This is a genomic window from Flavobacterium sp. N502540, assembly GCF_025947365.1.
GTDB lineage: Bacteria > Bacteroidota > Bacteroidia > Flavobacteriales > Flavobacteriaceae > Flavobacterium.
The window spans coordinates 346,028-461,370 of the sequence record NZ_CP110012.1; the positions used below are offsets into that span (position 1 = coordinate 346,028).

Below are 115,343 nucleotides of genomic sequence, written 5' to 3' on the forward strand. Positions count from 1 at the left end.
TACCGAAAGTCCGGTAAAGAAAAAGACCATTGGCAATTCGAGCTGACTGATATGAATATTGTTGACTAAAAAGGCACTTCCAAACGGCTGTAGCATAAAACCTCCAACCGAAAGAAAAGCAATAGACATAAAACCAACTTGGTATTGCTTGTTACTCAGGGTATGCCACAGATGTAAAAAAGGACTTTTGTCTGACTGCACTTCTAAATGTTTGGTGATCGGTTTCATCTGAGTGATAATGGCAATAAGAATCAATACGGCCAGAACTGCAATCATAATAAAAGCCGAATGCCATCCCCAGTGATTGGCAAAATACAAGCCTACCGGAATTCCTAAAATCTGACTGGAAGCAAATGCCATTTGAATAAATCCCATCACACGTCCGCGTTGGTGAATCACAAACAAATCCGTTACAATTGCCAGGGAAACAGATCCTATTACCCCTCCGAAAAGTCCGGTTACAATCCTTGCCAATAACAGCATTACATAACTGGTTGAAAGTGCGCAGAAAACGGTACCAATAATAAATCCGATATAAAAGAAAATTAAAAGTTTCTTTCGGTCAAACTTATCTGCAAAACCTGCAGCGAGTAATCCTGAAGCTCCCGCACTAAAGGCGTAGGCAGAAACGGTAAAACCAAAATTTGCCGGTGTCATGTTCAGGGTTTTCATTAAAATATCTCCTAAGGGAGAAATAACCATAAAATCGAGTATCACGGTGAACTGCAAAAGCGCTAATATCGCAATAATGATTTTTTGATGTGTCGAGAAAGCCGGGCTTTCTGTAGTGTTTTTTTTCATTCTTTATAAAATGTATTAGTTTAGTCTAACTCTTGACATTCATGGCCAAAGGATGTGACCATATCAATAATAGTTTCAGGATGTAATGTTTCTGAAACAACTCTGAGAACGCAATCAACATCTTCGCAGTCAATGCTCCATTGCTGAATGTCTGAATGAGTGTCAAGTTTTTGACGGATGGGACAATTAGGGTCTTTGTCGCCAATGTTTGTTTTAAAAATATGTATTGTACTTAAATTTGTTTCCATAATTTTTCATGGTTTTAGTCCTTTTACAGTGGCCTGAAAGGCTTCTTTCATAATTTCCTTAGTAAGTGTAAAGGGTTTTCCTCCCATACTCTTACCTTCAGTATGTAAGTTCAATAAAGTGTACAAAGGCCCATAGGCAACACTCCAAAAAGCCTCAAATGTCATAGGAATCAACTCGTTATTGCGCAAGCCGTTTTCTATAAACGTTTTCATAATCCTTCTAAAATCTGCAAACTCCTGAATAGAATCCAGAATGATCTCTGAATGAGGGGAATGTTTGACAATTTCAAAAAATGCAACTTCCTTGGGATATTTCATGGTAAAGTTGGCGCGGTTTTCCCACTGTTTCCATAAACCTTCCTCAAATGACATTTCGGGCGAAAAGTTCTTCACGGTGCTGGTAAAAAACTTCAGCGCGATAATGGCACCTATTTTTTGAATCAAATCATCTTTGTCTTTGTAATAGATGTAGAGCGTGCCAACAGAAATAGAACAGGCCTTCGCCAACTTGTTCATACTAAAACCCTGAAATCCTTCCTGAACAATCTGGTCAATTGCCATTTCGATTACTAATTTTTCCTTGTCGACATCTCTTGCTCTCATACTGATTATTTTAGCACAAATATAGCATAATAAATGAATGAACATTCTTTTATTTAAAATTATTTTTGTGAGCTGAAAAAATAATAACCTCAGAAACAAAATCATACGGATTTCTGCAGGACAAAACAATAGCATTATACCTCCCCGAAGCTTTAGTCTCTTCAAGTTTACCAGTTCTACCCTACGGCACTATTGGAATTTATTATAAAAAATGGAGAAAGTTCAATTTATCAAATGTACTTTGTCCGTTTTAGCTTAAATTGGTTGACCAATAGGCCCCAGTACATTTACATCTGCAAACACAGAGGTCATTATCTTTTAAATGCAAATAACACTTATTCTGTTATTTCCACTAAACTAATAAATAAACTAAAAAATGAAACAAGCCATTATCAATGCCACTGTACACACTGGTGACGAAATTATTACCAACGGAGTCATCATCATTGAAAACGGAATCATCCTTTCTGTTCAAAAAGAAACTCCACATGATATTGAAACGATTGATTTGAAAGGAAAACATATTGCTGCCGGATTTATTGATATTCAAATCAACGGAGGCGAAAAATTGTATTTCAGTCAAACCCCTACCGAAGAAACCATTCAGGACATTTATGATACAAGTCTTCAATACGGTACGACTCATATACTCCCATGTTTGATTTCTTCTTCAAGAGAAACTATCATAAACGGAATTGAAGCGGTACGCAGTTACATGAAAAAGCACTCCAACGGTGTAATAGGAATGCATCTGGAAGGCCCTTTTCTGAATCCGTTAAAACGTGGCGCACATCCTATTGATCAGGTTCGTAAACCTACTAACGAGGAACTTGAAGAAATTATCCGATTAGGGAAAGATGTTATAAAAGTAATCACCATTGCCCCGGAATGCTTTACTGAAGAACAACTCAACATGTTGATTGAAAGCGGCATTGTAATTTCGATCGGACATTCGACCGTAACCCACAAAGAAGCGCAGGTTTATTTCTCAAAAGGAATTAAACTTGTCACTCATTTATTCAATGCAATGACACAATTCGGACATCGTGAACCGGGTTTGGTTGGTGCCACTTTTGAAAATGAAAATGTATATGCTCCGGTTATTTTAGACGGTGCACATTGTGATTATACTGCTGCGAAATTGGCCTACAGATTAAAACAGGATAAATTCTTTTTGATTAGTGATGCTACTTTTCTGGGGCGAAAAATTACCCATTTCAAATGGGATAATTTCGATGCGTATCTTGAAGACGGCTTTTACCGAAACAGCGAAGGCAGTCTGGCCGGAGCAACAATCTCGATGCTGGAAGCCGTTCAGAATGCTTACAATCATCTGGGAGTTTCAGCAGACGAAGCCATTCAAATGGCCACTTCACGCGTTGCCGCTGCAATAGGTCTGGAAGATCAAATTGGAAAAATAAAGCCCGGATTTCCTGCAAGTTTTGTTCAGTTCAATGATGATTTATCTGAAATAAAAACCTTAAATTTTTCGAAAACACCGTTTTTTATTTCATAGAATAAGGAAAGAAAAATAGATTTTACAGTAATTTTTTGACTTTCCCTAAACTCAATTTCTTATTGAGTATAGTAGCGTTTTTTAACTTACATAATTATGAAACAACCCAGAAAAAATAAACCAGAATAATCAATCATTCCCTAAACAGCACCAATTGTTACCCTCCTGAAACTAAATGTGAATAAGTTTTTTAACTTTGCCCAAAATTGCCCCAAAAACAAAACTTAAAAATTTATTTAAACAACAACAATTTTTTATATAAACCCAAATTTAACCTACTAATCCTATGAGAAAACCCATTTCTTATTTTTTGCCTTTTGTCTTTTTCGCAGGCATATTATTCGGATGCAGCGATGATGATTCAAAAGGTGACAGCTACAAAGCCAATTATTTGCCCGCTATTGATGCGTCGACTTTACCCCCAGAAAACCGACCAATGACCATGTTTGAAGACTCAGAAAGTTCTTCAAAAATGTATGACAACAAAGACCGCTGGTTTCGCGTTAATCAGCCCATGCAAATTATTCAAAAAGGGAAAGATTCTGTACAAGTTTCTCTTTATTCTCCAGTTGGACTTAAAGATGTAAAAGTGTATGCAAAATTACCTAACTATGACAAGCGATTTTTGCTTTTTGAATTTACAACAGTCCCTGCTTTTCACCGTTCGGCACATCAAATTCCGTTAGTAAACGGAACTCATGACTATCAGCTTGAAAATGGAAAGGCTGTTACCATTGATAAAATTGATGGTTTCTCTTCGGGAGCAATCGAATTTTCGGTAGAATCAACTGATCCTTTATTTGCGATGTTCAAAAGAATCAAATCAAATCGACTCGTACAATTCAGCACCCAATATCACCTTAATAATCCTGCTGATGATCCTAATAAATTTTTACCAATGAATCCTGTTTTGGCTAAAGAAGCGATCACTATGATTATTAACTATTCCTATGCGATAAGTCATCCTTTGTATCATGATACTTTTATGAATTTTGACCGTTATAAAAATGAACAGGCAACAGCAGCCGGAGCAGGTATAAATGGGGCTTTAAACTGGCACGGAAATGCTGATGACAAAGATGGTGTTTACGATTATCTGACCAAAGCCCAAATTGAACAAGCCTATAACACTTATATCGATAGCCGGACTCTGAATATGGCGATGGTAGGAGGTGGTTCCGCCTGGGGAGGGGGAGCTTTAGCCTCACAATGGGAATCTGGTTATGTGACCGGACATTGGGTTGGCGATATGTCAGTGTGGACCCACGAATACTCTCACCACTCCGGTTACAGTCACAGCAGTAATTTATGCAACAGTGGCGAAGGCGGTGGTCAACAAGGAATGTTTACTGATTTCTATAAATACCTCATCTCTTTGAATGATCTTCCTTTTACAGATCCTGATATATTAAAAGGATATACAAAAACAAGCTATCTAAGTCAATCTTATAAGAAACCTGTTTTCAAAATTGATCCTAAAAACCCATTTTTAGTAAAATATAAAGGAGACGGAAAATGGAAATAACCTACAAAACTATCATGAATAAAATACCTTTTTTATTACTCCTACTCTGTCTTTTTACAGCTTGTAGCGATGATTCTTCAAACGGCAGTGAACCAACGAAATACGACTATTACTTTCCAACGGAAGAAGCTTCCATAACAGCGGCTCAAATTGGAGCAGGAACAGGAACTTTAGATCCTAAAGGAATTGCGATTGCCAACAATAAACTATACGTTTGTAATGGTGATGTGCTGGAAGTTTTTGATGCTGTTTCGATGGCTTACATCAAAACGATCTCGGCTTATACTAAAGGAGCGACTACGATTCCGTTTACCAAACTTACTTCTGTTTGTGTAGATAGCGGACGTCTTTATATCGGAAGTGTCGATTCTAGACTATTTGTACTGGATGAGAGTACAAATGCCGGAATCAATACGGTTGGAAACGGTCAGTGGTGGAATACTTTTGTGCACGTTTTTGGTGTTGTGGTTAAAGATGGTTTAATCTTCGTAAAAGAAAAAGAAACCTCAATTAAAGTTTTTCAAACTACCCAAATTACCGATAACAGCGATTGGAATTTAAAGCCAATTGCCAAATTAAACACTTTAGACGGTTGGGATGAGGTGTATGCTATGGATATCGATGCAGGCAATTTAGTAGTAGCCGGAAGAGATGCTAAAAGTTATTTGTATTACAACATTGAGTCTATTAAAACTAATGCTGCTGCCTCTTTAACTGAACCTATAAAACCCGTAACAGCAGTTTTTGCAGCTGCAGAGCCTATCGCCATAAGTTTTTCTAAAGACTGGGCCATTACATCCGAAAATATAGGGAGCAACAACTACTTACGTCTGTATCCAAAAGGAGAATTCAAGGATCGAATCTATACTCCAAGAGTAAATGCTCTTGATATTATGGGACAAAATCCATTTGGAAGTATTGTTGGTGTAGCACAATTGAACGATCGTTTGTATTTATCTGATAACACCAACAAGAAAATCAGAGTTATAAAGCTTAATAAAGCAACAATTACAGAACAGCAATAATCGTTCTCGCTTTTAAAATATTTGAAACCTCTAAACTTAAAACTTTAGAGGTTTTTTATTAAAACAAAGTCTCTTTTTTTAGATTGTTTCCCTATCCTCCCATCCTACTGATCAGTAGATTTTCACCATCGTTATATACGTTATTAATTCTGGCGACCTTTCCGTTCTTAGCGGTTAAAAGCAACACAAAGATTTACGCATTCATTTTTTATCTCAATTCCTAATTCTTCTAAAAATAAAAAACTCCCACTCAGATGAGAAGGAGTCCTAAAAAAACAAATCAATTTCTATTTTTTTAATTACAATATTTTTTTCTATGCCAATCCGCGCGTCAGCCAACCTTTTTTATTGGCCGTAACAATAGCATACGGTGTAATCCAAAACAAACTGAATGTATAAAAAACACTGTAGGAATAAGCCCAAAGCGAATCGGCAAAATTATATCTTTTGGTGTAAAACAATACCGGAAAACTCGATACGATTAAAATCGCTAAAAGTGTAGAACTTAAAAACAATATCGGATGTACCGCGATGAAAAAGAACATAAAAAGCATAAACGGATACGCCATAATCATTTTAGTCGATTGACTCACAAATAAAAGACGTGCTCCAAATTTAGATTCACTTCTAAAATCGGTAAAAACATACTTTGCCATTGCGATGTTCTCACGCACATTACTTCTGCTCCATCTGATAAACATCTTATACAATCCAGTATATTCTTCCGGCACGTTAGTCAATACATATGCATTTCTCTGAAACAACACATGCTGTCCCTGTTTCAAAATCATGTTGGTCATGGCACGATCTTCACCAATATCTGATGGCTGTCCCATAAAAGTTTGATTGATCCATTCGTCCAGACAAGCAAAAACCGAGGTTTTTCTGTAAGCTGCAGCAGCTCCCGGAGTACAAAGCACAGAACCTAACTGACTTTCGGCAGAACGCATAAACTCAAAACTCATCACAAAACTCACATTCAGCATTTTAGGTAAAATTGCTTTTTTGCTGTTCAATACATGAACATTTCCGGCTACTGCACCACACTTTTCATCTACAACAAACGGACTCACTAAGTTTCTTAAAGTATCTTTTTTTACAATCGAATCGCTGTCTACCGTAACGAATATCTCTCCTGTTCCCAATTCGAATCCACGGTGCAATGCGTGACGTTTTCCTCTATTTTCAGGCTGTTGAAAAATCGTCAAACGATCTCCCAATTTTATTTTTGCTTGCTGCATCCAGTACCAGGTATCGTCTTTACTTCCGTCATCAACCGCTAATATTTGCATCTTTTGCTCCGGAAAATCACTGTCAGCCAGACTCATCAACGTATCCCAAACCAGCTTCCCTTCATTGTAAGCCGGAACAATCACAGTACAAGTTGGCAGCAACTCATCCGAAACAGACTCAATTGGTTTGTAGGTAAAATACAAGTATAAATTATACAGGAAAACTCCGGCCTGAAACACAAACAATACACCTGCCAGTATCAGGAAAGGGAATCCCCAGCTTGAATTTATTCGCTCCATCTGAAACTGATCAAAGTCAGATTGCAGCTGATAAGTAGTATAAGCACCAATAAACAATAGAATGAATGTACTTATCAGTACAAACAAACCCGTCTTACTTTTGGTTCGCTCGCTTATTTTATTTGAAGTTACATTGGCATTACTAATACGAAAAATGGAACTGTTTAAGGCTTGTTGGTTATTAAGATCTGGATTTGAAGTATAAAACTGTTCTGATGTTAAGGTTTCACTTTTCATATGACATACTTTTGATTGCTTTCTAATGGCTCTTATTTAATTCTTTCCCTCCAATGCTATATTTTGATTAATGGAGAGAATTTTATACTAATGCCATTTTGCAAGCGTTATGCCATAATTATTCTTTTACTGATTTCTAATGAATTAGCGGTTTTGCGTCATTTTCAAGTGTGTAATTATTACACGTTTTAGTATACAGTATACAGTTTTTCTGGGGTTTTGGGAGGTTTTAAGCTGAGGTTTTGTGGTCTTTGAACATGACGAAGTTTAGAAATAACGTTTTCTGGTGTTTATTATTGTCTCCCCGAACAAAGTCAAAAGATTTTTGGAATTTAGACCAGTGCGATAGCGAGCAGCCGAAGCAATTTGGACTCGAGCGATAGCGAACTGGCGAAGCAATTTTAAAATTTTGGAATTTCTTTTTCTGGAGCTATTTCCTGCTATCCGCTTGTATCTTTTCCTTGTCAAAGAAGCAAGAAAAAGGATACCGCTTCTATCAGGGCTATGGGCACTTGTTTTTATAAGAAACTTTCTTTTTCGATAATCAAGCCTTTCAAAGGACTTATAGGGGAGTAAACAGACACTTATAAATTTATTTTAAAATATAGCCTGCAACATATCCAATTGCAAATGTTACTTGTGAAAAATCAGTAATTTCAGACCATTAAAAAACTAAACAATTAAAAACAAATAAATTACACTTTTTTTTTATCTAATACTCCATTTGCATCGCTATTATAAAACTTTATGTTACAAAAAGTAAAAATCACCCTTCATACATCTCCATCCACAATCTCGTCTCCTCCAAATCCAGTTCCTTTTCAATTTTTCTGAAAATCTCTTCGTGTACAGAGCCCGTTTTATGCATCCATTCGAGTTTGTCACGCTCTATGTTTAAAAGATCGATTTGTAATTTGGTAAAATCGTTGAAAATCTCCCCTCCTAAAACCTTTCCTTTTCCGAAGAAATTGGCTGGGAGTTCCGTTTTTTGAAGACGATTGAATTTGACCTCGTATTTGCTTTTAATGTTGTGGAGTAAATCATCATTAAGTAACGAAAAGTTATCTTCGATGTGACTGATAGTCTGCGAAACAATAGTATTTCGGATTTCATACTCTTCGGCAAGAATTGAATAGGGTTCTACTTTTAGTTTTTTAATTAGCCACGGTAAAGTAAGTCCCTGAATGACCAAAGTGGAAAGTATCACACAAAATACCAAATAAATGATGAGGTTGCGTAAAGGAAACTCCTCTGTTTTATTCATCATTAATGGTAAAGCCAGTGCCGCCGCCATAGAAACAACCCCTCGCATTCCAGACCATCCGAAAATAATCATGTTACGGTAATCAAATTCTTCTTTCAGACGGATTCTTTTACTCAGGAATCTTGGCAGCAAAGTTGCCGGTACCACCCAGAAAAACCGAACCAAAATTACCACTAGACTTATCGACGAGCCCCAAACGAACAATGACCACCCAGAATAATCACCTATTCCGGCAATAATTTGTCGCAGCTGAAGTCCAATTAAAATAAAGATCAAACCATTTAAAATATTCGTTAAAACACTCCAAATCGTTCCTGCCATAATTCGGCTTTCGTGCGTAAAAATAGTTCCGGATCGGGCTGACAAATAAAGTCCGGTAGCGACTACGGCCAAGACTCCTGAACATTCAAAATGTTCCGCAATTAAATAAGAGGCAAAAGGCGTTAGCAAAGTCAAAGTGGCTTCAATGACCTCATCGCAAACAAATCTCCTGTGAATATAACACATGATATATCCCACAGCCAAACCAATTGCGATTCCTGCTACCGACATTATAACAAAGTTTAATCCAGCCTGCCATAACACAAAATTACCGGCTGTAATGGCGGTTAATGCGTATTTGTACGCTACCAGACCACTGGCGTCGTTCACCAGACTTTCGCCTTCCAAAATTGCAATCAACCTGGGATGTAAACCCAATCCTTTGGTAATAGAAGTCGCAGAAACGGCATCCGGCGGTGAAACTATCGCTCCTAAAAGAAAAGCCAAAGGCCAGGAAATATCATCGATGAGCATGTGAGCTGCAAAAGCTACCGCAACTGTTGTAAAAAGTACTAAACCCACAGCTGCCAAAGTAATTGGACGGATCGTTTGTTTAAAATCTGACCAGCTTGTGTACCAAGCAGCGTGATATAAAAGCGGCGGTAAAAAAATAATAAAAACCACTTCAGGGCTCAAAGCAATTACCGGAAGTCCGGGGATGACACTAATCACAACACCACAAAGTACCAGTACAATGGGAATTGGAAAATTGTATTTTTTACTAACGAGACTCAAAAAAGCGACTCCAAATAGTAACATAATGATTACAGTAATATTTTCCATTTTCGAATTGTTTCGGTATTTCGGTTATAATACTACGAATATAATATTTTTAGATCTTTGGAAATTATTCTGCATACATTTTATGAAACACAATAAAACTTTATGCAAAACTGTTAGATCTCATTTAACCAAATTTTATTGCATCCGACATTATAAATACTTTAAAAAAAATTACATTTGAACCTTAATTCATATCCCAAATTATGATCCTGAAAAGAAATTTTATCAGTGTATTTGCCTTACTGGCTGTCTTTATTTATGCGCCGATTAGCTATTCTCAAACGACTCCTCCAAAAGCAGAAACCAAATCAAAACTATTTGAAGAAACCACTACGGATAGTGACTATCTGATGGCTATTGAAAAAGCGGGAGAAGCTTTAGAATCCGCTCATAACGACACTGAATTTGATGGAAACAGTCATCGGTTATTTGGTGAAATCAAAGGAACGCAAAGTAAACTTGATCTTATTCTGGCCAGCTTAAAAGGAGCAAATCCAAATGTACGCAACCAACAAATGTATCGTATTGTACTGAAAGAAATTGAGCAGGAACTTAACGAACAAAATACAGCCATAAACTCACGTAATCTGACTCTTGAAAAAATCAAAAGCAGAGTAATTGATTTGCGTAAAGACAAGACCCTGATGGGACTTTTGAAAGATACCATTCGACGCAAACAATTTAAAAGTGAATTCGCGAATCTGAAAAGAAGATACCTGAGTACCGATAGTCTGATGACCAAAAATCAAAGTATCTTAAACCATAATAAAAGACTAACGGTTGAACGAAAAATTGCCGTATCAAATGCCCTAATTACTGTAGAAAGCAAACTGGAAAAATCCGGAATCCGTATGCTTAAAAAAGAATACCCGGTTTTATGGAGTACAAACGATTCTGTAGCAAAAAAGATTGTAGGTAAAAACATTAAAGCCAAAATAATTATTGAAGAAAACGTTGCGGAGTATTACTTAAGTTACCGAGCCGGCGGTTTAATTACACTGGTTTTGCTAATGGGTTTATTGGGCTGGTATATTTCCCGAAATTTAAAATACCTCAACAGTAATGCACATGCCGAAAACCTGAATCAGTTTAATTTTAAATACTTAAATCGCGGAGTTGTGGTTCCGGTCGCTGTCATTGGTCTTAACATTGCTGTCGTAAGCAATTTATACGCTCCTGCTCTGTTTATCGAGTCAATTCAATTGGTTCTTCTGGGACTTTTAACTGTACTTTTCAAAAACAAATGGTCAGCAGTCGCGATGCGAAACTGGTTGTTTCTGTTAGTCTTATTTTTTATGTTATGCTTTCTGGATTTGTTTATCCCGGTTGGCTTTCTGCAACGCAGCGCCTTTATTGTGATTAATATTTTAGGAATACGATACGGTTTAGTACAAATTAAAACGTTAAAAGAACAGCTTTATATCAAAGGCTTTTTTAAATGGGCCACCATCATTTTTATTGGTTTAAATGTTTTATCCATTATCGATAATGTTCTCGGAAGAGTTTCACTTGCCAATATGTTAAGTCTTACCGCCTTTATATCACTCACGCAAATCGTGGCACTAAGTGTACTCTTAAAAATCGTATTAGAAATCATTCTTTTACAAATTTATACCACCCGAATTAAGCGTGGTATCGAAAAGATTTTTGATCACGAAAGTCTGTCCGATACACTAAAAAAACCATTCATTATCGTAATCAGTTATATGTGGATTGTGGTCATCGCAGCCAATTTAAACATTTGGGAATCGCTCCGCTCCGGCTTGGGTACGCTGTTAAGTCATCCGAATACGATTGGAAGCATCACTTTTACCTTAGGAAATATTGTGCTGTTTTTTATCATTATTTGGGTAGCTCACTTATTACAAAACTATGTGGCTTATTTCTTTGGAGAAATTGACGATGAAAACGAAGAAACCATCAATAAAAGACAGCATTCTAAATTACTCATCACAAGACTTGTCGTTTTAATTAGCGGTTATCTTTTAGCTGTAGCAGCTTCAGGAATGCCACTGGACAAACTAAGCATCTTACTGGGAGCCTTAGGTGTTGGTGTGGGTCTTGGACTTCAGAATGTCGTTAACAACTTTGTTTCGGGCATTATTTTAATTTTCGACAAACCAATCCAGGTTGGAGACGTAATCGATATTAGCTCCGAATCCGGCCGGGTAAAATCGATGGGATTGCGTACCACTAAAATCAATTCCTCAAACGGTGCCGAAATCATTATCCCAAATGGTAATCTACTCTCACAAAACATCACCAACTGGACGTATACCGACAATTTTAAACTGGTAGAAATTACCGCTGAGGTTACAGGTGATGTACTGCCTGAAAAGATCAATACTATTATTCTGGAAACTCTTGAAGGTATGGCATTGGTTAATACTACAAAGATCCCTCAGATTTATTACAGTTCTATCTCAGATGGAAAATTCAAATTGCAGATAAAGTTCTGGTGCAGCATTTACCGTACCGAAGAAACTATCAGCAATGCGAGACAGGTGCTCTTCAGTAATTTTAAAGAAAAAGGTTTAACACTGTCTACCTAAACATACTCCTACTTTTCGAATTCGAATAAATAAAAAACGGAAATGGCTTTTTTAAAGTTATTTCCGTTTTGCTTTTACACCAAAAAACTAGTTTGAATTGTTTTTATTACCTGTAAAATTTCACTTCTTTACATACTTATTTAAGATATAATGTGTTACAGGTCGTAATGGACTATTATTCTCCGGATGTCTGCCGTGTGCATCAAAAAATTCAACTCCATTTGCCGTCTTAGCATACCATATAATCGCTACTCCATTTTTATCAAAGTAAGTGGTCGTATCACAAACCTTAATCTTTTTAAGATTGACAAGCGTTGGGTCCATTATTTCAATATTTGCAGATTTAGCCAGGCCTTGTATCTTTAAATCACAATCTACCATCTCATAATGGTCGCCCGACCATTGCATGCATTCCTTATCCTGAAAAGCATAATAAGTACTTATACTTATTAAACACAGAAGACTAACAATCCCCATAATAACAAGCTGTCTTCTTGTCGGAAATTTAGAGTTAGGATTAGAGACAGAATTAGAGTCAGAATCAGGACTTTTTTCAACATTTACATTTACAAATGAATTGATTTGTGGTTTTATCACTTCAATACCACTTACTTCTTCTCTTCCACTCACTTTTTCTCTTTCTTTTCTATTCAGAAATGTTTCCAGAATTCCAGAGCCCGAACTTAGTTCCTTTTGTGGATTCACTATTTCTATTTTGTCTTCATTTTCAATTGGGACTTCATCTTCAATTGCATCTTCATCATCCATTAAATCTTTCTCTTCAAATAACTCCTGCATTCTAAATTTAGTAAAAGGTCTTGCTTTAAAATCGACCAAAATTGCAGCCATATTTACCGCATCGACATTTGCAGGATCAGTTTCTCCTTTAAAAAAATTATCAATAGGTCTGAATTTATCGATTTGCTCTTCAAACTTGTTCTTTTTATTCACATCAAAAGCCAGTCCTAGCAAAGAACTAAAAACATTTAAATCATCCTGATTTCTGTTTTGCTGCTGAAATAATTCCCAACATAAATTGCGCAGTCTGGCTCTGGTAGGGTTTTCCAAATAAACAGAATGTCCGCTCTTTTTTTCTATCTCATATTTCTTTTTAACAGCTTTTTTATAATCTTCAAAAGTATTGTTTGGCATAGGTCTTTAGGATTTTTAAGGATTTGTCAATTGGATTTTCAAGGACTTTTACGGAATTATCAGGACTTCAAAAAATAGATCGGAATTCCCGGAATTCCGTATCAATACAGGCTTACAAGCGTCGTTACTTTGCCTTCAGAATCAGTTAACGTTTTGATCTGCAGGTCAAAAACAAAAGTACTAAACTAGTTCAATTAAAAAGTGTGGAAAACCGTAAAACGGAGTTTATCCCGGGAAGTATAAATGAAAATTTTACGGCCTACGCACTTCACTTCCCATCAAAATTGGCATTGCCCAAACATGATTCAGAATGGTTCTGAACAGGCATGCCTATAACCAAACTAAAAAATTTCAACATGAAAAAGATATTATTTTGGGGAGCTTGTACCCTATTGACAACTATGTTATACTCTTGCACCGCTGACGAAGACGATACTATAACAAAAGAAATTAAAAAAGAAGTAACGCCAACACATGCAGATGGCCCTGGTGATGGAACTGTTCCGCCACCGCCACCGCCTCCACAGGGGAAATAAATAAAGTAATAATATGTAAATAATTACTAATTTCGGGGAAAGTAAGTTTTATGCTACGATCCCCGTTTTTTTGTTTTATAATTTTCCTTTTTCTCTTTTCTTGTAAAGAAAAGAAAACTATATCTACTGACATAAAGCCTAATAAAAAAGAAGCGATTAGTTTCCGACAAAAAGGAATAGAAAACTTTGAAAATAAAGACTTTAACATTTCCTTCTACAATTTCAATAAAGCAAAAATAGCATACGAGACTTTAAAAGACAGCGCTAATATTGTATTCTGTCTTACCAAAATGGCTTCTATACAGCAAATCAACGGTGATTATTATGGAAGCAAAGAAACACTTACTGAAACATTACCCTATATTAAAAAGAGAGATATTTACACTGTTTCTATAAATACTTTTTTTGGTATTGCAGACAAGGAACTTTCACTTTATAATGATGCTATTTATTATTATAGAGAAGCAATGAAAGATTGTACAGATTCGATAACAAAACAAATCCCTTTGAGCAATATTGCTGTGGTATACATTCAGCAAAAAAAATATGATGATGCAATTACTATTTTAGAATCTATTCTTAACAAAGTACGAAATACAAAAACCACAATATTAAGCAAAGCAAGAATTAAAGATAATCTAGGTTTTGCATATTTTAAAAAAGGTTTAAATGACAAAGGTCTTTCATTGATGAATGAAGGACTTGAGATGAGGAAACAGGATGATGATACTTATGGAAGTATTGAAAGTAATCTTCACTTAGCAGAATATTACACTAAAATAGACTCTAAAAAGACGAATAAACATGCTTTAGAAGCTTATAAAACTGCCTCAAAACTAAACAGTATTGACGAACGTTTAGAAGCGTTGGCACTTTTAATGACAAATGATCTTATTAATAATACTGAATATGCTCGAAAATTTGTTTTATTAAACGACAGCATCATCAAAATCAGAAATAATTATAAAAACAAATTTGCCAAAATCAAATACGACTCTAAAAAAGAAAAAGATGAAAATCAGAAACTTCGTTTAGAAAGAGCCGAGAACTTAGTTGCTCTTAAAGAAGCTGAGAAAGAAAAAGTTATTTTATTTTCCGGTATTATTGCCACTTTAATATCTCTTGTTTCCTTAGGTCTTTATTTAAGAAAACGCTATAAACACAAAACGCGTCTTGCAGAAATAAAAATAGCATACAATACCGAAACCCGAATTGCCAAAGACATTCATGACGAATTAGCAAATGATGTTTTTAATACCATCACCTTTACACAAACACAGCCCCTGGAAAGTACCAATGTAAAAGAAAATCTAATCCAAAAATTAGATCAGATCTACAATAGAGTACGCGGAATTTCAAGGGAAAATAATGAAATTGATACTAAAGCAAATTACGCTGTTAACTTAAAAGAAATGCTCTCCACTTATAACAGTCCCAGTACCAATGTCATTATTAATAATATTGAAAAAGTAAACTGGGACTTGGTTGATGATATCAAAAAGGTTGCCGTACATAGAGTTCTACAGGAATTAATGGTAAACATGAAAAAGCACAGCGAGGCATTAGTAGTCGTTTTGAAATTTGAAAATACTGCCAACAAAATACTTATTGAATATTTTGACAATGGTAAAGGCTGTAAAAAAGATAAAATAATTAAAAATGGCCTTCAAAATATGGAAAACCGTATTCTGGCCACAAAAGGAACTATTACTTTTGACACTGAACCCCATAAAGGTTTTAAAGTAAAAATAACACTCCCTAAATAAATAACTTATGTTTAAAAAAGTACTAGTTGCCGAAGATCTTGATACTATGAATTTAGGAATTGAACAAGTTTTAAGAGATTTGGATATTACCAATTTTCAGCAATCAAAATATTGCGATGAAGCCTTTCTCAAAATACGGAGAGCAATTCAGGATGATGAACCATATGACTTATTAATTAGCGATCTTTCCTTCAAGACTGATCATCGCGAAGTAAAAATTGCTAACGGAGATGAACTGGTTCAAAAAGTACGTGAATTACAGCCCAATATTAAAATCATTGCTTATTCGGTCGAAGATAAAAGTTATCGCATCAAATCACTTTTTGAAGATGCAAAAGTGGATGCTTTTGTATTAAAAGGTCTCAACAGCATTCAAGAACTGAAAAAAGCAATTCACCTTATTTTTACTTCAGATCAAAAATTTATTTCGCCCGAGGTTGCTTCTGCACTTCAGGAAAAAAATAATTTTGAAATCGATGATTTAGACATACTCATTCTAAAACATTTATCGCTCGGAACTCTTCAGGATGATATCATAGAAACGTTTAAAGAGATGGGGATAAAACCCAATAGTAAAAGCGCAATCGAGAAAAGAATTTCGAAACTGAAAGACTTTTTCAAAGCCAATAACACCATTCATTTGGTTACCATTACCAAAGACATGGGAATTATTTAAAAATACTTGGTTCCTAACCTTTTCAAAGCTCCTTCGGGAGCTTTTTTTATGGCCTGAAGATAAATTTTATGAATTATGGTTTTCCGTAAAATACTGGTTTTGATTGGTTTTACTTTTGAAATATTAAACATTAGTACTAATTAAAAACCTTTAAAATCATGAAAGATTATTACGTTAACAACAACGCTCAGTCAAACAGAGATCATGAAGTTCACACAGCTGATTGTCGCTACTTTAAAAGTATTGTCAGTAAAAAATACTTAGGTCAATTTTCCTCCTGTAAACCTGCTGTAGAAGAGGCCAAAAGAACATATCCAAAATCTAATGGCTGTAAAACGTGCTCTGAAGAATGCCACAAAAGCTAACTAACCATGGGCTTTCGATTTCAAAAAAGAATAAAACTCGGAGGAGGTTTAGGTCTAAACCTAAGTAAATCCGGAATTTCTCCCAGTTTAAGAACAAAAATGGGAACATTTAGCAAAAGTGGTTATTCTGTGAAAACCGGAATATCAGGATTACGATATCAAAATAGCGGATGCATTACACTAATTGCATTTACAGGAATCATATCATTTTTAATTTTTACAATAAAACATTTATAATTATGGGATACAGAAAAGGTTACTTTAAAAAAGACGGAACATATGTCCAAGCACATTTTACCAATACAAGATCAAGATCTTATTCAAAAAAGAATAACGGATGTATGTTAGTATTACTTATATCGATGACATTTGGATTAGCTGCTTCTTGTTCAGAATCATCAGAATCATCAGATTTACCGGATACGACTGGTAATTCCTCAAACTCAAATTGTCCTACTAAAACTTGTGGTGATTTTACCACTCAGGCACAAGCTCAGGCTACTTATGACAGTAACAGAAATTGTTACAAAAACCTCGATCGGGACGGCAACGGTAAAGCTTGCGAATCTTTAAAATAAATAATGATAAACGATGATAACACTAGAACTTAAGAGCCACTTTTTGAGATTGTATCAAATGGCATTATCCGACGATCAGTTTGACGTACTAGAGCTGCAAATGTTATATCACTTTGCAGACGAACGAGGAATTCCCAGAGAGGAATTGGACAAACTTTTTCTAAATCCAATTAGCACAGAATTAAGTATTCCTGAAGAAGTAAACACCAGAATAGAGTATCTGTATGATTTTACAAGAATCATTTGGGCCGATGGAAAAATCACTGAAGATGAACTTAATATGCTCAAAAAATATTGCAGGAAATTTAATTTCCGGGATGAAAACATTAATGAGCTCTCCGATTACCTCATTGATTGTGTTCAAAAAAACATCGGAAAACAAGAAATTATTAATCAGCTAAATTCCTAACTAATGAAATCACTTACACAACTATTTAGTTTAAAAAAAGCAGACGATACTCAGGCTAATACTCTTGAGGAAAATGAAAATGATCGCGAGCAAATTAGAATAACCTATTATCAAAGTGGGTTTGCAGCCTCTATAAAAGCAACAGGGAAACCAATTGTTCTTAAAGCCTGTTTGCAAAATTTGTATATGAGTTTTGAAGACCAGTGCCGAAAACAAAAGCTGGAGCAAGACCGATTAAAGCAGCCTTACAAAGAAGAACAGGAAAAAAACAGAACCGAACTAAAAAAATCGGAAGCAGCCATTGGTATTTATGAAAAAAAGGAGCAAGATATAAATGATGAAATCGATCAGATCAAAGAGGAAATAATCGAAGTAAAACGCAATCCTGATAAATACGGAATTGAAGATGGAAAAGGCCTTAAAGCCCAATTCTATATTGGTTTGTTTCTATTACTTCCAATTACACTTTATGTACTTGTGTTTTATATTTCGGCATCCTACTCTGCCTTTTTCAAAGAGTTTGCCAATGATAGTCTCACAGCTGCTATTTTTGATGCAAACGCTTTAACCAATTCTTTTAAAGCAAGCTGGCTTGAGGGGGTTTTGGTCATTACTATTCCCTTTGTTTTTATGGGATTGGGATATGTAATTCATATGGTACAAAAAGGAAAAGGCATAAAAAACATTTTAAGAATGATTGCTTTATTTGTCACCACCTTTTTATTTGATGCTTTACTGGCCTATCAGATTGAGAAAAAAATATATGAATTTAATAAAACTACAGATTCCGCTCCCTACAACCTGAACATTGCATTAGGTGAAGCTGAATTTTGGATGATTATCTTTGCCGGATTTGTGGTATATATCATTTGGGGCCTTGTTTTTGATTTTGTCATGAAAGAATTTGAAAACATTGATAAAATCAGAGCTTTCATCAGAGGCAAAAAAGAGAACCTTCTCGATTTAGACAAACTAAAAGCAGAATATCTGAACAAAATCAATGATTTCAGACAACAGATTGTTACCATCAACGGAAAAATTTCAGAATTACAATCTAAAATAGACGGTTTTGTGTTTCCTGTAAAAGAATATCTTCATTATCATCATCAATACAAAGAAGGATGGTTTCAGGCCATTAATACTGAAATAGCATTGGCGCACAACGAAAAAAGCGAATTATTAGAAAACTGTGAAAGATTCTCTGAAGAACACTTAAGTAAATTGAACTTAGTTGATCCTGATTTTCAACTTTTAGTCTATTCCAAAAACTAATAGCAATGAAAAACAATCTTACCCTAATGGCAATTTTAGTATTGCTTACTTCAATCTTCTCCTGCAAACAGGAATCTGATAAAGGAGAAAAGGAAACCTCATCCAAAAATACTATATCAGAAAATTATAATATCAGTATCCTTCTTGATTTATCAGACAGAATCAGTCTGGAGAAAAATCCAAATCCAACAATGGAATATTTTCAGAGAGATCTGGGGTATATAAAATCTGCTTCTGAAGCTTTTACACAACATTTAAAATCTAAAAGAATAAGGCAGATTGATGATAGAATGCAACTGTTTTTCAATCCTGAACCTCTGGATCCAGAAATCAATACAACTGCCAAAAATTTGAGAATTGTTATGGATAAAAATAATGCTTCAAAAAAATTATTGAATTCTATAAATACAAATTATACAGCACAAACCTCAAAAATATATGATTCTGCCATAAAAGATAATCGTTTTATTGGCTCTGATATTTGGAACTTTTTTGATACCAAAGTAAAAGATCAATGTATCAAAAACGAATATAGAAACATACTAATTGTATTGACCGATGGCTATATGTATCATGAAAACACTGTAATAGCCGAAGGAAACAGAACCACTTATATTACACCTGAATTCATCCGAAAAAACAAACTAAATACCAAAGACTGGGATAAAAAATTACACGAACAAGATTATGGTTTTATTAAAATAGGAGAAAGTTTACCCAATCTCGAAATACTGGTTTTAGGCATTAATCCGGGTAAAAATAATCCATACGAAGAAAAAGTGATTAAAGCCTACTGGACAAAATGGTTCACTGAAATGAAAATAAACCGTTTTGAAATCAAAAATGCTGATTTGCCTTCCAACATGGATCAGATCATTAAAAACTTTATTCTGAACAAATCGTAAATCAACAAAACCAGAACATTTAAAGAGGAATTTTATCGTCCTCTTTTTTCTATTTATAAAAACTGCAACATTCTACCGAAATTTCTCCTCACATTATGGTTTTCCGTAAAATACAGGATACGAATGGTTCTACTTTTGAATCTCTAATTTAAACTATAGAACCAATGGAAATTAACCTTCAACTCAAATCATTAGCAGACAAAATCACACAGCTTAAAAGCAAAATTGACACTGAGGAATCTACCAAACATGCCTTTGTCCTGCCTTTCATTCATGCATTGGGATATGACGCATTTAATCCCCTGGAAGTTGTTCCGGAATTTACCGCTGACCTGGGCTTAAAAAAGGGAGAGAAAGTAGATTATGCCATCTTTCAAAATGGCGAGCCTATTATAATTGTTGAATGCAAAAGCTGGAAAGAAAACTTAACGGTACACAACTCACAATTGTTCCGCTACTTTCATGTCACCAAAACCCGGTTCGCTCTTTTAACCAATGGTATCAATTATCAGTTTTTTACTGATTTGGACGATCAGAACAAAATGGATGAAAAACCATTTCTGGAATTTGACATTACCAACCTCAAAGAAAACACGATCAGCGAAATTTCAAAGTTTCACAAAAGCAGTTTTAATGTTGATAATATCATTAGCAATGCAAGTTCATTAAAATACATCAAGGAAATCAAAAAGCAAATTAATGCAGAACTTGAAAATCCTTCTAACGATTTTACCAAACTTTTCGCCAGTAAAGTCTATACCGGAAGATTAACCGAAAAAGTAATGGATGAATTTAAAGATCTGGTTCAGAAATCCGTCAGTCAATATATTAACGAGAGAATTAACGATCGCTTAAATGCTGCACTGACCAAAGAAACGATCAAGCAACAGGAAGAACAGGCTGCTTCACCTGAAGAAGAAAGTAAAATCTACACCAGTGAGGAAGAATTAGAAGGATATCGCATTATTGTTGCCATCTTAAGACAAAAACTTCCGACAAGCCGAATCGTATATCGTGACACCCAGTCGTATTTCGGAATTTTATTAGACGATAACAATCGTAAACCACTCTGCCGTCTTCATCTTAACGGAGGAAAAAAATACATCAGTCTTTTTAATGATAACAAAAATGAAACAAAAACCGCGATTTCATCCATCGACGATATTTACCAGTTTGGGAAGGAATTGCTTGATACTGTTGGACTTTATGAAACCGAATAAAACTATTATTATGAAATACCTTCTAATCCTATCTCTCATAGTGCTAACCTCCTTTCGCCCGTTCGAAACCAAAGTATACATCTGTGGCTCAACAGGTGCTAAAAGATACCATTACAACGAAAACTGTCGCGGTCTGACTTCCTGTCGTAACGAAGTTTCCAAAGTATCTGTTAAACGTGCACAAGGCCTTGGACTCACCCTTTGCGGATGGGAAGATTGAGTTTTCAACACAAACAAAACTTATTTAATCATTTGATAATAAATACTTTACATTTAATTCACATTAGTTTTATTAATTTGAATAAAACTAAACGTTATGAAATTCTTTAATCTAAATTTTCTGGTTTCATTCAAAGAATGGCTTTTTTTAAGAGCGATGCAATCTTCTTTCCTGCATTAATAAATTACAATTTTAAAAAGGAAAGCACAATTGAATGAATAAAGTTGAGACCTCATTTTTGCACAAAAACCAATTTGGAGATGATTTCTTGTGGGGTGTTTCAACCGCTGCTTTCCAAATTGAAGGCGCACATGATACCGACGGAAAAGGTCCTTCTATTTGGGATGTTTTTACTTCTCAGAAAGGAAAAATAAAGAACGGACATCATGCTTCAACTGCTTGCGATTTTTATAATTCGTATCAAAACGATATCGATTTAATTCGCGAGCTGAATATTCCGAACTTTCGATTTTCGATCAGCTGGCCCCGAATCATGCCTGCCGGGGTTCCTCCAATAAATCAGGCCGGAATAGCCTATTACAACAAAATCATTGACGCACTGCTCCTAGCCGGAATTGAACCCTGGATTACACTATACCACTGGGATCTTCCACATAATTTAGAACTAAAAGGAGGCTGGACGAATCGCGAATCGGTTAACTGGTTTTCAGCCTACGTTGAAATCTGTGTGCAAAATTTCGGTGATCGGGTTAAAAACTGGATGGTAATCAATGAGCCCTCGGTTTTTACAGGTGCGGGGTATTTTCTGGGCATTCATGCTCCGGGAAAAAAAGGCATTACCAATTACCTGAAAGCCATGCACCATGTCACTTTAGCTACAGCAGCTGGTGCCAAAATAATACGAAATCGCATACCGGACGCTCACATTGGAACAACTTTCTCCTGCACACATATTGAACCCGCAACTCAGTCACCCAAAGACATTGAAGCGGCAAAACGAGTGGATACCTTGTTAAACAGAACTTTTATTGAACCTATTTTAGGATTAGGATATCCGCAGGCCGATTTACCCGTATTAAAGAAACTCAATGCTTATATTGTAGAAGATGATCTCAATAATTTGTCTTTTGACTTTGATTTTATAGGCCTGCAATGTTACACCCGTGAGGTTGTAAAATCGTCTCTACTCATTCCGTATATCGGTGCCGAACTAATCAGTGCCGAAAAAAGAAATGTCATTTCAACCGATATGGGATGGGAAGTTTACCCTCCTGCTCTTTACGAGGTACTTAAAAAATTTAATGCCTACAATAGCATCAAAAAAATCATTATTACCGAAAATGGCGCCGCTTTTCCGGATACTTTAAAAAATGGAAAGGTATATGACATTAAACGTACGCATTATATTCAGGACCATCTGGAGCAAATTCTGAAAGCCAAAAAAGACGGCCTCCATGTTGACGGTTATTTTGTCTGGACACTTACTGACAATTTTGAATGGGCCGAGGGTTACAATGCCCGTTTTGGATTGATACACGTAGATTTTGATACCCAACAAAGAACCATCAAGCATTCAGGATTATGGTTCAAAGATTTTTTATCTTAAAATAAACTCCGCAGAAAGTAATTTTTCTCCACTTCCCTTGACGAAATAAGCACAAATTTTATTGGCTCAAAAACTAAAAAATTCGACAACGAAATCGTATCAAATTTCTCTGTTAAAAAGCAAAAAAAACACCGAAAAACCTTGAATTCATTAGGTTTACTGATGTTTTTTTCTTATCTTTATAGTATAAATAACAGCCAATATATGCCGAAAAACACACTCTTTACACGCCTAAATTTTGTTTCAAAAAATGATTCATTTTACTTCTTCCTGCATTTTATTTTTCAAAATGCTTCTCCACTTTATTTCAAAACTATTCCGTTTGGTCTTTTTTCCGTACAAAGTATAAACGTGCAGAAGACACAAAAGCGACCGCCCCAACTGTAGCTGTAATTATTTTTCTGGGATAGATCTTCTTAACTATTTTTCTTGAGAGTACATACTTAAAATTATAGAAACGATTTCCTTTTTCGGGATAGCTTTCTACGAGGTTGCCTTCTTCTATGATCTCGACCTCAGCAGCGGCATTGATTTCGACCACACTTATCATGTGTTTTACGTCATTAATTCGGCACTTTTCATTGTACTTTTTAAAAGGACGTGGCTGAAAATCTATCAAAATTGCTGCCAGATTTATGGCATCAATATTTGATGGATCGGTCTCTCCTTTAAAGAAAGTTTCGATCGGTCTGAACTTATCTTTTTGTTCATTAAACTTATTTTTTCGTGTATGATCAAAATCTAAACACAATAAATTTCTAAACACGTTTAAATCGTCCTGAGTCGGGTTATTTTCAAAAATAATCCAACACAAGTCACGGAGCTTTGCGCGCGAAGGGTTGTACAAATAATCAAAGTATTCACCTTCTTTTTCGATCTCGTATTTGCTCTTAATCGCTTTTTTGTATTCTTCTAATGTCTGGCTATGCATGGTATTTTTTTGGGAATTTTCGGGAATTGTTGGGAATCTCAGGAAAACGAGGGAATTCTGGGAATCCCTTACCATTAAAGGCTTTAAAGTGTCTTTTCTTTGCCATAGAAATTAGTTCAAGTTTTATCTGCAGATTAAAACAAAAATATAAAACTAGTTCAAATTAACAGTGTAAAAAAAACCGTAAGACCGATTTTATTCGGGAAGTATAAAAAACGTCTTACTGTTCTACACATTGTACTTCCCAAAAACCAACTTGGTATTGCCCTAACCAACCTCCGGACTATTTCCGGTCAGCAATACTCATGTCTAATTTCTAAATCTAAATAAAATGAAAAAGCTAATATTTTTTATCGCTATCACGATACTATTCACTATGTTCTCCTGTACACCTGATGAATACGAAACTCCAACCAAACAGGAAAAAGAAAAAGCAATCATTCCTTCAAAATCAACTTTTGCTGACGGACCTGGTGATGGTACTGGAACAAAAGTACCGCCACCAACGCCAAAGGATTAATAAATAAATATTTTTAGTATTTAAATTAATTACTAATTTCGGGGAAAGTAAATTTATATGTTACGGTCCCCGTTTTTTTGTTTCATTCTCCTTCTTCTACTTTTTTCCTGTAAAGAAAAAAAGAATCTTAAAACTAACACCGAAGCTGTCCGGAAAGAGGCGCTCAGTTTACGGAACAAAGCCATTGAAAATCATGACAAACAAAACTTTAATATGGCTTTTGATCAATATTATAGATCAAAACAGCTTTATGAAACTTTAAGAGAAAATGGAAAAAAAGATAGTGCCAATATTGGGTACATACTTATCAGAATGGCAGAAATCCAGCAAGTCAATGGTGATTATTACGGTAGTAAAGAAACGATTACGGAAGCAATGGCATACTTTAAAAAAAGAAACATATATGCGGCAGATGTTAATAATAAACTAGGTATTGCTGAAAAAGAACTTTCTCAGTACAATGATGCTATTTATTACTACAAGAAATCTGTAAAAGATTTTCCAAATGCTGTACAAAAAATAGGTCCTTTATCTAATATAGCCCCAGTATACATTCAGCAAAAAAAATACGCTCAAGCTATTGCCCTTTCAGAGTTCATTTTTAGTACTAAATTATTGGAAGATAAATCTCAAATCTTCGAAAAAGCAAGAATTCAGGATAATCTCGGTTATGCCTATTTTAAGAGTGGAATGGATGAAAAAGGATTTGAGCTAATGAATGAAGCACTTCAAACCAGAAATAAAATTAAAGATACCTATGGGAGTATTGAAAGTTACCTGCACCTTGCCGATTACTATGCTAAAATAAACCTTAAAAAATCAGATGAAAATGCTCTTGCAGCCTACAGGGTCGCCACAAAACTAAACAGTGTAGACGAAAGGCTAGAAGCGTTCCAAATTTTAATTTCAAATGATCATAGTCCTCAAACCAGTAAATATGTTCAAAAATATTTCAAACTAAACGACAGCATCATCAAAGTTCGAAACAACTTTAAAAATAAGTTTGCCAAAATTAAATACGATGCTAAAATAGAGAAAGATGAAAATGCCAAACTTCGTTTAGAAAAAGCCCAAAATCAATTGTCTCTCCAAAGAGCTAAATATTTACGAATTGTATTTGCCATTGCTTTTGTTTTTTTTGTCATTCTAATTGTAATTGTAGTGCGTTACTATAAAAACAAGAACAAAGCAATTGAATTTAAAACCTCGTACATGACCGAAGCCCGGATTGCCAAAAAAATCCATGATGAATTGGCAAACGATGTCTATAATGTAATCGCTTTTGCCGAGTCACAGCCCTTATCTAAGGAAAACACCAGAGAAAATCTACTGCAGAAGTTAGATGATATTTACGGACGTGTAAGGGGAATCTCCAGAGAAAACAACAAAATTGAAACCGGAGCAGATTTTACTACAAGTATTAAAGAAATGCTTTCGACTTATAAAACCAACGAAAGAAATATTATTGTTACCAACTTAGAAAGCATCAACTGGGAAACGATTAACGAGACTAAAAAGATCACCATTAGTCGAATTTTACAGGAATTAATGGTGAATATGAGAAAACACAGCAATGCCAGTATTGTTGGGATAAAATTTGAAAATAACGAGAAATCAATCGCTATAAACTATACCGACAACGGTAAAGGTTTTGAAAAGGCCACTATTGCAAAAAATGGTCTGCAAAACATGGAACAACGCATCCAGGCCGTTAAAGGAACTATTACTTTTGATACAGCACCGGATAAGGGATTTAAAGCAAACCTATCTATACCTAAATAAAATTCAATATTACAATTTGACTATGTAATAACTTGTATAAAAAAAAAGCCTTTCAAGCTTACTCTCAAAAGGCTCTTTCCCTTCAAAAAACAGGTTAATAAAAAACTAATCCTGTATACTATTTCGTCATTTTAAGGCAAATAAATTTTAGTTTAAATTAGATACAATGTCTTTTTCCAAAATTTCAACGGCTTCTTTCCAGTTGTTTACTCTTATATGATGCGTTTGATTAACGTTATGAAATGCCGTAAACATAATTGGCTTTCCCATACAATGATCTAAATTTTTTCTGTGATCATCAATCATATAATCGGTATTGATAATTCGTTTGCTGCCACATAAAATAATATTTTCCCATGTGATAAAAGGAAAATGCTCCGCCAGCCAGGCTACTTTCTCCGCCAGTGATACCGGAAACTCTGTCGCAGCAGAAACAATAAATATTTCAAAGTTTTCCTGTAATCGACGTAAACTTTCAACTGCGTCAGGTATTACCGGCAGATTTCTGAAAAAATTATTTGCATTCAAAACTTTACGCAAAAGCACCCTGTCACTAAAAGCTTCTTCTTCGCTTAATCCCTGAATACTTTCTTTTGAAAGCGAGGTTCCGCTCTCTTCGTTATAATGTTTTATTAATTGTGCTTCAATGTCGGCAAGTACACCGTCCATATCGATGGCAATAGTTTTCTTTTTCATTTCGATTAATTTTGCAACAAATTTACGCAAATATTGCAAAGTATTGCAATTTTAACTTATTTTTGCAATATAAATTTGCACAACATGAAAAAAGAGGAGCGTCAAAAAGTAATTTTAGAATACCTGTCAAAAGAACATCGACTTACCTTACAGGAACTTAGCGTCTACTTAAATGTTTCTGAAGACACAATAAGACGGGATGTAAAAGAACTTTCGGATCAGGGATTGTTAAAGGCTGTTCGTGGAGGGGCGGTTGCCCCGTCTCCGATTCCGCTTCATTTTAGAAACAGAGAGAAACATGACCTTGAAAACAAAAAAATAATAGCCGAAAAAGCAATCTCTTATTTAAAAGACGGACAGGTTGTTTTTATCGATGGTGGAACAACTTCATTAGCTTTAGTGGCCAGTTTCCCTTATGATTTGAAAATAACGGTCATTACAAACAGTTTTCCTGTAGCGGCCCTAATTGAAGATTTACCCAATATCGAATTGATTTTTGCAGGAGGAAGAATGTGCAAAACTTCTTTCGCGACTGCAAGTATAGAAACCATAGATTTTTTTCGAAATTTTAGAGCCAACATTTGTATTCTCGGGCTTTGCAGCATCCATCACGAACGTGGTGTTACGGGAGTTTTACACGATGATTCTCAAATAAAAAGAAACATGATTCAGCACTCAGATTTTGTTATCGCTCTGGGCTCTATCGAAAAAGTAGGCACCGCCGAATCCTATTTTGTTTGTCCGATTAAAGATATTGACGTACTGGTAACCAATATTGATCCGAAGGATGAAACCTTAAAACCTTATCAAAATGCAGGAGTGACTCTTGTTTAAAAACTTTTTGGTTTCATTACGCACCATAACATCAGAATTATCCCCCTAAAAGTCCCTCTTTATTTCTGTATCCTACTATAAAATTTGCTTTACTATTTTTTATAACTTTACATCTATCAATAAATTAACCCTAAAAATCCATTCACTATTTGAAAATTAAACATCCGTAAAATGCAATTCCAATATTTTTTGCCATCAGAAATTCTGAAGCCTTATATCAAACATTACTATATTTTTGAATCAGATTCGAATAAGGAGTTTGAAGACACAGTATTTCCGAGTGGCGAAATGGAAATTATTTTCAATCTTGGTGATGGCATTTGGGAATCATTGGTGGACCAGACTTTCTACAAAACTCCAAAAATTGAATTATGGGGACAGATCACTAAACCTCTTGCCATAAAATCAAAAGGCAAACATACGATGTTGGGCATTCGGTTTTATACCCACACAGCAGCTTATTTTTTTAAGGATGAAATCGGAATATTCAACAATCAGATTTTCGATCTCGAGGATATAATTGGTAATCCAATAAAAAAATTGCAAGAACAGTTATTAGAAACGTCTGATATTAAAAAAAGAATCGAACTGATCGAAACATTCCTGATACAAAAAATCATAACAAACGATAAAAGATCGGATAAGATCGAAAAAGTAGCTCACATCTTATCAAGTTTACTCAACGACCCGACTGAAAGCAATATCAATAGTATTTCAGTAAAATATGGTATAACGCCCCGTTATCTTCATAAACTAGTCTTTCAGCATACAGGGCTCGCTCCAAAAGCATTTAATAAAATCAAACGTTTCCAACACAGTCTTAAGCTCATTAACACTACTGAATACCCCTTTACTTCTATTGCTTATGATTCCGGTTATTTTGATCAATCACATTTTATCAGGGATTTTAAATCCTTTACGGGAATTACGCCAACTTCCTATTTAGAGAACCAGTTCCCTATCAATCAATTAATTATCTAAAAAGAATATACTGCATTACAGAATTAATTCTTAGTACTTTAGAAACTAAGCCCTTAGTACCTTAATTTAAAATTCAGTTCCGATTTGTACAATTCAGACGTTTTTACCCTGACTATCTTTGACAAAAATAATAGTCAATCTAAAAACTTTATACTATGAATTCTTTTAATACTACATCAGAATTGAATCCAAAATCAACCTTTTTCTTAGTGCGTTTTTACGACGTATTTTTTAATCGAAACCTCCTTTATCTGACCTTAAAATTCATTGTAATTGTCCTATTGCTTTCCGGCTGTAATTCATCTTCAAAAAATGAAACCGCAGATTTAAGCGAAGCAAAAAAAGCAATACAGGAAAGCAATGCTATTTATTTTGATTCTTTTAAAAACAATGATCCATCCCTATTCATAGACCGATATGCTGAAGATGCTTCTATCTTACTCCCGAACGCACCACAAATTTATGGAAAAGAAGGTGCCGCCAAATTTTTCAGAAAAGCTTATGATGAATATGGCTTAAGAGGCGGAAAGTTTATCACCACAGCAGTATACGGTGACGGCATAGCGTATGTTACCGAAGAAGGATTGTGGCAATCTTTAAACTCCAAAGGCGAATTAATGGACGATGGAAAATTTTTGGTTCTCTGGAAGAAAACTTCAAAAGGCTGGAAAATGTTCAGAGATTCTTTTAGCAGTAATCGTGAAGCTAAATAATTGAAATAATCTCTTTTAAGTTCTTTTCAGCCGCAATTAAAAAAGCCTTTCAAGTATAAAATCTTGAAAGGCTTTTGTCTACAAATTAAAAAGCAATATTATTTCCAACCACCGCCTAAGTCTCTGTAAACATGGACTGCAGCATTCAATTGTTCTTTTTTAGTATCTACCAGTTCCAGTTTCGCTTCTAATGCATCTCGTTGTGTCATTAAAACCTCAAAATAATCTACTCTGGCCGATTTAAACAAATCGTTAGAAACGTCTATTGAAGTGTTCAGAGCATCTACCTGTTGCGATTTAAGATCATAACCTTTTTGTAAGTTTTCGATCTTTGAAAGCTGGTTAGACACTTCTAAATAAGCATTCAAAATGGTACGATCGTAATTGTACAAAGCCTGAAGCTGTCTTGCATTTGCGCTAGCGAATTCTGCTTTAATCGCATTTCTGTTGATCAGCGGTGCAGCCAGATCTCCGGCTAATGAATACAAAAGTGACTCCGGAAATGTTAACAAATAGGAAGGTTTAAATGCCTGTACTCCTATCGCCGCCGAAATGTTCAATGAAGGATAAAATTCGGCACGTGCCACTTTTACATCTAATTTTGATGCGACTAATTCTAATTCGGCCTGTTTCACATCGGGACGATTGGCCAGTAATTGAGATGGAATTCCGGAACTCACTACAGTCGGTAATAAGCTCAGGAAGTTGTTTGCATTGGTTCTTTTAATTTCCTGTGGATATCTTCCCAATAAAAAGTTGATTTTATTCTCCGTTTCTTTTATTTGCTGAAGAATTCCAAATTCCAGACTTTTTGAAGTTAAAACTTCTGCTTCAAACTTCTTCACGCCCAGTTCGGTCGCTCTTGCCGCCTGCTTCTGAATTTTTACAATTTCCAAAGCATTCGTCTGCAATTTGATGGTTTGTTTTACAATGTCCAATTGGGTATCCAAAGCCAGTAACTCATAATAAGAATCAGCTACTTCGGCAATAAGATTCGTAATTACAAAGTTCTTGCCTTCAACCGTTGCTAAATATCGGTTTAAAGCTGCTTTTTTAGAATTGCGCAGTTTTTTCCAGATATCTACTTCCCAGTTTGCATATGCCGAAATAGTAAAATCTCCCAGTGGATCTGGGGTCTTTACACCTGGTTTGATATCTGTATTGGCATCACCCGCACCCTGACTGGTGTAGCGGCCCACTTTCTCTACTCCAGCTCCGGCACGAACACCAACAGTTGGCAATAGAAGTCCTTTTTTTACACGAATGTCATTTTTTGCAATCTCAATTTCCTGCAAAGTAATGTTTAATTCCTGATTGTTCTTAAGCGCAACATCAATTAGCTCTACCAGATTCTGATCTTTAAAATAATCTTTCCACGCTAATGTTGCTGTATTGTTGTTAGCATCCTGAATCTGAGCTGTTGTACCAAACGACTCAGGAACTGGTGTGCTTGTTGTTGTAGTCTCAGGAGCAGGGGCTTTACACCCTGCAACCATGAGACATGCACTCAATGCAATACTATATTGATATGATTTGAATTTATACATGATTGTTATCAATTTCTTCTGTTAATGGATTCTCTTCTTCATGTTTCACTAATTTGTATCTCTCTGCTATTTTTCCAAAGATGTAATACAAACCAGGAATCAAAAACACCCCACAAATCGTTCCGATAAGCATACCTCCTGCCGCAGCAGTACCAATCGTACGGTTACCAATTTTTCCGGGACCGGTAGCAAATGCAAGCGGTAATAAACCTGCGATAAAAGCAAACGAAGTCATCAGGATTGGACGGAACCTTGCTTTGGCTCCTTCCATTGCTGCTTCCAGAACTGATTTACCTGCAGCATGTCGCTGGATTGCAAACTCTACAATCAACACGGCATTTTTACCCAATAAACCAATAAGCATCACCATCGCTACCTGCGCATAAATGTTGTTCTCTAATCCTGTTAATTTCAGTAAAAAGAAAGCTCCAAAAATACCTGCCGGTAAAGAAAGAATTACAGATAATGGTAAAATAAAACTCTCGTATTGAGCTGCCAGTACCAGATATACGAATCCTAAACAGATCAGGAATACCCAGATTGCCTGATTCCCCTGTGCCACCTCATCGGCAGAAATACCTGCCCAGTCGATGTCGTATCCTCTAGGCAATTTTTTAGCAGCAACTTCCTGAATAACTTTAATCGCCGTACCGGAACTATATCCCGCTGCAGCAGATCCACTAATTTGTGTGGAAGTGTACATATTATGTCTTGTGATTTCAGAAAGTCCGTATACTTTTTCCAATCTCATAAAAGCGGAGTAAGGTACCATTTCATCACGGTTGTTTTTCACATACAATTTTAAGATATCATCGGGCTGCGCACGATATTCCGGAGAAGCCTGAACAATTACTTTATAATTAATTCCGAATTTAATAAAACTGATTTCGTAGTTACTTCCCACAAGAGTTGACAAGGTATTCATGGCATTTTCGATAGAAACTCCTTTTTGTTGTGCAAGATCATTGTCGACTTTCATCATGTATTGAGGAAAACTCGAACTATAGAAACTAAACACGTTAGACAATTCAGGATGTCTGTTCAATTCAGCAACAAAGTCATTATTTACCTTTTCCATTTTTTTGTAATCTCCGGAACCTGTTTTATCCAATAAACGAAGTTCAAATCCTCCGGCAGCACCATATCCAGGTACAGCAGGCGGTTGGAAAAACTCGATATTAGCTCCTGCAATATCTTTACATTTTTCCTCCATTTCATGCATGATCTCCAAAACAGATTCTTTTCGGTCGCTCCAATCCTTAAGGTTAACCAAACAAGTCCCTGAGTTTGCTCCTGTACCTTCAGAAAGAATTTCGTAACCTGCCAATGAAGAAACTGATTTTACTCCGTCTATATCTTCAGCAATTTTCTGAACTCGCTCTGCAATATTGTTGGTTCTTTCTAATGAAGAACCAGGAGGTGTCTGAATTACAGCATAGAACATTCCCTGATCCTCATTTGGAATAAATCCGGAAGGAACTGTACTGCTCACTAACCATGTTCCGGCACAAAATCCTAACAAAGCAATTATAGTAACGGCTCTTCTGCTTACGATCTTACCTAATACATTTTGATATTTCCCCTGAGCCAGATTAAACTTATTATTAAAACCATCTATAAAAACATTAACTGGTGTTTTCTTTTTAGGCAGAGCATGATTATTTTTTAACATCATGGCACAAAGTGCTGGTGTCAGGGTTAAAGCCACAATACCCGAAAGTATAATCGCCGTTGCCATAGTAACCGAGAACTGTCTGTAAAATACCCCAACCGGACCGGACATGAATGCCACCGGAATAAATACCGCCGCCATCAGGAATGTAATCGCTATAATTGCCCCTGCAATCTCATGCATCGCTTTTTTAGTTGCTTTAAGGGGCGACAGATGTTCTTCTTCCATTTTGGCGTGAACTGCCTCGATCACAACGATCGCATCATCGACGACGACTCCAATTGCTAATACTAAAGCAAACAAAGTAATTAAGTTCAATGAAATATCTAAGAAAGTCATGAATACAAAGGTTCCAATCAACGATACCGGTACTGCAATTGCCGGAATAACAGTCGAACGCCAGTCTCCCAAGAAAAGAAATACCACTAAACCTACCAAAATAAAAGCTTCTACCAGCGTGTGTATTACTTTTTCGATAGAGGCATCCAAAAATTTAGAAACGTCGTATGAAATTTCATAATCCATTCCTTTTGGGAATTTTTGCTTAATTTTTTCCAATTTCGCTTTTACCTCCTCAATAACCTGATTAGCATTACTTCCAAAAGACTGTTTCAATACAATAGCTGCAGAAGGCTTACCATTTAAGTTCGAGTAAATGTCATACATCGAACTTCCGAATTCAATATTGGCAATATCTTTCAAACGTAAAAGTTCTCCGTTAGCATTAGATTTTACCACAATATTTCCATATTGCTCTTTTGTGGTAAAACGTCCGGAATATTTCAATACATATTCAAATGCCTGAGAACGTTTACCTGAACTTTCTCCTGTTTTACCAGGAGAAGCCTCCAAACTTTGACTTGACAATGCTTCCATTACCTCATCGGCAGAGATTTTGTACGCCAGCATACGATCCGGTTTCAGCCAGATACGCATAGCATATTCACGAGTTCCCAAGATATCTCCGGAACCGATACCATTTACCCTTTTCAATTCTGAAAGTACGTTGATATCAGCATAGTTGTACAAGAACTTCATATCGGTATTTTTGTCTGTACTGTAAAGGTTCACGTACATCAACATACTTGGTACTTCTCGGGTAATTTTTATACCCTCTCTAATTACCAATGGAGGTAATTTATTGGTAACCGAAGCTACACGGTTCTGAACGTTAATCGCCGCTTGGTTGGGATCTGTCCCTAAGTTAAAAACTACTTTTATTGTTGCCTCACCATCATTTCCGGCATCAGAAGACATGTATTTCATTCCCGGAACTCCGTTTAAAGCTCTTTCTAAAGGAATAATAACTGCCTTGATCATCAATTCACCATTAGATCCGGGATAATCTGCAGTAACATTCACCATTGGTGGTGAGATTGTAGGGAATTGCGTGATAGGTAAATTCAATACCGACAATACTCCTAAAAAGACAATTATAAGCGATATTACTATCGACAGTACAGGTCTTTGAATAAATTTATTAAACATTTTTTATTTTTTTAATGATTAAACCTATTCTGCTTTTAAGCGTAAATTGTTCATTACCGCTTTAGGAGATTGGAATTCATATTTGATTTTGTCGTTCTCTTTTACTTTTTGAACTCCTTCAAGTAAAATTTTATCGGTATCGGCAAGTCCGGTTCTGATCACATACAAATCAGGGATTTCGCCTGTTATTGTGATTTCTCTTGAATTTACTTTATTGTTTTTATCGATCACAAAAACATATTTTTTATCCTGAATTTCGTAAGTCGCTTTTTGAGGGATTACGATGGCATTCTTAAGCGGAACAATCATCTGAACCTGTCCTGTTTCTCCATTTCTAAGCAATTTTCCTGAATTAGGGAAACGTGCTCTGAATGCAATATTTCCGGTTTCATTATTAAATTCGCTTTCGATAACTTCTACATTTCCTTTTTCTTTAAAAGTTTCACCGTTAGCCAAAACCAAGCTTACTCTGTTATCAGCGCGGTCTTTTACATCGGTTTGATATTGCAGATATTCCGGTTCTGAAACATTGAAATAAGCAAACATCTGACTATTGTCTGAAAGACTCGTCATCAATTCACCTTCATCAATAAGGCTTCCTAATTTTAATGGAATACGATCGATAGTTCCGTCAAACGGAGCTCTGATTTCTGTAAATGACAAATGAAGTTTTGCCAGCGCAACTTCGGCTTTTGCAGATTGCAATTTTGCTTGTGCTACACTTAATTCGTTCTTAGAAACGATATTTTTATCTGCCAGTAATTTGGCATTTTGAAGTTCTATTTCTACTGATTTTTGTTCAGCTTGTGCTTTTAATAATTCTGCCTGATACATATTTGGCATAATTTTAAACAACAGCTGTCCTTTTTTTACAAATTGTCCTTCATCCACAAAGATGTTTTGTAAAAAACCTTTTTCCTGAGCACGGATCTCAATGTTACGTACTGATTTGATTTGTGAAACGTACTGTTTCGTAAACGAAGTGTCTATTTTTACCGGATTGGTAACAACAAATTTTTCTACTTCTTCTTTTTCTTCTTTTTTAGTTGTACAACTAGTTAGGCACACCAGGGCAATTAAGCCTGTGAACAAGATAATTCTTTTCATGATTTTAATGGAAATTAAGCGATTGAGTGCTTGGAATACAGTGATTCCTTTAGATGAAAAAATGCATCAGGCTCCCCTAGTCAGAACTTAACTTTCATATAAGATGAAGTAGCAAAAAATACATCAACAAAATATGCAGATCACAACTTAGGCAACCGATGTATATTGTTGAATCAAATTCTTAATACTCGTTGAGTAATGTAGATAGGATTTGAGTTGCCAAAGAATGGCAAGAAGATTTTAAAACGATTATAATCGTTTGCAGCAGTCTGACTGGTAGCAAAGGAAAGATACCAACTGTCAAGTAAGCTGTAATTTGTTGCAAACAAATGGTTTGAAAGGCCACCTTTAAGATCATCACTTCCAAGGCATTCTTCTTCAGTATCACAGTCAGCATCTTCTATGATTGAACTGCCCTGATCCTGATTGGTGAATTTCACACGGTGTCTTTTCTCAAGATGATGAGAATGAGAGTCTTTAGGAGTACCCGCATTAAGATATTGCCCTCCGCCAAGCAGAAGCAAATTCATAAATACTAAAAAGACTATTAACTTTCTCATTTGGGTGCGAAAGTAAGGAAAGTATCGAAAGAAAAAAAGATTTTTTTATAAGCTTTAACATTTAATAAAACACGAAAACGTTTTCAGGGTTCTAATAGGCTGAAATTGTGATAAAAAGATATTCTTTCTTGCTGAAAAATCATAAAAAATTGAGTCTGATTCAGAATCAAATTGGGAACCTTTCAAAAATCCGAAAAAAACTACAAAAATCGCAAACAACTGACGTTGTTTCTTTTATTTCAAAAAATACGCCCTGTTTTCTAAAGTAAAATCTCCATTATGGTAAATTCCTGTCCTGCTTTTGCAAAAACCTGCCCCGTATCCTGCAGGCCTAATTTCTCATAAAAAGCTTTTTTGCTAACTCTGGCGTTACACCAAACTTTTTTCAATTTCTTTTCTTTTGCTAATTGCAAAATATATTTTACAAGTTCAGAACCTATGCCTTTCCCCTGATATTCTTCCAGCGTAGCCAGCTTTCTGAACTGCATTTCGTCATCATTGATGAAACAGGAAACAATTGAAACCAGCTTACCTTCTACAAAAAAGCCAAAGTGTAATCCTAAAACATCTTCTTCTAACTTTACAAACTCAAATGGCTGATCCGGCCACATTACTTCATGTCTGATTTGCCAGGTCTCTGAAGCTTCTATTGTTTTGATTCTCATCGTTCTGCTTATTACTGTTTTACACACAAAGATATTTCATAAAAATAAAAAAAGGGAATCTAAGTTGATTCCCTTTTGCACTATTCTACTTTTATATAAAATCGCTCTGTATTATTGTCGGTTATTTTTTCAATACCCTCATCTCCCTTCTTACCAACATTAATGACATGTAATTCATTTCCATTTATGGTGCAATTCCAAACTGTACCATCAGATAAAATAATGTCCGAAAACAATGCATCTGATTTCTCTTTGTTGTAATACACTAATTTCTCAGACTTAATAAGTTTTTTTTCCTGCGTTTTCTTATTTTTCTCATACGAAAAGATTTCATCATCCTTAATCTCAATTAATTCCTCAAAATCTTTCTGAGAAGCTGCATTGTTTTGATTAGCAGCCCAAACCGGCTTATCTCCAACCATCTTCCAGGTACCAATAGCCTGCTTTAAAAGATGTTCTCTCAAAACTGTTCTTAAGGTATCTACTTTTTTAATCGATTCCTGACCTATTGCATTATCAGGTTTAATTTTTGAGGCAACGTAAAATAAGTCAATCGCTTTCTTATAATCCGCTTTTTCATAGTAATCTAAAGCTAATTCATATCTGCTTTTCTGAAATGCGATTTTAGCGTTATTTTGAGCAAAATTTTTAAAAGAGATTAATAAAACAATAAAAAATAGTTTCTTTTTCATTAATAATGTAGGTTTTCATTTTTTTTGCAAACCTAGTTTTTTAATAGCAGACTTCCATCTCCTTTTTAACTTTTTTTTAATTCAAATATAAGAATTTACTTATAAAATATTACAAAAGAAACTAAACAACTCTGATTACCATATAGTTACCTCCAATTTTTACTATTTTACCCTATAATTTAGACTGAAAATAAATTTAAAACCTCCATTGCTTTATCTGTGTCTTTTTTAGCCACAAAGATATGATCATGATAAAAAGCAGCCACAACATTGCAGCCAATACCATTCTCAGAAAGCGCTTTAGAAAAAGCCGCTGTTAAACCTACTGCTTCTAATGAAGAATGCACAGTAAGTGTGATCCAGGACATCACAACGGAATAATCCAAATTCAAAACCTCTGCCATTTCTTTTTTCAATATTAAAGTAGTTGCTTCTTTTTCTTTGAAGAACATTACAATATCATCGATAGATAAGTTCTCGATCTTTTCTACTTTACAAAAGACATAATCTCCTAAATTATGCTGAGGTTTCATGCTTTTCAACAATTTTTCTAAATCTTTCTCTCCCGCCATTTTGTTTTTTTTAAACGAATTTTATTTAAGTTTTTCCAGTTTTACTTTTGTTTCAGACGCATTTTCATCCAAAGCCAAGGCCTTTTCATAACTAACAATGGCATTTTTCTTATCTCCGTTTACTTCATAAAAATCTCCAAGTGAATCATATACATTTGCACTTTTAGGATAATTGGCAACATTTAACTTAAACAGATAGCCTGCCAAATCCATATCTTTTTTTCCTAAAGACTGGTAGCCATATGCATTAACTGTATTTTCAGGGACATGAACTGTATAACCCAAATGTTTTGAAACATTCTCAAAGTGTTTTTCAATCTTAGTAAACACCGCTTTATTAAAATTAAACTGCTCAGAGATGGAAAGTTTTAACTGATTGAACTTAAATAGAAAACGCAGACCATCATAAGTCGCAATTAACGGCACAGATCCGTGATTATCATCGCTGTAATATTGGTACTCATAATTCAGATTACTTTTTTTATTGTTCTCTAAAAAATCATTGAAATCTAAAATTGAACGGATATGTTTGGTAAGAAGTGATGTATCTTCTCTAACTTTTTCAATATTCATACCCTCATCCATCGTATTTGCAGCTGCCATAAATAAGGAAACTTTTGACAGGTTTTTATTGGCTAATTTTTTCTTCGTTTCTGTTAAAAACTTCTGACGATCCCACCACAAACTTGGATCGATCGCAATATAAGAGTTAAACAAGTCGGTATGATTAGTCAGGATATTCAAGGCTGTCAGTCCTCCGAAAGAATGTCCAATCAAGGTTTTAAAAGGTGCTGCGGGGTATTTACTGTCGATATACGGAATCAATTCTTTCTGAAGAAATTCAACAAATTTTTCTCCTCCTCCAGACTGATCACTGAGGCTTTGGGGTACAAACGGGGGATCTACATCCGAATGTGTTGGGGTTAAATCACGATTCCTAATGGTGTTTGTTATACCAACTATAATCATTTCAGGACAATTTGTGTTTCCGTTTGTCTCGCTTAATTCTTCAATAATTCCCACAACTGAACTAAAGTGTCCTTCTGCATCCAACAAATAAACTACGGGATACTTTTGTTTTGCTGAACCTATATTTCGTGCACTTTTAGGAAGATGAATCCATATTTTCCTATTTTCATTCAAAATTTTAGACGAAATACTATCTATGGTTCCTATTTCAATTTTAGTCTTATTCTGAGAAAAGGCAAAACCCGTCACCAATACGAATAAACTGAAGAATAGTATTTTTTTTCTAAAAACAATTTGCAAACTTTCCATCACTTTTTAACTGATTTAAAATTCGTTACTAAAAATTTAACATTCGCTTCTATTACAAACAAAAGCCGCCTTTTCTACTGAAAAAAGCGGCTTCTATTGTATTCTTTTAATTTACGGACCAATTGTTATCTAATGGGCTCGCATCCATAAAAATTCCTCCGTCAAGAGCCACTTTTTTGATTGGCTTACTGCTCTTAACTGTTATAGTTGCAAGTTTTTGATTTGCTTCCCAAACAGCCGGTGTATGATGAATCGTTTCTGTCGTGTTATCTGTATAAGTCACAATCATATCAAACGGAATGGCAAAACCACCAATATTAGCAACCGTAACAACATTCTTAGCGACCTTTTTCACTGAAAGATCTAAGTAATTATTAGAGAAGAACCAATTGTTAAAAAACCAATTCAGATTTTTCCCTGAAGCTGTATTCATCGAATTAAAATAATCCCACGGAATTGGGTGTTTTCCGTTCCAGTTGTCCATGTATGCATGTAATGATTTTTTAAATAAATCATCCCCCAGCAAATCTTTTAAAGCAAGGTAAGACAGGGAAGCTTTTCCATAAGAGTTATTCCCGTAGCCCGCGCCTGAAACTTGTGTCGACATTGAAATTATTGGCTGATCTTCTTCTGCAGACGGATCTTTTATGTAGCCTGTTACTCTAAATTCTTTATAAAACTTATCTGCAGCTTCTTTTCCATGTTCAGCAATTCCAATCAGGTATTCAAAAGTTGTTGCCCAGCCTTCGTCCATAAAAGCATAACGCGTTTCGTTGATTCCCATATAAAAAGGAAAATAAGTATGAGCTACTTCATGATCCTGAACCAATTGCGCAAAAACAGGATCACCCATTTGCGAATCATTACACATCATTGGATACTCCATATCGGCAAAACCCTGAAAAGCGGTCATCTTAGAAAATGGATAGGGAACTCCCGGCCAGCTGTGTGAAAAGAAACTTAATGCAAATTGATTGTTTTTCACCGAATCAACAAAATCAGTTCCTTTGACATCGTAAGCTGCCTGAACGCTTGCACGGCGGTTTGTTTTTTTATCTACTATTACACTGCTCGCATCCCACAAATAGTGATCGCTTAAACCAAAACAAACATCTGTAATATTTTTAGCTTCAAACTTCCAGGTATTCCAGTCGTTTTGTTTGGTCACCACACCACTTTTTAATTCCTGCTCATTGGCAATGTGCAGAATTTCATCAGTTATGTACGATTTTTTTAGACGAGCCGAGAATTCCGGTTGCAGAACCTCGTCCGGATTTAAGAAATCACCGGTAGCATAAACCACATAGTTTTTAGGCGCTTTAACGCTAAAACTATAATCATTAAAATCGTTATAAAATTCCTGACGGTCGGTGTGTGGTAATCTGTCCCAGCCATTATAGTCATCAAAAACACTCACACGTGGATAACTGTAGGCTACAAAAAAAGTAGTTTCGTCTATTTGCCCTTCTCTTCCACTCTCTTTAGACAGCGGATAATTCCAATCGATTGTAATAGTTGTTTTTGAGTTTGGTGCAATAGGTTTCATTAATTTTACATTTCCTACGGTTCCCCAACCTTTAGCATCTTCTTTATAGGCCTGACCTGCGATGTTCAAAGAGGTAATAGTAAGTCCTTCGCTTAAAAAATCATTACTCACACTTCCACCTCTGGGAGAGGAAGGTTTATGCAGGTTGTTGACAAATCTAACGACCAGATTTTTTAAACTATCCTTACTGTTATTTTCATATACGATTGTTTCGGTTCCGCTCACTAATCTTGTTTTCGGATCTACCATAATGTCCATGGTGTACTTTCCATGATTCTGCCAGTAGTTTTTCCCTGGTTTTCCGTCTGTCGATCGGGTTCCTTTTGCGTAAGCCTTTTTTATATTTCTGGGCATGTAAAGCTCTTGTGCAAAGCTTTCCTGTGCCAAAAACAAAAATGTAATTGATGCAAAATAAAATAATCCTTTTTTCATAAGCTGGTTTTTGGTTTGAGAATTTAAATGATGAATATTAGACCTCTTTTTTTTCATAATGTTACACGATTTTGTAAAATTAAACTTTAAAAAAACATAGAGTCTCAGTATCTTAAGATTTTAGCAACTTCAAAAAAGAAAAACCGTCTCCTTCAAAAAAGAAGAAGACGGTCTCTACAATTAATATATAACCTTGGAACTACAAAATATAATCGGTATTAATAAAATTCGATTCCCTGCTGTTTAGCAATTCCTGTAAAATTTCATTGTTATAAGCGATATCTTTTGAAGCCACAAACGTACGGATAGAAAAAGAACGCAAGGCATCCGGAATACTTAAAGTTCCTACAGCAGAATCTTTACGCCCTGTAAACGGGAAGGCATCAGGGCCACGCTGACAAGAACTGTTGAGGTTTACTCTGCATACTAAATTTACTAAGGCATCAATAAGCGGTGCCAAAGTTTTAATATCTTTCCCAAACAGACTCACCTGTTGTCCGTAATTGGATTCAGCCATATCTTCAAGCGGTTCATTGATATCTTTGAAAGAAATAATGGGAACCACCGGTCCAAACTGCTCTTCGTGATACACTCGCATTTCTTTATTTACCGGATACAGAACTGCCGGAAAAATATAATTTTCACTATGCTTCCCTCCTTTTTCGTTCAATACTTTTGCCCCCTTATGTATGGCATCATCAATTAAGCTCTGAATGTATTTTGGTTTGTCCGTTTCCGGAAGCGGTGTTAAAGAAACTCCTTTTTCCCAAGGATTTCCAAATGCGAGACCGTCTACCTTTTCAGCAAAACGTTTATTAAATTCCTCAGCAATAGATTCGTGTACGTACAGAACTTTTAGTGCTGTACAGCGTTGTCCGTTAAACGATAAACTTCCGGTAATACATTCCTGAATCGCTAAATCTAAATCGGCGTCGGGCAAAATAATAGCCGGATTCTTCGCTTCCAGACCTAAAATTAAACGCAGTCTGTTTTTATTTGGATGCTGATCCTGTAATGCTATTGCTGATTTACTGTTTCCGATTAACGCTAAAACGTCAATTTTTCCCGACTTCATAATAGGCGAAGCTACTTCTCGGCCACGGCCGTAAACAATATTAATGACTCCTTTCGGAAAACTGCTTCTGAACGCTTCCAACAAAGGCGAAATACATAAAACACCATGTTTTGCAGGTTTAAAAATCACAGTGTTTCCCATAATTAAAGCGGGAATCAATAATGAAAAAGTCTCATTCAAAGGATAGTTATAAGGTCCAAGACACAAAACCACCCCCAAAGGACCGCGACGAATCATGGCATTTACGCCCTGCACTTTTTCAAAATGAGAGCTACGTCCGTTCAGTTCCTTATAACTGTCAATTGTATCCTGAATATATTCGACCGTTCTGTCAAACTCTTTTTGCGAATCACCCAGATTCTTTCCAATTTCCCACATCAAAAGTTTCACCACCTCTTCGCGGGTTTCCTTCATTTGTTTTACGAAATTCTCCATGCATTTAATGCGGTCAACCACTTTCATCGTTGGCCATAAGCCCTGACCTTTGTTATAAGCAGCATTGGCAGCTTCTACTACTTCAGCAGCCTCTTTCTCTTCCATGAACGGAATCGATCCTAATAAAGTTGGCGTATATTTTTCGGTTGAGGAAATGGTCGAAAAAACCGGGGTTGTCTGTCCCGTCCATGGTTTTAATTCTCCATTTACAAGATAAGTATCTTGATTGATCAAATTTTTAATTTGAAATTCTTCGGGTATTAAACTCATAATTTGGTCTGTTATAGTTTGGTTATTAATAGCATTTGAAAAAGAAAAAAGAGGCTTTTTAGGCCTCTTCTTCTGTCTTATGGGTTTACGGTTTCACCTTCCCAATCCAGAATTCCACCAAGCAAATTGTAGGCATTACTAATCCCTAACTCATTCATAATCTGACATGCTTTGGCGCTTCTGGCACCAGAACGGCAATACACATAATAATTTTTGTTTTTATCAAGCTCTTCGATTTCATAAATAAACCCTTGTCCTTTATTAATGTCGATGTTTACGGCATTTTCAATGTAGCCGTCATTAAATTCGTCTTCAGTTCTTACGTCCAGTATAACTGCATTCTCGTCAGCAGTCAGCTGATTAACCCAATCTTCTTGTGATAAATTCATAGTAAATGTGTTTTTGTAAAATTACGACGTTTCTATTGATTAAAAACGTGCCAAATGCGATTTCGATTATTATTCTCAGAAAACGTTTTAGAGAAAGTACTATAATCAGTGAAAAGCAAATTTACTTACTATTTTTAAAAATATAGTCTATAAATTCGATAGAAAATAGGATTTTTTCATTTACATAAAATGCGTCTTAAATATAATTTTCTGATAATTTATACCGTTGCAATCCCCTATCTTTGTAATAAATTATAGGTTTTAATTTTAATTTGCTAAAGTCTACTCAAGCTGTTGGCATTAATTTCAACACATAGAATCATAGATTTTTTCTTTACTTAGAACTCAAAACAGATAATTTATTATTTCGCATAGCTTTGTGTTTTTATAAAAAGTGAAATGCCTTTTTTAAAGATCTGAACGCTATGTTCCTATGTGTTTAAACAAAAAAATCATGTTAAAAGATATATTTCCTAATTTTTCCAACGACCTTATTACGGCAATTGAAGACAACTCAAGTCCGCAGAATTTTGAAGCGGGAACCATTTTAATGCGCACCGGACAATACATTAAAAATACGGTGTTAATTACTAAAGGAAAAATTAAAATCTATCGCGAAGGCGAAGATGGCGGTGAATTTTTAATGTACTACTTACAACCGGGACAAGCCTGTGCTATTTCGATGATCTGCACTGCTAAAAGCGAAAAGAGTCAGATTATGGCAAAAGTTGTCGAAGACGTTTCGGTTATAATGATTCCGCTCCAATTAATGGACAAATGGATGATGGAACACAGGACCTGGTATGAATTTGTAATTGATACCTACCGAAGTCGTTTTGAAGAAGTTTTGGAGGTCGTTGACAATATCGCTTTCCGTTCTATGGACGAGCGTTTGGAATTTTATCTCAAAAGACATTCTGATGCCTGCGGATGCTCTGAAGTAAATCTGTCTCATCAGGAAATTGCAACGGAATTGAATACTTCCAGAGAGGTAATCTCCCGACTCCTTAAAAAAATGGAACAACGCGGCCTAGTCAAACTGAACCGCAATCAAATTGAGCTATTGAACACAAATTTCACGAATTAGCACAAAGTTTTTTTTAACCGTTAACGTATTAAATTAATTAAGTTATAGTGCTTAAGTTTCTTTAATGTTTTAGAAAGAAACTTAAGCTTAATTACCTTAACATCTAAATGGTAAAATTTATTTCATCTCTTCTGTGATAAATGTTACTGTAGGTTTCTATTGAACAAAGCATCTTTGCATTAAAACAACTGCAATGGAATATTTGGGATATTTTGCTTCGATAATTATTGGAATTTCACTGGGCCTTATTGGCGGCGGCGGGTCTATATTAACCATCCCGATTTTAGTGTATTTATTCAAAGTAAATCCGGAACAGGCTACTTCTTATTCTTTATTTATTGTGGGATTAACCGCCATGTTTGGAAGTTACAGTCATTACAAAATGGGGAATCTTAAACTTAAATCGGCTTTGTACTTTGCCATTCCCTCTGTCATTTCGATTTTGATTATTAGGGAGGTTATTTTTCCTCAAATTGCTTCTACTCTGTTTTCTATAGCTTCGTATTCGGTTTCCAAAGATTTTCTCATTATGATTATCTTCTCGGTATTGATGATTACGGCAGCGATTTCTATGATCCGAAAAAACAAACCTGAAATAAAAGCCACCGAAACTAATTATATTCAATTAAGCCTAATTGGCTTTTTAGTTGGAATTGTAACCGGATTTTTGGGTGCCGGAGGCGGTTTTCTAATTATTCCTGCACTGCTTTTCTTCGCTAATTTGCCCATGAAACAAGCCGTGGGAACTTCTCTACTAATTATTACGATCAATTCTTCTATAGGATTTAGCGGTGATTTGTATATCGGTACTCCTATTGATTATACTTTTTTATTAGGAGTTTCGGCAATGGCGCTTTTCGGAATGTTTATAGGAAGTCAGCTTTCTAAAAAAATCGACGGGGCAAAACTAAAACCTATTTTTGGATGGTTTGTTCTCGTAATGGGCTTTTATATTATTACAAAAGAGGTTTTGTTTTAAAAGTTTCAAGTTTCAAGCAGATTAGGCAGATTTTTATTTTAGTTTACTTGTAGAATATCTTTGCTAAAGATGTAAAAAAAAGCATAAAAACTTTATTTTTAAACCAAATAATCACAATCATTGTCATTTCGACAAAGGAGAAATCTCCGCGAGAAGCTCTACAAAGATTGACTTTCGTTGCGGAGTTACTTGCGGAGTTTCCTCGTACCTTGGAATGACAAAAGTGCACAGGCTAACTTTACATTCAAACCTTTTTACTTCCACCAATAATAATAGTTATGCTGATCGTCGTATTCAAAACCACAGCGCGGATATAACTGATTGCCAATATCATTTGTCTTTTCGGTTTCCAGCATCAAGCCACAAGCATTTGTTTCCTCACACCATTCTTTACTGCGATCAATTAATGCTACAGAAAATCCTTTACCTCTGTAATCGGGATGCACAAAAAGATCATTTAGTAACCATAGTCTTTGCATTTTAGTAGAGCTAAATATTTTATAAAGCTGTACAAAGCCAACTGCTTTTCCGTCTGCAATCGCTAAAAAAATATCCGACTCATTATGCAACAATCGTTCTTTAAGAAATGCTTTTCCTGCCTCAACATCAGATTTCTGACGATAGAAAACACGATAGAGGTCAAAAAGTTCGGCTGTTTCATTAAGATCTTCAATACTTGCTTTTTTGATTTGGTAATCCATTATTTTAAATTTTGAGATTAAAAGAACGAAAATATTGCAAAATCTAAACTCTTTTATAGTCCAGATTTCATAAAACGGGATCATCCAGAGCTTAATTCTTTTCAGGAGATTCTTAAAAATTATCTCTTTTACTATTTCTGTTAAACCCTGAATTTTGATCAATATGAAAACCCAAAGAAAATACAACCTAAAAATTACTCACATTCTAAACCTTGCGCTCTGAAAGAGCCTTGGCAACAACATGGTGGGAAGCATTATGAATAAAAAAGATTATGATGATAAGCCCTGAAAGGGCGAAAGCCTAATCTCAAAAAAAAATATCCTTTATATATTTTTGAGAAACATTTATTCTTCTTTAATCTATTACTACTCATTTTCTTTAGCCCTTTCAGGGCGATATTCACTTCTTCTTAATTCGTAGTGCGATGCACTACGTTAATACTTTAAGGCTTTCAGCCTATTTTTAAAGGTTTCAAATCACAAATTTTATAAGAATAATCTTTTACAACTTTACCTAACAACTCTTTTTTTGCTAAAGCCATCTCGGAATCAAACAAAAAAACCGTTGGTTAAAACCAACGGCTATGCATATCATTAATTCGTGAAATTTTTGAATTCGCGGCTATAAAATCTAATGTTCTCCATACCCGATATCATCCATCTTCCCGCTAAAAACACGGTATTGAATAACAAAATAGACGATCACTAAAAACAATGCAATGAAAAACCAATTCATCCCGGCGCTCAGTCCGTATTCATGAGCCGCAGTGTTGTAAATGGTTAAGGACGGATTTACATGATTCGTAGAAGGCAAAACATTCGGAAAAATGGAAACGGCAGTTGAGGCAAATCCACCTACCAAAAACAGAGATGAAAACAAAAATCCATAGCCGTCTTTTTTCCACGAACGTACTTTGAATAATCCTAAAATCCCAACAAAAGTCATCAATGGAAAAAACCAAAGAATTGGATTCTCTACAAAATTATGGAAAGGCTTTGGCTCAATAAAATGCCAGATCTGCAATGAAATGCACACCAAAACCAACAAAACAATATTCAATTTAAAAACAACATTTTTAAGCTGTGGATTCAAAGCTGAATTAGTTTTAAAGATGATCCAGTTCGCACCGTGGATGGTTAAGGAAACTACACTCACAATCCCCAGAAAAAGTGTAAACCAGTCTATAATCCCTAATTCACTTGCCTGCGGACTAAAAGTTGGATTCCACAATGGCAAAAAGAAATAATGTGCCTCCTGGGTTGAAACGCCGTTGGTAACCATTCCAAGGTTGACACCACGCACGATATTCCCCAAGGCAATTCCGAAGAATAAAGCCAACAGTAAACTCGCCATTCCGAAAGCCTTATCCCAGATTGCTTCCCACATGGGATGATGCACCTGTCCGCGCATTTCCAAACCAATGGCACGAAAGATCAGTAACCATAAAATCATGATCAAAGGCAGATAAAATCCGCTGAAAGAAGAAGCATACAAAGTAGGAAAAGCAAAAAACAAAACTCCTCCTGCAGCGATAATCCATACTTCGTTGGCATCCCAAAACGGACCGATTGCATTTGTAATTGCTTTTTTATCTTTTTCTGTTTTGGCAAAAAATAAATGAATAATTCCTGCTCCAAAATCATAACCGTCTAACACAATATAAACGGCCAAAATTCCCATTAAAACTATGTACCAAAAAAATTCCATACTTATATATTTTCAGTTATGACTTCAGTGTGAGGTCCTTTATTGATAATTTTTCCAATCAAAAGCAAAAACAGCATTCCCAATAAAAGATACAATCCTATAAAACCCAATAAAGTAAATAGTGTATTTCCGGAAGATACGGTTGGAGAGGCTCCGGCTGCAGTTCTCATTAAATTATAAACAAGCCAGGGTTGTCTTCCCAGCTCCGCCGTATACCATCCGGTAGTATTGGCAATGTAGGGGAATGGCATCATGAAGAGCAAGGACCAAAGAATCCATTTGGTTTCGTACAATTTACCTCTGATCAATTGAAACAAGGCCAAAGACATCAAACCAATAAAAACTGTTCCAAGTCCCACCATAATATGATACGCATAATATAAACCTGAAATATTAGTTGGATGGAGATCTTCTTCAAACTGATCCAATCCCTTTATTTCCTGCTCCCAGTTTCCATAAGTCAGGAAACTTAAAATATTAGGTACGGCAATTTTATTATCTAATTTTTTGTCTTTCACATCGGGCTGACCGATTAAAACAATTTCAGATCCTTTTTTCTCAGTATGGAAAATTCCTTCCATTGCCGCGAAAGTTACCGGCTGATATTTCACCACATTCTTGGCTAATAAATCTCCTGTTGGAACAGCCACAATCATACTTGAAATCAATCCAAATATCACTCCCGTTTTGAGAAACAATTTTCCGAAAACAATATTCTTTTTGCTTAAAATATAGAAAGAACCAATTCCCGCCACAACAAAAGAACTTGTAATTAAAGAAGCGGCCTGATTGTGCAGATACGATGGCCATAACCAGGGGTTTAAAAACAATGCTTTGAAATTGGTCAGTACAAATTTCCCGTTCTCCAGAATCTCATAGCCTACCGGATTCTGCATCCACGAATGTGTTGCGATAATTAAGTAACCACTTGCCCAGGAACCGATACAGATTAGTAATCCCGTAACAAAATGCCATTTATGTCCCAGTAATTTTTCTCCAAACAAAAACAGACCTAAAAAAGAGGATTCCAGAAAAAACGAAAACATACCTTCCATGGCTAATGTCTGACCGATAATCCCTCCGGTTAACTCGGAGAACTTTGCCCAGTTGGTCCCAAATTGAAACTCCATCGGAATTCCAGTTACCACCCCCATCGCAAAATTCAGGGCGAAGATTTTCATCCAGAAATGGGTGGCATGATTGTATTGTTCGTTTTTAGTTTTGAGATATTTCCATTTGAAGTACACAATGATCAGCGAAAGACCCATTGTAAGTTGCGGAAAAAGATAGTGAAAAGTAATTGTGAAGGCGAATTGCATTCGGTCATAAAAAAGCATTTCTTCCATAGTGGTAATTTATTTATGAAGTCCAACAAATTTACCCATTAAAACCCGAAAGTCCTGCCTTTAAAAAAAGTTTATCGCCCGATATTTGTTAAACTTTTCAACAATTTAGCTGTACAAACTGCACTTATGTTTTTAAGCCAGAATTGTCATTTCGACCGAAGGAAGAAATCGCATTAGGAAATCCGCAAACAAAATAGCCAATCTTTGTCGAGCTTCTTGTATCATTGCGTGCGATTTCTCCCTTCGGTCGAAATGACAAGATCATCCATACTATTCTTTCTTCAAAATCCCTTTTTCAACACTTTCGTTTATTAATCCTTCGGCATAACTCCATAATATTCTAGAACCTTCTTTGATCACGCTCTTTTTCTCGTACACTTTATCATAACTTACACCAAACTCTTTCCAGGTTCCTCCATTGTTAGAAGTATTCTGTAATAAAGGCTCTAAACGATCCATAGATCTGGCAAATTTAGCTTCGTTAGTTTCACCTGCTTCAAATTCTTCCCAAATAGCAATTAATTCTTCGGCCTGTTTTTTCGGGAGCAAACCAAAAATACGATTCGCCGCCAATCGTTCTTCATCAGTGTTAGAATGATTTTTCTGTGAATCATATATAAAGGTATCACCTGCATCAATTTCTACAATATCGTGTATCAAAACCATTTTCACGACTTTCAAGACATCAATCGGGGCATCTGAATGTTCGGCCAAAACGATTGCCATTAAAGCCAAATGCCAACTGTGCTCTGCGTCATTTTCGTTTCGGTCACTATTAAACAGCTTCGTTTTTCGCTGAATGTATTTTACTTTATCAATTTCTTTTATAAAAGCAATCTGATTCAATAAATCTTCTGTATTCATTTTGTAACTGTTTATGTGTTTTAAAATGACATTCGTCATATGCAAAATTATAAGTTAAAGCTTAATTGCACGAGTTTAAATCAAATAATATCACTTCTATGATAAAATCCGCTTTTTATTTCACCCCGAAATTAAATTTCTGTAACAATAGTCACTTAATTTCCCGAAAAACAGACTTACCTTTGTATCACATTATTTTAGATTTCAAATCATGAAAATAGAACAAATTTACACCGGCTGCCTTGCGCAGGGTGCCTATTATATTACTTCAAATGGCGAAGCCGCAATTATTGATCCGTTAAGAGAAATTCAGCCTTACTTAGACCGTTTAGAGCGTGATCAGGTAAAATTGAAATATATTTTTGAAACGCATTTTCACGCCGATTTTGTTTCCGGACATGTCGATTTAAGCAAAGAAACTCAGGCGCCAATCGTTTACGGACCCAACGCTGCCTGCGAATTTGACTGTATTTCGGCAAAAGACGGACAAGAATTCAAAATTGGAAATATCACCATCAAAGCGCTGCATACTCCGGGTCATACCATGGAAAGCACCACTTATTTACTGATTGATGAAAACGGAAAAGATCACGCCATTTTCTCTGGAGACACTTTATTTATTGGAGATGTTGGACGTCCGGATTTAGCTCAGAAAGCTGCCGGAATGACACAAGACCAATTAGCCGGGATTTTATACCACTCGCTACGCGATAAAATTATGACTTTGGCTGATGATGTGATCGTTTATCCTGCACATGGTGCGGGAAGCGCCTGCGGAAAAAACATGAGCAAAGAAACGGTTTCTACAATAGGAAATCAAAAAGTGAACAACTATGCGTTGCGCGCCAATATGACCGAGGCTGAGTTTATTGCTGAGGTCACAGACGGATTATTGCCGCCTCCCGCCTATTTCAGTATGAATGTGGCGATGAACAAACAAGGTTACGAAAGTTTTGAAACGGTTTTGTACAATGGAATGAAAACCATAAAAGCAGAAGAATTTGAAGCCGTAGCTGAAGAAACAGGCGCTTTGATTCTGGATACCAGAAGTGCTGCCAATTTTAGTAAAGGATTTATTCCGCAATCTATTAATATTGGAATCAATGGTGATTTTGCTCCTTGGGTCGGAACTTTAATTGGTGATGTAAAACAACCTATTATTTTGGTAACGGAAACCGGTCTTGAAGAAGAAACCGTAACCCGTTTAAGCCGAGTAGGATTTGACTCGATTATTGGTCATTTAGAAGGAGGTTTTGAAGCCTGGCAAAAAGCAGGTTACGAAGTGGACACCGTAAACAGAATCACTGCTCAACAATTTTCAAATGAGTTCAAATTCGGAGAAGACAAAGTAATCGACATTCGTAAAGAAACGGAATATGCTGCAGAGCACATCGAAGACGCTTACAGCAAACCATTGGCTTATATTAATGATTGGGTAAAAGACATTAACCCGAACGAACATTTTTATCTGCATTGCGCCGGAGGATATCGCAGTATGATTGCTGCTTCGATTTTACAGGCTCGCGGTTTCAGAAATTTTAGCGAAATTGAAGGCGGTTTTGGAGCCATTTCTAAAACAGAAACTCCAAAATCAGATTTTGTTTGTCAAAGTAAAGTGTTAAAGTAACAAAGGTAAGGGGGTACAAAGGCGCAAAGTTTTTTCTTTGAATCTCTAAATCTTTGCCTCTTTGCACCTAAAAAATAAAGATATAAACAACAAAGGTTTCTCCTTTGAACCTCTGAACCTCTACCTCTTTGAACCTAAAAAAAAATAAAAATGCTAGAAATCTTAAAAGAACCTTGGCCTTGGTACGTTTCCGGGCCGCTTATCGGATTAACTGTTCCTGTTTTATTGATTCTCGGAAATAAATCTTTCGGAATCAGTTCCTCACTTCGTCACATTTGTGCGGCTTGTATTCCGGCTAATATTTCTTTCTTTAAATACGACTGGAAAAAAGAAAGCTGGAATTTATTCTTCGTTTTCGGAATTTTCCTGGGTGGAGTCATTGCTGCTTATTTCCTGGCAAATCCAAATCCAATAGAAATTAGTCCCGAATTATCAACGAAATTAGCTGCCTACGGAATCACCGATTATAACGGTTTAGTTCCTGCACAATTATTCTCCTGGGAAAGTTTATTCACGCTTCGTGGTTTTATCATGATTGTGGTAGGCGGATTTTTGGTAGGTTTTGGAACACGTTATGCGGGCGGATGTACTAGCGGACATGCCATTATGGGAATTTCAAATTTACAGTGGCCATCTTTAGTAGCGACAATCTGTTTTATGATTGGAGGCTTTGTAATGACACTTTTGATCTTACCTTATATTCTTTCACTTTAAAATTTCAAAAATGAGTTTAGAAAATAAAATAGTCGACGGCGAGGGAATCAATGCAAGCCAGAAAAAAGAAACAGTCTTTGGAAATCTTAAATATTTAATCGTTGGTATCTTTTTCGGAATCGTATTCGTAAAAACTGAAATCATAAGCTGGTTCCGTATCCAGGAAATGTTCCATCTTGAATCATTTCATATGTACGGTGTAATTGGAAGTGCAGTTGCTGTTGGAGTAATCTCCGTATTTCTTATTAAAAAGTTCAACATAAAAACACTGCAAGGCGAAAAAATCGAAATTCAGCCCAAAACATTCAGCAAAGGACAAATTTATGGGGGTCTTTTATTTGGTTTTGGATGGGCCATTACCGGCGCTTGTCCCGGACCACTATTTGCTCAAATTGGTACTGGTGCAACTGTTATTATTGTAACGCTGATAAGTGCCATCTTTGGAACCTGGGTTTATGGTTTTATTAAAGACAAATTGCCTCACTAATATTCTTACTTATATTATACAAATCAAACCCGACAAGTTTTAAAAACCTGTCGGGTTTACTAATAGCTAACAGATGAGCCACACAACAGAAAATTTAATATTAAGAAAAGCAGTTAGCTCTGACGTGCCTTTCATTTGGGAGATTCTTCAAGATGCTATCGAACAGCGAAGACTGGACGGAAGTACACAATGGCAAGACGGTTATCCTAATGAACTTACCATTCATACCGATATTAAAAACGATCATGGGTACGTTCTTACAGAAAACGACACTATCTTATCTTATGCAGCGATTCTTTTTGATAAAGAACCTGCCTACGAAGTCATAGAAGGCCACTGGCTCACTGATGGCGACTACGGAGCCATTCATCGTGTTGCCGTATCGAAACTCGCAAAAGGTAAAGGTATTGCAACCAAACTGTTTGAAAAGATAGAAAGTTTATGTCTCGAACAGAACATATACAGTATAAAGGTAGACACGAATTTTGACAATATTCCAATGCTTAAAATTTTAGACAGACTGAAATATACCTATTGTGGTGAAGTTTTTTTCAGAGGAGGAGCACGAAAAGCGTTTGAAAAAAAACTGATTTAGAAAATAGAACAATAAAATAAGTAAACCCGACAGATTTCAAAATCCTCTGTCGGGTTTTATTTTGCCTGCGATTAAGTTCTGTCGTTTTTTTTTTAGACATTTTTTTCTACTAAGAGTATTATCTTCATTTTACTTTCATTAAGTTTACAATACCAGATTTAATCTTACAAAAAAGCGAACCAATCACAGTCCTATGAAACGCTCAGAACAATTGTCGAAACTAGAAAATACGGAACACTGGGATGTAATCATAATTGGCGGGGGAGCAAGCGGTTTGGGGACTGCTCTTGATGCCGCAAGCCGGGGTTATAAGACCATTTTGCTTGAAGCAGTCGATTTTGCAAAGGGAACCTCCAGCCGAAGTACCAAATTAGTTCATGGAGGCGTTCGCTATTTAGAACAGGGAAATATTCATCTGGTCATCGAAGCCTTAAAAGAAAGAGGATTACTTGCCAAAAACGCTGGTCATTTAGTAAAAAATCAATCTTTTATAATTCCGAATTACAACTTCTTTGCCGGTTTATTCTACACCATCGGATTGACTGTTTATGATTTATTGGCAGGGCGTTTAAGTTTGGGGCGATCAAAATACCTTTCCAGAAAAAAAACAATTGAAATGCTTCCTGCTGTAGCAGAAAGAAATCTAACAAATGGCGTAATTTATCATGATGGTCAATTTGACGATTCCCGACTGGCGATAAACATTGCTCAAACAGCTATTGAAAAAGGAGCCTGCCTTTTAAATTATGTCAAAGTTGTTAATTTACTAAAGAATGATAACAACCAAATCATCGGTGTTGAAGCCATAAATCATGAAACTGGCAAGAAGTACGAAATCAAAGGGTCGGCTATTATCAATGCGACCGGAGTTTTTACAAATGCCATCATGAAACTTAACGACACCGTGTACAAAAAATACATTGTGCCAAGTCAGGGAATTCATCTCGTATTTGATCAATCCTTTTTACCGGGTGAACACGCTTTGATGATCCCTAAAACAAGTGATGGAAGAGTTTTGTTTGCCGTTCCCTGGCACAATCGAATTGTAGTCGGAACCACTGATACCTTAATTCGAAAACACAGTCTCGAACCCATTGCGCTAGAGAGTGAAATTGAATTTGTTTTGGAAACTGCTCAACGTTTTCTGGCTAAAAAACCAACGAGAGCCGATGTTTTATCTGTTTTTGCCGGTTTACGCCCTTTGGCGGCTCCGGAAGAAGAAGGCAAAAGCACCAAAGAAGTTTCCCGAAGCCATAAAATCATTGTTTCAGAAACCGGATTAATCACAATTACCGGAGGCAAATGGACTACTTACAGAAAGATCTCTGAGGATATTATCGATAAGGCTATCAAAATAGGCAAACTGCCTAAAAAAACTTGTATTACCGCGCATCTTCCGATTCATGGAAATAAAGCCACTACAAATTCAGACAGAACAAATCATTTATATATCTATGGATCAGACCTTCCTGAGATAATAGAATTGCAGAAGAGAGAGCCTGAACTGAAAGAAAAATTACATCCGGATCATGAATTTACAATGGCCGAAGTTGTTTGGGCTATTCGATATGAAATGGCAAGAACGGTAGATGACATTCTCGCAAGACGTGTTCGCTTGTTGTTTTTAGATGCCAGAGCTGCCATTACTTCTTCTGAAAAAGTAGCGCGCCTTCTGGCAAAAGAACTCGGACATGATGAAACCTGGATCCTTAGAGAAATGACCAACTTTCATGGAATTGCAAAAGGTTTTCTTCTAAAAGAATTTCAATAGATTTTTATTAACTTACGAATATAAGATCATGCAGGACAAATTAATTCTGGCTTTGGATCAGGGAACTACTTCTTCCAGAGCCATTGTATTCAATCATAAAGGAGAAATAGTCAGTATTTCTCAAAAGCCATTTAAGCAAATTTTTCCAAAACCGGGATGGGTCGAACATGATCCTAACGAAATCTGGTCTTCGCAAGTAAGTGTCGCTGCCGAAGTAATAGCAAAAGTTGGAATTACAGGCCGCGAAATTGCAGCCATAGGAATTACCAACCAGCGGGAAACTACCATTGTCTGGGATCGCGAAACAAGTGAACCTGTCTACAAGGCTATTGTCTGGCAAGACCGCAGAACGGCAAAATACTGCGACGAACTAAAAGCAAAAGGACATACAGAAATGATCCAGAAAAAAACCGGATTAATTCTCGATGCTTATTTCTCCGGAACCAAAGTAAAATGGATATTGGATAATGTTCCCGGAGCACGCGAAAAAGCAGAACAGGGAAAACTTTGTTTTGGAACTGTAGATACCTGGTTAATTTGGAAACTAACCCGAAGTAAATTGTTTATGACGGACGTTTCTAATGCCAGCAGAACTTTGTTATTCAATATAAATACTCTGGACTGGGACGACGAGTTACTGGCACTATTTGATATTCCGAGAGCCATGCTGCCTGAAGTAAAAGAAAGCAGTGCTATATACGGAGAAACGAGCACTACCCTATTCTCAACAAAAATTCCAATTAGTGGAGTTGCCGGAGATCAGCAGGCAGCTCTTTTTGGTCAGCTGTGTACCAACTCCGGGATGATTAAAAACACGTATGGAACAGGCTGTTTTATGCTGATGAATACCGGTGAAAAACCTATTTTTTCAGCCCACAACTTATTAACTACAATTGCATGGAAAATCAACGGAAAAACTACCTATGCTTTAGAAGGTAGTGTTTTTGTTGGAGGGGCAGCCGTACAATGGTTACGAGACGGCGCAAAAATAATCAATTCATCAGATGAAATTGAAGCTCTCGCAGCAACTGTGCCTGACAATGGCGGCATTTACTTTGTTCCTGCTCTGACCGGTTTAGGAGCTCCGCATTGGGATCAATACGCGAGAGGTGCCATTGTTGGAATCACCAGAGGTACAACAAATGCACATATTGCCAGAGCCACTTTAGAAGGAATTGCTTATCAGGTAAACGATCTGCTCAAAGCTATGGAGGCAGATTCCGGATACAAAGGAATAGAACTACGGGTAGACGGTGGTGCAGCCGCAAATAATTTATTAATGCAATTTCAATCAGACATATTTGGTTCTAATGTAACCCGACCTACCACATTAGAAACTACCGCTTTGGGAGCCGCATACCTGGCAGGACTAGCTGTAGGGTATTGGTCGAGTTTGGATGATCTGAAAGAACAATGGTCGATAGACAAAGTATTTTCTCCGAAAATGGATCAGGCAAAAGTAGACTTATTGGTCAAAAATTGGGACAGAGCTGTTGGTCGCGCCTCGCATTGGATTGAAGAATAAATTTTAATTACTAACTAAACCGTAAAAAATGACTCCTTTTATAGCAGAAATTTTAGGCACAATGATTATGATTTTATTAGGGAATGGTGTTGTGGCAAACGTCTTACTTAAAGATACCAAAGGAAACAATTCAGGTTGGATGGTGATTACATCAGCTTGGGCATTTGCCGTTTTTGTGGGCGTTACTATCGCGGGACCAATTAGCGGTGCTCATTTAAATCCTATTGTTACATTAGGTTTGGCCCTGATTGGAAAATTTAACTGGAATCTGGTTCCGGCTTACGTCCTTGCTCAAATGATTGGAGCAATGTCAGGTGCTTTTTTAGTGTGGTTGTCTCATAAAGATCATTTTGCAGCAACAGAAGATGAAGGAACTACACTTGCCTGTTTCTCTACCTCGCCGGCAATCAAAAACAATCTCTCCAACTTAATCAGTGAAGTAATTGCGACTTTTGTTTTACTTTTTTCAGTCTTTTATATTGCCGGACCAAGTCTGCAAATCGCAACCGATGCTAATGCAACAATTGGTTTAGGAACTATTGGAGCACTTCCGGTAGCGATAGTCGTCTGGGCAATTGGTCTGTCATTAGGAGGAACTACAGGTTATGCCATAAACCCCGCAAGAGATTTAGGCCCGAGAATCATGCATGCTATTTTACCTATAAAAGGAAGTAGTAACTGGACGTATGCCTGGATTCCTATTGTGGGCCCCATAATTGGTTCGGGATTGGCTGCCGCACTATATCTGGCGATTAATTAGTACTTAACAAACTGAAAGTTCTGAAATTTAGGACTCATGGGTTTCTCCTATTATGAGCTCGCGTGAGGGATAAAAGCTATCTGCCGAAGCAGTGCGGATAGCCCGACAGCATCCTGATAAGAGGGCGTATAAGCACAACGTAACTTTGCCCTCTTATCGGGATGGTGGCACGCCCTGCTCACTATTTAATTATTTCTTTATATAAGATTTTGCTAAGGTTTAATATTTTGAAAAAGCTTAGTTGGTTTTAAATAATCATTAAATAATTCACAAATCTTACATTAAATTAAAAACTTATAGTATTTTTACTCTAGTTCTATAGGCTTTGTGAAGTTTGGAATTAGCGTTATTTTTAATTAACAAAAAATTAACGATACATTTGTATATACAAATATGAAAAGTTATACATTTGTATATACAAATTATACACTTACGACTATGACAATTGAAGAGGTTATAAAAAGTACAGTTAAGATGGATAATGCGAGAAAAGTTATTCTGAATATCATGTACACGCAAAATGTGATTCAGGATCATTTCAACGAATTAATAAAACCGTATGATCTGTCCGGAGAGCAATATAATGTACTGCGCATATTAAGAGGACAAAAAGGAAACCCTGCTAATATGTGTGTGATACAGGAGCGCATGCTGGCCAAAACGAGCAACACGACCCGATTAGTAGACAAATTATTATTGAAAGATTTCGTTACCAGAAATGTTTGTCCCGGTAATCGACGTAAAATTGAAGTTCTAATCACCCAAAAAGGATTGGATGTATTGAAAGAATTAGATCCGAAAGTAGACGAGCACGAGCGTTTGTTTGCCAAGAACATAAGCCCAGAAGAATTAGAATTATTAAACCAATTATTAGAGAAATACAGAACCCAACAAAATTAAAATTATGAGTACATTATTAGACAATCTAAACTGGAGATATGCAACAAAGAAATTTGATGCTACCAAAAAAATATCTTCACAAGATTTAAACACTTTAAAAGAAGCTGTTAGATTAAGTGCTTCTTCATACGGATTACAACCCTACAAAGTTATTATCGTTGAAAATCCGGAAATCAGAGAAAAATTAAAAGCTGCTGCTTACGGACAGACACAAATTACAGATGCTTCTCAAATATTTATTTTCGCTAACGACTTAAATCTTGGAGCGGATTCTGTAGATGCTTACATCAACACCATCAGTGAAACAAGAGGTGTACCTGCTGATGCTTTAGGAGGATTCAGTGACATGATGAAAGGTACTATTTCAAATCTGTCTGTTGAAGCTAAAAATATCTGGACAGCAAAACAAACTTATATCGCTTTAGGTACTTTATTGAGTGCTGCTTCTGAATTAAAAATCGATGCAACTCCAATGGAAGGGTTTAATGCTGCTGCCTTTAATGAAATTTTAGGTTTTGACAAATTAGGCCTAAACACTTCTGTTATTGCAACTGTGGGATACAGACATGATGAGGACGAAACTCAACACTACAAAAAAGTTAGAAAATCACACGAGAATTTATTTATCACTATATAATTATTATTAATCAAAATCAATTTTAACAAAATGAAAAATTTAAAGACAATTGCAATAGCATTATTCGTAGCAGTAGCTGGACTTTCAGTAAACGCACAAACTAAAAAAATCGACGTAAAAGCAAGTACTATCAAATGGGTAGGTAAAAAAGTAACCGGAGAGCACTCAGGAACTGTAAACTTCAAAGAAGGAGCTGTAGTTTTCAAAGGAAAAAAATTAACAGGTGGTAATTTCACTGTTGATATGACTTCATTAACAGCAACAGATTTAACAGGAGAGTACCAAGGAAAATTAAACGGTCACTTAAAAGCTGACGATTTCTTTGGAACTGAGAAATTCCCAACTGCAAAATTAGTTTTCAAAACTATCGGAGCAAAATCAACTGATGTTTACACAGTAACTGCTGATTTAACTATAAAAGGAATCACTAAACCTGTAACTTTTGATATCGCTGTGAAAGGAAATACTGCTACAACAGCTTTCAAAGTGGACAGAACTAAATACGACATCAAATACAACTCTGGTAACTTCTTCCAAAACTTAGGAGACAAAACTATCAATGACGAATTCGAATTGACTGTAGCTTTAAAATTCTAATAGCATAAAAAACAGCAATTCTTATTATTATAAGAAAAACCCCAATAGTTTAACACTGTTGGGGTTTATTTTTACATTTTTCCCAAAAAAATAACATTCATAATATTCCCCTAACGCTTTCGTAATACCATACTGGACTTTGATTAACATTGGCCTTCTACTTTTGAACTTATTAAAAATCAAAAACTGGAAATCAAAATCATAGTTATGAAAGCAAAAATACATCTTATAGTTGTCACCGTTCTTAGTACTTTTTTTCTACAGGCACAACAACAGCCTAAAGGTATTATTGGTACCTCAAACTGGATGAACAACTGGACCAATTTTAAACCTGCCAATACCGAATATAGCGAAGCCACAAACATTATTGCAGGAACCATTAACAAAGACACCAAACTCCTTAAACGCAATACATATCAATTAGTTGGAGTTGTTTACGTTACCAACAATGCTGTATTATCTATCGAACCGGGAACTGTAATACGAGGCGACGATAAAACATGTGGAACTCTGGTAATTACAAATGGATCAAAAATTGTAGCCGAAGGTTTAGAAACAGACCCTATTGTTTTTACTTCCAATAAAGAAACTACCCAAAGAAAACCGGGAGACTGGGGTGGAATTATCATTTTAGGAAAAGCACCAATCAATACTCTCGGAGGAGTACATACGCTGCCTTTCGATCTGGAGCCAATGCTAAACCACTATGGCGGTCAGGATGCCGAAGACAACTCGGGAGTTTTAAAATATGTACGTATTGAATATTCCGGCCGAAAATTAAGTGCTGCCAAAGAACTTAATGGACTTTCGCTTGCCGGAGTGGGAAAAAAAACAATTTTAAGCAATATTCAGATTAGTTACTCTAATGACGACTCTTTCGAATGTTATGGTGGAGATTTAAACCTGAATAATCTGGTTTCTTATCGAACTACTGATGATGATTTTGATTTTACTCAGGGTGCACAAATCAACATCAATAACAGTATTGCTATTCGTCATCCCTTTTCATCGGATATTTCGGGCTCAAGATGTTTTGAAGTTGATTCTTATGACAAAATAGGAAATACAGACATGAGTAAAAAATTAACTAAAATAAATGCCAGTAATATTACACTTATAAATCTGGAAGAAAATAATCAGGGACTTGTGAGAGAATCAGTCTATGTGAGAGAAAACACCTTTTTTAATTTTACGAACAGTATAGTTTCCGGATTTACACCTTTTGTACTACTGGAAGGAAATATTGGAAACGGCGACGTTAATTTAGGGAAAATTACCCTTAAAAACTTAATCGTAAATAATTGTAATGGCGGAATCACAAGGGAAGCCGGCGGAGCTAATGCTGCAATTGAAAGTTATTACAACAATCCCATTTTTGACCTTAATTTTACTAAAATCAAAAACAGCGAATTGTTTACAACACCAAATATCAAAGGAAGTCCGGACTTTAGGATGAACGTAAACAACACCATAGCCATTGGTAACTAAGGCCTTGAAATAACCAAGCAGCAACAAAATTTAACAAATTTTAAAATTTAAAGAAGTTTTTTTTTACTTTTTATATCTTGTAATTCAAATTACATTTATATATTTGTGAAATCAAAATAAGATATGAAAACAATAATGAACAATACTTGGTGGTGGAAGAATTTACGTCAAACGTCGTGAACAAAGCTTCCTATGGTACTGTAAAACTATAAATATAAAAGGCTTGTCATCACGACAAGCCTTTTTTTTTGGTCCAAACTCTGATAAGAAAATTTATTAAAAATAAAAAAACGAAATACTTTGAAACCATTTACACTCAACACACACTACAAGCAAATTCTGGCAGACACCATTACGCCAGTAAGTGTTTACTTTAAAATCCGCGACAAATTCCCAAATAGCTTACTATTGGAAAGTAGTGATTATCACGGAAATGACAACAGTTTCTCTTACATCTGCTGCAATCCCATTGCAACCATTAAAATTGAGAACGAAACCATTTCAAAAACTTTTCCAGACGGAACTAAAGAACGAATCTCTATCGACAGTTCAACGAATATTCCGGAAATTATTCAGGAATTTTCAAGCCAATTCCAATCAGAGAAAAATGATTTTAAATTTATCAATAATGGTTTATTTGGATACATCTCTTACGATGCCGTTCGTTATTTTGAAAAAGTTACGATTGCCAAAAAAGACAGAGCTACTTTAATTCCGGATGTATTTTATGCTGTTTATCAAAACATCATTGCCATCAATCACTTTAAAAATGAAGCATACATTTTTTGTCATAGTGTTGATGAAAGAAATAATATTTCGGAGATCGAACAATTGTTACAATCCAGAAATATAGCCTCTTATAAATTCACCAAGGAAGGCGAAGGTTTCTCTAATTTAACCGATGAAGAATTCAAACACAATGTAGCTTTAGCCAAAAAACACTGCTTCCGTGGAGATGTTTTTCAACTGGTACTTTCACGTCGTTTTACCCAAGGTTTCAAAGGCGATGAATTCAACGTGTATCGTGCTTTACGAAGTATAAATCCTTCTCCGTACTTATTCTTCTTCGATTATGGCGATTTCAAAATATTCGGATCTTCACCTGAGGCACAAATAATTGTAAAAAACAGAAAAGCCGAAATTCATCCTATAGCCGGAACTTTTAAAAGAACCGGAAATGACGAACAGGACGCTGTTTTAGCCAAACAACTTTCAGAAGATAAAAAGGAGAACAGCGAACATGTGATGCTTGTCGATTTGGCCAGAAATGATTTAAGTCGAAACGGGCATGATGTAAATGTTGAAAAATACAGAGAAGTTCAGTTTTTCTCGCATGTAATTCATTTGGTTTCAAAAGTAACCGGTTATTTACATGAAAAAGCAACCACTATGCAGGTCGTAGCCGATACTTTCCCGGCAGGAACCTTAAGTGGTGCTCCAAAACACAGAGCCATGCAACTGATCGAAGATTATGAAAAAACAAATCGTAATTTCTACGGAGGAGCCATAGGGTTCATGGATTTTGAAGGTAATTTCAATCACGCTATTATGATTCGAACTTTCCTCAGTAAAAACCACCAATTACACTGTCAAGCTGGTGCCGGAATTGTTGCCAGTTCTGACGAAGAAAGTGAAATGCAGGAAGTCTACAACAAACTAAGAGCATTGAATACAGCCTTAGAGATGGCGGAGAAAATATAAGTTTTTTTGTTTCAGATTTCATTTCCGTTACTGAAACCTGAAACCTGAAACTTGAAACTTGAAACAAAACTAAAAAACAACCATAAACACAACCTAAAAAAACGATGAAGAACATTATTCCATTTTTGATTGCCATTGTATTATTTACTTCCTGTGAAGCTAAAAAAGAATCGAACACACTTCCTTTAAGCGGAACCTGGCGTTTGATATCAGCTGAAACCACCGAAAAAGATTCTACGTTCTCAACTTTCAATCCAAAGACAAAAATGATTAAAATTATAAATGATAGCCATTTTGCTTTTTTTAATCATGATTTAAACAACGGCAAGGATTCAACGAATGCAGTATTCTTTGGTGGAGGGGGAAAATATACTTTAAAAGACAGTATTTATACCGAAAATCTGGAATACTTCAATAACCGTCAATGGGAAAACAATAAGTTTGAGTTTGTTGTAAAAATTAAAAACGATACTCTGATTCAAAAAGGAATTGAAAAATTAGAAAAATTAGGAATCGATCGAATTATCACTGAAAAGTACGTTCGGGAAAAATAAATAAAAATCAGTTGTCAGTCTCAGTATTCAGTCTCAGTAAACTAAGTACCTGAGAAGCTTAGCAACTTAGAACCTAAAAAAAATGAAAAAAATATTAGTTATAGACAATTACGATAGTTTCACTTATAATTTAGTACACTATCTGGAAGATTTGAACTGTGAAGTTACTGTATACAGAAACGATGAGTTTGATATTGATGAAATCGCCTCTTTTGAAAAAATACTTCTTTCTCCGGGTCCGGGAATTCCGGATGAAGCAGGGTTGTTGAAAGCGGTGATTCAGAAATATGCTCCAACAAAAAGTATTTTAGGCGTTTGTTTAGGACAACAGGCTATCGGAGAAGTTTTTGGAGGAACACTTTCAAACCTGGACAAGGTATACCATGGTGTCGCTACAAATGTAAAAACTGTAGTTTCAGACGAAATTTTGTTCGAAGGTTTAGGCAACGAATTCGAAGTTGGTCGTTACCATTCCTGGGTTGTTGATGCCAACTTGCCCGATGTTCTTGAAGCCACTTCAGTTGATGAAAACGGACAAATCATGTCTTTAAGACACAAAACTTTTGATGTTAGAGGCGTTCAGTTTCATCCGGAAAGTGTTCTGACACCAAAAGGAAAAAGGATTTTAGAGAATTGGATTAAGAGCTAGACAATAGTCAAAAGTTTTAAAGTCGAAAGTTCCAAAGTCAAATACTTTACCTTTCCTATTAAAACTTAAAACAATAATCAATTCCAAAAAAAACATCAAATTTTGAAGACTTTATGGCCTTCGACTTTAGACTTTAAGACTTAAATAAATGAAAAACATACTAAATAAATTAATCAATCACGAAGTGCTTTCGAAAGAGGAAGCCAAAGACGTGTTGCTTAACATCTCAAGCGGGGCTTACAACCCAAGTCAGATTTCGGCATTTTTGACTGTATTTATGATGCGAAGCATAACAATTGATGAGCTTTCCGGATTTCGCGAAGCTTTATTAGAATTGTGTATTCGTGTGGATTTATCGGCCTACAATGCTATTGATTTGTGCGGAACGGGTGGTGACGGAAAAGATACTTTCAACATTTCGACTTTAGCTTCATTCGTAGCTGCAGGAGCAGGAATAAAGGTAGCAAAACATGGAAATTATGGGGTCTCCTCTATTTCGGGATCAAGCAACGTGATGGAAAAAATGGGAATAAAATTCAGCAACGATCCGTCATTTTTAGAAAAATGTATCGATCAGGCAGGAATTTGTGTTTTACACGCTCCTTTATTTCACCCAGCCATGAAACATGTAGGACCAATCCGAAAAGAGCTGGCTGTAAAAACATTTTTCAACATGTTAGGGCCAATGGTAAACCCATCTTTTCCTAAAAATCAATTAGTTGGTGTCTTCAATTTAGAGCTAGCCCGAATGTATGCTTATTTATATCAAAACACCGACGTTAATTTTACCATCTTACATTCGCTTGACGGTTACGATGAAATCTCGTTAACCGGCCCGACAAAAATCATTACAAGCGATATGGAGGGTATGCTGAAACCGGAGGATTTTAACGTTCGTCTTTTATCGCAAAGAGAAATTGAGGGAGGAAGAACCATCGAAGAATCGGCAGATATGTTTGTCAGCATTATTTCCGGAAAAGGAAGTGAGGCTCAGAATAATGTGGTTTGTGCAAATGCAGCAATGGCCATTTCAACCGTAACCAAATGCTCACCTAAGGAAGGTTTTAAGCAGGCCAAAGAAAGTTTGTTTTCCGGAAAAGGGCATCAAGCGCTTAAAAAATTACAAGAACTAAGTAAGTAAAAAATAGTTTCAAGTCTTTTTTGTTTCAGGTTTCAAGTTGTTGAAACCGGGAACTTGAAACCTGAAACCTGAAAACAATAAAATAATGAACATTTTAGATAAAATAATAATTGATAAAAAACGAGAAGTCGTCCTTAAAAAATCAATCATTCCGGTTTCACAATTGGAAAGTTCCATTTTTTTTGGAAGAGAAACGATTTCTTTAAGTCAAAAACTAAAGACAAGTTCGACAGGAATAATTGCGGAGCACAAACGCCGTTCACCGTCTAAATCTGTAATCAATCATAGCTTCACAGTGGAAGAAGTTGTTAAAGGATATGAGAATGCAGGCGCCTGTGGAATTTCAGTTTTAACCGACGGAAAATACTTTGGCGGTTCATTAGACGATTTACTTCTGGCAAGAGCAAGTGTAAATATTCCTCTTTTGCGAAAAGAGTTTATTGTCGATGAATATCAGATTTTAGAAGCCAAAGCATACGGAGCCGATTTAATTTTACTGATTGCGGCAGTTTTAACCCGCGAAGAAATCAAATCGTTATCAGACTTTGCTAAACAATTAGGATTAGAAGTTTTACTGGAAGTACACAATCAGGAAGAATTAGAGAAATCTATAATGCCAAGTCTAGATATGATTGGCGTGAACAACAGAAATCTGAAAACTTTTGAAGTAAGTCTGGATTTCAGCAAACAGCTGGCCTCTCAAATCCCGAATGATTTTGTAAAAGTTTCAGAAAGCGGAATTTCGTCTATTGAAGCAATTTCTGAATTAAGACCCTATGGTTACAGCGGTTTCCTAATCGGAGAAAACTTTATGAAAACAGATAATGCCGGTCAGGCAGCAACTGAATTTATTAGACAGCTGTAGGCTGTAGGCAGTAAGCTTTAAGCCGTAAGCTGAAAACCGAAAAACTTTCTTAACATTACTAATTTAGCCTAAAGCTTAAAGCATAAAAATAAAAAAAAATGAAACTAAAAATATGCGGTATGAAATATCCCGACAATATACTCGAAACAGGAGCACTCCTGCCCGATTATATGGGATTTATTTTCTGGGAAAAATCCGCACGTTATTTTGACGGAACGATTCCGGAATTGATTCATACCATCAAGAAAACCGGTGTTTTTGTAGATGAAACGGTTGATAACGTACTATCAACAGCTGACAAATACCATTTACAGGCCGTTCAGTTACACGGAAAAGAAACCGTAGAATTTTGCCGGGAACTGAGAGCTAAGATCGATGCCAAAATTGATGTAACTATTGAAATCATCAAAACATTCTCGATAGATGAAAATTTTGATTTTGAAGTTCTGGCACCTTTTGAAAAGGTTTGCGATTATTTTCTGTTTGATACAAAAGGAAAATTACCTGGCGGAAACGGAACCACTTTTGACTGGAAAATATTAGAAAATTATAAATCTGAGAAACCAATCTTTTTGAGCGGTGGCATCGGAATTGAAGAAATACCTGCGATAAAGAACCTCAAAGTACCTATTTATGCTATCGACGTAAACAGTAAATTTGAGACAGAACCAGGATTAAAAAATACAACTCTATTAAGAAAGTTTCAGAAAAATCTAAAACCTGCTACTTTAAACCCAAAACAACTATACAATGAATTATAACGTTAACGAAAAAGGATATTACGGAGAGTTTGGAGGGGCTTACATTCCTGAAATGCTTTATCCGAATGTAGAAGAATTACGTCAGAATTATCTAAAAATAACAAGCGAGCCAGATTTTAAAGCAGAATTTGACCAATTACTAAAAGATTATGTAGGTCGTCCTAGTCCGCTTTATTTTGCAAAACGTTTGTCAGAGAAGTACAATACCAAAATTTATCTAAAAAGAGAAGATTTAAATCATACCGGAGCACACAAAGTCAATAATACTATTGGACAAATTCTGGTTGCCAAACGTCTGGGTAAAAAAAGAATTATCGCTGAAACTGGTGCCGGTCAGCATGGTGTGGCAACAGCTACGGTATGTGCTTTAATGGGACTGGAATGTATCGTGTATATGGGTGAAATTGACATCGCGCGTCAGGCACCAAACGTGGCACGTATGAAAATGTTAGGCGCAGAAGTCCGTCCGGCACTTTCAGGTTCCAAAACGTTAAAAGATGCTACCAATGAGGCTATTCGTGATTGGATTAACAATCCTGTAGATACACATTATATCATAGGCTCAGCAATTGGACCACACCCCTACCCTGATATGGTTACCCGTTTTCAAAGTGTTATTTCAGAAGAAATCAAATGGCAGTTAAAAGCAAAAGAAGGACGTGAAAATCCTGATTATGTAGTAGCTTGTATCGGTGGAGGAAGTAATGCAGCCGGAACCTATTATCACTTTCTGCACGAACCTGAAGTGGGGATTATTGCCGTAGAAGCTGCCGGAAAAGGGGTTGACAGCGGTCACAGCGCTGCCACCAGTAAATTAGGAAAAATGGGGATTATTCACGGCTGTAAAACCCTTTTGATGCAAACTCCGGACGGACAAATTACCGAACCGTATTCTATTTCTGCAGGTCTTGATTATCCCGGAGTTGGTCCTATGCATGCACATCTGGCGCAAACGGGTCGCGGAGAATTCTTTTCTGTAACTGATGATGATGCAATGAACGCAGGTTTACAGCTTACCAAATTGGAAGGAATTATTCCGGCAATTGAAAGTGCACATGCTTTTGCTGTTTTAGATCAGAAGAAATTCAAACCAAGCGATATTGTAGTTATCAGTCTTTCCGGTCGCGGAGATAAGGATTTAGATAATTATATTGAATATTTTAAATTGTAATAAAATAGCAACTATGGAAAAGTTATTCTCTTACGGAACATTGCGATCAAAAGAAATTCAAATGCGTCTTTTTAATAAGGTACTGACTGGAACCCGAGATCAGCTTCACGGTCACAAACTAAAAAGTCTGCAAATCGAAGAAGAATTTGGAATGGCAGATTATGTTGTAGTCGTACCCAGCGCAACCTCTACGGATCCTATACACGGTGTTGTTTTTGACGTCACAAATGCCGATTTAGCCAAAGTAGATCTATTCGAATCTAATGCGTATAAAAGAGTTCAGGTAACCTTAAATTCCGGAACAATTGCCTGGATTTATATCGAAAACAAATAATTCTATACCATGATTCTGGCAGCAGCACAAACAAAACCATTCCGCGAGGATATTGATTCCAACTTATTAGAGCACTATCGTCTTATTGAACTAGCCGTTCAGAATGGAGCAAAATTAATTGCATTTCCTGAAATGTCAATCACAGGTTACGAAAGGGAGTACGCTCAAAAACTGGCTTTCCAAAAAGACGATTCGAGATTAGATCATTTAAGAAAATTAGCTGTAGAAAACAATATCGTCATCATTGCAGGAGCGCCAATCCAAATTGGATCAGAATTATTTATCGGTGAATTTATTATTGCTCCGGACAACTCTGTTTCGATATACACCAAGCAATTTTTGCATGAAGGAGAAGACGATTTTTTTCAATCTTCATTTGATTATAATCCGATGATTGAAATTGAGAATCAGAAAATTTCATTTGCTATTTGTGCTGATATTGACCATCCACTGCATCCGCAAAATGCATGTAAGAGAGAAACAAATATTTATATTGCCAGTATTTTCTTTTCGCCAAACGGAATTCCAAATGCTTACAGGCATTTACAAAGTTATGCCGAGAAACACCAATTGAATGTGCTGATGTCTAATTTCAGTGGAGAATCGTGGGGATCACCATCGGCCGGACAAAGTGCTTTCTGGAATAATAAAGGTGAACTTATTGAACAAATGAATGATACAGATACCGGACTTTTATTGGTGGAATATCAAAACGAAAACTGGACCAGTAAAGTTGTAAAAAATTAGTACAAATCCCTTAATCCGGGAGAAGATAAAATTTAAACCTATCTAACTTTTGTTAGGAGAAAAAATAAAAACAATGAACAGAATAACTCAAAAATTACAAGAAGATAAAAAGATTCTTTCTATTTATTTCTCAGCGGGATATCCAAATTTGAATGATACCGTTCCCATCATTCAGGATTTAGAAAAAAATGGTGTTGATTTAATCGAAATTGGCTTGCCTTTTAGTGATCCTTTGGCTGATGGTCCAACCATTCAGGCGAGTTCAACACAGGCCCTTCACAATGGAATGACTACCCAAATTCTTTTTGATCAGTTGAAAAACATCCGCGAAAGCGTAAAAATTCCGTTAATTATTATGGGATACTTTAACCCGATGCTGCAATACGGAATCGAAGATTTTTGTAAAAAATGTGCCGAAATTGGTATCGACGGCTTAATTATTCCGGATTTACCAGTTGATGTTTACGCAGCCGAATACAAAGTAATTTTCGAAAAATACGGTTTAATCAATGTTTTCCTGATTACCCCACAAACGTCAGAAGAGCGCATACGTTTTATCGACAGTGTTTCAAATGGATTCATTTATATGGTGAGTTCTGCCAGCGTAACGGGTTCTCAGGCCGGTTTCGGAAACACTCAGGAAAATTATTTCGAAAGAATTGCCCAAATGGATCTTAAAAACCCACAAATCGTAGGTTTTGGAATTTCAAATAAAGAAACATTCAATCAGGCTACCAAATATGCCAAAGGTGCCATTATCGGAAGTGCCTTTATCAAACATTTGTCTGAGAATGGAAGCAGAAAAATTGCAGAATTTGTTGGAGAGATTAGATAATTAATTTTTCTACTAATATATAATACCGTCTAGTTTGTCATTTCTCCTTCGTCGAAATGACACTCGTAATTCGACAAAGATCGACTATTATGCATGAGGATTTCTTATGTAATTTCTCCCTTCGGTCGAAATGACAAAACCCCATTAAAAGCTGAAAACAGACCTGTTTTCAGCTTTTTTTGTACAAAATTATCAAGCCTAAACCGTGTTAATATTTTGTTAAAACAAAATTAAACAACTGTTTAATTTAAACACTTGTTTAATTTTGTACCCGATTAGAAACACTACCATGTCAGACTTCGAATTAAACGATAAAAAAATTCAAATTCTGGAAGTTGCTGAAAAGCTATTCTCAGAAAAAGGATTTGAAGGGACTTCGATACGGGATATCTCCAAACATGCAAAAATTAATATTGCAATGGTTTCGTATTACTTTGGCTCTAAAGAAAGACTACTGGAAGCCCTTATTATCTACAAAACTGCCGATTTAAAGCTTCAGCTTGAAAATTTATTACAGGAAAATATCGAACCTCTCGATAAAGTCAATAAATTAATCGAAATTTACATTACAAGAATCAGCTGTAACAAAGGGATTTTCAGAGTATTACACTTCGAGCTTAACTCTAAAAAAAGAGAAAAAAGTATGATCGCCTTCACAGAACTTAAAAAAGGAAATTTAAAATCGGTTGAAAGTATTATTGCACAGGGTCAGTCTAAAGGAGTTTTTAGAAAAGATGTAATTATTCCGCTCATCACTCCTACTATCATTGGAACCTTTTTTCACTTTCACATGAATAGGCCTTTTTTTGAGGAACTATTAAATTTAAAAACAGAAGAGATGTACAACGAGTACATCAAAACCAGTCTTACAAAGCACATTCAACAAACTATAAAAGCGCTACTTGTTTATGAAAATTAGTCAATTAATGCTCTTTGGGGTTTTCTTCATCGGAATTTCGTCAATAGAAGCACAAGAGAAAACAAGTTTAACCTTAGGCGAGGCCGTACAAATGGCCTGGGAAAAAAGTAACGAAGTTACACTTGCCAACTCTAAGGTAAACACAAAAAAATACGAATTAAAAAGCGTAAAAGACAATCAATACCCGGATATTAAAATTTCCGGTCAGTACCAACGTCTTACGAAGGCATCGATTAGTATGCCAAATCAAGGTGAAAATGCATCGATAGCATCTCCGGACAGAGCAATCTTTGGAATGGCAACTTTGAGCCTGCCTTTATTTTCAGGATTCAAAATTCAGAATAGTATTGATGCCTACGATAACTTATACGAAGCGGAAAATGCTACAGCTGCAAAAACAAAAGAGGATGTTGCTTTAAAAGTAATTACCTATTACACTGCTTTGTATAAAGCTCAAAAAACATTGGATGTTTTAAATGAAAATCAAAAAAGTGCGAAACAACGTGTTACTGATTTTACAGAATTGGAGAAGAATGGAATTATTCCAAGAAATGATTTATTAAAGTCCCAATTACTGGTTTCAAAAACGCAATTATCTATTGATGAAGCGACTAACAATCTTAACAATATCAACTTCTATCTAACCACTTTATTAAAGTTAGACCCTAACACGAAACTGCAGGTTAATGAAGCTGATTTTTTCAACTTAAAAACAAGTAATGCGCCAACATCAGATGCAATAGCTCTTGAAAACAGAAAAGATTTGGAAGCAATTCGTTTGCAGCAAAAAGCTACTGAGTCAAATATCAAAGTAGCAAAAGCAGCCTATTATCCTACATTAGCCTTACTTGGCGGTTATACAGCTCTGGACCTAAAAGACATTATAACGGTGAGATATGCTATGAACTTTGGATTAGGTTTAACTTATGACTTATCCGGAATTTACAAAAACAGTGCTCATGTACGAGTAGCGGAAAGCAAAGCTCTAGAAGTTAAAAATAGTGAGGCTGTAATGACGGATCGTATTAAAGTTGAAGTTCAAAAATCAATTGAAGATTATGATTTGGCTATAAATCAAAGTGTGGTTTATGATGAAGCGCTTCAACAAGCAAGTGAAAATTACAGACTTGTAAAAGATAAGTTTGACAATGGTTTATCAGACACTAATGATTTGGTTGAAGCTGACGTTGAACAGTTAAGCGCTAAAATAAATACAGCACTATCAAAAGCTACTATTATTCAAAAATATTACGAATTACTTTCGGTATCCGGACAATTATCACAATCATTCAATCTTTCTAAAATATAATCGACAGCTCTCATGGAAAAGAAAAAAACAAATACTAAATTCATCATTATACTAGCCGTTTTGGTTTTAGTGGGCGGAACTTACGGAATAACTAAGTACATGCATTCTTTAGCTCACGAAGAAACGGACGATGCTCAAATCGAGAAAAAAATGAATCCGATTATTCCAAGAGTATCGGGATATATTAGTAAAGTATACGTAAAAGATAATGATTTTGTAAAAAAAGGTGATACTTTGTTTACGATTGATAAAAGAGATTATCAGTTAAAAATCGATGAGGCTAATGCTGCTTTATTAGGTGCTGAAGGACAATACGAAGCTGCAAAAGCTGATATTGGAAGCGCCAATGCAAGCATCTCTGTATCGGATGCGCAAATGAAATCTGCAACAGGTTCTATAGAAAGCGCAAAAATCAGATTAAGACAAATTACAAACGACTACAACCGTTACAATAATTTGTACAAAACACATACGATTACAAAACAACAATACGAACAGGCTCTGTCTGCAAAAGAAGAAGCTGAAAACCAGGTACGTGTTTTGCAAGATCAACAACGAGCTAGTTCTTACCAAAAAACAGTAATTCAATCCAAATCAAAAGTTTCTGACAAACAAACTGAAGTAGCTTCCGCTAATATCAAAAAAGCGAAAACAATGTTAGATGTTGCTCATTTAAACCTTAGCTATACGGTTGTAACTGCTGCAATTGACGGTCAGGTTTCTAAAGTAGATATTCAACCGGGACAATTAGTTCAACCGGGACAATCTTTATTTTACATCATCAACAACAATGAAGCTTGGGTTGTGGCTAACTTTAAAGAAACACAATTGAACAAAATGGTTGCCGGACAAAAAGTAAGTCTAAAAGTTGATGCTTATCCAAACTATGAGTTTAAAGGAACTGTAACTTCGTTTTCTCCTGCAACAGGATCACGTTTTTCTTTATTACCTCCTGATAACGCAACCGGTAACTTCGTAAAAACAATTCAAAGACTACCCGTAAAAATTAGTTTAGACGAATCAAACGATCCGGAGAAAGTAAAATTACTAAGACCAGGGATGAATGTTGATGTAGATGTACATTTAAAATAAAATAATGGCAGCAGTACAAGCAGACGAAGATTTAGTAGAATACGGATACAGACGTGTCATCATTACGATTACGGCAGTACTTTGTGCCTTGCTTGAAATTGTAGATACGACAATTGTAAACGTAGCACTAACAGACATGCGAGGTAGCCTTGGCGCTACTTTAACTGATGTGGCCTGGGTAATTACAGCATACGCCATCGCGAATGTGATTGTAATTCCGATGACGAGCTGGCTTTCGCAACAATTTGGAAGACGTAATTATTTTGTGGCTTCTATCATAATATTTACGGTCTGTTCCTTTTTATGCGGAAACGCCACCAACATATGGGAACTGGTAGCCTTTAGATTTGTTCAGGGTATGGGTGGAGGCGCCTTACTCGTAACCGCACAGACCATTATCACCGAAAGTTATCCTGTAGCAAAACGTGGAATGGCTCAGGCTATTTACGGAATGGGGGTAATTGTTGGACCAACTTTAGGACCGCCATTAGGAGGATATTTAGTAGACAACTACTCCTGGCCTTATATTTTTTACATTAATATTCCATTGGGGATTATCGCTACAATTTTAGCTTTAACGTTTGTAAGAAGTCCTAAATATGGAGAAAAATTAAAAGCCAATCAGGTTGACTGGTGGGGAATTATATTGCTTGCAGCCTTTATCGGGTCTTTGCAATTCGTTCTGGAGCATGGACAACAAGACGATTGGTTCAACGATTCAACTATCATAACTTTAAGTGTGGTTACGGTTTTAGGATTGGTCTTATTTATCTGGAGAGAGCTTACTTATAAATATCCCATCGTAAACTTAAGTGTTCTAAAGGACGGAAATCTTAGAATAGGAACCGTAATGTGTTTCATTCTTGGTTTTGGTCTGTACGGATCTACTTTAATTATCCCAATCTACACGCAGTCTATTTTAGGATGGACCGCAACAGATGCCGGATTATTATTGATTCCGGGATCTATTACCACAGCAGTCATGATGCCTTTTGTGGGGAATATGATTCAGAGAGGAGTTCCTCAGGGATATATGGTGGGAGTAGGATTTTTGGTCTTCTTTTTCTTCACCTTTATGATGCAGACCCGAATGACACCCGATACCGGAGTTGAACATATGTACTGGCCTTTAATTTTAAGAGGAATTGGTTTAGGATTACTTTTTGTACCTATTACTACACTCTCTCTATCTACCTTAAAAGGAAAACATATTGGTGAAGGAGCTGCTTTTACCGGAATGATGCGACAATTAGGAGGTTCTTTTGGTATTGCAATCATTACCACTTTTATCACCCGTTTGAGTCAGGAACACCGAGTGAACTTACTAACCAATTTAGATCCTGCAAACTACGATGTGCAACAACGTATTGCCGGAATGCAAAGAGCTTTTATGTCTAAAGGATATAGCGCAGATGTTGCACTGAAAAAAGCCTATCAGGTACTGGAATATTCTGTAATGAAACAAAGTACCGTAATGGCTTATATGGATATTTTCATGTATCTCGGAATTATGTTCTTATGCTGTATTCCAATTATTCTTTTAATCAAAAAAGGAAAAAACAAGATTAATCCTGCCGATGCAATGCATTAATAACAATTGATTTATAATACGTAAAAACGCCGAATTCAAAAATCGAATTCGGCGTTTTTCTTTTAAATATATTCGATCCATCATAAAGGGATTAAAATCCCTCCCTACAATATGATTCGAGCCTACTGCTCTTCAAAAAATCTCAGAAACTTAGCATCTTAGTCACTTAGAACCTTTAAAAAAATCTATCTCGTAAAAACCAGATGATTCCCCTTCGAAAGGTTAGCATCAAACTGATAACCTTCGTAATTAAATCCTTTTAAATCTTCAATAGTTTCAGCATTAGTATCAATAATATAACGCACCATCATCCCTCTAGCCTTCTTCGCAAAGAAACTGATCATTTTGAGTTTTCCGTCTTTATAATCTTTAAAGTCCGGCGTGATCACAGGAACTTTTAAAGCTTTCACATCTACCGCTGAGAAGTACTCGTTACTCGCTAAATTAACAAACAACTCTCCTTTAGATAACTCTTTATTTAATGCTTTTGTCACAGTTGGTTTCCAAAACTCGTGTAGATTTTTATACTCCCCTACCGATAATTTTGTTCCCATTTCCAGACGGTAAGCCTGCATTAAATCTAATGGTTTCAAAACTCCGTAAAGTCCCGACAGAATTCGAAGTTTACTTTGAAGAACGTCCAGTTTCTCCACCGGAATAGTATAAGCATCTAAACCAGTATAAACGTCTCCATCAAAAGTATACACTGCCGGACGGGCGTTTTCAGGCGTAAACGGTGTTTTCCAATCCTGATTTCTTTTCCAGTTCAAATCAGATAACTTATCTGAGATCGACATTAATTCTGATAATTCAGCAGGTTTTTTAGTCTTTAATATTTTATGAACCACGCGGGCTTCTTTTAAAAAAGCAGGTTCTGTATGTTGAGTAGTAGGTAATTCTTTTTCGAAATTTAATGACTTCGCAGGCGATATAACAATTTTCATGTGTGCATTTTTATATACCTCAAAAATACAAATTGAATTTTTAAAAATAACAGATCTGAATTGATTTGTTCGATCGCATTATAAAGGTTCCTTTTCGCCACGAATTCACGAATTAACTTTTTTAAATTAAATAAAATCCGTGAGTTGTTTCGCATATTCACATTACTAAATATTTATTTTGCCACAAATTTTCGCTAATTTCTGTTTCTATACCTAATCTAATTCACAGAAATTCGTGTAATTAGTGGCAACCTTTCTTCTATTAATAAAATCCTAGCACACAAACTGTGAATTTATTCAAAAAAGTGAGCCTTAGATTATAATAGGCATTTTCTATGTCGTAAATTTGCAACCATAAAATTCCAAAAACATTTTCAATGCAAAATTGAAAGTTGTATTCTAAATAATAGCCACGAATTAACTTTTTTAAAATAATTCGTGAATTCGTGGCAGAGAAAAATTTAGATCATGACAAAAATCTTGTACCAGCTGGAAAGTTATCAAATAATGGGAATTTTATTTGATGTTCATAGAAATTTAGGTGGAGGCTTTTCTGAAATCGTATATAAAGATGCTTTAGAATATGAATTTAAGAAAGCGAATATTCCATTTGAAAGAGAAAAAGAATATTTGGTAAACTATAAAGACATAATATTGAATCACAGATTTTATGCTGATTTTATTTTGTTTGATAAAATTGTACTTGAAGTAAAATCGAGTGAATTTTTACATCCAAAATACATTTCACAATGTCTTAATTATCTCAAAGTTTCTAAAACGCATTTAGCAATTTTAGCGAACTTCAATTCTGTCTCACTTGAATACAAACGTATTATTTTATAAAATTAGTGAATTCGTGGCTATACAAACAAATTATAAAACTGCTTTACAACATAAAATCTTCGATATCATTTCGAAGGCATCCCGGGAACTCAACGTTGACAGTTACGTCATCGGAGGTTTTGTTCGGGATTTACTTTTAAACAGAGGTTCAAAAAAAGATATTGATGTTGTTGCTGTAGGCAGCGGTATTGAATTGGCTTTAAAAGTTTCTGAATTATTGCCCAACAAACCAAAGGTACAAGTTTTTAAAACCTATGGAACTGCCATGCTTCGTTTTGAAGATACCGATATTGAATTTGTCGGAGCAAGAAAAGAATCTTACAGTTCAGACAGCCGAAATCCAGTAGTGGAGAACGGAACTCTGGAAGACGATCAAAACCGTCGTGATTTTACGATTAATGCTTTGGCTTTATCATTAAACGAGGAAAACTTCGGAGATCTTTCTGATCCTTTTAATGGTTTGTCTGATTTAGAGAACAAAATCATCAAAACCCCTTTAGATCCGGACATCACTTATTCTGATGATCCACTGCGCATGCTGCGTGCGATTCGTTTTGCCACACAATTGAATTTCGAAATCGAAGAAAATTCATTAAATGCCATCACAAAAAATGCCGATCGCATTAAAATTATTTCAGGTGAGAGAATTGTTGACGAATTAAACAAAATTCTCTCCACTCCTAAACCTTCAACTGGCTTTTTGCTATTGTACAAGACGGGACTTTTAGATTTAATTTTACCTGAATTAACAGCATTAAATCAAGTCGAAGAAATTGAAGGTCATACTCATAAAAACAACTTTTATCACACACTGGAAGTGGTCGATAATATTTGCCCGAATACAGACGATGTATGGTTACGCTGGGCAGCTTTATTACACGATATTGGAAAAGCACCTACAAAACGTTTCAATAAAAAACAAGGCTGGACTTTTCACGGGCATGAGTTTTTAGGTGGGAAGATGACTAAAAAAATCTTCGAACGTCTGCACATGCCGTTGAATCACAAAATGAAATTTGTGCAAAAAATGGTTATCATGAGTTCGCGCCCGATTGTTTTGGCTGACGACATCGTAACCGATAGTGCAGTGCGCCGTTTGGTGTTTGATGCCGGTGAAGATGTCGAAAATCTAATGACTTTGTGTGAGGCAGATATCACCACCAAAAATCCGTCAAAGTTTAAAAAATACCATAAAAACTTCGAAATCGTCCGCAAAAAAATCGTTGAAGTCGAAGAACGCGATCATGTTCGTAATTTTCAACCGCCCATTTCGGGTGAAGAAATTATGGAAATCTTTGATTTGAAGCCTTCAAGAGAAATCGGAATTTTGAAAGAAGCTGTAAAAGAAGCAATTCTCGAAGGTGACATTCCAAATGAATATCAGGCTGCTTATGATTTTGTGATTAAAAGAGCTGAGAAGTTAGGCTTAAAAAAAGTATAAAGAATTAAGTATTATTTTATAAAATGAAAAAAGAAAATAAATCAGTAATCATCTGGTTGCTATCAGGTTGTGTTTTACTATTTTTAATGGTTGTTGTTGGCGGAATTACCCGTCTGACCAACTCAGGTTTATCCATGACCGACTGGCATTTGGTAACGGATACTTTTCCTCCACTGACAGAAGCAAAATGGAATGAAGCATTTGAACAATACAAGAAATTCCCTGAATATCAAAAAATCAACATACACAACGATTTTCAGCTTTCAGATTATAAATTCATCTATTTCTGGGAATGGTTTCACCGCTTTATCGGTCGTATTATCGGACTGGTTTTCTTTGTCCCTTTTGTTTATTTTTTAATTCGAAAAAAACTCGATCGTCCAACCATAAACAAATGTATTGTTCTTTTGGCAATGGGAGGTTTTCAGGGGTTCTTAGGCTGGTTTATGGTACGCAGCGGATTAATCGATAATCCGGATGTTAGTCATTTCAGACTTTCTCTTCATCTTACTTTTGCCTTTATTACTTTTGCTTATACACTTTGGGTTGCCTTAGATTTAATTTATCCGGAACGCAATGTTTATAAAATAATTCCGCTTCGTAATATCGCAAGAATTGCTCTTGTCGCTTTACTGATTCAAATTATTTACGGCGGATTTGTAGCCGGTCTTAATGCCGGTTTAATACACAATCACTGGCCTTTAATGAGTGACGGACAATTTATTCACGATTCCGTTTTTATTGAACAATCTACTCTGGTTAAAAACTTAATCGAAGGAAAAAGCGGAGTTCAGTTTGTACATAGAACTTTTGCTTATGTAGTAGTGGCTCTTATCCTTTTCTTATATTACAAAGGAACTCAAGTTTCTCTTACCAGAAATCAGTCTAAAGGAATCAACGTTCTTCTTGTTTTTGTTTTCATTCAGTTCTTACTGGGCGTTTTTACACTTTTATACAGCGTCCCTTTAGCTTTAGGATTAATTCATCAAATTATGGCCTTTTTCCTTTTGAGTGCCATGACCTACACTTTGCACCGATTAAGTAAATAATAACTTAAATTATACAGAAAGAGCTGGAAAAAAATTCCAGCTCTTTTTTTATACCAATATATGCTTAAAATATGTGTTGGGCCTATGGCTTTCTATATGGGACGCATTAATTTTGGACGGATTAAAATCCGTCCTACAAAATGTGTCGAGCTATGGCTCTTTTCTTAAATTATTGAACCTACTGAAACACATCAAAAAATTCCGAAAGAATGGCAAATAATACAGCACGAGATTTTAATCCATTGAAATAAAAAAATTACCCCAACCAATTTTTAAAGTCCTGCACTTTCTCGCGGCTCACAATTACCTCATCCTCTTTATAAGTAGGTAAAATTACCTTTAACCGTGAATTGGTATAAACTTGAATTTCTTTTATGGCGGTAAGCGGAACAATGAATTTTCGGCTAACGCGAAAGAAATCTTTTTTATCGATTTCCTGCTCCAGGATTTCCAAAGTCGAATCAATTAAATAATTTCTATTATCAAAAGTATGAATGTAGGTTCCTTTATTTTCACTAAAGAAACACTCAATTTCGTCTGTTGTAATAACCTTTAAATGCTGTCCAATTTTAACCGTAAACCGTTTTTTATAATTCTTTTCAAAAGGGTTCGACAACATTTGGCGAATTTGTTCAAAATCAAGCTGCAAATTTGAAGTATCCGCAGTTGTTTTAGGCAATCTTGTTCTGAATTTCGCAACAGCAACTTCCAGATCATCTTCATCAATGGGTTTTAAAAGATAATCAATACTGTTTAATTTAAATGCTTTTAGGGCGTATTCATCATAAGCCGTGGTAAAAATAATGGCGCTCTGAATATTTATTTTTTCGAAAATTTCAAACGATAAACCATCAGACAATTGAATATCCAGAAATATGAGATCCGGATGTTCATTATTTTCAAACCAATAAACGGATTCTTCAACAGAATGTAACATGGTCTTTACAGCAATATCTAACTTTTCTAGTTTTCGTTGTAGTAATCTTGCTGCCGGTTTTTCGTCTTCTATAATTAATGTGGTCATTTCGTAAGATGCAAAAATTAAAAATTCAGTTTAAAATTACTTCCATTTATTTTTATTTTCAGCCTCTTTCTTCATTATTTTTTGAATTTTCTTTTGCTCCCAATCTCTATTGAAAAAAACATCAGGGCCAAAAACGGAAATTCCATGAATCACTAAAGCAATTCCCCAAAAAAATGCAGTCGAGTAAATTTCCCAATCACGGAATCCTCTAATTACAAAATGATCTCCTACATAACTTTGATTCAGACTTGAAACAATGATGATAATGTTCACCAATATATAAACTCTTAAATGTGAATAAAAGCCTTTAATTCTTTTTACTTTTTTGTATGCCAAATTGAAACTTTCGTCTGTACTAAACTCATGTGAATAATCTTCGTACATCTGTCTTCTAAACTGTCCCATATTATTTTGATTTAAAAATTATTGCCATTTTGTGTTATTGTTCTGTGCCTCTCTATCCATATATTTTTGGATCTTTTTTTGTTCCCATTCACTGCTGAAAAAAATATCAGGACCAAATACGGTGAAAGCATGAATGACTAAAGCTACTCCCCAGCAGATCGCTGTCGAATAAGTACGCCAGTCTAACAATCCGTTTTCATAAACACTATGACTGAAATAATCTCTGTTTAAATTAGAAACTATAATGATGGCATTCACAATCAAATACACTTTTAAGTGTGTGTAAAAGCCTTTGATTTTCTTCACTTTTCTGTAGGCTAAATTATAACTTTCGTCTGTACTAATTTCATCCTTGTAAACTTCGTACCTGTCTCTTCTATATCGTCTCATTTTACTATAATTATTGCCATTTATTTTTATTCTCTCTCTCTTTTTCCATCAGTTCTTTGATCTTTTTCTCTTCCCAGTCTTTTCCGAGAACCGGAAACACTTTAAAAACTTTCAGACCGTGAAAAACCACTCCAACTCCCCACCACATTAAGGGCCAGTAAAACCATAAATGCCTTGGTGATGTATAAAGATTGATAAAAATCAGAACAAGATTTACAATAACGTATGCGGTTAAATTGCCATAGAAACCTTTGATTTCCTCCACTCTCTTCTTGGCGAGGTAATATTTATCCTCTTCATTCAAATTTACTTCCATGATTACTCCCATTTTTGTTTTTTTTCTTTTTTCTCTAAGATGCTCTTCATTTTACGCTCTTCCCACTCTTCTCCAAAAATTTTAAAAGAAGCGAATATCTCTATTGCCGATACCACAAAAACAGTGGTCCAGATACTCATGACAAATCCGTTCAGATATTGTACAGGAAAAATATTAAGTGGAAGTCCAAAATAATCTTTTAAAATATAAAGTATAAGACCTGCACTATAGAAAATCACATGGGTGTAAAAAGCCTTTAACTTCACCACCTTTTTACTTGCCATCTTTTGAAGTTCGAAATCTTCCTGTTCCTTATTAAAATTAGTTTCCATAATTATTCTCAGGTTTTCTTAATTTTTCTTTTTCCAAAATTTCTTTGATTTTCTTCTCTTCCCAATCTTTACTGAAAAAGGGCGGAATATCAAACACTGTCAGTCCATGAATGACTACTCCTACTCCCCAACCCAAAACGCACCAGACAAACCATAAATATTCAGGAGAGGTTATAAGATTTATTGTTATCAGAATAATGTTTACCATAATGAAAACCGCCAGATGCTCGTAAAACTCTCTAATTTCTTTTACTTTTTTCTTGGCCTGATAAAAACGTTCTGCTTCTATAAAATCCTTTTCCATGGCTACTTCCAGTTTTTTTGTTTGTTTTCACGTTCCAGAATCTCTCTTATTTTTCGTTCTTCCCAATCTGAGCTGTACCCAAATACTTTAAAAGCATGCATGACAACTCCAAACCCCCAACCTAAAGCCGAGAACCAAAACCACTGAAATCCAGGAGAGTACCTCAAATTTATAAAAATTAAAAATGGTACCACACAACAATATGAAATTACGTTACCGTAAAAACCTTTTAGTTCCTCTACTCTTTTCTTAGCTCTGAAATAAGCTTTATTTTCATCGCTATATTCTGCACTTGTTTCCATAACTGTAATTTGTTTGGTTAAAATTGGAATTTTTACAGTGAAATTTTCTTCGTTTTGTTCAATCAGAACCTTTCTATTAGTTACAATTGAATATCGGTTAACAATGTTCTGCAATCCTACTCCCTGTCTGTCCTGTAAAACTTCTTTCTTCTGAAAATCATTTTGTATCGCCAGATAATCTCCCTCTACAAAAATCCTGATATGCAACGGTTTTTGCTCGCTAACGATATTGTGTTTTACCGTATTCTCTAATAAAAGCTGCAAGGATAGCGGAACTACTTTTGCATCGGGATTAATATTTGTCGTTGGTAATTCATAAAACAAACTGTTCTCGAATCGCATTTTAAGCAAATTCATATAGGTTTTAGCAAACGACAGTTCATCTTCAACAGAAACCAGCTCTTTGTCTTTTTGCTCTAAAACATAGCGATAGATTTTAGACAAAGATGTTGTAAATCGTTGTGCATTATCCGGGTTTTCTTCAATTAAAGAACTAAGAACGTTTAAACTGTTAAAAAGAAAATGTGGGTCTATTTGATTTTTTAAACTTTCGAATTTAGCATTTGCCGTTCCTGCAATAATTTTTTGCTGTGTTACCTCAAATTTGGATGCCTGTTTCCACTTCACCATAAAGCTTCGGGCCTGCATAAAAGTGGATACTCCGAGAGACAGAATCACATAAAAGAGGTGAGCCCAAATCATCCTTTCACTAAAAAACTGATCCGGCGGAAGATGCTGAACAAATACACAAACAACATAATTGATTCCCAAAACAACCGGAACGGTATACAATATAGTAATCAAAATTCCGTAGTACACCCTTAGATTGGTTTGTTCCAGCCAATCCCACTTTTTGTCTAAAAGAACGTTAATAAATCCATTGCCAAAGCCCAGTCCGAAAGAATAAAGGCAGCTTATTCCAAACGTATACAATACATTTTTCACGTTTAAATCGGTGCCTAAAAAAGCGCAGAACAAAACGGTAAAGACCATAGAAATCTTGAAACACATAAGAGTTCCACTTTTTAATTCAGCAAACGAGTTTCTATGATCTTTCATTCTATTCTTTTGGTATTAAATTATTTTTTACAATTCTTTTGCGTTTCCAAAGCTCTTTCTAATCCCCATTTTGGAGAAAAAGGTGTCGCTGGTTTAAAAGTAGCAAAAAGTTCGACAGCTTTATCCACTTGTGCACATAACGGTTTGGTATCAACCCCTGACCATTTTGCTCCTCCAATCTGATAATCCGCTTCACCAAAAACAATTCTCGGATTATTCGGATCTATCGCTTTTCCTTTTGCATAAGCTTCCATCACCTTAGCCGAATATTTCATTCCGTTTGTCATTGGATCAGCTACTACCCACGCTGTATAGATTAGAGCCTGCATTGCATATAATTCGGCATTATTTTGATCCTTAATAAATTCCGTATCCAGTGCATCTTGCGCTTTCGTCAGCAGCAAATCGATTTTCGTTTTATCTTTTTCAGAAAATGCTGCTGTAGTGTTGATTAAGGCTACATAGTAATTTGGCAGGTAACTGTTTTTTTCTGCTGCTGCAATTCTTTCAAACATAGCCGAAGCTTCCGTATTTTTTCCTTCTTTCCAAAGCCCGAAAGCTTTTCCCATTCCTTGTTCAAATTGTGTTTGTGCAGATATTAAACTGCAGATAAATAAAGTAATAATGGTAATAATCTTGGTCATGATTTCTTGTTTTTAAAGTTGTTAAATATTTTAAATTTTGATAATCTAAGTTTTTATTGATGATTAAAACTCTTTTTTTTTAGGTTCAAAGGTTCAGAGTTCCAAAGCGGCAAAGTTTTTATTTTCTTATCCGTTAACCTTTGTCTATTTGTTCCTTTTAATTTATACTTCAAAAGTATATCGGATTTTATTCTTTTAAAATTAAATGATACCGAGTTGTTGATTTTGATGACTGAATTGTTTTTTTCTGAGGTGCAAAGATGCAAAGCTACAAAGGTTCAAAGATTCTAAACCTGGCTAAAGTATTTCTTGCACGAACCTAATTATGTCCTTCAATTTTCAAAACCTTTGGACCTCTGCATCTTTGAACCTTTGTAACTATAAAGCTTTAAAGATTCTTCAACTGATTCTCGTTTTTATTCTGACTGATGGTCCAGAAGAAACCAACGAAGAAAAAGCGATCTGCGGTTGGTATAATGGCTTGTCTGTTATAAACTCCGTTGGTATCGGGATTTCTTGCGTAATCATATCCAAAAACATTTTGAGTTCCCAATACATTTGAAACAGAGAAATACAGGATTTTTTGAGTGGTTAATAAATAGGCCCAGTTGAAGCTCAAACTATTATACGCTTTTGTTCTTCCATTCATGAACTGTGTCTGATTTGGATCGTTGTACGGACGTCCGGAGCTGAAACTGTTCGTAAAACCAATCTGAGATTTCCAATCGGTAATAAAATATTTGGTTACGACAGACAGAGTATGATGAGCCACAAAACCAGGAGTTACCATCGCTGGAAAATTCTTGTACTGTCTCTCTGAATCGATATAAGAATAAGAAATCCAGTATTCCAGGTTTTTATGCAGATTGCTGTCTCTCCAAAACAAATCCAATCCTTTTGCATAGCCCGAACCGTTGTTGTTGAAAACCGAATTATACTGAATATCTCTCGTATTGTATTGTACTAAATTGCTATAGTCTTTATAGTAAGCCTCTGCTCTAAAAGTTTGCCCCGGTTTGGTGAACTGATAATTCAAGATATAATGTCTCGCTTTTTCACTTTCAAACTGATGGTATTTAGAGTATTTAATATAATCGACTACTGGTGTCTGTGTAAAATCTCCGTAAGCAAATGAAAACTGACTCGTTTTCGAAATTTTATAAGCCAAAGAAGCTCTTGGAGCAATGTTTGTTTCGTTTAGCAAGCTGTTATTCGAAAGTCTGAAACCTACTTTTGCAGCCAGTTTTTTCGAGAATAATATATCTCCTTCCGTATAAAAAGCGGCAATATTAGAATCGTAGCCATTTGCTGTTTTTATAGTATTATTATCCGTATAATTTTCATTAAACTTTGTGATGAAATAATCGGCTCCAAATGACAACTTGAAATAATTCGAGATGTTTTTTCTCAATTTTAATTTTAGCTGAGCTGCATTTTCATTATTGTCCACATCATTAATATCAAACTTAATTTTGTTTTTGCTGTATCCGTAACTAACTCCTGATGTGAGTTGCCAGCCTGTTCCAAAATCTCCTTTATACGATGCATTCAAATAAAAGTTATTGTTGTCCAGATCCGTTCGGATAGGATTAGCGAAATTGACATTTTTCTGATTCAAATCGAATTTCTCCGCATCAAAAGCAGCGTAGAATTTAAAAATTCCTCTCTCAAAATTATAGCGATATACAGCCTCACCACCCAAAGACTGATACGGATTATTCCAATCTACGTTTTGCGGAATTACAGCCTGGTAAGGTGCCAGATTAATATAATTGGTATTGATACTGAACGAACTTTTTTTCCATTTTTGAGTATTCCCTACTCCCAAACCTACAGTCATTAAAGCAATATCCGTTTTATTCTGATCCGGTTCATCCTGAGTGTTTAGCAACAAAACGCTTGATAAGGCTTCACCATATTCTGCAGAATATCCTCCGGTTGAAAACGCAATTCCGCTAAACAAAAATGGCGAGAATCGGCTTCGGGTTGGCAAATTATTAGTCGTTGCACCATAAGGCTGTGCGACACGAAGTCCGTCTACAAAAGTTTGTGTTTCGCTTGCCTCACCTCCACGAACAAATAAACGCCCGTCTTCGCCAACGCTTTGTGTTCCCGGTAAAGTTTGTAATGCTGCAATAATGTTTCCCGCAGATCCGGCGGTAGTCACAATATCCAGAGGTTTTAAAACTGAAACTCTTGCTTTATCCCCCGATTCTAATGTCCCGGCGGTGATAACAACCGCATCAAGTGCATTTACATTCTCTCTCAGTTTCACTGTTTGATCTTTATAATTGGCAACGTCTATTTCCTGTTTGAATGTTTCGAAAAGCAAAAAACTCACTACCAAAAATTTATTTCCTTTTTCGCTGGTTTCGAATGAAAAGCTACCGTTTTCAGCACTTGTTGCGCCGTCATAAGTTCCGTCTATGTAAATATTAGCCCCCTGAACCGGCTTTCCTTTTTGATCAACAACTTTTCCTGAAATCGTATTCTGGGCAAAAGTAAAAATGGTAAATAATAATAAAATAAAAGTAATTTTGGTTTTCATGATTTTGGTTTTTGATAGAGCAAATGTATTTTAACATTTCCTGTTAAAAAATATTAAATAACCCAATTGTAGAATTTTAAGGATGAGTTGTAAATATCTAATTTGTATCTTAGCTATGAATTCTAAAATCTTCATTTATGTCAGAAAGCAAAAGAATTTCAAATCTGTATCAATCCATTTATAATGGAGATCCATGGCTGGAAGTTAACTTAACCAAAACTTTAGAAAACGTAACTGCCGCACAGGCCTACCGGAAAATAAATCCTAACTTAAATACCATTTGGGAAATTACCAACCATTTGATCCAATGGAGGAGAAACATTCTAAATCGTATGCAGGGAGAGACAGTAATAACACCGGATCACAACTATTTTGTGCCTGTCTTGGACCCATCAGAAGCGGCTTGGGAGCAATCGCTTCAAAGTCTGGCAAAATCACAGGAAGCCTGGAATACTTTCTTTCAGGATTTTGATGATGCCGATTTGGCTAAAATTTATGTAAATAATGGTCATACTTATTATGAACATCTTCACGGAATTATTCAGCATGATGTGTATCATTTAGGACAAATTGTTATCTTGAAAAAACTTCTTTAAATAAGTATGCTATGAAAAAATTGTTTTCAATTTTTGCTTTATTGTTTTTAATCACTATTGGATACGGTCAGGAATCAGAAACTAAATTTGATGAAAAACTGGCTAAATCTCTGAATGCCGACGAATATGGAATGAAAAAATATGTCTTCTGTCTTTTAAAATCCGGAAGCAACACCACTGCATCCAAAGAAGAAAGCAAGAAACTGTTCGAAGGTCATATGGAGAATATCGGAAAATTAGCCAAAGAAGGAAAACTGGTTGTTGCCGGTCCTTTTATGAAAAACGACCGAAATTATCGAGGCATCTATATTTTTAATGTTGAAACTATAGAGGAAGCAAAAGCATTGGTAGCAACAGATCCTGCCATAAAAGCCAATCTGCTTGAAGCCGAATTAACCCCTTGGTATTCCAGCGCTGCTTTGCAGGAAACTTTAAAAATACACGACAAAATTGCCAAGAAAAAAATATAAAAACACTTTATGAAAACTGAGAAGGAAAAAATGATTGCCGGAGAATATTATCTGGCCGGTGACCCTATTTTAGTAAAAGAACGCCGAAAAGCCAAAAACTTACTGCACCGCTTAAACGTTACTGAATATCGAATGACCAAAAAAGCCAAGGAAATTTTAGCAGAATTGATTCCGAATGCAGGCAAGAGTTTTTATATCGAACCTCCTTTTCATTGTGACTATGGTTACAATATTTCATGTGGCGATAACGTTTATTTTAATGTAAACTGTGTTGTTTTGGACTGTGCTCCGGTAAATATTGGATCAAATGTGTTTTTTGCGCCAAACGTTCAAATTTATACCGCCACCCATCCGCTTGACGCTGAACTTAGAAAAACACTCGAAAATGCTTTACCTATTTCTATCGGAGACGATTGCTGGATTGGCGGAAATACGGTAATCTGTCCGGGTATCACCATCGGAAAAGGCTGTGTGATTGGTGCGGGATCAGTAGTGACCAAAGACATTCCGGACAACTCGCTGGCCGTTGGAAATCCGGCAAAAATTATTCGAAAATTAAATCAGGAACCCCAATAAAAAATCAATGCTTACCTTAAATAAAGTTCACCATATTGCCATTTTATGCTCGGATTATCAAAAATCTAAAACATTCTATACCGAAGTTCTGGGACTCACTATTATTAGAGAAGTCTATCGCGAGGAGCGTCAATCCTACAAACTCGATTTAGCTCTGAATGGTATTTATGTCGTCGAATTGTTTTCGTTTCCTAATCCGCCAAAAAGGCCTTCAAGACCCGAAGCTGTTGGCTTGCGTCATTTAGCTTTTGAAGTCATTAACTTAGAGGAAACCATCGCTTTTTTAAATACTAAAAACATCGAATCAGAACCTATCCGAATCGATGAATTCACTGAAAAACGATTCACTTTTATTGCCGATCCTGACGAATTACCCATTGAATTTTATGAAAGGTAAGATCAAAACGAGCAGAAAACATTTTCTTTAACGGATAACTTTAACACAATATAGGGAGCGATTTGTATTAAAAACCGAATTTGATTAACTAATTTTGTAATCCGCATAAAAAATTGCGATTTCAAAATCGATCTCTGATGAACAAAACGGCGAAAATCAAAAAAAATCATCAATTTATTGTCCTCAAAAAATTAGTTATTGTTTCCATATTAATTGGCTTTCTTTCTGCCTTTTTAGGAATCTCACTCAAAAAAATTACCGAATATTACGAAGAAATTTTCTTTCATGAAGTCTCCGTAAATCCTGTTTTTTATATCATCTTCCCCGTTTTTGGATTGTCCGTTATTTACTTTCTCAGACAATATCTCTTTAAGAAAAAAGAAAACAAGGGTATTAAAGAGGTTTTCGAAAGTACCAAATCCTCTTCCAAAAACTTGCCTTCTTATAAAATTCCGTCCCATTTTATCAACGGATTACTGACGGTCATTTTTGGAGGCTCTACCGGAATTGAAGTTTCAACCGTAGTAGCCACCGCCACCATTGGTTCTGTTGCACAACAAAAAGAAAATGTATTTCGTAAATACAAGACCGAACTAATATGTGCAGGAGTTGCAGCAGGAGTAACCGCTTTATTCAGCAGTCCGATTGCGGGAATTTTATTTGCTTTTGAAGTAATCTCCAGAAAAGTAACCCGCGCTTTTATTATTTCCAATATTATTGCTGTTTCCATTGCTTTTGGTTTGCTCACCATCTTAAAAGAAGAGCCACTGTTTGCTGTATCTATTACCACCTGGCATTTAAAAGCCATTCCTTACTTCATCCTTTTAGGAATTCTGGCCGGAGTAAATTCCGTTTATCTGACCCGTTGTGTTTTATTTTTTAAATCTCAATTCTCACGAATCGATACGCATTATTATAAAATCTTAATTGGTTCAGTAGTTTTAAGTATTTCTCTTTTTATTTTTCCTCAATTGTATGGAGAAGGATATCACGCTATAAAAGGAATATTCAGCACTACTTCTGAAATTCCGTTAACTATAACTTTATCGCTGACATTGATTGGTATATTGATTCTTAAACCAATTGTAACCTCTATCACACTGGCTTCCGGAGGCGATGGCGGTGTATTTGCACCAAGCTTGTTCATTGGTGCTTTTTTAGGGTTACTGTTGGCATCTGTATTGAATACCTTTTTTCACGTACACGTAATTCCGGTAAACTTTATGATTATTGGTATGGCAGCTGTATTGAGTGCCAGCATCCATGCCCCTTTTACAGCAATATTCTTAGTCTGTGGCTTAACAAACGATTATACTTTATTTTTGCCAATTCTCGTAGTTTGCCTGATTTCTAAATATACCGCAAAAATGATTTATCCGTATACCGTATATTCTTATTCTCCCAGCATTTCAAAATAATACATCATGCCCGTTCCAAACATAAAAAGAGGTTACCGCAAAACACGTTACATTCTTTACAAAGAAACTTTAATTGACTACAAAGAACATTTTTGGTCGTTTCTGGGATCTTTTGTCGGAATTGGAATTCTCGCTTATCTGGAGTCAATACATTTTGGAGGAAGCGACCTTGTTTATCTTATTGGCTCATTTGGCGCTTCAAGTGTTTTAATTTACGGGATTATTCAAAGTCCGTTTTCACAACCCCGAAATTTAATTGGCGGTCATTTGATTTCAGCTATTATTGGGGTTTCCGTAAATAAATTAGTTCCGGATATTGTCTGGATCGCCGCACCTTTGGCCGTATCACTTTCTATTATTTTCATGCAGATTACCAAGACACTTCACCCACCCGGAGGAGCCACTGCGCTTATCGCGGTCACCGCTTCCCCGCAAATAAAAAATCTGGGGTATATGTATGTGCTGTCTCCAGTATTAGTTGGAGTGTTGATTTTATTTGTGACCGCTTTAATTTTCAACAACATGACTTCCAGCAGAAGTTATCCAAGTCACAGCACCTACCACAAACACTACCATAAGATTAGAAAACGTCTGAGTAGAAAGGCATAATAAGAGTTGCCAATCTTTCTCTTAAAGCAAAGAAAAATCTTTTCAACAATTCGTAAATCAAAATTCGTAAATCGTTAATTATACTTTACCTTTGACCTTTCAATAAAAACAACGATTATGGTTTATAAATTTAGAGTAATTCTAGACGCCGAAGAAGATATTTTTAGAGACATTGCTATTCTTGAAGACGATACTCTTGAGGATTTACACAATGCTATCTTCAACGCTTTTGGTTTTGACGGAATGGAAGTGGCTTCGTTTTATACCTGTGATGAAACCTGGAATCAGGAAGACGAGATTCCACTTTTTGATACGGGTGACGTTCCCGGTGAGCAAAGAACGATGGGCGATTATCCGTTATCTTCTATTTTAGACGAACAAAATACCAAAATTATCTATGTATATGATTTCATCAATATGTGGACATTCTTAGTTGAATTAGCTGCTATTGAAGATCAAATCGCAGGAGCTCCATATCCTGAAACATTATTCTCACATGGAGAAATGCCGGACGAAGCTACAGAAAAGAACTTTGAAGCAGACATGCACGACGATATCTACGGAGAATTTGAAGACGATCTTGATGAAGATGATCTTGACATGTTCGAAGGCGATGACAGCTTTGAAGATTACGGATTTGAGGAGAATTGGAATTAGTGTAAGTTGCTAAGGTTCTGAGATGCTAAGGTTCTAAGATTTTTATTTTGAGAGTTTTTTCTTATTTTTAATTTTTCAAATTAAAAATATTTTCATGAGTAATTTTAGAAATCTGCTTATCTGGCAAAAGTCAATGGCTCTCACAACCAAAATTTATTTTTCAACAAAACATTTTCCAAAAGAAGAAATCTTCGGATTAACTTCACAAATTAGACGCTGCTCTATCTCTATCCCCAGCAATATTGCGGAAGGATTTGGAAGAGAAAGCGACAAAGATCTTTTACGTTTTTTGAGTATTTCCATTGGATCATTGTTTGAAATGCAAACCCAACTTGAAATTGCAAAAAACATATCTTATTTAAAAGAAGACGATTTTAACAATCTATACGAGGACAGTCGCGAAGTAGAACGAATGTTAGTTTCTTTTATAAAAAAAATAAAACAAAGAAACTAAACCTTAGTAACTTAGCATCTAAGAACCTCAGCACCTAAAAAAATATGATCAACTTATTCAACACCCACATCGATACGCTTGCGATACACCGCGTAGGGAACAAAAGCAGAAACGAAGCGATTTTTTTATCGGAACAACCATTTAACTTAAATGATGAAATTGTTCCTTTGATCAAAGAGTACTTTTTTAAGCCTTTCAGAGAGAAAGAGGAAAACTATTATCAGTTTGCACACGAAGTTGATTTAGACTACAACGATATGTTTAAATATGCGACAGAAATTTTTAGCAACCCTGGCAACTTACACGAGGTTTCAAAAAAAATTACTACGCACCTATTCGAACAATCCAATCACCCGCATATTAAAAACGGAGAGGTTTATATCACGTACCTGACCAATTTAAGTATCGACAATAATGTTGTGGATGCTATTGGAATCTTTAAAAGTGAGTTACAAGCTGATTTTTTACAATTTGAAGAAAAAGAAAGCAATCTTGAAATGATCCTGCAACAAGGAATCAACTTAAGTAAATTAGATAAAGGATGTTTGATTTTTAACTATAAAAAAGAAGAGGGATACAAAATCCTAACCGTTGATAGCAACCGTTATGACGCACGTTACTGGTTAGAGCACTTTTTATCTGTTGATGCTTTTGAAGACGAAAACTTCATCACTAAAAAATACTTAAAATTCTGCCAGAACTTCGCCAAAGATGTCGTTTTACCGGCAGAAGACAAAAAAGAAGAAGTAATGTTCATGAACCGATCTGTGAATTATTTCGCAAAAAACGATCAGTTTGAAGAACAAAATTTCTTAAACGAAGTATTAGACAATCCTGAATTAATTCCTGAATTCAAAAACTATAAAGTGGATAAGGGAGAAAAATACAGCATCGAAGATGTAACCTCATTCCCTATTGCCAACGCCGCAGTTTCGGACGCCAGAAAATCGATCAAAAACGTGATTAATCTGGACACACACATTCAAATCAAAATGGATTTTATCAATCCGGAAAGTGCTGAAAAATTTGTTGAAAAAGGCTGGGATGAAGAAAAACAAATGTATTACTACTTAGTGTATTTCAATAAAGAAGAGAAAAGCTAAGAGTCATTCATTTTCTATTACTTACTTAAAATAAAAAACGGCAACTACACTAGTAATTGCCGTTTTTTTATGCTTCATTCCAAAGTTACAATACTGAAAACATCGCTTTCAGAATATCATCGTAAACCTTCTTATTGTTCTCTCCGGAGCGAGCCAGTACCCTGATTCCGGTATAATTATTATAGATAAAACGGGCCAGCATTCTTGCTTCTAATTGCGTTGAAATTTGTCCTGCCTGCTGTCCTTTTTTTACCGCTGTCAAAAAAATCCCCTCCACTGTTTCCCGATTATCGCTCACAATTTTAGCAATCTCTTCGTCATGCATTGCGAGTTCAACAGCAGCATTTACTACAAAACACCCCTTTGTCATTCGGTCATCCAGACTTTCAAGAACCGCCTGTTTAAAAATCTGGGTTAAGGTTTCTTTTATATCTTCTGATTGGTTCAAAAGGTTTCTTGTGGCTTCCTGCCCATGTTCCAGATACCTTCTTAAAGCTTTTGAAAAAAGTTTCTGTTTGTCTCCAAAAGTATCATACAAACTCGAACGACTTAACCCCAAATGCGTTACCAGATCCTGTGCCGAAGTACCGTTATATCCTTTACACCAAAAAATTTCTATAGCTTTATCCAGAGCCTTATCCTCATCAAATTCTTTTGTTCTGGCCATAACTTCATAATTAATTTCTCTTACAAAGATACGAAAAATTACGGAACGATTGTTCCGTAATTAGAGCAAAAAATTAAACCACGGTGTTTACAGTAAGCCCTCCGTCAACCACAATTTCGGTTCCTGTAATAAACGAAGCATCGTCTGAGGCAAGAAAAGTTACCGTCTTAGCAATCTCTGAAGCTTTACCAAAACGTTTCAATAAAATTTTATCGCTTAACGCTGCACCAAATCCTTCGATTTCTGCTTTTTCTAATCCTAATTTTCCAAAAATAGGCGTTTCAATAGGTCCTGGTGAAATCGCATTAATTCTGATATTTCTGGGTGCCAGTTCTGTTGCAAAAACACGGTTTAAAGATAACAGAGCCGCTTTACTTGCCGCATAAACTCCCGAGTTTTCCATACCAACATTGGCATTTATTGAGGTATTAAAAACAACAGAACCTCCGTTGTTTAAAATAGGCAACAACTTTTGAAGCGTAAAATAAACTCCCTTAACGTTCACATCCATAATCGAATCATAATGACCTTCTGAAGCAGATTCCAATGGAGCAAAAGAAGCGATTCCGGCATTTAAAAACAGGATATCAATTTTACCAAATTTGTCTTTTACTTCGGCAACTAAACGGTCAATTGATTTTAAATCGGATTGGTCCGATGCAATTCCGGTTACTTTCAATTCAGCTTCTGCTTTTGCTAAGGCTTCTTTGTTTCTTCCTGTCACAATTACTTTTGCCCCATTTGCTGCTAAATCCGCAGCAGCTGCATACCCTATTCCACTATTTCCACCTGTTACAATGGCTACTTTATTCTCTAATTTTTTCATTTTACTTGTTATTAAATTACTGATTATTTGATTATTCTGATACAAAGATACAATAACGGAACGATCGTTCCGTTATTAATTACGTTAATATTTTGTTAAACAAAAAAAGATTGCTTTTTACCCCTGCTATTGACAAGCTTTTGCTCTATGCTATCATAAAGGAAAGAAATAATGAAATGCCAAAAATTCTTAATTTATGCTTAAATTTACAGTCTAAACCAATTCAGATGGATATTCTTTTATACAACGAAAGTCCTTTCGAAACGATCATCTCCTTTCATAAGCTTATCGAATCTTTCGAACAAATTGCTTTGTCGGATGTTGATTACAGGGCTAACTACGCAAAAGCCATTTTAAAACAAATAGAAGCACTTCCGGAACTTCGAACCGGAATTAAGGACTACGCCACCATTAAGGACAATGAAGCTTTAATCAAAAACCTGTTGGCTGATATCTTCCCGACTGCGTTAACGAATAACGAAATAAAAGCCGTTACTATACCTTTTCAAAATTTATCATTCAATTATACCGAACGTTTTAAAAAAATCCTCAGTAATGCAGGATCTGAGTTTGATATGGAAATTCGTGATTTTGACGATCATCAATTTTATGTCAACAACTGCTGTATTATTTTAGGAGCGTATTACAAACAACGTCTTGACTTTAATAATCCTTTCTTCTATGATATACCGGATGAAAATGGAATCGAAAAACACTATCGCATCCTGTACAATGCCGATTTCATGGAAGTCATTCCAACAGAAAAATCAATCTCACTAACCCAGGACGATATCGATCTGTTGCTGGACAACTACAACGATCTTGAACTTTGGAAATCAAAATTTCCGAAGGGAAGCTGGATTCTGAAAGGTTTTGGAATTGTTTCTTTGTTTGATGCAACTACAGAAAGTGCTATTTCAAATCTGAAAAGTAATCTGTTAAAGCCTGATTCGAAAGCGGCTGCCACAAACGAAATTGTATTCAATATTTTTAAATCGATCTTCAAAATTCCTGATTTAAAAGTCGGCTTTATAGTTTATAATCCGGAGGAAGAGAAATTTATACGGCCGATCAAATTTGACACTCAAATGCAAAGTTTTCTACTTTCAAAAGATCAGGAGATCGATTGTAAAAATGCTTTTTTTGGCTGTACTTTCGAAAAATTATTGGACAATAAAGAACCTTTGGTGATTTCTAATGTCGAAAAATTCATTGCAGAATCACCCAATATAAAATTAGGGGAACATTTATTAAAGCAGGGAATCCAAAGCTGCATCTTTGCTCCGGTGGTAAAAGACGGGCATTTATTAGGGGTAGTAGAACTGGTTTCATCCGATATAAAAGCGCTCAACACGATTAATGCAAAAAAACTCGAACTGGTTCTGCCGTATCTGACCGATACGATTGATCGTTACAATACGGATATGCAGCATCAGATTGAAGCCATTATTCAGCGCGAGTATACCACCATTCATCCAAGTGTGTATTGGAAATTCAAAAAAGAATCGCAAAACTATTTCCAAAATATCAATCATACCAAGGATTATATTTTTAAGGAAATTGTGTTTAAGAACGTATATCCGCTTTATGGGCAAATTGACATCAAAGGTTCTTCCGAACATCGAAATGAAACGGTTAAGATCGACCTTAAAAATCAATTGACTGCTTTGCTGAAAATTTTCGAATCTCAGAATGCAAACCACAATCTGGTCCTTTTGGAACAGCGCAAATTTGAACTGGAATCTTTTCGGGACGAGCTTGACGCTCCTTTAAAAGCAGATACCGAGCAATATATTCAGCGATATATTGAAGAAGAAATTCATCCCCTTCTAAAAAACACGAAAGAAACAGAAAAAAGCGAAAAACTCGAAAAACAGTATTTTGAAAGTCTGGATGCTAAGAGCGGATTGTTTTATCAGGAGCGAAAGAAATTTGATAATGCGATGTCTATTATCAACAAAAAACTAGCATCGGTTCTGGACAAAAAACAACTCGAAGCACAACAGATTTATCCACACTATTACGAACGATTTAAAACAGATGGTGTGGAGCATAACCTCTACATTGGGGCTTCTATTGCGCCAACTCAACCCTTTGATATGATGTATCTACACAATTTACGCTTGTGGCAGTTACAAACCTTGTGCGAAATGGAACTTGAACATCATCAGCTTAAAGAATCACTCCCGTACGAACTGGATGTGACTTCTTTAATTTTAGTGTTTACTTCTCCGCTTTCGATCCGTTTCAGAATGGATGAAAAACGTTTTGATGTTGACGGAACCTACAATGCCAGATATGAAGTGGTAAAAAAACGTATCGACAAATCGAATATCAAAGGCACAAAAGACCGCATTACGGAAAAAGAGAAAATTACAATTGTGTATTCTCAAAACAGTGAGGAAGCTGAATATTTGAAATACATCAAATACCTGCAGCACAAAAAAATTCTCGAGCCTTCCATCGAACAATTTGAAGTTGAAGACCTTCAGGGAGTTTCGGGTCTAAGAGCCATTCGTGTTAAAGTAATCAATAACAATACAAATCCCATAGCGAAAAAAATTACCTATCAGGACTTACTAGATGAGCTCAACTAATTTTTAGTTGAGATTTTATATGGATTTGAATGCAATTACAAAAGAGATTACGGTAACAATGATACCGATCATAAAAAGATTGTAAGCAATACGCAGTAAATTATATTTACGCTGTAACACCAATCCTAAATAATACAAATCTTTTATCATGGTCGAATACAGGTAATCTTTATCCTTCATCATTTCGTTCATCGCCCAGTCATATTCTTCCAGAGGCATTTTGTAGAAATTCCCAAAGAATAATAAATTAATTTTCTTAGCTTCGATATCCTCACGTGTAAAAACACCGGTTGTTACTTTTGGTCGTGTAGACAAAATGGCAAAAATAATGGTCACCACGCTCGAAATCAACATGATAAAAGTAGGCACAACCAAATGCGCATTCTTCGGACTGTCTAATTTAGGGATAATCGTAGAAAGTGCAATCGAAATGATAATAGCATTTACAGACAATAAAATATTCGCTTTACTATCAGCAATCCCGCTTAAACGCGTATGATTTCCTAAAGTAACACGAAACAAGGTGTCGATACCACGATCCGGTTTTTCGATTTTATCTCTCTTTCTATTCTCTTCTTCGATTTTTTCGGCCTCTTTTTTTTCCTGCTTTTCAATCTTTTTCTGAACCATCAACAAATTCCTCTCTTTTAAAGGTTGCCATTTTCTAAGCGCATAATCCGTGTAAAAACGATGCTTGTTCATTAAAAAATTCAGGTTTTCTTTTGCCCATTCGGCGTTTGAAAAGTTTAAATTCCATGTATTCTTTAATTCAATTCGCAATAATTCGCAGGTCGTTGCATACTCAGTACCCATAAGATGAGCAAAATCGGCATCCTTGATTATTTTCTCCAAATGTGTTTTAGGAATATACTCTTTTACGGTGGCCAGAATCAAACCGGAAACCTGTGTTATGAATTCATCCGATAATTCTTTTTCCTTCAAAAAAGCCGTAGCAATTTTCACGCTCTCTTCTTCATGTTTTTCATAACCATTAATGTACCCGGTATCATGAAACCAGGCCGCCACTAAAAGTGCTTCCTTCTCCTCAGCCGTAACATCTTCCTTTTTGCAAAGCTCTTTTACAGCATTTACGACCGTTAAAGTATGGTTGAAATTATGATAAGAATATAAATTAGAAAGTTTATCTTTGAGTAAATTACTAACAAAATCTTCGGATTGTTCTATTAAATTCATAAAGAATATTTTTACACTACTAAATTATGAAATTGTTTTTGGATAATCATTTTATTGCGAAAATTAAAACCTGTTCTTTGGCAATAGCTGTCTTACTGCTCACCTATTCCTGTGCGACTCATAAAGCACAATATGGCAAAAATGTCAGTGCTAACGAAACGGAAAACGCAACAGATACCATAAAAATTGCACACACTTTTTATTTAGTGGGTGATGCCGGAAACGCCGACGAAGAAAAAGCACAACAAACTCTTGAACTACTGCATCAAAAGCTAAAAAAAGCGAGTAAAAAATCGACCTTACTTTTTTTAGGAGATAATATCTATCCGAAAGGTTTTCCTGCCAATAATGAAGGACCGGAAAAGGCTTTGGCCGAAACGAAACTGACCAATCAATTAAAACTTACCGAAGGATTTAAAGGAAAAACGATTGTCATTCCCGGAAACCACGATTGGTACAATGGTATCAAAGGTCTTGAACTTCAGGCTGAATTTGTTACTAAATATTTAAACGATAAAAAAGCCTTTTTACCCCGAAAAAGCTGTGCCATAGAAGCTGTTAAAATAGACAGCACAACTGCTTTAGTAACGATTGACAGTGAATGGTTTCTGGAAGACTGGAACAACCACCCTACTATAAATGACAATTGTGATATTAAAACCAGAGAAGATTTCTTTGACGAACTGGAAAGTGTTCTTAATAAAAATCAGGAGAAAACGGTCATTCTTGCCATACATCATCCCCTCATGAGCAACGGATCTCATGGCGGTCAATATTCGTTGGAAAAACAACTGTTCCCTCTAGAGCAAAAAATTCCGCTTCCGGTAATTGGCTCCTTTATTAATTTACTGCGAAAAACTACAGGTGCCAGTCCGCAAGACATTCAAAACAAACAATATACTGCTTATGCCAAGCGCATTAAAACGCTGCTGCAAAAACAAAAAAATGTGATTGTCGTTTCCGGCCACGATCATAATCTGCAGTATGTAAACAAGGAAAATATTAAACAGATTATTAGCGGTGCGGGATCAAAATCTGAAGCTGCAAGGGCAATTAATTCAAATGATTTCTCTTATGGAGGAAACGGTTATGCCACCTTAACTTTATTCAAAAGCGGAGATGCGAAAGTTTCTTTCTTCGGAAATGAAAACAACCATGAAAAGCTACTTTTTGAGCAGGAAATTATAAAGGCTAAAGAAATCAACTGGGCTGCTGATATTCCGAATAATTTCCCTCCTAAAATTACAACTTCTATCTATTCTCAAAAAATGACTCAGAAAAGTCTGTTTCATAAATTTCTTTTCGGAAACCACTATAGAAAATATTACAGCTTACCCATTGAGGCTAAAACCGCAACTTTAGACACTTTAATGGGAGGTCTGAAACCTATTCGTGAAGGTGGCGGACACCAGTCTAAATCTTTAAGAGTATCTGATCCTAAAGGCCGTGAATATGTGATGCGTGCTATGAAAAAAAGCGCTACACAATTTTTACAATCTGTAGCTTTTAAAGATCAGTACATTGTTAATGATTTTGAAAACACCTATGCAGAGAATTTCTTACTGGACTTTTATACTACTTCACATCCCTATACTCCCTTTGCGGTGGGCAATCTTGCCGATAGAATAGGGCTGGCGCACAGCAACCCTATTTTATACTACATTCCGAAGCAAAATACTTTAAAGGAATTCAATTCGAATTTTGGAGATGAGTTATACATGGTTGAGGAAAGACCTGCCGACAATCATCTGGAAGGGAAGAATTTTGGAAATCCAACCAATATTATCAGCACATCGGACATGATGAAAAACCTTCATAAAGATGAAAAATATACCGTTGACGAAAACGAATACATAAAAGCCCGTTTGTTTGACATGCTTATTGGCGATTGGGACCGACATGACGACCAATGGCGTTGGGGAGAATATAAAAAAGAGGGAAAGGTCATTTACAAACCTATTCCCAGAGATCGCGATCAGGCTTTTTCGAAATATGACGGAACTTTGCTTTCGCTGTTAATGAACATTCCCGCACTTCGCCACATGCGTACTTTTAAAGACAAAATCGACAATGTAAAATGGCTTAACAGAGAACCTTACCCGCTTGATCTGGCCTTTTTAAGAACTGCAGAAGAAAAAGACTGGATTGCTCAGGCAAAATACATTCAGGAAAACTTAACCGATGCTGACATTGACAATGCTTTTAAAAGTTTACCAAAAGAGGTTCAGGACGAGACGATTAAAGACATTCAACAGAAATTGAAAAGCAGAAAAAAAGACCTTCAAAAATATGCTTCAGAATACTTTGACGTTTTGAGTCATACTGTAATGATCGCCGGAACAGATAAAAAAGATAAGTTTGTAATTCGCCATAGCGCCAAAAAAACACTCGAAATTCAGGTTTTCAGGGTTAAAAAAGAGGGCGACGAATTAATATACACTAAAACCGTTACCGACGCTAAAACTTCCAACTTATGGATTTACGGTTTAGATGATAATGATACTTTCCAGGTAACCGGCAATGAAAAATCGAAGATAAAAATTCGCTTAATTGGCGGACAAAACAATGATACGTATAACATTGAAAACGGAAAAAGAGTGATCGTTTATGATTTTAAATCAAAACAAAACACCTATAATCTGGATTCAAAAACCGGAACTCAACTAACAGATGACTACGACGTTAACCTTTACAATTACGAAAAGCCAAAATATAATGTGATTTCAGGACTTCCAAATATGGGTTACAATCCTGACGATGGTGTAAAGCTCGGTTTTAATCTAAATTATACCATAAACAATTTCAAACAAAACCCTTACACCCAAAAACATGTATTAAACGGTTTTTATTATTTCGCAACGGAAGGTTTCGAATTGAATTATGCAGCACATTTTCCGGGCTTGCTTGGCAAGTGGGTTATTGACGTTGAATCGCAATATACAACTCCAAATTTTACAGTGAATTATTTCGGATATGGGAATGAAACGGTCAATAATACAGAGCAATTCGGAATGGATTACAACCGCGTTCGCATTCAGAAGTTTAATGTTTCAGCGGCCATCAGACATGTTGGACGATATGGAAGCGAGTTTAGCATCCAGCCCATGTTTCAACAAATGAGAGTAGAAGAAACTAAAAACCGATTTATTGATATTCCAAACATCATTAATCCGGAGATTTTTCAAAGTCAGACCTTTGGTGGTGCGAAAATCAAGTACCATTTCAAAAACTCCGACTTTGCTGCGAAACCTACTTTGGGAGTTACTTTCATGATCTCGGCAGCGTGGTTAGCAAATCTAAATGAAACCAAACAAAACTTCCCGACTCTTGAAAGCCTTTTAGGATTTACCCATAAAATTGATTCTAACGGAAAGCTGGTTTTAGCAACACTTTTAAAAGGAAAAGCGATCCTAAATAACAATTACGAATTTTATCAGGGTGCAGCTTTAGGAGGCGATACTGACTTACGCGGTTATCGAAATGAACGCTTTCTGGGAAGTTCTTATTTTTCTCAAAGTACTGATTTACGCCTTAGCATCGGTAAAATTCAAAAAACAATTGCTCCGTTAACGTACGGAATACTGGGTGGTTTTGACTATGGAAGAATTTGGCTTGACGGTGAAAATTCCCGAAAATGGCATCAGGATTATGGCGGCGGACTTTGGCTGAACGCCATCAATGTGCTAACCGCAAGAATTACTTATTTCAAATCTCCTGACGAAACCGGAAGAGTCATTTTTGGAGCGGCTTATAGTTTCTAGTTTTAGGCTCAAAGGGACATAGTAACAAAGGTTTTTGCCACGAATTCACGAATTTTAAATTAAAAATTATTCGTGAATTCGTGGCAAACTTTTTATTTTAAAGGTACTGAGGTTCTAAGATCCTAAGCTTTCTTTCTCAGTATTCAAAAATGATACAGTAAACTAAAATTCGTGAATTCGTGGCAAAAAAACTTAGAGCCTCAGCACCTCAGTACCTTAGTCCCTTTTTATTTTAGCTTAAACTCATAAACATTCCCACCAGTCTTGTTTGCCTTCTCATCGGCAATCAGCAAAGTGTTGTTGTCTTTAAAAACGATAGCTTCTTTTTGCGAAAAGTGATCCAATTTAATTTCCGTTTGCGATCCTTTATGAAACAAATCATTTTTATACCGTTTAAACAAAACGATTTTATCATGACTCAGCAAAGCTACTTTTTTACCATCAGGGCTAATAGTTGCACTTGTTAAAACACAATGATTGTAATTATCGCAAGTCTTAAACTCCCCTATTTTAGTCGCTTTCTGAGTTCCCGGAGCATTTAAAATTTTATAAATAAAGGCCGTTCCATCGAAATTCTTACTACGGTTTTTGGTAAACAGATAAAAATAATTCCCGTGTTCAAAAAAGCCTTCTACATCATAGAACATTTCCTTTTTCTTCGGAGGAAATTCCGTTTGTTCCGGATAGGAAAATGAAACCTTATACTCTGCCACTGCTGAATCTTTATTCAACTGATTCTTATTGACTTTATAAATACACAAATCTTTACGCTCGTTGTCGTTATTTCCAAAATCTCCTATATAAACATTCCCGCTTTTGTCTTTGGTAATATCTTCCCAATCTACATTAGTCGCATTTGAAACAACAATCGATCGGGCAATCTTCCCATCTGATTTTATCGCATAAATTTCATTTTTATTACCACTGTCTTCTACCGCATAAATTAAATTCGTTTCAGGAAAATACGTAATTCCAGAAACTTCTTTTAGCTTCTTCGGAAGTGCGTATAACGTTTTTAAATTTGGATTGGATTGTTGCTGACAAGCCAGTAAGGCTATAGAAGCCCCAAGTAAAAAAAACTTTTTCATAATATCTTCTTTTAATTTAACCTAACTAAAATGTGCTAACCACCAAAGATTTCTATTGAGTGCGGTATTTAAAGCAGGTTTGTATTTTTAAAATTGCGTGTAATAAATTCAAAAGCAGCAAACATAATATGTCCCATAGATTTGGCATTCTTGAACTTCATATCATTGGTATAACGGTACAATTCCATTTTTAGTTGATTCAGATGCTCTTCTGTCGAAATCGTATCGTGACACATGATGTTCAGCAGTTTTTTGATTCTGGTTTCGGCAGAATGGATACGTTTCGCCAAAATCGCTCTTTCCTCATCCTTGTACTGAATAATTGACCGGTCCTCCAGTTTTTCTTTAATCAATTTGATCATCGGATAATTTTCTTTGAAAAACTGCGGACGATACACTTTAAAATTCCCTTCATAACATTGCTGGTCAAAATCAATTGGACGGATTTTATAAACTACCTGATCGAAGTCATGAATGGGAACAATCACATAATTATAAGCACGCATGTCACCCAAAAGCCTAATCATACAACGTTCGTTGAACTTCACAAACTCTTTTGCAATTTGTGACTTTTCCATTTCCGTACAACTATCTAATAAAGTATCCATAAAAACATCGCCCGGGATCCCGATAATATGCTCTTCAATTAAAGTATCCTTAAAAACCAAAAAATTGATTTTATCCGGCGAAAGAATATCCTCCAGCTCTAATCCGTAAATTCTTGAAGCATCTGCTTTTTTGATATAAAAATGAACATAATTATCATTGAGAATATTACGAACTTTTATTCGGAAAGGTTTAGAATTTCCAAAAGTACAGTAATCAATTGCATCAATATTCAAATACTGAATGATCTCGTTATTTCCATCAGAATGTAAAAGGGAATAGATTTTTTTCAGATTCAGATCGATCTCATTTCTCTCAAACTCGCTGTAATACACTCTGATCCATAAAGTATCCGTTTCATTTTTATCATAAACATTAACCGAGCCTGAAAATCGCAAAAGATCATCATAGAACACCGATACTTTCGAAATACGTTCGTATCGCTCTAAATAACTAAGAAGAGATGGCATTAAAGGATAAGACGGTTTTTTCAAAACCATTAAAGGTTCGCTCATATTTTTGAATATCTTTATTACAAATTTAAATGAATAGCATCATATAAATAAATTTAGCGTAACAAAATAAAAGTTGAATCGTCTTACCTATAACTAAAACCGAAATAAATTTGGAAACCATACTTACTATCGAGAATCTTCACAAAAGATACGGGCGTATTCAAGCCTTAAAAAATGTATCTTTTGAAATACAAAAAGGCCACGTTTATGGCATCTTAGGCCCTAACGGAAGCGGTAAATCGACCACTTTAGGAATTGTCCTGAATGTTGTAAACAGAACTTCGGGAAACTATACCTGGTTTGGAGGAAAGTTACAAACACATGAAGCATTAAAAAAAGTAGGCGCCATCATCGAAAGACCCAACTTTTACCCGTACATGACTGCCGAAGAAAACCTGAAACTGGTTTGTAAAATAAAAAGCATCAATTACTCTAAAATCAGTGAAAAGCTTGACCTAGTTGGACTCTCCGAGAGAAAAGACAGCAAGTTCAGCACCTTTTCTTTGGGAATGAAACAGCGTCTGGCTATTGCTTCGGCACTCTTAAATGATCCGGAAATTTTAATTTTAGACGAACCTACAAACGGTTTAGATCCACAGGGAATTCATCAGATCAGGGATATAATTAGAAAGATTGCATCACAAGGGACTACTATTTTACTGGCCTCTCACCTATTGGACGAAGTAGAAAAAGTATGTTCGCATGTAGTTGTTTTACGCAAAGGAGAAATTTTATACTCTGGTTCAGTAGATGGAATGTCAGCCAATGAAGGTTTCTTTGAACTTCAGTCTGAGGATAATCTGGCGTTGAAAACCATATTAGGAACACATCCGGCAGTTGAAAAAATCACAGAAGAAGACGGCAAAATCCTGGTCTATCTCCACTCTGATTTATCCGCTTCTGAACTCAATCATTTTCTGTTTTCTAAAAATATCGCTTTGAGCCATCTGGTAAAACGCAAAAACAGTTTAGAAGCGCAATTTTTAGAATTAACCAAGAACGCCATTATCCAAAACAACTAAACCATGAACAGACTAATTTCTATAGAACTACAAAAAATCTGGAAAAACAAAGCCAGCCGAGTCCTCACTTTAACTTATTTCATACTGCTTTCGTTCATCGCTTTAATGGCTTCGATCAAATTTGACATAGGCCCTTTTAAATTCCATTTGGCAGAAATGGGTATTTTCAACTTCCCTTTCATTTGGCATTTCAATACTTATGTAGCCGCCTTACTTAAACTTTTCCTTGCAATCGTAATTGTTTCTATGATGGCCAATGAATACAGTTACGGAACTTTAAAACAAAACTTAATTGACGGTTTAAGCAAAAAAGAATTCATTTTATCCAAATTTCTCACAGTTGTACTATTTGCATTAGGCTCGACTATTTTTGTGTTTATAATGAGTTTGATTCTTGGATTTTGCTTTTCATCTTATACCGAATTTGATGTTATTCTGATGGATTTGGATTATCTTCTTGCCTTTTTCGTAAAACTCACAGGCTTTTTCGCATTCTGTTTGTTCTTAGGAATTTTAGTAAAACGCTCGGCTTTTGCCTTAGGTTTTCTTTTGGTATGGAGTATAATAGAAGGAATTGTGAAAGGAGTTTTGATCTTTAAGATTTTCCCTGACAGTTCAGTAGGTCACTCAATCATGAATTTTTTCCCGTTGGAAGCTATGTCAAATCTAATCATTGAGCCTTTTACAAGATTATCCGTAATTCGTTCAATAGGAACACAAATCGGAGTAGAAAACACCAAAGATTATGGCGTACACTATACCTCGATTATAATCGTTCTGATCTGGACATTCTTATTTGTTTACTTCTCATACAAGCTATTAAAAAAGAGAGATTTGTAGTATATTTGTTGTACTATGAACTATTTTAAAATCTTATCACTAGTCTATTTTGTGTGTTTGCTCTCTTTAAAAGTAAACGCACAAAATATTAGTATAGACGATACGAGAACTCCTGAAGATTTAGCAAAAAATGTTTTAATTAACAGCGCTTGTATCAATGTTGCTAGTGTTAATGCAACTGGAAATCCCGCTAATACGGGTAAAAGTTATGCTTATTTTAATTCGGGTGGAGGTAGTTTTCCCTTTTCAGGAGGTATTGTTTTAAGTACATCACCAAGTACAAATGCTTCCGGTCCATTTATAAGATCAAACTCTATAGGCGATACTAACGATAAGTGGCTGGGTGACTCAGACTTAGACCAGGCCTTAAACAATAACAAGAGTAAACAGGCAACTGTTCTCGAATTTGATTTTATTGCTTTAGCCAACTCCATCAGCTTTAATTATATTTTTGCTTCAAACGAGTACCAAACCTACTATCCATGCATTTATTCTGATGGTTTTGCTTTTTTAATAAAAGAAGCAGGCACTAGCGATCCTTATAAAAATTTAGCCGTCTTACCCAATACAACAACCCCGGTTGCTTCTACAACAGTTCATACCAAAATTGAGCCCGCTTTTGCCAATGGTACCAACTATCCGGGATGTGACCCTTTAAATGAAAATTTTTTCAATGGCTACAATACCATTAATAGTCCTATAAATTACGCCGGGCAAACTGTAGTTATGAATGCCCATACAGATGTAATTCCCAACAAAAAATACCACTTAAAACTGGTAATTGCTGATGATCCGACTGGGCAATATAACTCGGCTGTTTTTATAGAAGCCGGTAGCTTTATTTCTAGAATAAATCTGGGGACCAACAGGACAATTGCCGATAAAAACCCAGCCTGTTTTGGAGAAGATATTACCTTAGATACACATCTGGACAGCAATCTTTACACTTTTAAATGGTTTAAAGAAACTACCCCTGATAACTATGTAGAAATTTCTCCGGCAGAAACCGGTTCTGCCTATACTGTAACAACCTCTGGCAATTATAAAGTTGAAGCCACACTAATAGGAACAACTTGTGTTGCCACCGGGAAAATTAAAATTGAGTTTGCTCCTGAAATTCTGTCCACCAATACCTCATTAGTGCAATGTGACGATGATACCGACGGACTATCAGTCTTTGACCTTACAAAGGTCGCTAATATTGTTAAAAACAATGTTGCCGAAACGCTGAACAAAGGGTACTACGAATCATTAGCTGATGCTCAAACTAAAACAAATCCAATTTCAACTCCTGAAAAGTACAATAATAAATCCCAAAATCAGGTCATTTATGTCCGACTTGAAAACCAATATGGCTGTAGTAAAATTGCAGAAGTAACGTTGCAAATTTCCAACACCACAATTGCCCCTCAAAATCCATTTGCAACTTGCGACGGAGATGACAAACAAGACGGGTTTTATCAATTTGATCTTAATACACAGGTAACTCCTCAACTTTCGACAGGCTTATCTTCGGCCATCACTTTCAGTTACTTTTTAAATGCAAATGATGCTCTGACAACTACAAATACATTACCTAGTATCTTTAAAAACACTACCGCTTTTACCCAAACCATTTATGCTAAAGCCACAAATGGACCCGATTGCTACGACATTCTTCCCATAACTCTGGTCGTAAACACTTTTGATCCCGCTAATTTTCAAGACGAATCAAAATACTTGTGTAAAGGTGAGCAGATTACCCTGGATGTCGCCACTGGTTTCGCCAGCTATTCATGGAATACCGGAGCTTCTTCGAACTCCATTACCGTAAACACCGCCGGTGATTATTCAGTACTTGTAAAAGACGTTAACGGCTGCGAAAAAACCAAAAAATTTAAAGTAATACTCTCCGAACCTGCACTTATAATCGGTGCAGATACAAAAGATTTCTCCGGCGATGAGAATTCAGTTTTAATTCAATACACAGGGGTTGGTAATTATGAATTTTCATTGGATGGAAGTTTTTTTCAGGATGCCCCATTATTCACTAATGTCAAACCCGGAGTTTACAATGCTATAGCAAGAGATAAAAACGGTTGCGGACTATCAAACCAATATCAGGTTTACATTGCAGACTACCCGAGATTCTTTACTCCAAATGGGGATGGTTATAATGATTTATGGCTAATTAAAAACTCCGATCAGCTTCCGGTTTACAAAATATTCATTTTTGATCGTTATGGGAAATTACTCAAACAAATGGATCAAAATACGCTGGGCTGGAACGGCCAGTTTAATAACCAGCAATTGCCAGCAGATGACTATTGGTTCAACCTTCAATTTGTTAATGGCAGAGTCATAAAAGGTCACTTCAGCTTAAAAAGGTAAAAACTTCACACTTCTTATTCCGGAAATCTGGAAAGAAATTCCTGTCCGAAAATTCCAAGACAAAAAAAAAGCCAAATTCCACTGATTGGAATTTGGCTTTTTATATTGAATTTTAAACTCCTTAGAATTTAAATCTTTTTCTATCAGTTTCTGTCAAATAGATTTTTCTCAAACGAATAGATTTTGGAGTAACCTCTACATATTCATCTTTTTGAATGTACTCTAATGCTTCTTCTAAAGAGAAAATGATTGGAGGAATAATTCTCGCTTTATCATCTGCTCCGGAAGAACGAACGTTAGATTGTTTTTTCTCTTTCGTTACGTTAACACACATATCATCACTACGAGAGTTTTCTCCAATTACCTGACCTTCGTAAATTTCGGCATTTGGTTCAACAAAAAACTTACCACGATCTTGTAATTTATCAATAGAATAAGGAATAGCTTTTCCTTTTTCCATAGAAATTAACGAACCTTTGTTACGTCCGGCAATTTCTCCTTTATAAGGCTCATATCCAATGAAACGGTGTGCCATAATAGCTTCACCAGCTGTTGCAGTAAGTAATTGGTTACGCAATCCAATAATTCCACGTGATGGAATATTAAATTTAACGATCATACGTTCCCCTTTAGTTTCCATACTCAACATTTCACCTTTACGCATGGTAACAAACTCTACCGCTCTACCTGAAAGATTCTCTGGCAAATCGATTGTTAATTCCTCAATTGGCTCACATTTTTGACCATCAATTTCTTTGATGATAACTTGTGGCTGACCAATTTGCAACTCATACCCTTCTCTTCTCATTGTTTCAATAAGAACAGATAAGTGAAGTACTCCACGACCAAAAACCATGAATTTATCAGCAGAATCAGTTTCACCTAACTTCATCGCTAAGTTTTTCTCTAATTCTTTTGTCAATCTTTCTCTAATATGGCGAGAAGTCACAAATTTACCTTCTTTACCAAAGAAAGGAGAGTCATTAATAGTAAATAACATACTCATTGTTGGCTCATCGATAGCAATAGATGCTAAACCTTCAGGATTTTCAAAATCAGAAATAGTATCACCAATTTCGAAACCTTCAACACCAACAATAGCACAAATATCTCCTGCAATTACTTCTGTTACTTTTTTACGTCCAAGACCTTCAAAAGTATGTAATTCCTTAATTCTTGATTTTGTTACGGCACCATCTCTTTTTACCAAAGAAATTGGCATTCCTTCTTTTAAGACACCTCTTTCTAAACGACCGATGGCAATACGTCCTGTAAAAGCAGAGAAATCTAAAGATGTAATCAACATTTGAGGATTTCCTTCTGAAACTTTAGGAGCAGGTACATTATCAACAACCATATCCAATAATGCTTCAACATTATCCGTTACGTTTTCCCAGTGGTCAGACATCCAGTTGTTTTTAGCAGAACCATAAACTGTTGGAAAATCCAACTGCCATTCTTCAGCACCTAATTCAAACATTAAGTCAAAAACTTTTTCATGAACTTCTTCAGGAGTACAGTTTTCTTTGTCCACTTTATTGATAACTACGCAAGGCTTAAGACCTAAGTCAATCGCTTTTTGTAATACGAAACGAGTTTGTGGCATTGGGCCTTCAAAAGCATCCACTAGCAAACATACACCATCGGCCATGTTCAATACACGTTCTACTTCACCTCCAAAATCCGCGTGGCCAGGAGTGTCAATAATATTGATTTTTGTTCCTTTATATTGAACTGATACGTTCTTTGAAGTAATAGTAATACCTCTCTCACGCTCTAAATCGTTATTATCAAGAATTAAATCACCTGTGTTTTCGTTGTCACGAAATAATTGACAGTGATACATAATTTTATCAACCAAAGTGGTTTTACCGTGATCGACGTGGGCAATAATTGCAATGTTTCTAATAGATTCCATCTGTGATTTTTAATGGGTGCAAAGGTACACTTTATTTTGATATAAAAAACGTTTCTGCGATAGTTTGCGTAGAGACAAGTAATTAGTAACCCAAAAACAATGTAAATTTAAGTCTAAATTGAACTTTTGTTATTGTTTAATTATAGTTAATTTAACTATATTTGAGTGATGAAAAGTAAAACTCTCCAAATTACTCTAGTTTATATTATCATATCGTTATTTGTGGCAATCATCTGTCATAAATTACTTACGACTTACTTTTCAAAGACCGATTACTACACTGTTTTTTTTTTAAAGGACATTTTTTTCATCCTGAGCACTGCACTGTTTTTCAAATACATACTTTCTAAAAACGAGAAAAAAAACATTGCTATTTTCAAAAAATTAAAAGAAACAAACGAAGAAATAAAGGAATCAAACGAAAAATATGACATTGTAGCCAAAGCAACAAGTGACACCATTTGGGATTGGAAAATCCAGGAAGACAGCATCAATTGGAACAAAGGAATAGAAAACGTTTTTGGATACAATCCAACGGAAGTTGGAAAAACATCCAAATGGTGGTTTGACAAGATTCATCCGGAAGACAGCATCAGAATGTCTATCAAACTATACTCTTTTATAGAACAAAAAACAGAAAAATGGCAGGATCAGTATCGTTTTAAATGTGCCGACGGGAGTTACAAATATGTTTTGGACAGAGGTTTTCTTCTCAAAGATGAAAACGGAAGAGCCATCAGAATGATTGGAGCCATCCAGGACATCACCAAACAAAAGGAAGAAGAACAGCGATTAAGACTTTTAGAAACTGTAATTACACAATCTAAAGATTCCATATTAATAACGGAAGCCAATTCTCCGGATCGAAAAATACCTAAAATTGTTTACGTAAACCCTGCTTTTTCACAAATGTCAGGATACATGTCAAATGAAATAATTGGAAAATCTCCCAATATCTTCAAAGGTCCAAAATCCGATTCAGAAGAATTAAAAAAACTCTTAAGAGCTATAAAAAATGAAGAAGAGTGCCTCATTGAGACTATAACCTATACTAAATCAAAAGAAGAATACTGGGTAAGATTCTCCATGATCCCTATTTTTAATACCGAAGGCATCATTTCACACTGGATCTCCATTCAAAGAGACATTACCGATGAAAAGAAACTAGAGACGGAAAAAGAACACTTAATTAGAGAATTAACTCAAAACAACAAAGACTTAAAACAATTCTCTTACATCACCTCACACAATTTACGTGCACCATTATCCAATTTAATCGGACTATTAAACCTTATTGAGGACATACCGGTCGAAAACGAAGAACTCGAAGAAATCCTGTCCGGTTTTACAAAATCAACACATTTGCTAAACGAAACCATTAACGACTTAGTAAAAGTAATTATCATCAAAGACAACCCTTCTATGCAAAAAGAGGAAGTCTCCCTACAAGAAGTTTTTGAAAATGTATTTAGCCAGCTATCGTTTCAAATTGAACTGCACAAACCCATTATCAAACTCAAATTCGATAAAGTTCCGTTGCTAAACACAAACAAAGCCTATATCGAAAGTATTTTATTAAACCTACTGACCAATTCCATAAAATACAAATCAGAAAACAGAAAACTAAAAATATCCATTACAGCAGAACAAATCGATCATAAAGCAGTTCTAACTTTCAAAGACAACGGAATTGGAATTGATTTAGAAAGAAACCGTGACAAAGTCTTTGGGCTGTACCAACGATTCCATAACTACCCCGACAGTAAAGGACTGGGTTTATATCTTGTAAAATCACAAGTCGAAACCATGGGAGGAACCATCAGTATTGACAGTGAAGTCAACAAAGGCACCACATTTACAATAACATTCAAAAACTAACTCATATGCTGGAGCAAATTTTATGTATAGACGATGATCCAATCACGTTGATGTTATGCAAAAAAGTAATTTCGAAATCATCATTCTCAAAAGAAATCATCACAGCTCAGAATGGCGAGGAAGCATTACACCATTTCAATACACTTAAATATACCAACAACAAAAACAAAGCAAACAAAAAACCGGAACTGATTTTTTTAGACCTAAACATGCCCGTAATGGGCGGTTGGGAATTTCTGGATCATTTTACCTCTCCGGCTTATAAAGAATTCAATACCGCCAATGTAATTGTCCTCTCCTCCACTATTGATCCTGAAGATTTGGCTAAGGCTAAAAAATACCCCATTATAATCGATTTCCTTTCAAAACCAATCACTCTTCCAATGCTGGAGTATCTTAAAAAGAAAATTGGAATTTAACCCCAAACATCCCTTTACCCAACAAATCGCGAACAGTATATAACAAAAAAAAGTCCTCAAAAGAGGACTTTTATATTTTTATCAAATTGCAATTAATTACAATTTAGCAACATGTTTAGTTAATTTAGACTTCAAGTTAGAAGCTTTATTATCATGAATGATGTTCTTTTTAGCTAATTTATCAATCATAGAGATAACAGTTGATAATTTAGAAGATGCATCAGCTTTATCAGTAGCTAATCTTAACGCTTTAATAGCATTACGAGTAGTTTTATGCTGGTATCTGTTAAGAACTCTTCTTTTTTCGTTACTTCTGATTCTTTTTAATGCTGACTTATGATTTGCCATTTTCTTTTAATTTTTAGATGTAATAATTATTATAAATACTAGTTAAAAAAGAAAAACCTCCCACAATTATAAACAATCACTTTGGTTTTAACTAATAAAACAAAAACCGAGACACCAATTTTTATTTTATAAAACTTATTTACAACTAATTTTTGTAGTCTGTAAGGGAATCGAACCCCTGTTACCAGGACGAAAGCCTGGAGTCCTAACCCCTAGACGAACAGACCATCATCGTACTAAGTTTTCTTCAATTTAAAGAAATTGAAATTTGTAGTCCGTGGGGGAATCGAACCCCCCTTACCAGGATGAAAACCTGGCGTCCTAACCGATAGACGAACGGACCATTACATCAAGTTAAATAACTTTGTCGCAGAAAAAAAAGTAGTCCGTGGGGGAATCGAACCCCCCTTACCAGGATGAAAACCTGGCGTCCTAACCGATAGACGAACGGACCGTGTATTTCTCTAATGCGGATGCAAAGATACATCTATTTTTTAGTTGCACAATAGCTGATGCAATTTTTTTTATTTTTTTTTAATACGCCTTAGCAAAAAGCACTCTTTTAGAAGATGGATTCCCAGTAAACACACAGGTTCCCGCTTCTTCAACAGCATCCAAAGGAATACAACGAATCGTTGCTTTTGTCAAGTCTTTTATCTTCTCTTCAGTAGCTGCAGTACCATCCCAATGAGCCGATACAAAACCACCTTTTCCATCTAAAATTTCTTTAAATTCCTCAAAGCTATTTACTTCCGTAATATGCGTATCTCGATAATTCAATGCACTATTGAATAAATCAACCTGAATTTGCTCTAAAAGATCATTTACATAATTCACAATTCCGTCATTAGAAACAACCTCTTTAGTCAGTGTATCACGTCTGGCAACTTCAAAAGTTCCATTTTCTAAATCTTTTGGTCCAACCGCGATTCTAACCGGCACCCCTTTCAATTCCCATTCTGCAAACTTAAATCCCGGCTTCTGAGTAGTTCGGTCGTCATATTTAACAGAAATCTTCAACTTTCTTAATTTAGCCGTCAATTCACTAACTGCAGCCGTAATTTCTGCCAATTGCTCGTCTGTTTTATAAATCGGAACAATCACCACCTGTATTGGCGCTAAATTTGGAGGCAATACCAATCCCTGATCATCAGAATGCGTCATAATCAACGCTCCCATCAAACGAGTCGAAACTCCCCATGAAGTTCCCCAAACATGCTCCTGTTTTCCTTCGGCATTGGCAAACTTAACATCAAATGCCTTAGCAAAATTCTGTCCTAAAAAGTGAGAAGTTCCTGCCTGCAATGCTTTTCCATCCTGCATCAACGCTTCAATACAATAGGTTTCATCAGCACCTGCAAAACGTTCTGTTTCGGTTTTCAATCCTTTTACAACCGGAATTGCCATAAAGTTCTCTGCAAAATCAGCATACACATGCATCATTTTTTCAGATTCTTCTAAAGCTTCAGCTTTTGTAGCATGAGCCGTATGCCCTTCCTGCCACAAGAACTCAGCAGTTCTTAAAAACAAACGAGTACGCATCTCCCAACGCACCACATTCGCCCATTGATTAATTAATAAAGGTAAATCTCTGTAAGACTGAACCCAGCCTTTATAGGTAGACCAAATAATCGCTTCACTGGTTGGACGAACAATAAGCTCTTCCTCCAGCTTTGCATTTGGATCTACAATAAGCTTTCCGGGTTTCTCCGGATCATTTTTTAATCTATAATGGGTTACAATAGCACACTCTTTCGCAAATCCTTCTGCATTTTTCTCTTCTGCTTCAAACATGCTCTTAGGCACAAATAAAGGAAAATACGCATTCTGATGTCCTGTTTCTTTAAACATTCGATCCAATTCCGCCTGCATTTTTTCCCAAATAGCGTATCCGTAAGGTTTAATAACCATACAGCCTCTAACTCCTGAATTTTCAGCTAGATCCGCTTTTACAACCAGCTCGTTATACCATTTTGAATAATCTTCTGATCTTGTAGTGAGGTTCTTACTCATATCGAATAGTTTGGCACAAATTTTGTTTTAATAATTTTAACTAAATAGTTTGACAAAACTAACTATTTTTGTAATGTGCAACAATAAAAAACACCACAGATATGAAAACTTCTATTTCTTTCCGCCAAAACTCAAGTCATTTTTACTTAATTGGATTATTGAGTTTTCTATTAGCATCGTGTGGTTCTTACCAAAACACTTCCTATCATGACAACGATGGAGTTTACGGAGGTTCACCAAGAACGTATGCTCAAGCAAATACCACAAATAATCAATATAAAGATTACTTTAGATCCTTACAAGACGACAATCAGCCAACGGAAATTTTTACAGATGTTGACAGCTATGGCAATTATGCTGTAAATGACAGCACAAAAACCGTTAGCAACTACCCTGCCTGGGGAAGCGCAACCACTGATGTTTCTGTAAACATATATTCTAACCCTTCATGGTCGTTAGGATTTGGTTTTGGCTACGGATACCCTTACTATGGTTGGGGTTACGGAGGATACTGGGACAACTATTGGGGATACCCTGGCTACTGGGGAGGCGGATGGGGATATCCGGGATGGGGATATACAGGATGGGGCTACCCTGGCTATTGGGGATCTGGTCACAGATACGGATACAACAACTACTCTTATAACTACGGAAGAAGAGGTTCTGCCGCTTATTATGGAGGAAGAA

The 115,343-nt window shown here is 35.7% G+C and carries 108 protein-coding genes and 3 tRNA genes (2 of these 111 running past the window's edge); 67 read left to right on the forward strand and 44 right to left on the reverse strand.

Translation table 11 applies throughout. The features are described from left to right. The 3 genes in view from OLM58_RS01500 to OLM58_RS01510 are tightly spaced (at most 20 nt apart) and all read right to left on the reverse strand, a layout consistent with a single transcriptional unit that may run on beyond the window. On the reverse strand, positions 1-801 hold the 5' portion of the coding sequence (locus OLM58_RS01500; protein WP_264530924.1) for an MFS transporter. 471 nt of this gene lie to the left of the window's left edge; only the first 801 of its 1,272 coding nucleotides appear in the window; it begins with the start codon at positions 799-801; its stop codon lies beyond the left edge, outside the window. A gap of 20 nt (positions 802-821) precedes the next feature. Continuing rightward, a complete protein-coding gene (locus tag OLM58_RS01505; RefSeq protein ID WP_070907366.1) occupies positions 822-1,049 on the reverse strand; it encodes a hypothetical protein in 228 nt (75 codons plus the stop codon). Positions 1,050-1,055: 6 nt separating this feature from the next. Next, positions 1,056-1,652, reverse strand: coding sequence for a TetR/AcrR family transcriptional regulator (locus OLM58_RS01510; protein WP_017495331.1), 597 nt, complete (start codon positions 1,650-1,652; stop codon positions 1,056-1,058). A gap of 376 nt (positions 1,653-2,028) precedes the next feature. On the opposite strand from OLM58_RS01510, the gene nagA reads away from it, so the two are divergent. The 3 genes from nagA (at position 2,029) to OLM58_RS01525 (ending at position 5,718) form a co-directional block, all read left to right on the forward strand. Further along, positions 2,029-3,168: an N-acetylglucosamine-6-phosphate deacetylase gene (gene nagA, locus OLM58_RS01515; protein ID WP_264530925.1), complete on the forward strand. Its 1,140-nt coding sequence runs from the start codon at positions 2,029-2,031 to the stop codon at positions 3,166-3,168. 286 nt (positions 3,169-3,454) lie between these two features. Beyond that, a complete protein-coding gene (locus OLM58_RS01520; RefSeq protein ID WP_264530926.1) occupies positions 3,455-4,693 on the forward strand; it encodes a hypothetical protein in 1,239 nt (412 codons plus the stop codon). Next, complete coding sequence (locus tag OLM58_RS01525) at positions 4,684-5,718, forward strand: hypothetical protein (RefSeq protein WP_264530927.1); 1,035 nt, start codon at positions 4,684-4,686, stop codon at positions 5,716-5,718. Before OLM58_RS01520 ends, OLM58_RS01525 begins: the two co-directional genes overlap by 10 nt. A gap of 314 nt (positions 5,719-6,032) precedes the next feature. Here OLM58_RS01525 and OLM58_RS01530 read toward each other — a convergent pair whose 3' ends face one another. Both OLM58_RS01530 and OLM58_RS01535 read right to left on the reverse strand, forming a co-directional pair. Continuing rightward, entirely contained in the window at positions 6,033-7,487 is a 1,455-nt protein-coding gene (locus OLM58_RS01530) for a glycosyltransferase (protein ID WP_264530928.1), read from the reverse strand. Between the two features lie 766 nt (positions 7,488-8,253). Further along, positions 8,254-9,855 (reverse strand): Na+/H+ antiporter, encoded by a 1,602-nt coding sequence (locus OLM58_RS01535; protein WP_264530929.1) that lies wholly within the window; start codon positions 9,853-9,855, stop codon positions 8,254-8,256. 203 nt (positions 9,856-10,058) lie between these two features. Between OLM58_RS01535 and OLM58_RS01540 the strand changes: the two genes are divergently transcribed. Continuing rightward, positions 10,059-12,407 (forward strand): mechanosensitive ion channel family protein, encoded by a 2,349-nt coding sequence (locus tag OLM58_RS01540; protein WP_264530930.1) that lies wholly within the window; start codon positions 10,059-10,061, stop codon positions 12,405-12,407. A gap of 120 nt (positions 12,408-12,527) precedes the next feature. Here the strand turns inward: OLM58_RS01540 and OLM58_RS01545 are convergent, their stop codons facing one another. Continuing rightward, positions 12,528-13,559, reverse strand: a complete 1,032-nt coding sequence (locus tag OLM58_RS01545) for a hypothetical protein (RefSeq protein WP_264530931.1) — start codon at positions 13,557-13,559, stop codon at positions 12,528-12,530. Between the two features lie 356 nt (positions 13,560-13,915). Between OLM58_RS01545 and OLM58_RS01550 the strand changes: the two genes are divergently transcribed. The 11 genes from OLM58_RS01550 to OLM58_RS01595 all read left to right on the forward strand — a co-directional run bounded on the left by OLM58_RS01550 (position 13,916) and on the right by OLM58_RS01595 (position 23,073). Continuing rightward, complete coding sequence (locus OLM58_RS01550) at positions 13,916-14,095, forward strand: hypothetical protein (RefSeq protein ID WP_264530932.1); 180 nt, start codon at positions 13,916-13,918, stop codon at positions 14,093-14,095. Between the two features lie 290 nt (positions 14,096-14,385). Then, a complete protein-coding gene (locus tag OLM58_RS01555; RefSeq protein ID WP_319802360.1) occupies positions 14,386-15,861 on the forward strand; it encodes an ATP-binding protein in 1,476 nt (491 codons plus the stop codon). Between the two features lie 7 nt (positions 15,862-15,868). Continuing rightward, the gene (locus tag OLM58_RS01560) at positions 15,869-16,537 is read left to right on the forward strand and encodes a response regulator transcription factor (RefSeq protein ID WP_264530934.1); all 669 of its coding nucleotides are present in this window, start codon (positions 15,869-15,871) and stop codon (positions 16,535-16,537) included. A 158-nt stretch (positions 16,538-16,695) separates the two neighbouring features. Continuing rightward, a complete protein-coding gene (locus OLM58_RS01565) occupies positions 16,696-16,902 on the forward strand; it encodes a hypothetical protein (RefSeq protein ID WP_264530935.1) in 207 nt (68 codons plus the stop codon). A gap of 6 nt (positions 16,903-16,908) precedes the next feature. After that, positions 16,909-17,139 carry a DUF4236 domain-containing protein gene (locus tag OLM58_RS22110; protein WP_413614488.1) on the forward strand — a complete coding sequence of 77 codons (231 nt, stop codon included), beginning with the start codon at positions 16,909-16,911 and terminating at the stop codon, positions 17,137-17,139. A gap of 2 nt (positions 17,140-17,141) precedes the next feature. Continuing rightward, positions 17,142-17,480 (forward strand): excalibur calcium-binding domain-containing protein, encoded by a 339-nt coding sequence (locus OLM58_RS01570; protein WP_264530936.1) that lies wholly within the window; start codon positions 17,142-17,144, stop codon positions 17,478-17,480. A gap of 13 nt (positions 17,481-17,493) precedes the next feature. After that, a complete protein-coding gene (locus tag OLM58_RS01575; protein ID WP_264530937.1) occupies positions 17,494-17,889 on the forward strand; it encodes a hypothetical protein in 396 nt (131 codons plus the stop codon). A 3-nt stretch (positions 17,890-17,892) separates the two neighbouring features. Continuing rightward, the gene (locus OLM58_RS01580; protein WP_264530938.1) at positions 17,893-19,161 is read left to right on the forward strand and encodes an ABC transporter permease; all 1,269 of its coding nucleotides are present in this window, start codon (positions 17,893-17,895) and stop codon (positions 19,159-19,161) included. A 5-nt stretch (positions 19,162-19,166) separates the two neighbouring features. Next, positions 19,167-20,066: a hypothetical protein gene (locus tag OLM58_RS01585; RefSeq protein WP_264530939.1), complete on the forward strand. Its 900-nt coding sequence runs from the start codon at positions 19,167-19,169 to the stop codon at positions 20,064-20,066. 164 nt (positions 20,067-20,230) lie between these two features. Further along, the gene (locus tag OLM58_RS01590; RefSeq protein WP_264530940.1) at positions 20,231-21,286 is read left to right on the forward strand and encodes a type I restriction endonuclease; all 1,056 of its coding nucleotides are present in this window, start codon (positions 20,231-20,233) and stop codon (positions 21,284-21,286) included. Positions 21,287-21,720: 434 nt separating this feature from the next. Beyond that, entirely contained in the window at positions 21,721-23,073 is a 1,353-nt protein-coding gene (locus OLM58_RS01595) for a GH1 family beta-glucosidase (RefSeq protein WP_264530941.1), read from the forward strand. Between the two features lie 313 nt (positions 23,074-23,386). Here the strand turns inward: OLM58_RS01595 and OLM58_RS01600 are convergent, their stop codons facing one another. Then, positions 23,387-24,079, reverse strand: a complete 693-nt coding sequence (locus OLM58_RS01600; protein WP_264530942.1) for a hypothetical protein — start codon at positions 24,077-24,079, stop codon at positions 23,387-23,389. Between the two features lie 256 nt (positions 24,080-24,335). Between OLM58_RS01600 and OLM58_RS01605 the strand changes: the two genes are divergently transcribed. Then, positions 24,336-24,524, forward strand: a complete 189-nt coding sequence (locus tag OLM58_RS01605; RefSeq protein WP_264530943.1) for a hypothetical protein — start codon at positions 24,336-24,338, stop codon at positions 24,522-24,524. A gap of 213 nt (positions 24,525-24,737) precedes the next feature. Continuing rightward, positions 24,738-26,306, forward strand: coding sequence for an ATP-binding protein (locus OLM58_RS01610; RefSeq protein ID WP_319802361.1), 1,569 nt, complete (start codon positions 24,738-24,740; stop codon positions 26,304-26,306). 147 nt (positions 26,307-26,453) lie between these two features. On the opposite strand, the gene OLM58_RS01615 is transcribed toward OLM58_RS01610, so the two are convergent. Further along, positions 26,454-27,002, reverse strand: a complete 549-nt coding sequence (locus tag OLM58_RS01615; protein ID WP_264530945.1) for a 5' nucleotidase, NT5C type — start codon at positions 27,000-27,002, stop codon at positions 26,454-26,456. 84 nt (positions 27,003-27,086) lie between these two features. Between OLM58_RS01615 and OLM58_RS01620 the strand changes: the two genes are divergently transcribed. The 3 genes from OLM58_RS01620 to OLM58_RS01630 all read left to right on the forward strand — a co-directional run bounded on the left by OLM58_RS01620 (position 27,087) and on the right by OLM58_RS01630 (position 29,530). Continuing rightward, positions 27,087-27,836: a DeoR/GlpR family DNA-binding transcription regulator gene (locus OLM58_RS01620; RefSeq protein ID WP_264530946.1), complete on the forward strand. Its 750-nt coding sequence runs from the start codon at positions 27,087-27,089 to the stop codon at positions 27,834-27,836. Positions 27,837-28,007: 171 nt separating this feature from the next. Next, positions 28,008-28,817: a helix-turn-helix domain-containing protein gene (locus OLM58_RS01625; protein ID WP_264530947.1), complete on the forward strand. Its 810-nt coding sequence runs from the start codon at positions 28,008-28,010 to the stop codon at positions 28,815-28,817. A 155-nt stretch (positions 28,818-28,972) separates the two neighbouring features. Continuing rightward, positions 28,973-29,530 (forward strand): YybH family protein, encoded by a 558-nt coding sequence (locus tag OLM58_RS01630; protein ID WP_264530948.1) that lies wholly within the window; start codon positions 28,973-28,975, stop codon positions 29,528-29,530. 98 nt (positions 29,531-29,628) lie between these two features. Here OLM58_RS01630 and OLM58_RS01635 read toward each other — a convergent pair whose 3' ends face one another. The 11 genes from OLM58_RS01635 to OLM58_RS01685 form a co-directional block, all read right to left on the reverse strand. Continuing rightward, positions 29,629-31,077 (reverse strand): TolC family protein, encoded by a 1,449-nt coding sequence (locus tag OLM58_RS01635; RefSeq protein ID WP_264530949.1) that lies wholly within the window; start codon positions 31,075-31,077, stop codon positions 29,629-29,631. Further along, a complete protein-coding gene (locus OLM58_RS01640) occupies positions 31,070-34,237 on the reverse strand; it encodes an efflux RND transporter permease subunit (protein ID WP_264530950.1) in 3,168 nt (1,055 codons plus the stop codon). Before OLM58_RS01640 ends, OLM58_RS01635 begins: the two co-directional genes overlap by 8 nt. A gap of 24 nt (positions 34,238-34,261) precedes the next feature. Further along, positions 34,262-35,344, reverse strand: coding sequence for an efflux RND transporter periplasmic adaptor subunit (locus tag OLM58_RS01645; protein ID WP_017495288.1), 1,083 nt, complete (start codon positions 35,342-35,344; stop codon positions 34,262-34,264). A 173-nt stretch (positions 35,345-35,517) separates the two neighbouring features. Beyond that, positions 35,518-35,904 carry a hypothetical protein gene (locus tag OLM58_RS01650; RefSeq protein WP_229998529.1) on the reverse strand — a complete coding sequence of 129 codons (387 nt, stop codon included), beginning with the start codon at positions 35,902-35,904 and terminating at the stop codon, positions 35,518-35,520. 260 nt (positions 35,905-36,164) lie between these two features. Then, the gene (locus tag OLM58_RS01655) at positions 36,165-36,569 is read right to left on the reverse strand and encodes a GNAT family N-acetyltransferase (protein ID WP_264530951.1); all 405 of its coding nucleotides are present in this window, start codon (positions 36,567-36,569) and stop codon (positions 36,165-36,167) included. An 80-nt stretch (positions 36,570-36,649) separates the two neighbouring features. Next, positions 36,650-37,261: a hypothetical protein gene (locus OLM58_RS01660; RefSeq protein ID WP_264530952.1), complete on the reverse strand. Its 612-nt coding sequence runs from the start codon at positions 37,259-37,261 to the stop codon at positions 36,650-36,652. Between the two features lie 179 nt (positions 37,262-37,440). Beyond that, a complete protein-coding gene (locus OLM58_RS01665; RefSeq protein ID WP_264530953.1) occupies positions 37,441-37,833 on the reverse strand; it encodes an ACT domain-containing protein in 393 nt (130 codons plus the stop codon). A 21-nt stretch (positions 37,834-37,854) separates the two neighbouring features. Further along, a complete protein-coding gene (locus OLM58_RS01670) occupies positions 37,855-39,111 on the reverse strand; it encodes an alpha/beta hydrolase-fold protein (RefSeq protein ID WP_264530954.1) in 1,257 nt (418 codons plus the stop codon). A 106-nt stretch (positions 39,112-39,217) separates the two neighbouring features. After that, the gene (locus OLM58_RS01675; RefSeq protein ID WP_264530955.1) at positions 39,218-41,089 is read right to left on the reverse strand and encodes a M1 family metallopeptidase; all 1,872 of its coding nucleotides are present in this window, start codon (positions 41,087-41,089) and stop codon (positions 39,218-39,220) included. A 199-nt stretch (positions 41,090-41,288) separates the two neighbouring features. Next, positions 41,289-42,869 (reverse strand): NADP-dependent glyceraldehyde-3-phosphate dehydrogenase, encoded by a 1,581-nt coding sequence (locus OLM58_RS01680; RefSeq protein ID WP_264530956.1) that lies wholly within the window; start codon positions 42,867-42,869, stop codon positions 41,289-41,291. A 77-nt stretch (positions 42,870-42,946) separates the two neighbouring features. Continuing rightward, complete coding sequence (locus OLM58_RS01685; RefSeq protein ID WP_202702604.1) at positions 42,947-43,258, reverse strand: rhodanese-like domain-containing protein; 312 nt, start codon at positions 43,256-43,258, stop codon at positions 42,947-42,949. Between the two features lie 454 nt (positions 43,259-43,712). On the opposite strand from OLM58_RS01685, the gene OLM58_RS01690 reads away from it, so the two are divergent. Together OLM58_RS01690 and OLM58_RS01695 are read left to right on the forward strand one after the other, a co-directional pair. Then, a complete protein-coding gene (locus tag OLM58_RS01690; protein WP_264530957.1) occupies positions 43,713-44,345 on the forward strand; it encodes a Crp/Fnr family transcriptional regulator in 633 nt (210 codons plus the stop codon). 193 nt (positions 44,346-44,538) lie between these two features. Beyond that, positions 44,539-45,324: a sulfite exporter TauE/SafE family protein gene (locus OLM58_RS01695; protein ID WP_264530958.1), complete on the forward strand. Its 786-nt coding sequence runs from the start codon at positions 44,539-44,541 to the stop codon at positions 45,322-45,324. A gap of 254 nt (positions 45,325-45,578) precedes the next feature. Here OLM58_RS01695 and OLM58_RS01700 read toward each other — a convergent pair whose 3' ends face one another. The 4 genes from OLM58_RS01700 to OLM58_RS01715 all read right to left on the reverse strand — a co-directional run bounded on the left by OLM58_RS01700 (position 45,579) and on the right by OLM58_RS01715 (position 49,943). After that, positions 45,579-46,025: a GNAT family N-acetyltransferase gene (locus tag OLM58_RS01700; protein ID WP_264530959.1), complete on the reverse strand. Its 447-nt coding sequence runs from the start codon at positions 46,023-46,025 to the stop codon at positions 45,579-45,581. 631 nt (positions 46,026-46,656) lie between these two features. After that, complete coding sequence (cydB, locus tag OLM58_RS01705; protein WP_264530960.1) at positions 46,657-47,733, reverse strand: cytochrome d ubiquinol oxidase subunit II; 1,077 nt, start codon at positions 47,731-47,733, stop codon at positions 46,657-46,659. Between the two features lie 2 nt (positions 47,734-47,735). Beyond that, positions 47,736-49,079 (reverse strand): cytochrome ubiquinol oxidase subunit I, encoded by a 1,344-nt coding sequence (locus tag OLM58_RS01710; RefSeq protein ID WP_264530961.1) that lies wholly within the window; start codon positions 49,077-49,079, stop codon positions 47,736-47,738. A gap of 270 nt (positions 49,080-49,349) precedes the next feature. Next, positions 49,350-49,943 carry an HD domain-containing protein gene (locus OLM58_RS01715; RefSeq protein ID WP_264530962.1) on the reverse strand — a complete coding sequence of 198 codons (594 nt, stop codon included), beginning with the start codon at positions 49,941-49,943 and terminating at the stop codon, positions 49,350-49,352. Between the two features lie 211 nt (positions 49,944-50,154). Between OLM58_RS01715 and OLM58_RS01720 the strand changes: the two genes are divergently transcribed. From OLM58_RS01720 to OLM58_RS01840, 25 genes are all read left to right on the forward strand, one after another. Continuing rightward, positions 50,155-51,570: an MBL fold metallo-hydrolase gene (locus OLM58_RS01720; RefSeq protein ID WP_264530963.1), complete on the forward strand. Its 1,416-nt coding sequence runs from the start codon at positions 50,155-50,157 to the stop codon at positions 51,568-51,570. A gap of 150 nt (positions 51,571-51,720) precedes the next feature. Then, on the forward strand, positions 51,721-52,284 hold the full coding sequence (locus OLM58_RS01725) for a YeeE/YedE family protein (RefSeq protein WP_202703917.1): 564 nt from the start codon (positions 51,721-51,723) through the stop codon (positions 52,282-52,284). A 10-nt stretch (positions 52,285-52,294) separates the two neighbouring features. Next, on the forward strand, positions 52,295-52,771 hold the full coding sequence (locus tag OLM58_RS01730; protein WP_264530964.1) for a YeeE/YedE family protein: 477 nt from the start codon (positions 52,295-52,297) through the stop codon (positions 52,769-52,771). Positions 52,772-52,844: 73 nt separating this feature from the next. Next, positions 52,845-53,366: a GNAT family N-acetyltransferase gene (locus tag OLM58_RS01735; RefSeq protein WP_264530965.1), complete on the forward strand. Its 522-nt coding sequence runs from the start codon at positions 52,845-52,847 to the stop codon at positions 53,364-53,366. A 193-nt stretch (positions 53,367-53,559) separates the two neighbouring features. Further along, positions 53,560-55,137, forward strand: a complete 1,578-nt coding sequence (locus OLM58_RS01740; RefSeq protein WP_264530966.1) for a glycerol-3-phosphate dehydrogenase/oxidase — start codon at positions 53,560-53,562, stop codon at positions 55,135-55,137. 28 nt (positions 55,138-55,165) lie between these two features. Beyond that, complete coding sequence (glpK, locus tag OLM58_RS01745) at positions 55,166-56,662, forward strand: glycerol kinase GlpK (RefSeq protein ID WP_264530967.1); 1,497 nt, start codon at positions 55,166-55,168, stop codon at positions 56,660-56,662. Positions 56,663-56,690: 28 nt separating this feature from the next. Beyond that, positions 56,691-57,422, forward strand: coding sequence for an MIP/aquaporin family protein (locus tag OLM58_RS01750; protein WP_264530968.1), 732 nt, complete (start codon positions 56,691-56,693; stop codon positions 57,420-57,422). Between the two features lie 438 nt (positions 57,423-57,860). Then, on the forward strand, positions 57,861-58,322 hold the full coding sequence (locus OLM58_RS01755) for a MarR family winged helix-turn-helix transcriptional regulator (protein WP_017495265.1): 462 nt from the start codon (positions 57,861-57,863) through the stop codon (positions 58,320-58,322). 4 nt (positions 58,323-58,326) lie between these two features. After that, complete coding sequence (locus OLM58_RS01760) at positions 58,327-58,959, forward strand: NAD(P)H-dependent oxidoreductase (RefSeq protein WP_264530969.1); 633 nt, start codon at positions 58,327-58,329, stop codon at positions 58,957-58,959. A gap of 30 nt (positions 58,960-58,989) precedes the next feature. Beyond that, positions 58,990-59,556: a YceI family protein gene (locus OLM58_RS01765; RefSeq protein WP_017495263.1), complete on the forward strand. Its 567-nt coding sequence runs from the start codon at positions 58,990-58,992 to the stop codon at positions 59,554-59,556. Positions 59,557-59,763: 207 nt separating this feature from the next. Then, complete coding sequence (locus OLM58_RS01770; protein ID WP_264530970.1) at positions 59,764-61,044, forward strand: hypothetical protein; 1,281 nt, start codon at positions 59,764-59,766, stop codon at positions 61,042-61,044. 300 nt (positions 61,045-61,344) lie between these two features. After that, positions 61,345-62,745 carry an anthranilate synthase component I family protein gene (locus OLM58_RS01775; RefSeq protein ID WP_264530971.1) on the forward strand — a complete coding sequence of 467 codons (1,401 nt, stop codon included), beginning with the start codon at positions 61,345-61,347 and terminating at the stop codon, positions 62,743-62,745. 104 nt (positions 62,746-62,849) lie between these two features. Continuing rightward, entirely contained in the window at positions 62,850-63,299 is a 450-nt protein-coding gene (locus tag OLM58_RS01780) for a hypothetical protein (RefSeq protein WP_089076425.1), read from the forward strand. A gap of 82 nt (positions 63,300-63,381) precedes the next feature. Next, positions 63,382-63,948: an anthranilate synthase component II gene (locus OLM58_RS01785; RefSeq protein WP_229998542.1), complete on the forward strand. Its 567-nt coding sequence runs from the start codon at positions 63,382-63,384 to the stop codon at positions 63,946-63,948. 148 nt (positions 63,949-64,096) lie between these two features. Further along, entirely contained in the window at positions 64,097-65,089 is a 993-nt protein-coding gene (gene trpD / locus OLM58_RS01790) for an anthranilate phosphoribosyltransferase (RefSeq protein ID WP_264530972.1), read from the forward strand. Between the two features lie 85 nt (positions 65,090-65,174). Next, on the forward strand, positions 65,175-65,954 hold the full coding sequence (gene trpC, locus OLM58_RS01795; protein ID WP_264530973.1) for an indole-3-glycerol phosphate synthase TrpC: 780 nt from the start codon (positions 65,175-65,177) through the stop codon (positions 65,952-65,954). Between the two features lie 98 nt (positions 65,955-66,052). After that, positions 66,053-66,715: a phosphoribosylanthranilate isomerase gene (locus OLM58_RS01800; RefSeq protein WP_264530974.1), complete on the forward strand. Its 663-nt coding sequence runs from the start codon at positions 66,053-66,055 to the stop codon at positions 66,713-66,715. Then, positions 66,705-67,886, forward strand: coding sequence for a tryptophan synthase subunit beta (gene trpB, locus OLM58_RS01805; protein ID WP_264530975.1), 1,182 nt, complete (start codon positions 66,705-66,707; stop codon positions 67,884-67,886). Before OLM58_RS01800 ends, trpB begins: the two co-directional genes overlap by 11 nt. Before the next feature lie 13 nt (positions 67,887-67,899). Next, a complete protein-coding gene (locus OLM58_RS01810) occupies positions 67,900-68,220 on the forward strand; it encodes a gamma-glutamylcyclotransferase family protein (protein ID WP_264530976.1) in 321 nt (106 codons plus the stop codon). A gap of 9 nt (positions 68,221-68,229) precedes the next feature. Further along, on the forward strand, positions 68,230-68,967 hold the full coding sequence (locus tag OLM58_RS01815; RefSeq protein ID WP_264530977.1) for a carbon-nitrogen hydrolase family protein: 738 nt from the start codon (positions 68,230-68,232) through the stop codon (positions 68,965-68,967). Positions 68,968-69,040: 73 nt separating this feature from the next. Continuing rightward, the gene (trpA, locus tag OLM58_RS01820; RefSeq protein WP_264530978.1) at positions 69,041-69,802 is read left to right on the forward strand and encodes a tryptophan synthase subunit alpha; all 762 of its coding nucleotides are present in this window, start codon (positions 69,041-69,043) and stop codon (positions 69,800-69,802) included. Between the two features lie 289 nt (positions 69,803-70,091). Then, a complete protein-coding gene (locus OLM58_RS01825) occupies positions 70,092-70,721 on the forward strand; it encodes a TetR/AcrR family transcriptional regulator (RefSeq protein ID WP_264530979.1) in 630 nt (209 codons plus the stop codon). After that, positions 70,711-72,030, forward strand: coding sequence for a TolC family protein (locus tag OLM58_RS01830; RefSeq protein ID WP_264530980.1), 1,320 nt, complete (start codon positions 70,711-70,713; stop codon positions 72,028-72,030). Before OLM58_RS01825 ends, OLM58_RS01830 begins: the two co-directional genes overlap by 11 nt. A gap of 12 nt (positions 72,031-72,042) precedes the next feature. Further along, the gene (locus tag OLM58_RS01835; protein WP_089076434.1) at positions 72,043-73,122 is read left to right on the forward strand and encodes an HlyD family secretion protein; all 1,080 of its coding nucleotides are present in this window, start codon (positions 72,043-72,045) and stop codon (positions 73,120-73,122) included. A 4-nt stretch (positions 73,123-73,126) separates the two neighbouring features. After that, positions 73,127-74,713 carry an MDR family MFS transporter gene (locus OLM58_RS01840; RefSeq protein WP_264530981.1) on the forward strand — a complete coding sequence of 529 codons (1,587 nt, stop codon included), beginning with the start codon at positions 73,127-73,129 and terminating at the stop codon, positions 74,711-74,713. A 185-nt stretch (positions 74,714-74,898) separates the two neighbouring features. On the opposite strand, the gene yaaA is transcribed toward OLM58_RS01840, so the two are convergent. Continuing rightward, a complete protein-coding gene (gene yaaA, locus OLM58_RS01845) occupies positions 74,899-75,657 on the reverse strand; it encodes a peroxide stress protein YaaA (protein ID WP_264530982.1) in 759 nt (252 codons plus the stop codon). Between the two features lie 468 nt (positions 75,658-76,125). Here yaaA and OLM58_RS01850 point away from each other — a divergent pair, with 468 nt between their 5' ends. From OLM58_RS01850 to OLM58_RS01860, 3 genes are read left to right on the forward strand one after another with little or no spacing between them, the layout of a single operon-like run. Next, positions 76,126-76,500: a GxxExxY protein gene (locus tag OLM58_RS01850; protein WP_264530983.1), complete on the forward strand. Its 375-nt coding sequence runs from the start codon at positions 76,126-76,128 to the stop codon at positions 76,498-76,500. A 13-nt stretch (positions 76,501-76,513) separates the two neighbouring features. After that, complete coding sequence (locus tag OLM58_RS01855) at positions 76,514-77,941, forward strand: CCA tRNA nucleotidyltransferase (RefSeq protein WP_264530984.1); 1,428 nt, start codon at positions 76,514-76,516, stop codon at positions 77,939-77,941. Between the two features lie 23 nt (positions 77,942-77,964). After that, positions 77,965-78,990, forward strand: coding sequence for a COX15/CtaA family protein (locus OLM58_RS01860; protein ID WP_264530985.1), 1,026 nt, complete (start codon positions 77,965-77,967; stop codon positions 78,988-78,990). Positions 78,991-79,246: 256 nt separating this feature from the next. Here OLM58_RS01860 and OLM58_RS01865 read toward each other — a convergent pair whose 3' ends face one another. The 9 genes from OLM58_RS01865 to OLM58_RS01905 form a co-directional block, all read right to left on the reverse strand. Next, a complete protein-coding gene (locus OLM58_RS01865; protein ID WP_264530986.1) occupies positions 79,247-80,014 on the reverse strand; it encodes a LytR/AlgR family response regulator transcription factor in 768 nt (255 codons plus the stop codon). Positions 80,015-80,050: 36 nt separating this feature from the next. Next, positions 80,051-80,419: a 2TM domain-containing protein gene (locus OLM58_RS01870; RefSeq protein WP_264530987.1), complete on the reverse strand. Its 369-nt coding sequence runs from the start codon at positions 80,417-80,419 to the stop codon at positions 80,051-80,053. A gap of 18 nt (positions 80,420-80,437) precedes the next feature. Beyond that, a complete protein-coding gene (locus tag OLM58_RS01875) occupies positions 80,438-80,809 on the reverse strand; it encodes a 2TM domain-containing protein (RefSeq protein WP_264530988.1) in 372 nt (123 codons plus the stop codon). A 10-nt stretch (positions 80,810-80,819) separates the two neighbouring features. Then, positions 80,820-81,125 carry a 2TM domain-containing protein gene (locus OLM58_RS01880; protein WP_233431378.1) on the reverse strand — a complete coding sequence of 102 codons (306 nt, stop codon included), beginning with the start codon at positions 81,123-81,125 and terminating at the stop codon, positions 80,820-80,822. Between the two features lie 2 nt (positions 81,126-81,127). Beyond that, a complete protein-coding gene (locus OLM58_RS01885; RefSeq protein ID WP_264530989.1) occupies positions 81,128-81,457 on the reverse strand; it encodes a 2TM domain-containing protein in 330 nt (109 codons plus the stop codon). Continuing rightward, a complete protein-coding gene (locus OLM58_RS01890; RefSeq protein ID WP_264530990.1) occupies positions 81,447-81,761 on the reverse strand; it encodes a 2TM domain-containing protein in 315 nt (104 codons plus the stop codon). The genes OLM58_RS01885 and OLM58_RS01890 overlap by 11 nt, the downstream gene beginning before the upstream one ends. Before the next feature lie 2 nt (positions 81,762-81,763). Further along, a complete protein-coding gene (locus OLM58_RS01895) occupies positions 81,764-83,122 on the reverse strand; it encodes a 2TM domain-containing protein (RefSeq protein ID WP_264530991.1) in 1,359 nt (452 codons plus the stop codon). A gap of 20 nt (positions 83,123-83,142) precedes the next feature. Further along, a complete protein-coding gene (locus OLM58_RS01900) occupies positions 83,143-83,766 on the reverse strand; it encodes a hypothetical protein (protein WP_264530992.1) in 624 nt (207 codons plus the stop codon). 388 nt (positions 83,767-84,154) lie between these two features. Next, positions 84,155-86,314, reverse strand: a complete 2,160-nt coding sequence (locus OLM58_RS01905) for a TonB-dependent receptor (protein ID WP_264530993.1) — start codon at positions 86,312-86,314, stop codon at positions 84,155-84,157. 137 nt (positions 86,315-86,451) lie between these two features. Between OLM58_RS01905 and OLM58_RS01910 the strand changes: the two genes are divergently transcribed. From OLM58_RS01910 to OLM58_RS01950, 9 genes are all read left to right on the forward strand, one after another. Further along, on the forward strand, positions 86,452-86,910 hold the full coding sequence (locus tag OLM58_RS01910) for a DinB family protein (RefSeq protein ID WP_264530994.1): 459 nt from the start codon (positions 86,452-86,454) through the stop codon (positions 86,908-86,910). An 11-nt stretch (positions 86,911-86,921) separates the two neighbouring features. Then, positions 86,922-87,380, forward strand: coding sequence for a YciI family protein (locus OLM58_RS01915; RefSeq protein ID WP_264530995.1), 459 nt, complete (start codon positions 86,922-86,924; stop codon positions 87,378-87,380). Positions 87,381-87,389: 9 nt separating this feature from the next. Continuing rightward, complete coding sequence (locus tag OLM58_RS01920; RefSeq protein WP_017495231.1) at positions 87,390-87,956, forward strand: sugar O-acetyltransferase; 567 nt, start codon at positions 87,390-87,392, stop codon at positions 87,954-87,956. Positions 87,957-87,963: 7 nt separating this feature from the next. Beyond that, the gene (locus tag OLM58_RS01925; RefSeq protein WP_070907427.1) at positions 87,964-88,353 is read left to right on the forward strand and encodes a VOC family protein; all 390 of its coding nucleotides are present in this window, start codon (positions 87,964-87,966) and stop codon (positions 88,351-88,353) included. A 137-nt stretch (positions 88,354-88,490) separates the two neighbouring features. Continuing rightward, a complete protein-coding gene (locus tag OLM58_RS01930; RefSeq protein ID WP_264530996.1) occupies positions 88,491-89,771 on the forward strand; it encodes a chloride channel protein in 1,281 nt (426 codons plus the stop codon). Between the two features lie 6 nt (positions 89,772-89,777). Further along, the gene (locus tag OLM58_RS01935; RefSeq protein ID WP_264530997.1) at positions 89,778-90,380 is read left to right on the forward strand and encodes an HPP family protein; all 603 of its coding nucleotides are present in this window, start codon (positions 89,778-89,780) and stop codon (positions 90,378-90,380) included. A gap of 117 nt (positions 90,381-90,497) precedes the next feature. Then, positions 90,498-91,037, forward strand: a complete 540-nt coding sequence (locus OLM58_RS01940; protein ID WP_017495227.1) for an IS1096 element passenger TnpR family protein — start codon at positions 90,498-90,500, stop codon at positions 91,035-91,037. A 94-nt stretch (positions 91,038-91,131) separates the two neighbouring features. After that, positions 91,132-91,491, forward strand: coding sequence for a four helix bundle protein (locus OLM58_RS01945; protein WP_264530998.1), 360 nt, complete (start codon positions 91,132-91,134; stop codon positions 91,489-91,491). A gap of 44 nt (positions 91,492-91,535) precedes the next feature. Then, positions 91,536-92,594, forward strand: a complete 1,059-nt coding sequence (locus OLM58_RS01950; RefSeq protein ID WP_017495225.1) for a nucleoid-associated protein — start codon at positions 91,536-91,538, stop codon at positions 92,592-92,594. Between the two features lie 85 nt (positions 92,595-92,679). Here OLM58_RS01950 and OLM58_RS01955 read toward each other — a convergent pair whose 3' ends face one another. Further along, a complete protein-coding gene (locus tag OLM58_RS01955; RefSeq protein WP_264530999.1) occupies positions 92,680-93,261 on the reverse strand; it encodes a TetR/AcrR family transcriptional regulator in 582 nt (193 codons plus the stop codon). Positions 93,262-93,334: 73 nt separating this feature from the next. Then, the gene (locus tag OLM58_RS01960; protein WP_264531000.1) at positions 93,335-94,087 is read right to left on the reverse strand and encodes an SDR family oxidoreductase; all 753 of its coding nucleotides are present in this window, start codon (positions 94,085-94,087) and stop codon (positions 93,335-93,337) included. A gap of 227 nt (positions 94,088-94,314) precedes the next feature. Between OLM58_RS01960 and OLM58_RS01965 the strand changes: the two genes are divergently transcribed. Beyond that, the gene (locus OLM58_RS01965; protein ID WP_264531001.1) at positions 94,315-96,684 is read left to right on the forward strand and encodes a GAF domain-containing protein; all 2,370 of its coding nucleotides are present in this window, start codon (positions 94,315-94,317) and stop codon (positions 96,682-96,684) included. 15 nt (positions 96,685-96,699) lie between these two features. Here the strand turns inward: OLM58_RS01965 and OLM58_RS01970 are convergent, their stop codons facing one another. Further along, positions 96,700-97,878 carry a Pycsar system effector family protein gene (locus OLM58_RS01970; protein WP_264531002.1) on the reverse strand — a complete coding sequence of 393 codons (1,179 nt, stop codon included), beginning with the start codon at positions 97,876-97,878 and terminating at the stop codon, positions 96,700-96,702. Positions 97,879-97,904: 26 nt separating this feature from the next. Between OLM58_RS01970 and OLM58_RS01975 the strand changes: the two genes are divergently transcribed. Continuing rightward, on the forward strand, positions 97,905-101,639 hold the full coding sequence (locus OLM58_RS01975; protein WP_264531003.1) for a metallophosphoesterase: 3,735 nt from the start codon (positions 97,905-97,907) through the stop codon (positions 101,637-101,639). A 227-nt stretch (positions 101,640-101,866) separates the two neighbouring features. On the opposite strand, the gene OLM58_RS01980 is transcribed toward OLM58_RS01975, so the two are convergent. Together OLM58_RS01980 and OLM58_RS01985 are read right to left on the reverse strand one after the other, a co-directional pair. Continuing rightward, positions 101,867-102,727 carry an SdiA-regulated domain-containing protein gene (locus OLM58_RS01980; RefSeq protein WP_264531004.1) on the reverse strand — a complete coding sequence of 287 codons (861 nt, stop codon included), beginning with the start codon at positions 102,725-102,727 and terminating at the stop codon, positions 101,867-101,869. Positions 102,728-102,795: 68 nt separating this feature from the next. Then, entirely contained in the window at positions 102,796-103,848 is a 1,053-nt protein-coding gene (locus tag OLM58_RS01985; RefSeq protein ID WP_017495218.1) for a hypothetical protein, read from the reverse strand. Between the two features lie 110 nt (positions 103,849-103,958). Between OLM58_RS01985 and OLM58_RS01990 the strand changes: the two genes are divergently transcribed. From OLM58_RS01990 to OLM58_RS02000, 3 genes are read left to right on the forward strand one after another with little or no spacing between them, the layout of a single operon-like run. Next, positions 103,959-104,870, forward strand: a complete 912-nt coding sequence (locus tag OLM58_RS01990) for an ABC transporter ATP-binding protein (protein ID WP_264531005.1) — start codon at positions 103,959-103,961, stop codon at positions 104,868-104,870. A gap of 3 nt (positions 104,871-104,873) precedes the next feature. After that, positions 104,874-105,710 carry an ABC transporter permease gene (locus OLM58_RS01995; RefSeq protein ID WP_264531006.1) on the forward strand — a complete coding sequence of 279 codons (837 nt, stop codon included), beginning with the start codon at positions 104,874-104,876 and terminating at the stop codon, positions 105,708-105,710. A 15-nt stretch (positions 105,711-105,725) separates the two neighbouring features. Beyond that, on the forward strand, positions 105,726-108,080 hold the full coding sequence (locus OLM58_RS02000; protein ID WP_264531007.1) for a T9SS type B sorting domain-containing protein: 2,355 nt from the start codon (positions 105,726-105,728) through the stop codon (positions 108,078-108,080). Between the two features lie 121 nt (positions 108,081-108,201). Here OLM58_RS02000 and typA read toward each other — a convergent pair whose 3' ends face one another. After that, on the reverse strand, positions 108,202-109,998 hold the full coding sequence (gene typA / locus OLM58_RS02005; RefSeq protein WP_017495214.1) for a translational GTPase TypA: 1,797 nt from the start codon (positions 109,996-109,998) through the stop codon (positions 108,202-108,204). A gap of 168 nt (positions 109,999-110,166) precedes the next feature. Between typA and OLM58_RS02010 the strand changes: the two genes are divergently transcribed. After that, positions 110,167-111,876, forward strand: a complete 1,710-nt coding sequence (locus OLM58_RS02010; RefSeq protein ID WP_264531008.1) for a PAS domain-containing protein — start codon at positions 110,167-110,169, stop codon at positions 111,874-111,876. A gap of 5 nt (positions 111,877-111,881) precedes the next feature. Next, positions 111,882-112,295, forward strand: coding sequence for a response regulator (locus OLM58_RS02015; RefSeq protein ID WP_017495212.1), 414 nt, complete (start codon positions 111,882-111,884; stop codon positions 112,293-112,295). A gap of 96 nt (positions 112,296-112,391) precedes the next feature. Here the strand turns inward: OLM58_RS02015 and rpsT are convergent, their stop codons facing one another. From rpsT to proS, 5 genes are all read right to left on the reverse strand, one after another. After that, on the reverse strand, positions 112,392-112,643 hold the full coding sequence (gene rpsT / locus OLM58_RS02020) for a 30S ribosomal protein S20 (protein ID WP_017495211.1): 252 nt from the start codon (positions 112,641-112,643) through the stop codon (positions 112,392-112,394). A 155-nt stretch (positions 112,644-112,798) separates the two neighbouring features. After that, positions 112,799-112,870: transfer RNA gene (locus tag OLM58_RS02025), tRNA-Glu, on the reverse strand. 44 nt (positions 112,871-112,914) lie between these two features. Next, positions 112,915-112,986, reverse strand: a tRNA-Glu gene (locus tag OLM58_RS02030). A 39-nt stretch (positions 112,987-113,025) separates the two neighbouring features. After that, positions 113,026-113,097, reverse strand: a tRNA-Glu gene (locus OLM58_RS02035). An 80-nt stretch (positions 113,098-113,177) separates the two neighbouring features. Continuing rightward, a complete protein-coding gene (gene proS / locus OLM58_RS02040) occupies positions 113,178-114,656 on the reverse strand; it encodes a proline--tRNA ligase (protein WP_264531009.1) in 1,479 nt (492 codons plus the stop codon). Positions 114,657-114,757: 101 nt separating this feature from the next. On the opposite strand from proS, the gene OLM58_RS02045 reads away from it, so the two are divergent. Next, positions 114,758-115,343, forward strand: partial view of a hypothetical protein gene (locus OLM58_RS02045; protein ID WP_264531010.1) — the 5' portion only. The gene runs 446 nt beyond the window's last position; the window shows 586 of its 1,032 coding nt (coding positions 1-586); its start codon is at positions 114,758-114,760; its stop codon lies off the right edge, out of view.

Coding starts and splice junctions, on each gene's coding strand:
- trpB (WP_264530975.1), top strand. CDS start 66,705: ATGAATTATAACGTTAACGAAAAAGGATATTACGGAGAGTTTGGAGGG.
- OLM58_RS01695 (WP_264530958.1), top strand. CDS start 44,539: ATGGAATATTTGGGATATTTTGCTTCGATAATTATTGGAATTTCACTG.
- OLM58_RS01650 (WP_229998529.1), bottom strand. CDS start 35,904: ATGAGAAAGTTAATAGTCTTTTTAGTATTTATGAATTTGCTTCTGCTT.
- OLM58_RS01765 (WP_017495263.1), top strand. CDS start 58,990: ATGAAAAATTTAAAGACAATTGCAATAGCATTATTCGTAGCAGTAGCT.
- OLM58_RS01890 (WP_264530990.1), bottom strand. CDS start 81,761: ATGGAAAAGGATTTTATAGAAGCAGAACGTTTTTATCAGGCCAAGAAA.
- OLM58_RS01600 (WP_264530942.1), bottom strand. CDS start 24,079: ATGGTAAGGGATTCCCAGAATTCCCTCGTTTTCCTGAGATTCCCAACA.
- glpK (WP_264530967.1), top strand. CDS start 55,166: ATGCAGGACAAATTAATTCTGGCTTTGGATCAGGGAACTACTTCTTCC.
- trpD (WP_264530972.1), top strand. CDS start 64,097: ATGAAAAACATACTAAATAAATTAATCAATCACGAAGTGCTTTCGAAA.
- OLM58_RS01720 (WP_264530963.1), top strand. CDS start 50,155: ATGAAAATAGAACAAATTTACACCGGCTGCCTTGCGCAGGGTGCCTAT.
- OLM58_RS01635 (WP_264530949.1), bottom strand. CDS start 31,077: ATGTATAAATTCAAATCATATCAATATAGTATTGCATTGAGTGCATGT.
- OLM58_RS01560 (WP_264530934.1), top strand. CDS start 15,869: ATGTTTAAAAAAGTACTAGTTGCCGAAGATCTTGATACTATGAATTTA.
- OLM58_RS22110 (WP_413614488.1), top strand. CDS start 16,909: ATGGGCTTTCGATTTCAAAAAAGAATAAAACTCGGAGGAGGTTTAGGT.
- OLM58_RS01625 (WP_264530947.1), top strand. CDS start 28,008: ATGCAATTCCAATATTTTTTGCCATCAGAAATTCTGAAGCCTTATATC.
- OLM58_RS01905 (WP_264530993.1), bottom strand. CDS start 86,314: ATGAAAACCAAAATTACTTTTATTTTATTATTATTTACCATTTTTACT.
- OLM58_RS01885 (WP_264530989.1), bottom strand. CDS start 81,457: ATGGAAACTAATTTTAATAAGGAACAGGAAGATTTCGAACTTCAAAAG.
- OLM58_RS01785 (WP_229998542.1), top strand. CDS start 63,382: ATGAAAAAAATATTAGTTATAGACAATTACGATAGTTTCACTTATAAT.
- OLM58_RS02010 (WP_264531008.1), top strand. CDS start 110,167: ATGAAAAGTAAAACTCTCCAAATTACTCTAGTTTATATTATCATATCG.
- OLM58_RS01960 (WP_264531000.1), bottom strand. CDS start 94,087: ATGAAAAAATTAGAGAATAAAGTAGCCATTGTAACAGGTGGAAATAGT.
- typA (WP_017495214.1), bottom strand. CDS start 109,998: ATGGAATCTATTAGAAACATTGCAATTATTGCCCACGTCGATCACGGT.
- OLM58_RS01590 (WP_264530940.1), top strand. CDS start 20,231: ATGGAAATTAACCTTCAACTCAAATCATTAGCAGACAAAATCACACAG.
- OLM58_RS01610 (WP_319802361.1), top strand. CDS start 24,738: ATGGCTTTTGATCAATATTATAGATCAAAACAGCTTTATGAAACTTTA.
- OLM58_RS01865 (WP_264530986.1), bottom strand. CDS start 80,014: ATGACCACATTAATTATAGAAGACGAAAAACCGGCAGCAAGATTACTA.
- OLM58_RS01670 (WP_264530954.1), bottom strand. CDS start 39,111: ATGGAAAGTTTGCAAATTGTTTTTAGAAAAAAAATACTATTCTTCAGT.
- OLM58_RS01525 (WP_264530927.1), top strand. CDS start 4,684: ATGGAAATAACCTACAAAACTATCATGAATAAAATACCTTTTTTATTA.
- OLM58_RS01875 (WP_264530988.1), bottom strand. CDS start 80,809: ATGAGACGATATAGAAGAGACAGGTACGAAGTTTACAAGGATGAAATT.
- OLM58_RS01955 (WP_264530999.1), bottom strand. CDS start 93,261: ATGGCCAGAACAAAAGAATTTGATGAGGATAAGGCTCTGGATAAAGCT.
- OLM58_RS01970 (WP_264531002.1), bottom strand. CDS start 97,878: ATGAATTTAATAGAACAATCCGAAGATTTTGTTAGTAATTTACTCAAA.
- proS (WP_264531009.1), bottom strand. CDS start 114,656: ATGAGTAAGAACCTCACTACAAGATCAGAAGATTATTCAAAATGGTAT.
- OLM58_RS01510 (WP_017495331.1), bottom strand. CDS start 1,652: ATGAGAGCAAGAGATGTCGACAAGGAAAAATTAGTAATCGAAATGGCA.
- OLM58_RS01570 (WP_264530936.1), top strand. CDS start 17,142: ATGGGATACAGAAAAGGTTACTTTAAAAAAGACGGAACATATGTCCAA.
- OLM58_RS01555 (WP_319802360.1), top strand. CDS start 14,386: ATGGCTTCTATACAGCAAATCAACGGTGATTATTATGGAAGCAAAGAA.
- OLM58_RS01700 (WP_264530959.1), bottom strand. CDS start 46,025: ATGGATTACCAAATCAAAAAAGCAAGTATTGAAGATCTTAATGAAACA.
- rpsT (WP_017495211.1), bottom strand. CDS start 112,643: ATGGCAAATCATAAGTCAGCATTAAAAAGAATCAGAAGTAACGAAAAA.
- OLM58_RS01800 (WP_264530974.1), top strand. CDS start 66,053: ATGAAACTAAAAATATGCGGTATGAAATATCCCGACAATATACTCGAA.
- OLM58_RS01520 (WP_264530926.1), top strand. CDS start 3,455: ATGAGAAAACCCATTTCTTATTTTTTGCCTTTTGTCTTTTTCGCAGGC.
- OLM58_RS01945 (WP_264530998.1), top strand. CDS start 91,132: ATGAGTAATTTTAGAAATCTGCTTATCTGGCAAAAGTCAATGGCTCTC.
- OLM58_RS01715 (WP_264530962.1), bottom strand. CDS start 49,943: ATGAATACAGAAGATTTATTGAATCAGATTGCTTTTATAAAAGAAATT.
- OLM58_RS01755 (WP_017495265.1), top strand. CDS start 57,861: ATGACAATTGAAGAGGTTATAAAAAGTACAGTTAAGATGGATAATGCG.
- OLM58_RS01580 (WP_264530938.1), top strand. CDS start 17,893: ATGAAATCACTTACACAACTATTTAGTTTAAAAAAAGCAGACGATACT.
- OLM58_RS01950 (WP_017495225.1), top strand. CDS start 91,536: ATGATCAACTTATTCAACACCCACATCGATACGCTTGCGATACACCGC.
- OLM58_RS01535 (WP_264530929.1), bottom strand. CDS start 9,855: ATGGAAAATATTACTGTAATCATTATGTTACTATTTGGAGTCGCTTTT.
- OLM58_RS01660 (WP_264530952.1), bottom strand. CDS start 37,261: ATGAAAAAGAAACTATTTTTTATTGTTTTATTAATCTCTTTTAAAAAT.
- OLM58_RS01605 (WP_264530943.1), top strand. CDS start 24,336: ATGAAAAAGCTAATATTTTTTATCGCTATCACGATACTATTCACTATG.
- OLM58_RS01860 (WP_264530985.1), top strand. CDS start 77,965: ATGAAAAAAGAAAATAAATCAGTAATCATCTGGTTGCTATCAGGTTGT.
- OLM58_RS01760 (WP_264530969.1), top strand. CDS start 58,327: ATGAGTACATTATTAGACAATCTAAACTGGAGATATGCAACAAAGAAA.
- OLM58_RS01985 (WP_017495218.1), bottom strand. CDS start 103,848: ATGAGCGAACCTTTAATGGTTTTGAAAAAACCGTCTTATCCTTTAATG.
- nagA (WP_264530925.1), top strand. CDS start 2,029: ATGAAACAAGCCATTATCAATGCCACTGTACACACTGGTGACGAAATT.
- OLM58_RS01940 (WP_017495227.1), top strand. CDS start 90,498: ATGGTTTATAAATTTAGAGTAATTCTAGACGCCGAAGAAGATATTTTT.
- OLM58_RS01850 (WP_264530983.1), top strand. CDS start 76,126: ATGACAAAAATCTTGTACCAGCTGGAAAGTTATCAAATAATGGGAATT.
- OLM58_RS01815 (WP_264530977.1), top strand. CDS start 68,230: ATGATTCTGGCAGCAGCACAAACAAAACCATTCCGCGAGGATATTGAT.
- OLM58_RS01630 (WP_264530948.1), top strand. CDS start 28,973: ATGAATTCTTTTAATACTACATCAGAATTGAATCCAAAATCAACCTTT.
- OLM58_RS01825 (WP_264530979.1), top strand. CDS start 70,092: ATGTCAGACTTCGAATTAAACGATAAAAAAATTCAAATTCTGGAAGTT.
- OLM58_RS01830 (WP_264530980.1), top strand. CDS start 70,711: ATGAAAATTAGTCAATTAATGCTCTTTGGGGTTTTCTTCATCGGAATT.
- OLM58_RS01920 (WP_017495231.1), top strand. CDS start 87,390: ATGAAAACTGAGAAGGAAAAAATGATTGCCGGAGAATATTATCTGGCC.
- OLM58_RS01935 (WP_264530997.1), top strand. CDS start 89,778: ATGCCCGTTCCAAACATAAAAAGAGGTTACCGCAAAACACGTTACATT.
- OLM58_RS01895 (WP_264530991.1), bottom strand. CDS start 83,122: ATGAAAGATCATAGAAACTCGTTTGCTGAATTAAAAAGTGGAACTCTT.
- OLM58_RS01640 (WP_264530950.1), bottom strand. CDS start 34,237: ATGTTTAATAAATTTATTCAAAGACCTGTACTGTCGATAGTAATATCG.
- OLM58_RS01980 (WP_264531004.1), bottom strand. CDS start 102,727: ATGAAAAAGTTTTTTTTACTTGGGGCTTCTATAGCCTTACTGGCTTGT.
- OLM58_RS01975 (WP_264531003.1), top strand. CDS start 97,905: ATGAAATTGTTTTTGGATAATCATTTTATTGCGAAAATTAAAACCTGT.
- OLM58_RS02000 (WP_264531007.1), top strand. CDS start 105,726: ATGAACTATTTTAAAATCTTATCACTAGTCTATTTTGTGTGTTTGCTC.
- OLM58_RS01810 (WP_264530976.1), top strand. CDS start 67,900: ATGGAAAAGTTATTCTCTTACGGAACATTGCGATCAAAAGAAATTCAA.
- OLM58_RS01750 (WP_264530968.1), top strand. CDS start 56,691: ATGACTCCTTTTATAGCAGAAATTTTAGGCACAATGATTATGATTTTA.
- OLM58_RS01655 (WP_264530951.1), bottom strand. CDS start 36,569: ATGAGAATCAAAACAATAGAAGCTTCAGAGACCTGGCAAATCAGACAT.
- OLM58_RS02015 (WP_017495212.1), top strand. CDS start 111,882: ATGCTGGAGCAAATTTTATGTATAGACGATGATCCAATCACGTTGATG.
- OLM58_RS01910 (WP_264530994.1), top strand. CDS start 86,452: ATGTCAGAAAGCAAAAGAATTTCAAATCTGTATCAATCCATTTATAAT.
- OLM58_RS01620 (WP_264530946.1), top strand. CDS start 27,087: ATGAAAAAAGAGGAGCGTCAAAAAGTAATTTTAGAATACCTGTCAAAA.
- OLM58_RS01685 (WP_202702604.1), bottom strand. CDS start 43,258: ATGAATTTATCACAAGAAGATTGGGTTAATCAGCTGACTGCTGACGAG.
- cydB (WP_264530960.1), bottom strand. CDS start 47,733: ATGGAATTTTTTTGGTACATAGTTTTAATGGGAATTTTGGCCGTTTAT.
- OLM58_RS01770 (WP_264530970.1), top strand. CDS start 59,764: ATGAAAGCAAAAATACATCTTATAGTTGTCACCGTTCTTAGTACTTTT.
- OLM58_RS01545 (WP_264530931.1), bottom strand. CDS start 13,559: ATGCCAAACAATACTTTTGAAGATTATAAAAAAGCTGTTAAAAAGAAA.
- OLM58_RS01740 (WP_264530966.1), top strand. CDS start 53,560: ATGAAACGCTCAGAACAATTGTCGAAACTAGAAAATACGGAACACTGG.
- OLM58_RS01915 (WP_264530995.1), top strand. CDS start 86,922: ATGAAAAAATTGTTTTCAATTTTTGCTTTATTGTTTTTAATCACTATT.
- OLM58_RS01680 (WP_264530956.1), bottom strand. CDS start 42,869: ATGAGTTTAATACCCGAAGAATTTCAAATTAAAAATTTGATCAATCAA.
- OLM58_RS01665 (WP_264530953.1), bottom strand. CDS start 37,833: ATGGCGGGAGAGAAAGATTTAGAAAAATTGTTGAAAAGCATGAAACCT.
- OLM58_RS01995 (WP_264531006.1), top strand. CDS start 104,874: ATGAACAGACTAATTTCTATAGAACTACAAAAAATCTGGAAAAACAAA.
- OLM58_RS01615 (WP_264530945.1), bottom strand. CDS start 27,002: ATGAAAAAGAAAACTATTGCCATCGATATGGACGGTGTACTTGCCGAC.
- OLM58_RS01930 (WP_264530996.1), top strand. CDS start 88,491: ATGAACAAAACGGCGAAAATCAAAAAAAATCATCAATTTATTGTCCTC.
- OLM58_RS01710 (WP_264530961.1), bottom strand. CDS start 49,079: ATGGAAGAAATGCTTTTTTATGACCGAATGCAATTCGCCTTCACAATT.
- OLM58_RS01780 (WP_089076425.1), top strand. CDS start 62,850: ATGAAGAACATTATTCCATTTTTGATTGCCATTGTATTATTTACTTCC.
- OLM58_RS01735 (WP_264530965.1), top strand. CDS start 52,845: ATGAGCCACACAACAGAAAATTTAATATTAAGAAAAGCAGTTAGCTCT.
- OLM58_RS01645 (WP_017495288.1), bottom strand. CDS start 35,344: ATGAAAAGAATTATCTTGTTCACAGGCTTAATTGCCCTGGTGTGCCTA.
- OLM58_RS01595 (WP_264530941.1), top strand. CDS start 21,721: ATGAATAAAGTTGAGACCTCATTTTTGCACAAAAACCAATTTGGAGAT.
- trpC (WP_264530973.1), top strand. CDS start 65,175: ATGAACATTTTAGATAAAATAATAATTGATAAAAAACGAGAAGTCGTC.
- OLM58_RS01575 (WP_264530937.1), top strand. CDS start 17,494: ATGATAACACTAGAACTTAAGAGCCACTTTTTGAGATTGTATCAAATG.
- trpA (WP_264530978.1), top strand. CDS start 69,041: ATGAACAGAATAACTCAAAAATTACAAGAAGATAAAAAGATTCTTTCT.
- OLM58_RS01565 (WP_264530935.1), top strand. CDS start 16,696: ATGAAAGATTATTACGTTAACAACAACGCTCAGTCAAACAGAGATCAT.
- OLM58_RS01900 (WP_264530992.1), bottom strand. CDS start 83,766: ATGACCAAGATTATTACCATTATTACTTTATTTATCTGCAGTTTAATA.
- OLM58_RS01925 (WP_070907427.1), top strand. CDS start 87,964: ATGCTTACCTTAAATAAAGTTCACCATATTGCCATTTTATGCTCGGAT.
- OLM58_RS01690 (WP_264530957.1), top strand. CDS start 43,713: ATGTTAAAAGATATATTTCCTAATTTTTCCAACGACCTTATTACGGCA.
- OLM58_RS01585 (WP_264530939.1), top strand. CDS start 19,167: ATGAAAAACAATCTTACCCTAATGGCAATTTTAGTATTGCTTACTTCA.
- OLM58_RS01835 (WP_089076434.1), top strand. CDS start 72,043: ATGGAAAAGAAAAAAACAAATACTAAATTCATCATTATACTAGCCGTT.
- OLM58_RS01675 (WP_264530955.1), bottom strand. CDS start 41,089: ATGAAAAAAGGATTATTTTATTTTGCATCAATTACATTTTTGTTTTTG.
- OLM58_RS01540 (WP_264530930.1), top strand. CDS start 10,059: ATGATCCTGAAAAGAAATTTTATCAGTGTATTTGCCTTACTGGCTGTC.
- OLM58_RS01505 (WP_070907366.1), bottom strand. CDS start 1,049: ATGGAAACAAATTTAAGTACAATACATATTTTTAAAACAAACATTGGC.
- OLM58_RS01870 (WP_264530987.1), bottom strand. CDS start 80,419: ATGGGACAGTTTAGAAGACAGATGTACGAAGATTATTCACATGAGTTT.
- OLM58_RS01550 (WP_264530932.1), top strand. CDS start 13,916: ATGAAAAAGATATTATTTTGGGGAGCTTGTACCCTATTGACAACTATG.
- OLM58_RS01530 (WP_264530928.1), bottom strand. CDS start 7,487: ATGAAAAGTGAAACCTTAACATCAGAACAGTTTTATACTTCAAATCCA.
- yaaA (WP_264530982.1), bottom strand. CDS start 75,657: ATGAAAATTGTTATATCGCCTGCGAAGTCATTAAATTTCGAAAAAGAA.
- OLM58_RS01730 (WP_264530964.1), top strand. CDS start 52,295: ATGAGTTTAGAAAATAAAATAGTCGACGGCGAGGGAATCAATGCAAGC.
- OLM58_RS01840 (WP_264530981.1), top strand. CDS start 73,127: ATGGCAGCAGTACAAGCAGACGAAGATTTAGTAGAATACGGATACAGA.
- OLM58_RS01725 (WP_202703917.1), top strand. CDS start 51,721: ATGCTAGAAATCTTAAAAGAACCTTGGCCTTGGTACGTTTCCGGGCCG.
- OLM58_RS01965 (WP_264531001.1), top strand. CDS start 94,315: ATGGATATTCTTTTATACAACGAAAGTCCTTTCGAAACGATCATCTCC.
- OLM58_RS01880 (WP_233431378.1), bottom strand. CDS start 81,125: ATGGAAGTAAATTTGAATGAAGAGGATAAATATTACCTCGCCAAGAAG.